This is a genomic window from Pseudomonas sp. VS40 (genome assembly GCF_018587885.1).
Lineage (GTDB): Bacteria > Pseudomonadota > Gammaproteobacteria > Pseudomonadales > Pseudomonadaceae > Aquipseudomonas > Aquipseudomonas pergaminensis.
This window is the reverse complement of sequence record NZ_JAGYWD010000002.1, coordinates 230,687-342,891: the sequence shown is the minus strand read 5'-3', so window position 1 is coordinate 342,891 and position 112,205 is coordinate 230,687. Positions and strand designations below refer to the sequence as shown.

The 112,205-nt window shown below is 62.2% G+C and carries 109 protein-coding genes and 2 pseudogenes (2 of these 111 running past the window's edge); 46 read left to right on the top strand and 65 right to left on the bottom strand.

Annotation, left to right across the window (positions count from 1 at the left end):
• The 6 genes from KHP07_RS06680 to KHP07_RS06655 form a co-directional block, all read right to left on the bottom strand.
• Positions 1-637: the 5' portion of an IclR family transcriptional regulator gene (locus KHP07_RS06680; protein WP_078048809.1), read on the bottom strand. The gene continues 128 nt to the left of window position 1, outside the view; the window shows 637 of its 765 coding nt (coding positions 1-637); the start codon lies at positions 635-637; its stop codon lies beyond the left edge, outside the window.
• Positions 638-805: 168 nt separating this feature from the next.
• Positions 806-1,195, bottom strand: a complete 390-nt coding sequence (locus KHP07_RS06675; RefSeq protein ID WP_010210958.1) for a RidA family protein — start codon at positions 1,193-1,195, stop codon at positions 806-808.
• A gap of 16 nt (positions 1,196-1,211) precedes the next feature.
• Complete coding sequence (locus KHP07_RS06670) at positions 1,212-1,994, bottom strand: amino acid ABC transporter ATP-binding protein (RefSeq protein ID WP_214496830.1); 783 nt, start codon at positions 1,992-1,994, stop codon at positions 1,212-1,214.
• Complete coding sequence (locus KHP07_RS06665) at positions 1,991-2,653, bottom strand: amino acid ABC transporter permease (protein WP_214496829.1); 663 nt, start codon at positions 2,651-2,653, stop codon at positions 1,991-1,993. Before KHP07_RS06665 ends, KHP07_RS06670 begins: the two co-directional genes overlap by 4 nt.
• A gap of 11 nt (positions 2,654-2,664) precedes the next feature.
• Complete coding sequence (locus KHP07_RS06660) at positions 2,665-3,327, bottom strand: amino acid ABC transporter permease (protein ID WP_078048811.1); 663 nt, start codon at positions 3,325-3,327, stop codon at positions 2,665-2,667.
• Positions 3,328-3,378: 51 nt separating this feature from the next.
• Complete coding sequence (locus tag KHP07_RS06655; RefSeq protein WP_065929539.1) at positions 3,379-4,227, bottom strand: transporter substrate-binding protein; 849 nt, start codon at positions 4,225-4,227, stop codon at positions 3,379-3,381.
• 350 nt (positions 4,228-4,577) lie between these two features.
• Between KHP07_RS06655 and KHP07_RS06650 the strand changes: the two genes are divergently transcribed.
• The gene (locus tag KHP07_RS06650; protein WP_100490474.1) at positions 4,578-4,826 is read left to right on the top strand and encodes a hypothetical protein; all 249 of its coding nucleotides are present in this window, start codon (positions 4,578-4,580) and stop codon (positions 4,824-4,826) included.
• Positions 4,827-4,898: 72 nt separating this feature from the next.
• A pseudogene (locus KHP07_RS29665) lies at positions 4,899-5,159 on the top strand (thioredoxin domain-containing protein); the annotation flags it as partial.
• Between the two features lie 52 nt (positions 5,160-5,211).
• Here the strand turns inward: KHP07_RS29665 and KHP07_RS06640 are convergent.
• Complete coding sequence (locus KHP07_RS06640) at positions 5,212-6,780, bottom strand: TerC family protein (protein ID WP_100490473.1); 1,569 nt, start codon at positions 6,778-6,780, stop codon at positions 5,212-5,214.
• A 478-nt stretch (positions 6,781-7,258) separates the two neighbouring features.
• Here KHP07_RS06640 and KHP07_RS06635 point away from each other — a divergent pair, with 478 nt between their 5' ends.
• Entirely contained in the window at positions 7,259-8,266 is a 1,008-nt protein-coding gene (locus tag KHP07_RS06635) for a substrate-binding domain-containing protein (RefSeq protein WP_078048815.1), read from the top strand.
• Positions 8,267-8,330: 64 nt separating this feature from the next.
• A complete protein-coding gene (locus tag KHP07_RS06630) occupies positions 8,331-9,446 on the top strand; it encodes an MDR/zinc-dependent alcohol dehydrogenase-like family protein (protein ID WP_078048816.1) in 1,116 nt (371 codons plus the stop codon).
• On the opposite strand, the gene KHP07_RS06625 is transcribed toward KHP07_RS06630, so the two are convergent.
• Positions 9,424-10,311: a LysR family transcriptional regulator gene (locus KHP07_RS06625; RefSeq protein WP_214496828.1), complete on the bottom strand. Its 888-nt coding sequence runs from the start codon at positions 10,309-10,311 to the stop codon at positions 9,424-9,426. The genes KHP07_RS06630 and KHP07_RS06625 overlap by 23 nt on opposite strands.
• Positions 10,312-10,461: 150 nt before the next feature.
• Here KHP07_RS06625 and KHP07_RS06620 point away from each other — a divergent pair, with 150 nt between their 5' ends.
• Positions 10,462-11,991 (top strand): MFS transporter, encoded by a 1,530-nt coding sequence (locus KHP07_RS06620; protein WP_214496827.1) that lies wholly within the window; start codon positions 10,462-10,464, stop codon positions 11,989-11,991.
• A 38-nt stretch (positions 11,992-12,029) separates the two neighbouring features.
• On the opposite strand, the gene sohB is transcribed toward KHP07_RS06620, so the two are convergent.
• Positions 12,030-13,055, bottom strand: coding sequence for a protease SohB (sohB, locus tag KHP07_RS06615; protein ID WP_214496826.1), 1,026 nt, complete (start codon positions 13,053-13,055; stop codon positions 12,030-12,032).
• 195 nt (positions 13,056-13,250) lie between these two features.
• Between sohB and KHP07_RS06610 the strand changes: the two genes are divergently transcribed.
• Together KHP07_RS06610 and KHP07_RS06605 are read left to right on the top strand one after the other, a co-directional pair.
• Positions 13,251-13,961 (top strand): histidine phosphatase family protein, encoded by a 711-nt coding sequence (locus KHP07_RS06610; protein ID WP_099491681.1) that lies wholly within the window; start codon positions 13,251-13,253, stop codon positions 13,959-13,961.
• A gap of 56 nt (positions 13,962-14,017) precedes the next feature.
• Positions 14,018-14,332 (top strand): SCP2 sterol-binding domain-containing protein, encoded by a 315-nt coding sequence (locus KHP07_RS06605; protein ID WP_078048819.1) that lies wholly within the window; start codon positions 14,018-14,020, stop codon positions 14,330-14,332.
• 62 nt (positions 14,333-14,394) lie between these two features.
• On the opposite strand, the gene KHP07_RS06600 is transcribed toward KHP07_RS06605, so the two are convergent.
• The 3 genes from KHP07_RS06600 to KHP07_RS06590 all read right to left on the bottom strand — a co-directional run bounded on the left by KHP07_RS06600 (position 14,395) and on the right by KHP07_RS06590 (position 19,317).
• Positions 14,395-14,988 (bottom strand): hypothetical protein, encoded by a 594-nt coding sequence (locus tag KHP07_RS06600; protein ID WP_099491683.1) that lies wholly within the window; start codon positions 14,986-14,988, stop codon positions 14,395-14,397.
• A gap of 213 nt (positions 14,989-15,201) precedes the next feature.
• Entirely contained in the window at positions 15,202-17,838 is a 2,637-nt protein-coding gene (locus KHP07_RS06595; protein ID WP_214496825.1) for an MGH1-like glycoside hydrolase domain-containing protein, read from the bottom strand.
• 69 nt (positions 17,839-17,907) lie between these two features.
• A complete protein-coding gene (locus KHP07_RS06590; RefSeq protein WP_214496824.1) occupies positions 17,908-19,317 on the bottom strand; it encodes an OprD family outer membrane porin in 1,410 nt (469 codons plus the stop codon).
• A 289-nt stretch (positions 19,318-19,606) separates the two neighbouring features.
• On the opposite strand from KHP07_RS06590, the gene hglS reads away from it, so the two are divergent.
• Positions 19,607-20,983: a 2-oxoadipate dioxygenase/decarboxylase HglS gene (gene hglS / locus KHP07_RS06585; RefSeq protein ID WP_078048823.1), complete on the top strand. Its 1,377-nt coding sequence runs from the start codon at positions 19,607-19,609 to the stop codon at positions 20,981-20,983.
• 157 nt (positions 20,984-21,140) lie between these two features.
• Here the strand turns inward: hglS and KHP07_RS06580 are convergent, their stop codons facing one another.
• On the bottom strand, positions 21,141-21,365 hold the full coding sequence (locus KHP07_RS06580; protein WP_099491695.1) for a DUF465 domain-containing protein: 225 nt from the start codon (positions 21,363-21,365) through the stop codon (positions 21,141-21,143).
• A gap of 175 nt (positions 21,366-21,540) precedes the next feature.
• Here KHP07_RS06580 and tkt point away from each other — a divergent pair, with 175 nt between their 5' ends.
• The gene (gene tkt / locus KHP07_RS06575; protein WP_214496823.1) at positions 21,541-23,604 is read left to right on the top strand and encodes a transketolase; all 2,064 of its coding nucleotides are present in this window, start codon (positions 21,541-21,543) and stop codon (positions 23,602-23,604) included.
• Positions 23,605-23,720: 116 nt separating this feature from the next.
• Here the strand turns inward: tkt and uvrA are convergent, their stop codons facing one another.
• The 7 genes from uvrA to KHP07_RS06540 form a co-directional block, all read right to left on the bottom strand.
• Complete coding sequence (gene uvrA / locus KHP07_RS06570) at positions 23,721-26,240, bottom strand: excinuclease ABC subunit UvrA (RefSeq protein ID WP_214496822.1); 2,520 nt, start codon at positions 26,238-26,240, stop codon at positions 23,721-23,723.
• Positions 26,241-26,248: 8 nt separating this feature from the next.
• Positions 26,249-27,949, bottom strand: a complete 1,701-nt coding sequence (locus KHP07_RS06565; RefSeq protein ID WP_078048827.1) for an ATP-binding protein — start codon at positions 27,947-27,949, stop codon at positions 26,249-26,251.
• 125 nt (positions 27,950-28,074) lie between these two features.
• On the bottom strand, positions 28,075-31,146 hold the full coding sequence (locus tag KHP07_RS06560; protein WP_214496821.1) for an error-prone DNA polymerase: 3,072 nt from the start codon (positions 31,144-31,146) through the stop codon (positions 28,075-28,077).
• A 127-nt stretch (positions 31,147-31,273) separates the two neighbouring features.
• Positions 31,274-32,686, bottom strand: a complete 1,413-nt coding sequence (locus KHP07_RS06555; protein ID WP_078048829.1) for a Y-family DNA polymerase — start codon at positions 32,684-32,686, stop codon at positions 31,274-31,276.
• Between the two features lie 7 nt (positions 32,687-32,693).
• Positions 32,694-33,308, bottom strand: coding sequence for a translesion DNA synthesis-associated protein ImuA (gene imuA, locus KHP07_RS06550; protein WP_214496820.1), 615 nt, complete (start codon positions 33,306-33,308; stop codon positions 32,694-32,696).
• Positions 33,308-33,925, bottom strand: coding sequence for a transcriptional repressor LexA (lexA, locus tag KHP07_RS06545; protein ID WP_065874700.1), 618 nt, complete (start codon positions 33,923-33,925; stop codon positions 33,308-33,310). Before lexA ends, imuA begins: the two co-directional genes overlap by 1 nt.
• A gap of 86 nt (positions 33,926-34,011) precedes the next feature.
• The gene (locus tag KHP07_RS06540; protein ID WP_078048831.1) at positions 34,012-34,599 is read right to left on the bottom strand and encodes an NUDIX domain-containing protein; all 588 of its coding nucleotides are present in this window, start codon (positions 34,597-34,599) and stop codon (positions 34,012-34,014) included.
• A gap of 115 nt (positions 34,600-34,714) precedes the next feature.
• Here KHP07_RS06540 and KHP07_RS06535 point away from each other — a divergent pair, with 115 nt between their 5' ends.
• Together KHP07_RS06535 and KHP07_RS06530 are read left to right on the top strand one after the other, a co-directional pair.
• The gene (locus KHP07_RS06535) at positions 34,715-35,866 is read left to right on the top strand and encodes a GGDEF domain-containing protein (RefSeq protein ID WP_099491704.1); all 1,152 of its coding nucleotides are present in this window, start codon (positions 34,715-34,717) and stop codon (positions 35,864-35,866) included.
• 146 nt (positions 35,867-36,012) lie between these two features.
• Positions 36,013-36,939, top strand: coding sequence for an alpha/beta hydrolase (locus tag KHP07_RS06530; RefSeq protein WP_100490465.1), 927 nt, complete (start codon positions 36,013-36,015; stop codon positions 36,937-36,939).
• 192 nt (positions 36,940-37,131) lie between these two features.
• Here KHP07_RS06530 and KHP07_RS06525 read toward each other — a convergent pair whose 3' ends face one another.
• Positions 37,132-38,292 carry an alpha-hydroxy acid oxidase gene (locus KHP07_RS06525; RefSeq protein WP_078048834.1) on the bottom strand — a complete coding sequence of 387 codons (1,161 nt, stop codon included), beginning with the start codon at positions 38,290-38,292 and terminating at the stop codon, positions 37,132-37,134.
• Between the two features lie 121 nt (positions 38,293-38,413).
• Between KHP07_RS06525 and KHP07_RS06520 the strand changes: the two genes are divergently transcribed.
• Positions 38,414-39,199 carry a DeoR/GlpR family DNA-binding transcription regulator gene (locus KHP07_RS06520; protein WP_214496819.1) on the top strand — a complete coding sequence of 262 codons (786 nt, stop codon included), beginning with the start codon at positions 38,414-38,416 and terminating at the stop codon, positions 39,197-39,199.
• Here the strand turns inward: KHP07_RS06520 and KHP07_RS06515 are convergent.
• From KHP07_RS06515 to KHP07_RS06505, 3 genes are read right to left on the bottom strand one after another with little or no spacing between them, the layout of a single operon-like run.
• On the bottom strand, positions 39,164-39,886 hold the full coding sequence (locus tag KHP07_RS06515) for a DUF72 domain-containing protein (RefSeq protein WP_214497075.1): 723 nt from the start codon (positions 39,884-39,886) through the stop codon (positions 39,164-39,166). The genes KHP07_RS06520 and KHP07_RS06515 overlap by 36 nt on opposite strands.
• Before the next feature lie 11 nt (positions 39,887-39,897).
• A complete protein-coding gene (locus KHP07_RS06510; RefSeq protein ID WP_100490464.1) occupies positions 39,898-40,329 on the bottom strand; it encodes a DNA methylase in 432 nt (143 codons plus the stop codon).
• Between the two features lie 2 nt (positions 40,330-40,331).
• On the bottom strand, positions 40,332-40,544 hold the full coding sequence (locus tag KHP07_RS06505) for a hypothetical protein (RefSeq protein WP_078048838.1): 213 nt from the start codon (positions 40,542-40,544) through the stop codon (positions 40,332-40,334).
• A 224-nt stretch (positions 40,545-40,768) separates the two neighbouring features.
• Here KHP07_RS06505 and KHP07_RS06500 point away from each other — a divergent pair, with 224 nt between their 5' ends.
• The gene (locus tag KHP07_RS06500) at positions 40,769-41,329 is read left to right on the top strand and encodes a type 1 glutamine amidotransferase domain-containing protein (RefSeq protein ID WP_078048839.1); all 561 of its coding nucleotides are present in this window, start codon (positions 40,769-40,771) and stop codon (positions 41,327-41,329) included.
• 61 nt (positions 41,330-41,390) lie between these two features.
• Here the strand turns inward: KHP07_RS06500 and KHP07_RS06495 are convergent, their stop codons facing one another.
• The gene (locus KHP07_RS06495) at positions 41,391-41,597 is read right to left on the bottom strand and encodes a PLDc N-terminal domain-containing protein (protein ID WP_078048840.1); all 207 of its coding nucleotides are present in this window, start codon (positions 41,595-41,597) and stop codon (positions 41,391-41,393) included.
• Positions 41,598-41,863: 266 nt separating this feature from the next.
• Here KHP07_RS06495 and KHP07_RS06490 point away from each other — a divergent pair, with 266 nt between their 5' ends.
• Both KHP07_RS06490 and KHP07_RS06485 read left to right on the top strand, forming a co-directional pair.
• On the top strand, positions 41,864-42,340 hold the full coding sequence (locus tag KHP07_RS06490) for a PA2171 family ribosome-binding persister protein (RefSeq protein ID WP_028616598.1): 477 nt from the start codon (positions 41,864-41,866) through the stop codon (positions 42,338-42,340).
• A 65-nt stretch (positions 42,341-42,405) separates the two neighbouring features.
• On the top strand, positions 42,406-42,684 hold the full coding sequence (locus KHP07_RS06485; RefSeq protein ID WP_099491711.1) for a hypothetical protein: 279 nt from the start codon (positions 42,406-42,408) through the stop codon (positions 42,682-42,684).
• A 169-nt stretch (positions 42,685-42,853) separates the two neighbouring features.
• On the opposite strand, the gene KHP07_RS06480 is transcribed toward KHP07_RS06485, so the two are convergent.
• The 4 genes from KHP07_RS06480 to KHP07_RS06465 form a co-directional block, all read right to left on the bottom strand.
• Entirely contained in the window at positions 42,854-43,396 is a 543-nt protein-coding gene (locus tag KHP07_RS06480) for a molybdopterin-binding domain-containing protein (protein WP_214496818.1), read from the bottom strand.
• Between the two features lie 30 nt (positions 43,397-43,426).
• Complete coding sequence (pdxH, locus tag KHP07_RS06475; protein ID WP_214496817.1) at positions 43,427-44,074, bottom strand: pyridoxamine 5'-phosphate oxidase; 648 nt, start codon at positions 44,072-44,074, stop codon at positions 43,427-43,429.
• Between the two features lie 320 nt (positions 44,075-44,394).
• Positions 44,395-44,940, bottom strand: coding sequence for a putative natural product biosynthesis protein (locus KHP07_RS06470; protein ID WP_099491717.1), 546 nt, complete (start codon positions 44,938-44,940; stop codon positions 44,395-44,397).
• Between the two features lie 62 nt (positions 44,941-45,002).
• The gene (locus KHP07_RS06465) at positions 45,003-45,386 is read right to left on the bottom strand and encodes a DUF2946 domain-containing protein (protein WP_078048844.1); all 384 of its coding nucleotides are present in this window, start codon (positions 45,384-45,386) and stop codon (positions 45,003-45,005) included.
• 164 nt (positions 45,387-45,550) lie between these two features.
• Here KHP07_RS06465 and KHP07_RS06460 point away from each other — a divergent pair, with 164 nt between their 5' ends.
• Complete coding sequence (locus tag KHP07_RS06460; protein WP_101221065.1) at positions 45,551-46,159, top strand: SCO family protein; 609 nt, start codon at positions 45,551-45,553, stop codon at positions 46,157-46,159.
• A complete protein-coding gene (locus KHP07_RS06455; protein ID WP_214496816.1) occupies positions 46,159-46,626 on the top strand; it encodes a copper chaperone PCu(A)C in 468 nt (155 codons plus the stop codon). Before KHP07_RS06460 ends, KHP07_RS06455 begins: the two co-directional genes overlap by 1 nt.
• A gap of 245 nt (positions 46,627-46,871) precedes the next feature.
• Here the strand turns inward: KHP07_RS06455 and KHP07_RS06450 are convergent, their stop codons facing one another.
• Complete coding sequence (locus KHP07_RS06450; protein ID WP_214496815.1) at positions 46,872-47,807, bottom strand: LysR family transcriptional regulator; 936 nt, start codon at positions 47,805-47,807, stop codon at positions 46,872-46,874.
• Between the two features lie 86 nt (positions 47,808-47,893).
• Between KHP07_RS06450 and curA the strand changes: the two genes are divergently transcribed.
• Positions 47,894-48,925, top strand: coding sequence for an NADPH-dependent curcumin/dihydrocurcumin reductase (gene curA, locus KHP07_RS06445; RefSeq protein ID WP_100490461.1), 1,032 nt, complete (start codon positions 47,894-47,896; stop codon positions 48,923-48,925).
• Here the strand turns inward: curA and KHP07_RS06440 are convergent.
• Positions 48,912-49,241 carry a DHCW motif cupin fold protein gene (locus tag KHP07_RS06440; RefSeq protein ID WP_078048848.1) on the bottom strand — a complete coding sequence of 110 codons (330 nt, stop codon included), beginning with the start codon at positions 49,239-49,241 and terminating at the stop codon, positions 48,912-48,914. The genes curA and KHP07_RS06440 overlap by 14 nt on opposite strands.
• Positions 49,242-49,366: 125 nt before the next feature.
• Between KHP07_RS06440 and KHP07_RS06435 the strand changes: the two genes are divergently transcribed.
• Positions 49,367-49,855, top strand: coding sequence for an HIT family protein (locus KHP07_RS06435; RefSeq protein ID WP_214496814.1), 489 nt, complete (start codon positions 49,367-49,369; stop codon positions 49,853-49,855).
• Between the two features lie 32 nt (positions 49,856-49,887).
• Here the strand turns inward: KHP07_RS06435 and KHP07_RS06430 are convergent, their stop codons facing one another.
• The gene (locus KHP07_RS06430; protein WP_078048850.1) at positions 49,888-50,358 is read right to left on the bottom strand and encodes a GNAT family N-acetyltransferase; all 471 of its coding nucleotides are present in this window, start codon (positions 50,356-50,358) and stop codon (positions 49,888-49,890) included.
• A gap of 175 nt (positions 50,359-50,533) precedes the next feature.
• Between KHP07_RS06430 and KHP07_RS06425 the strand changes: the two genes are divergently transcribed.
• Positions 50,534-50,869, top strand: coding sequence for a hypothetical protein (locus KHP07_RS06425; protein ID WP_033896666.1), 336 nt, complete (start codon positions 50,534-50,536; stop codon positions 50,867-50,869).
• On the opposite strand, the gene KHP07_RS06420 is transcribed toward KHP07_RS06425, so the two are convergent.
• Complete coding sequence (locus KHP07_RS06420) at positions 50,859-52,472, bottom strand: ATP-binding response regulator (RefSeq protein ID WP_214496813.1); 1,614 nt, start codon at positions 52,470-52,472, stop codon at positions 50,859-50,861. The genes KHP07_RS06425 and KHP07_RS06420 overlap by 11 nt on opposite strands.
• 114 nt (positions 52,473-52,586) lie before the next feature.
• Here KHP07_RS06420 and KHP07_RS06415 point away from each other — a divergent pair, with 114 nt between their 5' ends.
• Positions 52,587-53,189, top strand: a complete 603-nt coding sequence (locus tag KHP07_RS06415) for a response regulator transcription factor (protein ID WP_214496812.1) — start codon at positions 52,587-52,589, stop codon at positions 53,187-53,189.
• Here KHP07_RS06415 and KHP07_RS06410 read toward each other — a convergent pair.
• On the bottom strand, positions 53,186-53,620 hold the full coding sequence (locus tag KHP07_RS06410; protein WP_214496811.1) for a GNAT family N-acetyltransferase: 435 nt from the start codon (positions 53,618-53,620) through the stop codon (positions 53,186-53,188). The two genes, KHP07_RS06415 and KHP07_RS06410, sit on opposite strands and share 4 nt — an antisense overlap.
• A 139-nt stretch (positions 53,621-53,759) precedes the next feature.
• On the opposite strand from KHP07_RS06410, the gene KHP07_RS06405 reads away from it, so the two are divergent.
• From KHP07_RS06405 to argE, 4 genes are read left to right on the top strand one after another with little or no spacing between them, the layout of a single operon-like run.
• A complete protein-coding gene (locus KHP07_RS06405; protein WP_371857049.1) occupies positions 53,760-55,091 on the top strand; it encodes a flavin-containing monooxygenase in 1,332 nt (443 codons plus the stop codon).
• Positions 55,092-55,116: 25 nt separating this feature from the next.
• The gene (locus tag KHP07_RS06400; RefSeq protein ID WP_003207327.1) at positions 55,117-55,527 is read left to right on the top strand and encodes a RidA family protein; all 411 of its coding nucleotides are present in this window, start codon (positions 55,117-55,119) and stop codon (positions 55,525-55,527) included.
• Between the two features lie 10 nt (positions 55,528-55,537).
• Positions 55,538-56,215 carry a DUF1028 domain-containing protein gene (locus tag KHP07_RS06395; protein WP_078048855.1) on the top strand — a complete coding sequence of 226 codons (678 nt, stop codon included), beginning with the start codon at positions 55,538-55,540 and terminating at the stop codon, positions 56,213-56,215.
• Entirely contained in the window at positions 56,212-57,357 is a 1,146-nt protein-coding gene (argE, locus tag KHP07_RS06390; protein ID WP_214496810.1) for an acetylornithine deacetylase, read from the top strand. Before KHP07_RS06395 ends, argE begins: the two co-directional genes overlap by 4 nt.
• Positions 57,358-57,401: 44 nt before the next feature.
• On the opposite strand, the gene KHP07_RS06385 is transcribed toward argE, so the two are convergent.
• Complete coding sequence (locus KHP07_RS06385) at positions 57,402-58,313, bottom strand: LysR substrate-binding domain-containing protein (RefSeq protein ID WP_065907639.1); 912 nt, start codon at positions 58,311-58,313, stop codon at positions 57,402-57,404.
• Between the two features lie 218 nt (positions 58,314-58,531).
• On the opposite strand from KHP07_RS06385, the gene KHP07_RS06380 reads away from it, so the two are divergent.
• The 4 genes from KHP07_RS06380 (at position 58,532) to KHP07_RS06365 (ending at position 61,919) form a co-directional block, all read left to right on the top strand.
• Positions 58,532-59,947 (top strand): purine-cytosine permease family protein, encoded by a 1,416-nt coding sequence (locus KHP07_RS06380; RefSeq protein WP_078048857.1) that lies wholly within the window; start codon positions 58,532-58,534, stop codon positions 59,945-59,947.
• Between the two features lie 242 nt (positions 59,948-60,189).
• Positions 60,190-60,681 carry a GNAT family N-acetyltransferase gene (locus KHP07_RS06375; RefSeq protein WP_099491737.1) on the top strand — a complete coding sequence of 164 codons (492 nt, stop codon included), beginning with the start codon at positions 60,190-60,192 and terminating at the stop codon, positions 60,679-60,681.
• Positions 60,682-60,683: 2 nt separating this feature from the next.
• Positions 60,684-61,109 carry a GNAT family N-acetyltransferase gene (locus tag KHP07_RS06370; RefSeq protein ID WP_214496809.1) on the top strand — a complete coding sequence of 142 codons (426 nt, stop codon included), beginning with the start codon at positions 60,684-60,686 and terminating at the stop codon, positions 61,107-61,109.
• Positions 61,110-61,241: 132 nt separating this feature from the next.
• On the top strand, positions 61,242-61,919 hold the full coding sequence (locus tag KHP07_RS06365; RefSeq protein WP_214496808.1) for a class I SAM-dependent methyltransferase: 678 nt from the start codon (positions 61,242-61,244) through the stop codon (positions 61,917-61,919).
• Between the two features lie 5 nt (positions 61,920-61,924).
• Here KHP07_RS06365 and KHP07_RS06360 read toward each other — a convergent pair.
• A pseudogene (locus KHP07_RS06360) lies at positions 61,925-63,038 on the bottom strand (TPM domain-containing protein).
• 129 nt (positions 63,039-63,167) lie between these two features.
• Here KHP07_RS06360 and KHP07_RS06355 point away from each other — a divergent pair.
• On the top strand, positions 63,168-63,983 hold the full coding sequence (locus KHP07_RS06355; RefSeq protein ID WP_099491745.1) for an alpha/beta fold hydrolase: 816 nt from the start codon (positions 63,168-63,170) through the stop codon (positions 63,981-63,983).
• Positions 63,973-65,115 (top strand): PAS domain-containing sensor histidine kinase, encoded by a 1,143-nt coding sequence (locus tag KHP07_RS06350; protein WP_214496807.1) that lies wholly within the window; start codon positions 63,973-63,975, stop codon positions 65,113-65,115. Before KHP07_RS06355 ends, KHP07_RS06350 begins: the two co-directional genes overlap by 11 nt.
• On the opposite strand, the gene dapF is transcribed toward KHP07_RS06350, so the two are convergent.
• Positions 65,103-65,906 (bottom strand): diaminopimelate epimerase, encoded by an 804-nt coding sequence (gene dapF / locus KHP07_RS06345; RefSeq protein ID WP_099491747.1) that lies wholly within the window; start codon positions 65,904-65,906, stop codon positions 65,103-65,105. The two genes, KHP07_RS06350 and dapF, sit on opposite strands and share 13 nt — an antisense overlap.
• A gap of 72 nt (positions 65,907-65,978) precedes the next feature.
• Between dapF and KHP07_RS06340 the strand changes: the two genes are divergently transcribed.
• Complete coding sequence (locus KHP07_RS06340; RefSeq protein ID WP_100490450.1) at positions 65,979-66,485, top strand: P-loop nucleotide/nucleoside kinase family protein; 507 nt, start codon at positions 65,979-65,981, stop codon at positions 66,483-66,485.
• 17 nt (positions 66,486-66,502) lie between these two features.
• Here the strand turns inward: KHP07_RS06340 and KHP07_RS06335 are convergent, their stop codons facing one another.
• Positions 66,503-68,098 carry a L,D-transpeptidase family protein gene (locus KHP07_RS06335; RefSeq protein WP_214496806.1) on the bottom strand — a complete coding sequence of 532 codons (1,596 nt, stop codon included), beginning with the start codon at positions 68,096-68,098 and terminating at the stop codon, positions 66,503-66,505.
• Between the two features lie 40 nt (positions 68,099-68,138).
• On the opposite strand from KHP07_RS06335, the gene KHP07_RS06330 reads away from it, so the two are divergent.
• Positions 68,139-68,867: a murein L,D-transpeptidase catalytic domain family protein gene (locus KHP07_RS06330; protein WP_078048866.1), complete on the top strand. Its 729-nt coding sequence runs from the start codon at positions 68,139-68,141 to the stop codon at positions 68,865-68,867.
• A 33-nt stretch (positions 68,868-68,900) separates the two neighbouring features.
• Positions 68,901-69,647, top strand: a complete 747-nt coding sequence (locus tag KHP07_RS06325) for a creatininase family protein (RefSeq protein ID WP_078048867.1) — start codon at positions 68,901-68,903, stop codon at positions 69,645-69,647.
• Between the two features lie 918 nt (positions 69,648-70,565).
• Here KHP07_RS06325 and KHP07_RS06320 read toward each other — a convergent pair.
• Positions 70,566-70,907: a hypothetical protein gene (locus tag KHP07_RS06320; RefSeq protein WP_078048868.1), complete on the bottom strand. Its 342-nt coding sequence runs from the start codon at positions 70,905-70,907 to the stop codon at positions 70,566-70,568.
• Between the two features lie 34 nt (positions 70,908-70,941).
• Positions 70,942-71,586 carry an ATPase gene (locus tag KHP07_RS06315; RefSeq protein WP_214496805.1) on the bottom strand — a complete coding sequence of 215 codons (645 nt, stop codon included), beginning with the start codon at positions 71,584-71,586 and terminating at the stop codon, positions 70,942-70,944.
• Positions 71,587-71,718: 132 nt separating this feature from the next.
• On the opposite strand from KHP07_RS06315, the gene KHP07_RS06310 reads away from it, so the two are divergent.
• Entirely contained in the window at positions 71,719-71,991 is a 273-nt protein-coding gene (locus KHP07_RS06310) for a hypothetical protein (protein ID WP_078048870.1), read from the top strand.
• Here the strand turns inward: KHP07_RS06310 and yfcF are convergent.
• From yfcF to KHP07_RS06290, 4 genes are all read right to left on the bottom strand, one after another.
• Positions 71,966-72,583, bottom strand: a complete 618-nt coding sequence (yfcF, locus tag KHP07_RS06305) for a glutathione transferase (protein ID WP_214496804.1) — start codon at positions 72,581-72,583, stop codon at positions 71,966-71,968. The two genes, KHP07_RS06310 and yfcF, sit on opposite strands and share 26 nt — an antisense overlap.
• Before the next feature lie 104 nt (positions 72,584-72,687).
• Complete coding sequence (locus tag KHP07_RS06300; protein WP_078048872.1) at positions 72,688-75,117, bottom strand: TonB-dependent receptor; 2,430 nt, start codon at positions 75,115-75,117, stop codon at positions 72,688-72,690.
• A gap of 90 nt (positions 75,118-75,207) precedes the next feature.
• On the bottom strand, positions 75,208-76,161 hold the full coding sequence (locus KHP07_RS06295; protein ID WP_214496803.1) for a FecR domain-containing protein: 954 nt from the start codon (positions 76,159-76,161) through the stop codon (positions 75,208-75,210).
• Positions 76,158-76,655 carry a sigma-70 family RNA polymerase sigma factor gene (locus KHP07_RS06290; protein ID WP_078048874.1) on the bottom strand — a complete coding sequence of 166 codons (498 nt, stop codon included), beginning with the start codon at positions 76,653-76,655 and terminating at the stop codon, positions 76,158-76,160. Before KHP07_RS06290 ends, KHP07_RS06295 begins: the two co-directional genes overlap by 4 nt.
• Before the next feature lie 136 nt (positions 76,656-76,791).
• Between KHP07_RS06290 and KHP07_RS06285 the strand changes: the two genes are divergently transcribed.
• Both KHP07_RS06285 and KHP07_RS06280 read left to right on the top strand, forming a co-directional pair.
• On the top strand, positions 76,792-77,946 hold the full coding sequence (locus tag KHP07_RS06285; protein WP_214496802.1) for an acetyltransferase domain-containing protein: 1,155 nt from the start codon (positions 76,792-76,794) through the stop codon (positions 77,944-77,946).
• A 210-nt stretch (positions 77,947-78,156) separates the two neighbouring features.
• Positions 78,157-79,800 (top strand): sensor domain-containing diguanylate cyclase, encoded by a 1,644-nt coding sequence (locus KHP07_RS06280; RefSeq protein WP_214496801.1) that lies wholly within the window; start codon positions 78,157-78,159, stop codon positions 79,798-79,800.
• 160 nt (positions 79,801-79,960) lie between these two features.
• Here KHP07_RS06280 and KHP07_RS06275 read toward each other — a convergent pair whose 3' ends face one another.
• The 8 genes from KHP07_RS06275 to KHP07_RS06240 form a co-directional block, all read right to left on the bottom strand.
• Positions 79,961-81,280: an OprD family porin gene (locus tag KHP07_RS06275; protein WP_214496800.1), complete on the bottom strand. Its 1,320-nt coding sequence runs from the start codon at positions 81,278-81,280 to the stop codon at positions 79,961-79,963.
• A 136-nt stretch (positions 81,281-81,416) separates the two neighbouring features.
• A complete protein-coding gene (locus KHP07_RS06270; protein WP_078048878.1) occupies positions 81,417-82,250 on the bottom strand; it encodes a phosphodiesterase in 834 nt (277 codons plus the stop codon).
• Between the two features lie 9 nt (positions 82,251-82,259).
• The gene (locus tag KHP07_RS06265; protein ID WP_214496799.1) at positions 82,260-83,291 is read right to left on the bottom strand and encodes an ABC transporter ATP-binding protein; all 1,032 of its coding nucleotides are present in this window, start codon (positions 83,289-83,291) and stop codon (positions 82,260-82,262) included.
• Positions 83,288-84,082, bottom strand: coding sequence for an ABC transporter permease (locus KHP07_RS06260; RefSeq protein ID WP_214496798.1), 795 nt, complete (start codon positions 84,080-84,082; stop codon positions 83,288-83,290). Before KHP07_RS06260 ends, KHP07_RS06265 begins: the two co-directional genes overlap by 4 nt.
• Complete coding sequence (locus KHP07_RS06255; RefSeq protein WP_214496797.1) at positions 84,079-84,897, bottom strand: ABC transporter permease; 819 nt, start codon at positions 84,895-84,897, stop codon at positions 84,079-84,081. Before KHP07_RS06255 ends, KHP07_RS06260 begins: the two co-directional genes overlap by 4 nt.
• Positions 84,898-85,902: an ABC transporter substrate-binding protein gene (locus KHP07_RS06250; RefSeq protein WP_214496796.1), complete on the bottom strand. Its 1,005-nt coding sequence runs from the start codon at positions 85,900-85,902 to the stop codon at positions 84,898-84,900.
• Positions 85,886-86,905 (bottom strand): LacI family DNA-binding transcriptional regulator, encoded by a 1,020-nt coding sequence (locus KHP07_RS06245; protein WP_214496795.1) that lies wholly within the window; start codon positions 86,903-86,905, stop codon positions 85,886-85,888. Before KHP07_RS06245 ends, KHP07_RS06250 begins: the two co-directional genes overlap by 17 nt.
• Positions 86,906-87,134: 229 nt before the next feature.
• The gene (locus KHP07_RS06240; protein WP_078048884.1) at positions 87,135-87,806 is read right to left on the bottom strand and encodes a DUF2268 domain-containing putative Zn-dependent protease; all 672 of its coding nucleotides are present in this window, start codon (positions 87,804-87,806) and stop codon (positions 87,135-87,137) included.
• A 185-nt stretch (positions 87,807-87,991) separates the two neighbouring features.
• Here KHP07_RS06240 and KHP07_RS06235 point away from each other — a divergent pair, with 185 nt between their 5' ends.
• Together KHP07_RS06235 and KHP07_RS06230 are read left to right on the top strand one after the other, a co-directional pair.
• Positions 87,992-89,089, top strand: coding sequence for a carboxynorspermidine decarboxylase (locus KHP07_RS06235; RefSeq protein ID WP_058423990.1), 1,098 nt, complete (start codon positions 87,992-87,994; stop codon positions 89,087-89,089).
• Positions 89,090-89,117: 28 nt separating this feature from the next.
• A complete protein-coding gene (locus tag KHP07_RS06230; protein WP_012724728.1) occupies positions 89,118-90,362 on the top strand; it encodes a saccharopine dehydrogenase family protein in 1,245 nt (414 codons plus the stop codon).
• 211 nt (positions 90,363-90,573) lie between these two features.
• On the opposite strand, the gene KHP07_RS06225 is transcribed toward KHP07_RS06230, so the two are convergent.
• A complete protein-coding gene (locus KHP07_RS06225; RefSeq protein ID WP_078048886.1) occupies positions 90,574-91,353 on the bottom strand; it encodes an IclR family transcriptional regulator in 780 nt (259 codons plus the stop codon).
• A gap of 215 nt (positions 91,354-91,568) precedes the next feature.
• Here KHP07_RS06225 and KHP07_RS06220 point away from each other — a divergent pair, with 215 nt between their 5' ends.
• The 4 genes from KHP07_RS06220 to KHP07_RS06205 are packed head-to-tail and all read left to right on the top strand — an operon-like array spanning position 91,569 to position 95,030.
• Positions 91,569-92,351 carry an ABC transporter substrate-binding protein gene (locus tag KHP07_RS06220; RefSeq protein WP_078048887.1) on the top strand — a complete coding sequence of 261 codons (783 nt, stop codon included), beginning with the start codon at positions 91,569-91,571 and terminating at the stop codon, positions 92,349-92,351.
• The gene (locus KHP07_RS06215) at positions 92,348-93,016 is read left to right on the top strand and encodes an amino acid ABC transporter permease (RefSeq protein WP_034106261.1); all 669 of its coding nucleotides are present in this window, start codon (positions 92,348-92,350) and stop codon (positions 93,014-93,016) included. The genes KHP07_RS06220 and KHP07_RS06215 overlap by 4 nt, the downstream gene beginning before the upstream one ends.
• Positions 93,013-93,765 (top strand): amino acid ABC transporter ATP-binding protein, encoded by a 753-nt coding sequence (locus tag KHP07_RS06210; protein ID WP_099491775.1) that lies wholly within the window; start codon positions 93,013-93,015, stop codon positions 93,763-93,765. Before KHP07_RS06215 ends, KHP07_RS06210 begins: the two co-directional genes overlap by 4 nt.
• A complete protein-coding gene (locus KHP07_RS06205) occupies positions 93,762-95,030 on the top strand; it encodes an NAD(P)/FAD-dependent oxidoreductase (protein ID WP_214496794.1) in 1,269 nt (422 codons plus the stop codon). The genes KHP07_RS06210 and KHP07_RS06205 overlap by 4 nt, the downstream gene beginning before the upstream one ends.
• 279 nt (positions 95,031-95,309) lie before the next feature.
• On the opposite strand, the gene glsB is transcribed toward KHP07_RS06205, so the two are convergent.
• Both glsB and KHP07_RS06195 read right to left on the bottom strand, forming a co-directional pair.
• Complete coding sequence (glsB, locus tag KHP07_RS06200; protein ID WP_025856146.1) at positions 95,310-96,218, bottom strand: glutaminase B; 909 nt, start codon at positions 96,216-96,218, stop codon at positions 95,310-95,312.
• A 55-nt stretch (positions 96,219-96,273) separates the two neighbouring features.
• Entirely contained in the window at positions 96,274-96,618 is a 345-nt protein-coding gene (locus KHP07_RS06195; RefSeq protein WP_078048890.1) for a hypothetical protein, read from the bottom strand.
• Positions 96,619-96,708: 90 nt separating this feature from the next.
• On the opposite strand from KHP07_RS06195, the gene KHP07_RS06190 reads away from it, so the two are divergent.
• Complete coding sequence (locus KHP07_RS06190; RefSeq protein WP_078048891.1) at positions 96,709-97,056, top strand: hypothetical protein; 348 nt, start codon at positions 96,709-96,711, stop codon at positions 97,054-97,056.
• Between the two features lie 843 nt (positions 97,057-97,899).
• Here the strand turns inward: KHP07_RS06190 and KHP07_RS06185 are convergent.
• Complete coding sequence (locus tag KHP07_RS06185) at positions 97,900-98,310, bottom strand: hypothetical protein (RefSeq protein ID WP_078048892.1); 411 nt, start codon at positions 98,308-98,310, stop codon at positions 97,900-97,902.
• A 110-nt stretch (positions 98,311-98,420) separates the two neighbouring features.
• Between KHP07_RS06185 and KHP07_RS06180 the strand changes: the two genes are divergently transcribed.
• On the top strand, positions 98,421-99,275 hold the full coding sequence (locus tag KHP07_RS06180; protein WP_099491782.1) for an AraC family transcriptional regulator: 855 nt from the start codon (positions 98,421-98,423) through the stop codon (positions 99,273-99,275).
• On the opposite strand, the gene KHP07_RS06175 is transcribed toward KHP07_RS06180, so the two are convergent.
• The 6 genes from KHP07_RS06175 to KHP07_RS06150 all read right to left on the bottom strand — a co-directional run bounded on the left by KHP07_RS06175 (position 99,252) and on the right by KHP07_RS06150 (position 106,831).
• On the bottom strand, positions 99,252-101,534 hold the full coding sequence (locus KHP07_RS06175) for a molybdopterin guanine dinucleotide-containing S/N-oxide reductase (protein ID WP_214496793.1): 2,283 nt from the start codon (positions 101,532-101,534) through the stop codon (positions 99,252-99,254). The genes KHP07_RS06180 and KHP07_RS06175 overlap by 24 nt on opposite strands.
• A 2-nt stretch (positions 101,535-101,536) precedes the next feature.
• Positions 101,537-102,325, bottom strand: coding sequence for an ABC transporter ATP-binding protein (locus tag KHP07_RS06170; protein WP_078048895.1), 789 nt, complete (start codon positions 102,323-102,325; stop codon positions 101,537-101,539).
• Entirely contained in the window at positions 102,319-103,308 is a 990-nt protein-coding gene (locus KHP07_RS06165; RefSeq protein WP_214496792.1) for an ABC transporter permease, read from the bottom strand. The genes KHP07_RS06170 and KHP07_RS06165 overlap by 7 nt, the downstream gene beginning before the upstream one ends.
• Complete coding sequence (locus KHP07_RS06160; RefSeq protein WP_214496791.1) at positions 103,295-104,353, bottom strand: ABC transporter substrate-binding protein; 1,059 nt, start codon at positions 104,351-104,353, stop codon at positions 103,295-103,297. The genes KHP07_RS06165 and KHP07_RS06160 overlap by 14 nt, the downstream gene beginning before the upstream one ends.
• A 217-nt stretch (positions 104,354-104,570) precedes the next feature.
• Positions 104,571-105,896, bottom strand: coding sequence for an LLM class flavin-dependent oxidoreductase (locus tag KHP07_RS06155; RefSeq protein WP_100490436.1), 1,326 nt, complete (start codon positions 105,894-105,896; stop codon positions 104,571-104,573).
• A complete protein-coding gene (locus KHP07_RS06150) occupies positions 105,893-106,831 on the bottom strand; it encodes an aliphatic sulfonate ABC transporter substrate-binding protein (RefSeq protein WP_214496790.1) in 939 nt (312 codons plus the stop codon). The genes KHP07_RS06155 and KHP07_RS06150 overlap by 4 nt, the downstream gene beginning before the upstream one ends.
• A 245-nt stretch (positions 106,832-107,076) precedes the next feature.
• Here KHP07_RS06150 and KHP07_RS06145 point away from each other — a divergent pair, with 245 nt between their 5' ends.
• A complete protein-coding gene (locus KHP07_RS06145; RefSeq protein WP_214496789.1) occupies positions 107,077-108,021 on the top strand; it encodes an aliphatic sulfonate ABC transporter substrate-binding protein in 945 nt (314 codons plus the stop codon).
• A 991-nt stretch (positions 108,022-109,012) separates the two neighbouring features.
• Here the strand turns inward: KHP07_RS06145 and KHP07_RS06140 are convergent.
• The 3 genes in view from KHP07_RS06140 to KHP07_RS06130 are tightly spaced (at most 5 nt apart) and all read right to left on the bottom strand, a layout consistent with a single transcriptional unit that may run on beyond the window.
• Positions 109,013-110,488, bottom strand: a complete 1,476-nt coding sequence (locus tag KHP07_RS06140) for an FGGY family carbohydrate kinase (protein ID WP_214496788.1) — start codon at positions 110,486-110,488, stop codon at positions 109,013-109,015.
• Positions 110,489-110,493: 5 nt separating this feature from the next.
• Entirely contained in the window at positions 110,494-111,426 is a 933-nt protein-coding gene (locus tag KHP07_RS06135) for a transketolase family protein (RefSeq protein WP_214496787.1), read from the bottom strand.
• Positions 111,416-112,205, bottom strand: partial view of a transketolase gene (locus KHP07_RS06130; RefSeq protein WP_214496786.1) — the 3' portion only. Its footprint extends 47 nt past the window's final position; the window shows 790 of its 837 coding nt (coding positions 48-837); its start codon lies off the right edge, out of view — the gene reads right to left on this strand; its stop codon occupies positions 111,416-111,418. Before KHP07_RS06130 ends, KHP07_RS06135 begins: the two co-directional genes overlap by 11 nt.

The following is a 112,205-nucleotide window of genomic DNA, read 5'->3' as shown; positions in this document are numbered from 1 at the left end:
CGTCCCGCACCGGGGCGGCAAAGCAATGGGTAAAGGTGTCGGCCACACTGTCGAAGGAGAAGAAACCATCAAGGGTGGCCTGGCGGATTTGCGCCAGGAAGGTGTCCAGCGCCAGGCGCTGGCCGTCCGGCAGGATGAAGTCATCGTGGTCGATCAGGTCGACGATCTGCTGGTCGCTCAAATGCCCCAGCAACAGACGCCCGGAAGCCGTCCACGGGATTGGCGCGTTTTCGCCGATGTCCGAGGAAATGCGGAAATGCCGCTCGCCCTCGCGCATCAGCGCCACCGTGTATTTGCGCCCGTTGAGCAGGCACATCTGCGCGGTTTCGTGAGTCTGGCTGACGATCTCCTGCAAGGCGTGGTCGGCCTCGCGGGTCAGGTCGAAATGGCGCAGGTGCGCCTGGCCCAGGAAGTACAGCTGGCGGCCGAGGTAGACGTGACCGTCCTTGCCCACCGTCTCCAGGATGCGCCGCTCAAGCAGCGACGCAACCAGTTCGTAGACGGTGGACTTGGGGCTGCCGATGCCGCTGGCAATATCATTCGGGCGCAGGGGCTGGCCGATTTCCTTGAGGAAATCGAGGATATCGAATGCACGGTCCAGGCCTTTGGCGCGGCGTTTGATGGTGTCTTCGGTCATGGCAGTTTTCGGTCCGGTGATAGTGGTAATGCTGCACAGTGAACCCCTGTGGGAGCGGGCTTGCCCGCGATGGCGGTGGTTCAGTCACACATGGGTTGCCTGACACTCCGTCATCGCAGGCAAGCCAGCTCTCACATTGGATTTGCTGTGGTCTTAAGATCGCAGCATTTAGCCTTTTTTCTTGTACGCCACGCAATCGATCTCCACCTTGCAATCAACCATCATGTTGGCCTGCACACAGGCGCGCGCCGGGGCGTGTTCCGGGGTGAAGTATTCGCCGAACACCTTGTTGAAGCTCCAGAAGTCACGCGGGTCTTCCAACCATACACCGACGCGCACCACGTCTTTGAGCTCGTAGCCGGCCTCTTCGAGGATCGCCACTACGTTGCGCATGGTCTGCCGGGTTTGCTCGATGATCCCGCCGGTGATGATTTCGCCGTCCACCGCAGGCACTTGGCCTGAGACGTACAGCCAACCGTCCGCTTCCACGGCGCGGGCGAAAGGACGAGGCTGGCCGCCACCGGCAGTGCTGCCGGCACCGTAACGAGTGATGCTCATAAAAATATGCTCCTGATTAAAAACGAATGTTCTTGAGAAATTCCGCCAGGCGCGGCGATTGCGGGCGTTCGAAGATGTCCTTCGACGTGCCCTGCTCTTCAATGCGGCCCTGGTTCATGAAAACGATCTTGTCCGAGACTTCATAGGCAAAACGCATTTCGTGGGTGACCAGCAACATGGTCATGCCCTCCTCCGCCAGGCCCTTGATCACGCTGAGCACTTCGCCCACCAGCTCCGGGTCGAGGGCCGAGGTGACTTCGTCGAACAGCATCAGGCTGGGGTTCATGGCAATCGCACGGGCAATCGCGACGCGCTGTTGCTGGCCGCCGGACAGCTGGCCGGGAAAGTGATTGCGACGCTCCAGCAACCCGACGCGGTCCAGCCACTTTTCCGCCAGGGCGACGGCCTCGTCCCTGCCCATCTTCTTGACCTTGAGCAGGCCGAGGGTGACGTTCTGCAACGCGGTCAAATGTGGGAACAGGTTGAACTGCTGGAACGCCATGCCGGTCATGGCGCGGTGCTGGGCAATCACCCGCTCGGGGTGACGCACGCGCTTGCCAGCGATTTCGCTGTAGCCGATGGACTCGCCATCCAGGGTGATCTGCCCGCCCTGGAATTCTTCCAGCAGGTTGACGCAGCGCAACAGCGTGGTCTTGCCCGAGCCGCTGGAGCCGATCAAGGTCACCACGTTGCCGCGCTGCATGGACAGGTCGACGCCCTTGAGCACTTCCACCTGGCCGTATTGTTTGCGAAGGCCGCGAATATTCAGCAGCGGTGGGTTGGTTTGAGGTTGGTTCATGGCAAGGCCACCCGCTTTTCAATGTAGCGCCCGAATAACTCGATGGCGTAGTTGATGACAAAGAACAGAAACCCGGCGAACAGGTAGAACTCCAGGGTCATGAAGGTGCGCGCGATCACTTGCTGGGTGCTCAACAGCAACTCGGCCACGCCGATCACCGAGAGCAAGGTCGAGGCCTTGACGATTTCCGTGGAGGAATTGACCCAGGTCGGCAGGATCTGGCGCAGCGCCTGGGGCAGCAGCACGTAGCCCAGGGACTGATAGAACGTCAGGCCGATCGCCTTGCCCGCTTCCAGTTGCCCACGGGGAATGGCCTGCAGCGCACCGCGCACGATCTCCGACACGTGAGAGCCGCAGAACAGCGTCAGCCCGACCGCGCCGGCCTGGAATGCGGTGATCTGCCAACCGAGCGCCGGCAGCATGTAGAAACACGCCAGCACCAGCACAAACACCGGCGTACCGCGGATCAGGTCGACGTACAACCGGAACGGCGCACGCATCCAGAACTTGCCGTAGGTGAGGATCAACCCGGCGACGATGCCGATCAGGGTGCCAAAGATAATCGCCAGCGCTGACACATAAACGCTGGCTTGAAAGCCCGCCCAGAGGGTATCCCGGACGATCCACAACTCATGCAACCAGCTGGGGGATTCGTACATGGAAACCTTCCTTAACGACGGATCGCCAGACGCTGTTCCAGGTAACGGAGCAGCATGGCAATGAGGTAACAGGCGGCCACGTAGAGCGCGGTCGTGACCAGCCAGGTTTCAATCACCCGGTAGCTTTCGACGTTGATCTTGCGGGCGTAGTAGGTCAGCTCCGGCACCGCGATGGCCGCGGCGAGCGAGGTGTCCTTGAACAGCGAAATGAAGTTGTTCGAGAGCGCGGGCAACACGTTGCGCAACATCACCGGCACGGTGATATACGCACGGATACGCCACTCGCCCAAACCGATCGCCAACCCGGCTTCACGCAAGCCCTTGGGAATGTTCAACAGCCCGGCGCGGAATACTTCGGTCAGGTAGGCACCGGCGTACAACGACAAGGTGATGATGAACGACGGGATCTTGTCCAGGCGGATACCCAGGCTGGGCAAGGCGAAGTAGATCAACAGGATCAACACGAGGATCGGCGTATTGCGCACCACCGTCACGTACACCGAAGCCAGCACGCGCAATGCCTTGTGTTTCGACAGCATGGCAAATGCCATCATCAAACCGATTACGCAGCCAATCGCAATCGACAGCAGCGCCAGCTCAAGGCCCAGGCCGAGCCCCGCCAGCAAGCTGGGGAAGTCGCGCCACACGGCGGCAAAGTTCAACTGATAGTTCATGGTCAGCAGTACCTGATTGGGGCGCCGTCAACGACGCCCCAGGTTTTCGATTTACTTGAACTCAACCGGGAAGCCGATCGCAGGTTCCGGCAGGTCCACACCGAACCATTGTTTGAACGAGGCCTTGTAGGTCGGGAACTCCACACCGGTCATGGCTTCATGCAGCGCGGTGTTGACGAAGTTCAGCCAGTCCTGGTCGCCACGCTTGACGGCGCACGCGTAGGTTTGCGGGCTCCAGGCGTAAGTCGGGCTGCGGTAGCGGCCTGGGTTCTGCACCATCAGGTACTTGACCGAGGACTGGTCGGTGGCGGCGGCATCGGCGCGACCGGAGTTCACGGCCTGGTACATCAGGTCGACGCTGTCGTACTGGTCGACCTTGGCCTTAGGCAAGGCCTGGTGCACCAGCTCTTCGGCGTAGACGTTCTGCAGCACGGCCACGGTAACGCCGTCGCCGGCAGCCTGCAGGTCTTCGATTTCTTTGTACTTGCTGTTGTTCGGCAGCAGCAGGCCCACGCCTTCGCGGTAGTACGGCAGGGTGAAGGCCACTTGCTGCGCACGGCTGGCGGTGACGGTGATGAACTGGCAACTCATGTCGACCTTGTCGGTCAGCAGGTTGGGAATTCGCGCATCAGACGACTGCACCACAAACTCAACCTTGCTCGGGTCGTTGAACAATCCTTTGGCCACGATACGGCCGATGTCGATATCAAACCCCTGCAACTTGCCATCCGCTCCCTGGAAGTGCCACGGCGCATTGGTACTGCCTGTACCCACGATCAGGTGCCCACGCTTGAGCACATCATCGAGCTTGCTGTCCGCCGCGTGCACTACGCTTGCGAGGGAAGCCGATGCGGCGAAGAGAAAAACACACGCTTTAAACACGGAAGGTCGGTGATGCATGACAAGCACTCCAGGAGTTGTGTATTCCGCTATACCGGAACTTAGTATGTAACAACGGAATAGACAGCAGAAAGTGTGCCACACGCAGTAACAGAAAAACATGCAGGGAATAAAATCGTTTGAAATCAGCCGGATAGATATGAGTGATAGATGAGGCGTTGCGCCATTACCTGAAATCGATTTGCTACCCAAGGCCCCACAGGGCGGTGACAGGCCCCCATTGCACGCCCTACAACGGTGTTACTGCGCACTGTTGCGGTGCGACAGCCACGTGGAAAAAACGCGATGCTGGGCTAGCCTCAATCTGAATTTTACGCGTTACCTGTCGGAGCCATGAGGGAAGTGATTTGATGAAGTTCAGCGTTACCCTGTTAGTGTTTTCCCTTCTGATGGCCGGGAATGCCTCGGCCAGCAATGATCGCCGCGCCTGCAAGGAAGAACTGCGCAAGCTCAATGAGGCCTTGAGCACCAACTACACCAGCCAGAACCACCACGGCTATCGCCAGGCGAAAGCCTCCAGGGACAATCTGGAATACAAGAAGTGCGCAAGCCAGGCGCGCAAGGCACGGGAACGGGTGGAGCGTAATGGCGACCTGTGAAGGTTGACAGTAGACGAAGGGGATATCCCAGCCTAGCGTTGGCAACACACCGCCGCCGACAGGGAGATCACCATGGGGATTGCCAAAGACGTCATTGCCAGCAATGCAGACTATAAGTCAGTGCTGGCAGCGCACCCAATCGTATTCATGCTGTTTGTTTCGCAAACGTGCCCAGCGTGCGCAAGCGCTGTGGAGCTGTTTGAACCCATCGCCGAAAGCTACGAACCGACAGTGAAAAGCCTGGTGCTCGATACGGCCAAGACCCCCAGGCTCGAACAGGTTACCGGTACGCCCACGCTGGTGGTGCACGTCAATGGCAACATCAAGAAAATACTGAAAGGGTTTGGCCCCTGGGAAACCCAGGAGCGAACACTCAAGGACCTATTCAGTCTCTATGCGCAGCAGCAGGCGCCAGGCAAACCTGCGTCACCCGGCGCTCCTCCACCGCCGCCACCGTCAGGCGCCAGCCCTCATGCTCCAGGCTATCGCCCACCACTGGGAGGCGGTCGAGCAGGCTCATCACCAGGCCGGCGAGCGTCTGGTAATCCTCGGTCGCAACAGCCTTGAAACCGGTGCGCTGGCGAATCTGCGTGAGGTTCAAGGCGCCATTGGCGCGGAAGCCATCGCCCTCTTCGACGATATCCGGCCCCTCGATTTCGCTCGCGTCCGGCAACTCGCCGGCGATGGATTCAAGAATGTCGGTCATGCTCAACACCCCCATGAAGTCACCGAATTCGTTGATCACGAACGCAATGTGGGTCGACTCCTGGCGCATCTGCTCCAAGGCATTGAGGATCGAAAAACTCTCCAGCAGGTTAATTGCGCGGCGTGCCAGGTGCTCCAGGTTCGGCTCGTTGCCGGCCAGGTATTCCTTGAGCAATTCCTTCTTGTGCACGAAGCCCAGGGGCTCATCGACTGCACCGTCGCGGATCAACGGCAGCCGCGAATAGGACGAGTGCATCAGTTTCAGGCGAATACTGTCGGGATCGTCCGCCAGATCGATGCAGTCCACCTTGGCCCGCGGCGTCATCAGCGTGCGGATCGGCCGTTCGGCCAGTTGCAGCACACCGCTGATCATCACGCGTTCACGTCGATCGAACAGCGGGCCCTGTGCCGCATCCGGTTCACCCAGCAGATCGGCGACGTCTTCGCCCACTTCTTCCACTGCCAGGCTGCGGCCGCCAAGCAAACGCATCACCGCGTGGGCGGTACGCTCACGCACTGGCAACACGCCTTGCGCCGACTTCTTGCGACGTGAACGGGCGATCTGGTTGAACACTTCGATCAGGATCGAGAAACCAATGGCCGCGTACAGGTAACCCTTTGGAATATGGAAGCCCAGGCCTTCGGCGGTCAAGGCGAAACCGATCATCATCAAGAAACCCAGGCACAGCATGATCACGGTCGGGTGGGCATTGACGAAGCGGGTCAGCGGCTTGCTCGCCACGATCATCAGGCCGATGGACACGATCACCGCGATCATCATCACCGCCAGCTCATCGACCATGCCCACGGCGGTGATCACCGCGTCGAGGGAAAACACCGCGTCAAGCACCACGATCTGCGCCACGATCGGCCAGAACATCGCGTAGGCCACATTGCCCGTGCGCTGGGCCACATGCCCTTCGAGGCGCTCATGCAATTCCATGGTGGCCTTGAACAGCAGGAACACACCACCAAACAGCATGATCAGGTCACGACCGGAGAAACTCTTGTCGAACACCTCGAACAGCGGCTGGGTGAGGGTCACCAGCCAGGAAATACTCGCCAACAGGCCCAGGCGCATCAGCAACGCCAGGGACAGGCCAATCAAGCGCGCACGGTCACGCTGTTCCGGCGGCAGCTTGTCCGCCAGGATCGCGATAAACACCAGGTTGTCGATACCCAGTACCAGTTCCAACACAATCAAGGTCAACAGGCCGAGCCAGGCCGTTGGATCCGCTAACCATTCCATTTATAGAGTCTCTTGGGTCGATGTTCAGAATGCCGGACACGGCGAGGCGCGGTCAGTGGACCGGGACAAGGCTGGCAGTCGGAATACGGGGTGCTTCAAAGGGAACAGCGGCAGCGGATGTCTTGGGGAAAGACGACTGGGAGGCTCCGAGAGGGTGTTCATGCAAATCCTGAAATGACAAAAGGACTTGAATCGTACAGTCGAAACGGAAATCTCCCACAACGCAAAACTATTACAAGATCTGTAAAACACGCTCGGCAAATACGATCATATGATCACCCAATGAACTTTATATCATGAAAAACCCATCAAGAGCCGTGCCACCCATGCCGAAAATATCGCTGAAACACCCAAAAAACGCCTATTTCTGAGTTTTTCGCGAAAGCATTTGACCGATCAGATTTTCATTTGATAAACATATGATCAGCACAAGGCAATGAATGAACGACTGACTACAACAATAAATGGGGTGCTCATCATGAAACTTGCTACGACCTTCGCCGCCGCTGCGGCCCTCTCCCTCCTCGCCAGCAGCATCGCCCTGGCCGCCGACGGCAAGACCTACAAAGTCGGTGCCGCGGTCTATGGCCTCAAGGGCCAATTCATGCAGAACTGGGTGCGCGAGCTCAAGGAGCACCCCGCCGTGAAGGACGGCACCGTGCAGCTGACCGTGTTCGACGGCAACTACGACGCACTGACCCAGAACAACCAGATCGAAAACATGGTGACGCAGCACTACGACGCCATCCTGTTTGTGCCCATCGACACCAAGGCCGGCGTGGGCACGGTGAAACAGGCCATGAGCAATGACGTGGTGGTGATCGCCTCCAACACCAAGGTCGCCGATGCCTCCGTACCCTACGTGGGCAACGACGACGTGGAAGGTGGGCGCCTGCAAGCCCAGGCCATGGTCGACAAGCTCAACGGCAAGGGCAATGTGGTGATCATCCAGGGCCCGATTGGCCAGTCGGCGCAGATCGACCGAGAAAAAGGCGAGCTGGAAGTGCTGGGCAAGCACCCGGACATCAAGATCATCGAGAAAAAGACTGCCAACTGGGACCGCGCCCAAGCCTTGGCGCTCACCGAAGACTGGCTGAACGCCCACCCCAAAGGCATCAACGGTGTCATCGCGCAGAACGACGACATGGCCCTCGGCGCGGTACAGGCGCTGAAATCCCACGGCCTGACCTCCAAGGACGTGCCGGTCACGTCCATCGACGGTATGCCGGATGCAATCCAGGCCGCCAAGAAAGACGAAGTGACCACCTTCCTGCAGGATGCGCAGGCCCAGTCCCAAGGTGCGCTGGACGTGGCCCTGCGCGCCCTGGCCGGCAGCGACTACAAACCTCGCTCGGTGATTTGGGAGCGGTATGCCAAGGACGTGAAATGGGGGGACGGCAGCGCGAAGAACTACATCCTGCCGTGGGTGCCCGTGACCAACGCCAACGCCGATGCGCTGTACAAGCAAGTCAGCGGCGCCAAGTAACCCGTCGTCGGTTGATCGCTCCTCATGCGGGAGCGATCCGTTCATCTTTGTTGTGAGGCCTGCCATGTCCACTGTCACCGAACGCCCGCAAGACCAGCTGCTGCCCGTCATCCCGAAAACCATGCAGGCCGTGGTCTGCCATGGCCCGGAAGACTACCGACTGGAAACCGTCGATGTACCCACTCCCGGCCCCGAAGAAATCCTCACCAAGGTCGAGCTGTGCGGGATCTGCATGGGCGACATCAAGACGTATCGCGGCGCCCCCTCGTTCTGGGGCGATGCCGAGCAGCCACGCTATGTGAAACCACCGATGATCCCCGGCCATGAGTTCGTGTGCCGCGTGGTCGCCCTGGGACCTGGCGCGGAAAAACGCGGCGTGAAGGTCGGCGACCGGGTCATTTCCGAGCAGATCGTGCCGTGCTGGGGCTGCCGCTTTTGCAACCACGGCCAGTACTGGATGTGCCAGAAACACGACCTGTATGGCTTCCAGAACAATGTGCAGGGCGCCATGGCCCAATACATGATCTTCACCAAGGAAGGCATCATCCATAAAGTGCCGGACTCCATCGCCCCGGACGAAGCCATCCTGATCGAACCGCTGGCCTGCTCGCTGCACGCCGCCGAGCGCGCCAATGTGGACTTTGACGACGTGGTGGTGGTCGCCGGTGCCGGCACCCTGGGCCTGGGCATCATCGGCGCAGTACGCATGCGCAACCCGAAGAAACTCATCGTGCTGGACATGAAGCCCGAGCGCAGCGCCCTCGCCCTGCGCATGGGCGCCGACGAAGTATGGAACCCGGCCGAAGTCGACGTGCTGGCGAAGATCCGCGAAATCACCGATGGCTACGGCTGCGACATCTACATCGAAGCCACCGGCCATCACAAAGCCGTCAACCAAGGCCTGGCGATGCTGCGCAAGCTGGGGCGGTTCGTCGAGTTCAGCGTGTTCAATGACGAAGCCACGGTGGATTGGTCGATCATTGGCGACCGCAAGGAGCTGGATGTGCTCGGCTCGCACCTGGGACCCTATATGTATCCGCGCGCCATCGACTTTATCGGCAACCGCAAGATCGATATGCGCGACGTGGTCACCCACAAGTTCGCCCTGGCGGATTTCAAGGAAGCGTTCGCGGTGATGGAGCGTGGCGACAAATCCCTCAAGGTTGTGCTTGAGCCCTGACCTGCTGCCTGACCTGCTGGATGTACCGCGCGACTGCCGGCGCTTTCTCGAAGCGCCGGTAGATCAACGACAGCCAGGACGACGCGTCGCTGTCCTGGATCGCACGGTACACCACCCCCGGCAAGCTCACATGCCCAACCACCGACGCCGGCACCACCGCCACGCCCTGCCCCAATGACACCAGCGCCACCACCGCCACCAATCCACCCGGCTGCGGGCCCAGGCGCGGCGCAAAACCGCCTTGGGCGGCCACGTGCAGCGTGCCGCTGATTTGCTCCGGCAGGATGAAGGTCTCGTTTTGCAGGTGCTCGCAGTTGATGGCTTTCAACCCCAACAGCCACGAATCCTGCGGCAAGGCCAGCACAAACCCTTCACTGTCCAGGCGCACCGCCTCCACTCCCTCCGGCAAGGTCATGGGTGAACGGATATAGCCGATGTCGTAGCGCCCATCCGCCACCGCACCCGGCAATGTCGCCATGGCGCACTCGCGCACGTTCACGCTGACATCGGGAAACGCCTGGCAAAAACCCTGCATCTGCCGCTGCAGCACGCCGGAATACACCGCCGACGCCACGTAGCCCAACTCGATATGGCCGATCTCCCCGCGCCCGGCGCGCTGGGCATTGCGCTGGGCACATTCAAACTGGCGCACCGTTGCCTCCGCCTCGATCAGCAGCGCGGCCCCGGCCTCGGTGAGGCTGACTTCACGCTGCTGACGGATAAACAGGCGGGTACCCAGGCTGGCCTCCATGTCCTGGATCTGCCGACTCAAGGTCGGGGGTGCAATACCCAATTGCTCGGCGGCGCGGGTGAAGCTGCGTTGGCGGGCGACGGCGAGAAAGTAGCGAAAATGGCGAATTTCCATTTAAGGATTAGCTCAAAGGTAATGAAGTTGCGGCGCCAGGCTAACAAGAACACGAGGCAGCACGCTTATGCTGGAGCGACTAGAACAGTAGAGAGCGCTTGCGATGTCCGTCAACTGCATTTTCCCTATTGCCCCTGAGGTAATACCATCATGACTCGCGTCAGCCCACGCCTTACCTTGCTGACCGCGTCCGGGGTCTGCTCGCTGATTGTGCTCGACACCAATATCGTCGCCGTCACCCTGCCGAGCATCGCCCGCGACCTCGGGGCGAACTTTGCCGATATCGAATGGGTGGTCAGCGCCTACATGCTGGCATTCGCCGCGCTGTTGCTGCCGGCCGGCAGCATTGCCGACCGGTTCGGGCGCAAGAAAACCCTGATCTGGGGGCTGGGCATTTTTATCCTGGCGTCATTGGGTTGCGGTGCTGCGCCGACTGCGCTGATCCTTGATATCGCCCGCGCCATCAAAGGCGTGGGTGCCGCGCTGTTGCTGACCTCGGCATTGGCATCCATCGGTCACACCTTCCACGATGACGTGGAGCGCGCCAAGGCCTGGGCCTTCTGGGGCGCATGCATGGGGGTGGCAATGACCGCCGCGCCGACGCTGGGTGGCCTGATCACGCAGTACCTGGGTTGGCGCTGGATCTTCTACCTCAACCTGCCGGTAGGCCTGGTGCTGATGGGCCTGGTGCTGCGCACGATTGCGGAGTCCCGCGATACCCAGTCCGCACGGCTTGATCCCTGGGGCAGCCTGGCCTTCAGCGCCAGCCTGCTGTGCTTGATCTGGGGGCTGATCGAGGCCAACCGGATCGGTTGGGATAACCCGCTGACCTATGCCCGCCTGTTGGGCGGCGCAGTGTTGCTGGGTGTGTTCGTCGGGGTTGAACGCGTGCAGCAACGGCCGATGGTCGACCTGCAATTGTTCCGGCACCCACGCTTTATCGGCGCGCTGCTGGGGATGTTTGCCTACGCCGGGTGTGCCCAGGTGATGATGACGCTGCTGCCGTTTTACCTGCAGAACGGCTTGGGGTTCTCCGCGATAGCCTCGGGCCTGGGCATGTTGCCGTTCGCCCTGACCATGCTGGTGTGTCCACGCATCGGCGCACGCCTGGCCACCCGCTTTGCCCCCGCAACGATGATGGCCACCGGGCTGACGCTGGTCGGCTGCGGCAACCTGTTGAGTGCCTGGGCGGTGAACACCGGCGGCTACCTGCCCTTCGCCCTGGCGATTGCCGTCACTGGCGCCGGTGCCGGCCTGCTCAATGGCGATACGCAGAAAAACATCATGGCCTGCGTGTCACGCGACCGCGCGGGGATGGCGTCAGGCATGAGCACGACCATGCGCTTCAGCGCGATCATGTTGGCGATTGGCGTGTACGGGGCGTTGTTGAGCAGTCACAGCGAGCAACTGCTGAGCGCGACAATCGATGCACAGTGGCAGGCACAGGTGGCGGGCATTGCTTCGCGGGTCGTGGCGGGCGATATGCCGGCAGCCATGGGCCTGTTGCCGGCGTCGGCACAGGCGGTGGTGCAGCCGCTGGCACGGCAGGCGTTTGTGGGTGGGTTCAGCGGGGTGTTGTGGGTGGCGGGGTTGTTGGGATTACTCGGCGCGCTGGTGGTCGGTACACTGATGCGCAACCCCATCCCGTCAGCGCCCGCCCTGACACCGCAAAACCTGTAGGAGCCGAGCTCCTACAGGTGATCATCTTGGGATCGGGTTTACCAGAACCGTTGCTGGGTCAACCGGCTCCACCAGGTCAGCAGCACCCGGTCCACCGAGCCACTGGCCGCCAGGCCCACGCGTTCCTGCAGGCTCTTGCGCTCGGCATAGTGCAGGTGGAACACCTCGGCGGTCTTGGCCTTGGTGGCCAGGTATTCGTCACTGGTCTGCAGATCATCGACCAGTTGCTTGTCGAGGGCTGCAACACCCAGCCACACTTCTCCGGTCGCTACATCATCGATTGCCAACTGCGGGCGATAACGGGAAACGAAGTTCTTGAACAACTGGTGAGTGATGTCCAGGTCTTCCTGGAACTTCTCGCGACCCTTCTCGGTGTTCTCGCCAAACACTGTGAGGGTGCGCTTGTACTCGCCGGCGGTCAGGACTTCGAAGTCGATATCATGCTTTTTCAGCAGGCGGTTGACGTTGGGCAGTTGCGCCACCACGCCAATCGAACCAAGGATGGCAAACGGCGCGCTGATGATCTTCTCGCCAATGCACGCCATCATGTAGCCGCCGCTGGCAGCGACCTTGTCGATACACACGGTCAGCGGCACGCCTGCCTGGCGGATACGCGCCAGTTGCGAGGACGCCAGGCCATAGCTGTGGACCATGCCGCCGCCACTTTCCAGGCGCAGCACCACTTCATCCTTCGGGGTCGCCAGGCTCAGCAGCGCGGTGATTTCGTGGCGCAGGCTTTCAGTGGCCGAGGCCTTGATGTCACCGTCGAAATCCAGCACGAACACCCGTGGCTTGGCCTCGGCTTTCTGCTTGCCCTTCTTCTTTTCAGCCTTGCCTTCGGACTTGCGTAGGGCCTTGAGTTGGTCCTTGTCGAGCAGGCTCGATTCCAGGCGCTCACGCAGGCCTTTGTAGAAGTCATTGAGCTTGCTGACCTGCAACTGGCCGGCAGATTTGCGACGACCTTTGCTGCGCAGTGCCGCGAAGCTGATCAGTACCACCAGAATAGCGACCACCAGGGTGACGGTCTTCGCCAGAAAGCTCGCGTATTCGGCCAGAAAATCCATAGTTCTCCTTACAAGTGCGGTGCGCCAGGCGCGGATGGCCCAAGCATACCGACGGCATCGCGTTCGGGCCAGTGATCAAACGGCCAGCAACGATCGGCTCCAACGAGCTTTTAAAACAAGCGTATGTTTTTTCATTGACAGCTCGCAGGCATCCTCATAACCTCGCCAGACTTTCAACGTACCGGGAAAACGGACGTGGGCAGCATCTATCTGATTCGACATGGCCAGGCCTCCTTCGGTGCAGACGACTACGACGTCCTGTCGCCCGTCGGCGTGGAGCAGGCGCAAGTGCTCGGCCGCCACCTGGCGGACATGGGCCTGGTGTTCGACCGCTGCGTGGCCGGCGACCTGCGCCGCCAGCAGCACACCGCCACCGCCGCCTTCGATCAGTACAGCACCCTCGGCCTGCCGGTACCGGCGCTGGAAATCGACAGCGCCTTCAACGAATTCGATGCCGACGCGATCATTCGCGCCCTGCTCCCCGACTTGCTCACCACCGAACCCGAAGCCCTGGAGATCCTGCGCAATGCCGCGCAGAACCGCAGCGAATTCCAGCGCATCTTCGCCTTGATCATCGAGCGCTGGCTGGCCGGCACCTATGACCCGCCGGGGCTGGAGAGCTGGCTGGGCTTTGTGGAGCGCGTGCAGGGTGGCTTGCAACGCATTCTTGAAGCGGCGGACAACGCGCAGAAGATCGCGGTGTTCACCTCCGGCGGGACTATCACCGCCCTGCTTCACCTGATCACTCGAATGCCCGCCGCCCAGGCCTTCGAGCTGAATTGGCAAATTGTTAACACTTCGCTCAACCAACTGAAATTCCGTGGTCGCGAGGTGGCACTGGCTTCCTTCAACAGTCATACCCACTTGCAACTGTTGAAGGCGCCGCAACTCATCACGTTCCGATGAGCGGCGGCCAACCGTGACCCCAAGGTCACTGGACTCTACCCTAAAGGATCGAAACCATGACTGACGTAGCCAAAGCTGTAGAAGCAATGAAAGCCAAATTCAACCCAGCCGCCGCTGACGGCCTGGACCTGGTGTTCGGTTTCCGTATCGACGACACCCAGAACTTCTCGCTGGTGGTCAAGGACAACACCTGCGAACTGCTGGAAGGCGAAAACCCTGACGCCCAAGTGACCCTGGTCACCGACGGCGAAACCATGGAAGGCATCGTCAGCGGCGACACCGACGGCATGCAGGCCTTCATGAGCGGCAAGCTGCGCACCGAAGGCGACATGATGCTGGCCATGAAACTGAGCGAGCTGTTCCCGGCCTGATAAGGCTGCGCTCAAAAAAATCCCGCCTTTCGGCGGGATTTTTCGTTCAGCCAACCTCCCGGTCAGCGGGTGTTGGCGTCATCCATTTCTTCGAACGTGTCCATGTACGCAGGGTCATTACCATCGTTTTCACGAATCACACGCCCTTCATACTCGGCGGTGATTTCACCGGTATTGACGTCAAGTCCAACCACGATCACCAGCTTGTATTTGCCCACTTGCAAGTACATGTCATAGAGGTCCCGGGGTTCATCGGGCAGCATAAAAAAGCTGTAGCTGTAACGTACGCGCTTGGTTAACACGGGCCACTGTGCTTCAAACGCGCGGGGATCGAAGGATGGGAGCACATCGCCGATTCCACGCAGCGCGGCCTCGACCAGTTGGTCATTGTCCTTGGCTTTGAAGACCACCGGATGAGTGCGAGTCATCGACCGCATCGGGTTGGGTACAATATCCGTTTCAAGGCGGTACATGCCGCTGCTGAACCATTTTGTTGCATCGAAGGTGTCGTCACCTTTCTCGCACTCGCGGCAATGCATCATCAGCGGCGCCGCAGCGCTTTCTCGGGAATACAGTGAAGTGATCAACACGCCGCAGGTGATCAGCAGTGCCCCCAATAGGCCTGCACTGCCAACCCGCGCGAAAACATTCGCCATCGTCTACATCCTTGTCTGAAGGGGTGGCGAATTTACCTGATGCAGACCTTTCGGTGGCGGGATTTTTTTGCCTGCCATTTCGCAAGCCATGGAGTTTCAATGTGGGAGCTGGCTTGCCTGCGATAGCGGTGGACCCGACAACATTGATGCAGGCAGCGCCGACGCCATCCCAGGCAAGCCAGTTCCCACAGAAAAGCAGATCAGTGACGCAGCTTAGATTTTCGGCTGCAGCAGCAACGCCACCAACGCACTCCACCCCGTCTGATGCGACGCCCCCAACCCACGCCCGGTTTCGCCATGGAAATACTCATGGAACAACACCAGGTCGCGACTGGCCGGGTCTGCTTCCAATTGCGCATAGCCCGACATCGACGGTCGCAGTCCATCTTCATCGCGCAAAAACAATCGCGTGAGACGTTGGCTGAGGCTGTCGGCCACTTCTTCAAGGGACGCCAGATAACCGCTGCCCGTCGGGTACTCCACCGAGAAGTTATCCGCGTAGTAGCGGTGAAACTCGCGCAGCGACTCGATCAGCATGTAGTTCACCGGCATCCACAATGGCCCGCGCCAGTTGGAGTTGCCGCCGTACAGGCGCGAGTCGGATTCGCCCGGTTGGTAGCGCGCACACAGGGTGTTGCCATTCATCTTCAACGCCAGCGGCTGTTCGGCGAAGGCCTTGGACAAGGAGCGCACGCCAAACGCCGAGAGAAACTCGTTGTCATCGAGCATGCGCCGCAGCAAGTCCTTGGTGCGCTCGCCCCGCAACAAGGCCAGCAACAGGCGGTTGCCCTGCCCCGGTTCGTTCCAGCGTGACACCAGTTTGGCCAGGTCTGGCCGGTGCTCCATAAAGCCCAGCAAGCGCTCGCGCAAACCTTCCAGGCCTTCATGCTCACGCTGTTCCAGCACCAGCACGGCAAACAGCGGCATCAGGCCAACCATCGAACGCAGGCGCACCGGTTCATTCTGGCCGTCGGGACGGTGCAGCACGTCGTAGAAAAACCGGTCCTGCTCGTCCCACAGGCCTTCGGCGCTGTCGTCGACGCGGTTGATGGCGCCAGCGATGTACAGGAAATGCTCGAAAAACTTCACCGCGATATCCACGTACACCACGTTGCGCTTGGCCAGCTCCAGGCCGATGCGCATCAAGTCCAGCGCATAGGCGGCGACCCAGGCGGTGCCGTCGGCCTGGTCCAGCTGATAACCCGTCGGCAGCGTGGCCGAACGGTCAAACAAGGCGATATTGTCCAGCCCCAGGAACCCGCCCTGGAACAGGTTGCGGCCCTCGGCGTCCTTGCGGTTGACCCACCAGGAAAAATTCAGCAGGAGCTTATGGAAAATCCGCTCAAGGAAATCCATATCGCCTACGCCGGTCAGTGCCTTGTCCTGCTGATAAACGCGCCAACTGGCCCACGCATGCACCGGTGGGTTGGCGTCGTCGAAGCGCCACTCATACGCCGGTAACTGGCCGTTGGGGTGCATGAAGCGATCCTTCACCAGCAACAGCAGTTGTTGCTTGGCATACCCTGGGTCGATCAGCGCCATGGCCACGGCCTGGAAGCCCTGGTCCCAGGAGGCATACCACGGGTATTCCCAAGTGTCGGGCATGGAAAGGATGTCGAAATTCGACAGGTGCCGCCAATGGGTATTGCGGATATGCAGGCGCTCGGGCGGTGGCGCGGGTTGGGCCGGGTCGCCGTCGAGCCATTGGTTGACGTCGAAATAGTACAACTGCTTGGACCACAACAACCCGGCCAGCGCTTGGCGTTGCACATTGCGCGCATCGTCATCGTGGATGTCGTGTTGCAAGGCCGCGTAGAAGTCATCGGCCTCCTGGCGGCGCGCCTCGAACAGCTTGCGGGCATTGACCTGCGGCGCGTCGACGGGCGCAAAGCGCAGGTAGAGGGTTTTGCTTTCCAGGCCTGCCAGTTCGACGATGAAACGCGCCGCGACTTTGGTACCACTGTCACGCCGAATGGCCGACTGAATACCCTCGACTACGTAATCGTTGATCCCGTCCTTGAACGGCCCCGGCGCCGGCTGCCCATCCAGGCGGGGAAAGTTGCTCTCGTTTTCGCAGAACAGCCATTCCACCCCCTCCTGGCCCCAGGCGCTGAGGTAACGATCTGTGAGTTCAGGGTGCTGCGCCAGTACCTGTTCCCCGTCCAGCTTCAGTTGCGGCTTGGCCGCGTCAAAGCTCCAGCTCCAGTCATTGCGCGCCCATAGCTGGGGCATTACCTGCAAGCGGGTTGGCTGGTCGGAACGGTTATGCACGCTGACGCGCATGAAGAGGTCATCGGGTTGATGCTTGGCGTATTCGACGCTGACATCGCAGTAGCGGTTATCTTCGAAGACGCCGGTGTCGAGGATCTCGTACTCGGCATCGTCCAGGCCCCGGCGGGCGTTCTCGCTGATCAGGTCGGCGTAGGGAAAGGCGGCATGCGGGTATTTGTAGAGCATGCGCATGTAGGCATGGCTCGGTACACCGTCGACGAAAAAGTACAGTTCCTTGACGTCTTCACCGTGGTTGCCTTCGGCGTTATTGAGGCCGAACAGGCGTTCCTTGATGATCGCATCGCGCTCGTTCCACAGGGCCAGGCCCAGGCACCAGCGCTGCGCCTTGTCGCTGAAACCGGCCAGGCCATCTTCGCCCCAGCGATAGGCGCGGCTGCGCGCATGTTCATGGGGGAAGTAAGCCCAGGCATCGCCATCTGCGCTGTAGTCTTCACGCACCGTGCCCCATTGGCGTTCGCTTAAATAGGGGCCCCACTCGCGCCATCGCTCGGCATCCGGCAGCGCCAAACGTTGGCCTTCGGTTGTATCAAGTATTCGGGTGTCGGGGGTGGCCGTCATTGGGTCCTCCATCGCCTACCAGGTGAGAGGCAGTGTAGAGCCCAATGACGCCCGGGTGCACATGAAGACTTAGAAGATGGCGTAGGTGTAGTTGAAGATCAGGCGGGTTTGATCCTGGTCGGCGGTGCCGGTGTTCTTGCCGTGATAGGTGCCGGTACGCAAGGTGGTACCGAAGCCTTTCAGAGGACCGGCCTGCACCACGTAGTCCAGGCGGAAGTCGGCTTCGTTTTCTTTCTGGTCAGGGCCGCCGGCGACCTTCGACTTGATGTCCGAACCGTCCAGGTAAGCCACGGATGCCTTCAAGCCAGGAACGTAGGCCTTGAAGTCATACGAGTACTGGCCAAAGTTGACCTGCTCGCCCGCGCGGGAGAACTGGCCGACCACGGCGTCGGTGAACAGGTAGAAGTCGCTGCCGCCGGCACCTTGTGCGTGAGGGTCGGCCAGGCTGCCCTGGTTGACCCACACGAAGCCGCCGTCGTCACCCACGCCGATGTGGCCGAGCATCAGGCTGCTGCCACCCAACTGATAGGTGAAGGCCGCACTGTAGGTTTTGTTGTCCACTTCGTTGGCGTGCTTGGCGTAGCCACCGTTGTTATTGAACTGGTAGCCGCTCTCGCCGTTCTTGCCGTCGCTGGAGCTGTCGAAGTAGCGCAGGTCGGTCTTGAACGACTGGTCATTGCCCAACGGCAGTACGTGGACCAGGCCGACGTAGTTCTGTTTGTAGAAGTCTTGCAGTTGGGCGTAGTAGTACTGCAACGTCAGGTTTTTCGCGACCACATTGTCGGAAGAACCAAACGGCTTGTAGTCCACCCCGCCGAATTTGAAGCTGTCGCTGTCGCGGGTGCCGCCTGCCACGCTCAAGCCTGTGGAGTTGCTGGAGGCACGGCCTTCGGCGCGGTTCAGCTCACCACCAGTGAAGGTGACATTGGGAATGTCATTCGAGGTCAGGATGCCGCCGTCGAAGGTCTGCGGTGCCACGCGGCTGTCGTTGGACACCAGGATCGGCAAGACCGGCGCCAAGCCGCCACCCACGTGCAACTCGGTCTGGGAGATTCGGAACTTCACATTGCCCGCCGCGCGACCGAAGGAATCGGCAGGCTCGGTGCCGTTGTTCTTGGTCGGGAAGAAGCTGTTGCCGTTGCCCGCCAAGCCTGGGCCCGCGGTGTGACCATCACCACCGTCCAGGCGCAGCGCACCGAAGGCCATGACGTCGAAACCAAGGCCAACCGTGCCCTGGGTGAACCCGGATTTGTAGTCAAAACGCAGCGCGGTGGCGGCTTCGCGCAGATCGTTGTTGGTCCCCCAGCGGTTGTCTGCGCTGTAGTACATGGTCCGCGAACTGACGGACGCATGGCTGTCTTCGAGGAAACCGCTGTGACCATTGCCCGTGCCCAGAGAGCCGAGCCCGAAATCGTCAGCGAATGCGTGTTGTGCAAGAACGGCGGCGGTGATCGACAACGCCAGTGTAGAAATTTTCATTAACGACGGCCCCTAAACATTTTTTTATGTGCGTGATGTGCATAACGGCGTTTTCATCCTTGCAAACGTGACGATTCTTTCATGCCGACCGGGGCGGGTTCCGTGAAGAATTAGTTAGGAAAAACGCGTGAAAATGAAATTTCGCACAGGCCGTTTTTTGTCATCTTCACGTCATCTCATTCATTTGCAGAATGAAGTCCTGAAGAATCTTCGTTTGCCACTTGGCCTGGCGCTCAACAGAATCCAGGCAAAGGCCACATTCATCGCCATAGCCATCAGGAATTTTTCTATGCCTAGCACCGCACATGTCAGCCCAGACGAGATCCGCAAGGGCTTTTCCAAGGCCATGTCCGACATGTACCGGGATGAAGTTCCGCTGTATGGCGCGCTGATGGAACTGGTGGCCGAGACCAATGCCCACGTGCTCGACACCCAACCGCAGCTGGCGCAACAGCTGCAACGCACCGGCGAAATCCAGCGCCTGGACATGGAACGCCACGGCGCGATCCGCCTGGGCACCGCCGCTGAGCTGGCGACCATCTGCCGCTTGTTCGCGGTGATGGGCATGCAGCCGGTGGGCTACTACGACCTGACCCCGGCCGGCGTGCCGGTGCACTCCACCGCCTTTCGCGCGGTGCACGAGCAGGCGCTGCAAACCAGTCCGTTTCGGGTATTCACCTCATTGCTGCGCCTGGAACTGATCGAAAACCCCGAGCTGCGCGCCTTCGCCGAAGCGGCGCTGGCCAAGCGTTCGATCTTCACCCCAGGCGCCTTGGCGCTGATCGAACAAGCGGAACAGCACGGCGGCCTCAATGCCCAGGACGCCGACGAGTTTATCCGCCAGGCCCTGGAAACCTTCCGCTGGCACCACACCGCCACCGTCACCGGCGCGCAGTACCAGCAACTGAGCGACCAGCACCGCCTGATCGCCGACGTGGTCGCCTTCAAAGGCCCGCACATCAACCACCTGACCCCGCGCACCCTGGACATCGACCAGGTCCAGGCCGCCATGCCCGGCAAGGGCATCACCCCCAAGGCCGTGATCGAAGGCCCGCCCCGCCGCCACTGCCCAATCCTGCTGCGCCAGACCAGCTTTAAAGCCCTCGACGAACCCATCGCCTTCACCGACGCCCAAGGCAGCCACAGCGCACGGTTTGGCGAAATCGAACAGCGCGGCGTCGCCCTCACCCCCAAGGGCCGCGCACTGTACGACCAACTCCTGAACGCCGCACGCGACGAACTCGGCGCCTTTCCCAATGAGGGCAACGCCGCACGTTATGTCGAATTGATGGAACAGCACTTCCAGGCCTTCCCGGATAACCACGCGCAGATGCGTGACCAGGGCCTGGCGTACTTCCGCTACTTCCCCACCGCGCAAGGTGTGGCAGCACGTGGCACAGCCGAGCAACCGCGCACACTGCAAGCACTGATCGCGGCGGGCCATATCGATGTGGAGCCGTTGGTGTATGAGGACTTCCTGCCGGTGAGTGCAGCGGGGATTTTCCAGTCGAACCTGGGGGACGCGGCGCAGAGTCACTACGCGGCGAACTCGAACCAGGCTGAGTTTGAAAAGGCACTGGGGCGCCAGACGATTGATGAATTGAAGCTGTATGGCGAGACGCAGCAGCGCTCTGTCGATGAATGCACGAGAACACTGCTGGCATGAAATGAAGTGCCCACCCGGCTCACCAGCGCAATCCTTGCGCCGCAAAAAGTCCCCAGAGCCGGGTGGGCGGTCGGCATGATAGGCAGTGGGAAGACTCCTGTCCCCCGGACAATTCTGAATAAATGTGTCCGCGCCCCGTAGGAACGCGGACGGTGGCCTACTCCAACTTCGCCACAATCTCGTCTTTGATCAACAAGCGTTTCTTCTTCAGCTTCTCCACCTCTTCATCGCCGGCGCTTGCCGATTCCGCCTTCAGCACTTCCTTGTCCGCGTCGTCGTACTGCGTGAGCAGCGAGTCCAGGCGTTTGTCATTGGCCCTGCGTTCGTGAACGACTTCCTTGCTCAACCCCAAGTCCTGATACAGGTCGTGTTTCACTGGCATGGCGTACCTCCGCAAGTTGATCAATGGCTTACGCCCTAGAAGCTAGACCATTGCGAGGGGTCTTGTCATGTCCGGGGTCAATAAGGCCCCGTTCGTCGCGGCGCAGGCGTTTGGATCAAACCTTTGCCGCGCCCTGCCCTCCACTCTAGATAGCCACCCGAGGGAGACCGGTTTCATGACTCATGCTGCCACCGCTGTCGACACCCAATGCATCAACACGATCCGCACCCTGGCCATGGACGCCGTGCAAAAGGCAAATTCCGGCCATCCGGGCACGCCCATGGGCCTGGCGCCGGTGGGTTATACGCTGTGGAGTCGTTTCCTGCGTTATCACCCGCAACATCCCGACTGGCCCAGCCGTGATCGGTTTGTGCTGTCCGTCGGCCATGCCTCGATGTTGCTGTATTCGCTGCTGCACCTGGCCGGTGTGGTGGAACTGGATGCCGACGGCAAGCGCACCGGTCAGGCCGCTGTCAGCCTGGACGATATCAAGCAGTTTCGCCAAGCGGGCTCCAAAACCCCGGGCCACCCCGAATACCGTATGACCACTGGGGTGGAGACCACCACCGGCCCGCTCGGCCAGGGCTGTGCCAACAGCGTCGGCATGGCGATGGCCGAGCGTTGGCTGGCCAAACGCTTCAACCGCGAAGAAAAAACCCTGTTCGACTACAACGTCTACACCCTGTGCGGCGACGGTGACATGATGGAGGGCATCAGCGGCGAAGCGGCATCCATGGCCGGGCATTTGAAACTGGACAAGTTGTGCTGGATATATGACAACAACACCATCAGCATCGAAGGCCACACTGAGCTGGCGTTCAGCGAAGATGTGATCAAGCGCTTCCAGGCGTATGGGTGGCACACCCTGCACGTGACCGATGCCAACGACTTGCAAGCCCTGAGCAACGCCTTGGAGGCGTTCCATTGCAACCGCGGCGCGCCCACCCTGATTGTGGTCGACAGCGTGATCGGCTACGGCTCCCCGCACAAACACAACACGGCCGCCGCCCATGGCGAGCCCCTGGGCGAAGAGGAAATTCGCCTGACCAAGGCAGCCTATGGTTGGCCCGAGGATTCCAGCTTCCTGGTGCCCGATGATGTGCGCACGCAATTGCATGATGTTTTGCTTGAGCGCAGCGAGCCGCTGTATGAAAAGTGGAGCGAGCACCTGTCCCAGCTGGAACAGTACGAACCGGAATTGGCCGATGAATTGAGGCGTATGCGTGCCGGGGAAATGCCGGAGCACTGGCAGAAACACCTACCGGATTTCGATACCGACGCCAAGGGCATCGCCAGTCGTGCTTCCGGCGGCAAGGTGCTGAATGCGTTTGCCGAACAGATCCCCTGGCTGCTGGGCGGCTCGGCCGACCTGTCACCGTCGACCAAGACCAACCTCACCTTCGACGGCGCCGGGCGTTTCAGCGCCGACGACTACAGCGGGCGCAACCTGCACTTCGGCATTCGTGAACACGCCATGGGCGCGATTGCCAATGGCATGGCGCTGTCGTACCTGCGGCCCTATACCTCGACCTTCCTGGTGTTCAGCGACTACATGAAACCGCCGATCCGCCTGGCGGCAATCATGGAGTTGCCGGTGGTGTTTGTGTTCACCCATGACTCGATTGGCGTGGGCGAAGATGGGCCGACGCACCAGCCGATCGAGCACCTCACGCAGTTGCGTGCGACCCCAGGATTGCTGACGCTGCGACCGGGTGACGCGAATGAAACCCTGGAGCTGTGGAAGGTGGCCCTGGCGCAAACCCATCGGCCGAGTTGCGTGGTGTTGTCGCGCCAACCGTTGCCGACACTGGATCGCAGCCAATACGCGCCGGCGTCCGGTGCGGCCAAGGGCGCTTATGTGTTGGCGGGTGCCGACGAGCCCAAGGTGATTCTGCTGGCGACCGGCAGCGAAGTCGGCCTGGCCGTTGCGGCTTATGAGCAACTGACCCAAGAGGGCATTGCCGCTCAGGTGGTGTCCATGCCCAGCTGGGAATTGTTTGAAGACCAGGACCAGGCCTACCGCGACAGCGTGCTGCCGCCAGCGGTGAAGGCGCGGGTAGTGGTGGAACAGGCAGGCCCGTTAGGCTGGGACCGGTACGTGGGCCAGACCGGCGCCAAGGTCGTGATGAACAGCTTCGGCGCGTCGGCGCCGTTGGCCAAGTTACAGGAGAAGTTCGGGTTTACCGTGGAAAACGTAGTGAAGCAGGCGAAAGCGCAGATCCAACTGAATCAACAGTGAGTCACAATGTGGGAGCGGGCTTGCTCGCGAAATCGGTAGATCAGTCGATATTTTTGTCGCCTGATACTCCGTATTCGCGAGCAAGCCCGCTCCCAGACTTGTTCTGGTGTTGGCGGTTAGATTAATTCCTTGGCGAGGAACGGCGCCGTCCGGCTTTTCTTGCTCGTCGCAACCTTCTGCGGCGTGCCGCTGACCACCACCTTCCCCCCCAGATCCCCGGCCCCCGGCCCAATATCGATCACCCAGTCACTCTGCGCCACCACGCGCATCTCATGCTCCACCACAACCACCGTATGCCCCGCGTCCACCAAGTGGTTCAACTGGCTGAGCAAGCGGTCGACGTCGCGCGGATGCAAGCCGGTGGTGGGCTCATCCAGTACATACAAGGTGGCGCCCCGTGCATTGCGTTGCAGCTCGGTCGCCAGTTTGATCCGCTGCGCTTCGCCACCCGATAACTCGGTCGCCGGCTGGCCCAGGCGCAGATACCCCAGGCCGATGTCCCGCAGCACCTGCAGTGAACGCAGCACGCCAGGCTGCTCGGCAAACACGTCCACCGCCTGCTCCACTGTCAGCCCCAGCACTTGGGCGATACTCAGGCCTTGCCATTTGATCGCCAGGGTCTCGGGGTTATAGCGCGCCCCATGACAGGTCGGGCATGGCGCGTACACGCTGGGCATGAACAGCAATTCAACACTGACAAAGCCCTCACCCTCGCAATTCGGGCAACGGCCCTTGGCAACGTTGAAGGAGAACTGCCCGGCATCGTAGTGACGCTTCTTCGCTGCCGGCGTGGCTGCGAACAGTTTGCGCACGTTGTCGAACAGCCCGGTATAGGTCGCCAGGTTGGAGCGCGGCGTGCGGCCAATAGGTTTCTGGTCCACCTGCACCAGGCGACGTATGTGTTCGAGCCCGGCGCTGATCCGCCCGCCGCTGGTTTGCGGCGCGTCGTCTTCCAGGCTCGGTTCTTCGTCATTTTCCAGCACGCGTCCAAGGCCAGCGCCCACCAATTCCAACAGCGCCTGGCTGACCAGGCTGGACTTGCCCGAGCCAGAAATCCCGGTGACCGCCGTAAAGCAGCCGAGTGGGAAATCGACGCTCAGGTCGTCGAGGTTATTGCGCGTGACCCCTTCCAGTTTCAGCCAGCCCGTGGGCTCGCGACGTGGGTGATTCGCCACGCGCTGCTCAGCGAACAGGTACTCACGTGTCTGCGACGCCTCCACCTGCGCCAGCCCCGCAGGCGGACCGCTGTACAGCACTTGCCCACCGTGCTCGCCAGCTGCCGGGCCGACATCGATCAGCCAGTCGGCGCGGCGCATGGTTTCCAGGTCATGCTCCACCACAAACAGCGAGTTGCCCGCCGCTTTCAAGCGGTCCAGCGCAGTGAACAATGCCTCGCCATCCGCAGGGTGCAAACCTGCCGAGGGTTCATCCAGCACGTAGATCACACCGAACAACTGCGAACCCAGCTGCGTGGCCAGGCGCAGCCGCTGTAGCTCCCCGGATGACAAGGTCGGCGTACTGCGTTCCAGGGACAGATAACCCAGCCCCAACTCGGTCAAGGTGCTGACCCGCTCAAGCAGGTCTTGGGCGATGCGCTGCGCGGCCAGGCGTTTTTCCACGGACAGTTTCATCTTGTCCTGCCCCGCCGCCACGGGCCGCAGCAGTTCGGCCAACTGCGCCAACGACAGTTGCGACAACTCACCAATGTCCACTCCGGCAAACTTCACCGACAGTGCCGCCTTGGTCAGGCGCTTACCGTCGCACAGCGGGCAGGCGCTGCCCTGCATGAACTGCGAGACGCGCTTTTTCATCAGTGCGCTTTGGGTGTGGGTGAAGGTGTGCAGGATGTAGCGCCGCGCGCCGACGAACGTGCCCTGGTAACTCGGCTCCACCTTGCATTTCAACGCATCGCGGGTCTGTGCCGGGGTAAAGCCGGCGTACACCGGGACGGTGGGGGTTTCTTCGGTAAACAGGATCCAGTCGCGCTGCTTTTTTGGCAGGTCGCGCCAGGGAATGTCCACGTCATAGCCCAGGGTCACCAGGATGTCGCGCTGGTTCTGGCCTTGCCATGCCAGCGGCCAGGAGGCCACCGCACGCTGGCGAATGGTCAGGGACGGATCCGGCACCATCAGCGCCTCGGTCACCTCATACACACGGCCCAGGCCATGGCACTGCGGGCAGGCACCTTGAGGCAGGTTCGGTGAGAAATCCTCGGCATACAGCATCGCCTGCCCCGGCGGATAACTGCCGGCGCGGGAATACAGCATGCGGATCAGGCTCGACAAGGTGGTCACGCTGCCCACCGACGAGCGCGCACTCGGCGTGCCGCGTTGCTGTTGCAGGGCTACTGCGGGCGGCAGGCCTTCGATGCTGTCCACGTCGGGCACCCCGACCTGGTCGATCAGCCGCCGCGCATACGGCGCCACCGACTCGAAATAACGCCGCTGTGCCTCGGCATACACCGTGGAAAACGCCAGGGACGATTTGCCGGAACCCGACACCCCGGTGAACACCACCAGGGCGTCCCGGGGGATGTCCACATCGACGTTGCGCAGGTTGTGTTCGCGGGCGCCGCGCACACGGACAAAGCCGTGCTGCTGGGCAGTGATCGGGGGGAGAGTGCGCTGTGAAGTCATGTGCAACCTTATCGGGCGCAGAGCACGCTGCGGACCCGTTGCGCCAGGGCTTCGGGACTGTAGGGCTTGCTCAGCAGATGAATGTCGGGGCTCAGCAGGTGGTTGCTGGAGAGAATGTCGCGGGTGTGGCCGGAGGTGAACAGCACCGCCACCGGCGGGGTTTGCTCACGGGCCCAGGCGGCCAGGTCCGTGCTCTTGATGCGGCCGGGCATTACCACGTCGGTGAAGATCAGCTCCGGTTTCACGCCCGCCTTCAGCATATGCATCGCGCGGTCACCGTCTTCGGCCGTGAGCACGGTATAGCCCGACTGCTCCAGCAGTTCGACGACGGTGCAGCGCACGTCTTCGTTGTCTTCAACCACCAGGATGGTCTCGTGGCCCGCGGCATGCAGCGCTGACTCACCGTGGGTTTCCTCGACCTCTTCGCCGAGGCTGCGCGGGAAGTACATCTGCACCACTGTGCCCTTGCCTTCCTCGCTCCACAGCTCGACATGCCCACCGCTTTGGCGCACGAAGCCAAACACCATGCTCAGGCCAAGGCCAGTGCCGTGACCATTGCGCTTGGTGGTGAAAAACGGCTCGAACACCCGCGCCAGGACCGCCGGCGACATCCCCACACCGATATCGGTGACCGCCAGCCGCACATACTCGCCAGGCTTGATGCTTTTACCCACGCAATCGTCAGGGTTGAGTATGATGTTATCGCCAGTGATGCGAATCACGCCTTCACCGAACATGGCATCCCGGGCATTGATCGCCAGGTTGAGCAGCGCGTTTTCCAATTGGTTGCGGTCGACGTTGATGCACCAGGAGTCCTGGGGCAACTGCACATCGAGGCGAATGGTTTCGCCCAGCGCTCGCTGCAGCAATTCGCCGAGGCCTGCGTAGATACGTTGCGGGTTGTACACCGCTGGCGACAAGGGTTGGCGGCGCGCGAACGCGAGCAGCTGTGACGACAGCTTGGCGCCGCGCTCCACTGCCGCGATGGCGGCGGCGACCCGGCGCTGCACCTGGGGGTTATCCGGTTCATGTCGCGACAGCAGGTGCAGGTTGCCGGCGATCACTTGCAACAGGTTATTGAAGTCGTGGGCCACGCCACCCGTAAGGCCGCCGATGGCCTCGAGCTTCTGCGACTGGCGCAGCTGGGCTTCGGCGGTGGAACGTGCATGCACTTCCTCGGCCACCCGTTGTTCGAGGTTGTGCGTCAGCTCCTGGCGCACCCGTTCGGACTTCACGTGCTCGGTAGTCTCGGTGACGATCACCAGGACCCCGGCGGGTTGATGGTGATCATCGGCCACTGGGCTGTAGGAAAGGTCCATCCAGACTTCTTCCGGCTGGCCGTTGCGCAACAATTCCAATGGAAAATTGCGGTACGACAACGTTCCCCCGGCCAGGCAGGTATCCAGCACATTGCGGTTGAAATCGGCGACTTCCGGCCAGCCCAGTTCCACAGGCTTGCCCAGCAGGTACGGGTGGCGACCGCCGGCAAACACGGAGTAACTGTCGTTGTAGATCATGTACCCCACCGACCCCCACAGCATCACCATGGGCATGGGGGAAGCCAGCAGCATTTGCACCGCGCTGCTCAGGCTGCAGGGCCACTTGTCGATCGGACCCAACTCGGTGGTCGACCAGTCGAAGGCGCGAATCCGCTGGGCCATTTCACCGCCCCAGCCTTCGCAGCCGTGGGTATTGGATAAAAATTGCATGTTGGGCTCTTGGCGACGATAGCGTTGTTGGGGAGCGCTGTTCCACTGTAAAGCGTTGGAGCCTGGCCGCAATGAATCGTTTCATTTGCATATAGCTTATCCGGCACAGCAGCCGCAAGACCCCGTCAGTGGAAATCCCGGCTGCGCACATGGATGCCTTCCAGCAGCGCGGTCAGGTCGGTCAAACGCCCGGCAATCAGATGCCGCACCTCGCCCACCGCCTCCCAGCGCCCATCCACCTTCAACAGCCGCGACCCTACCAGCGCTTGGCGCTGACGCTCGGCGAGGTCGCGCCAGACCACCACATTGAGGTTGCCGAACTCATCTTCCAGGGTCACGAAGGTCACCCCGCTCGCCGTGCCTGGACGCTGCCGGCCCGTCACCAACCCGGCGACGCTGACATTGCGCCCATGCTCGACCTGCATCAGCTCCCGGGAACTGCGGCAGCGTCGCTTGCGCAGTTCGGCGCGCAACAACGCCAGGGGATGCGGACCCAGCGTCGTGCCGAGCGTGGCGTAGTCGGCGTGCAGGTCTTCGCCCACCGTGGGTGCCGGCAACGCCACCACGGCTTCGTCCGGGCTGGGCAGGCCGGCAAACAGTCCGAGTTGCTTGTGCACGCCGGCCACTTCCCAACGGGCGGTGTGCCGGTTGCCGGCCAGGGAGCGCAAGGCACCGGCATCCGCGAGCAAGGCCTGGGCGCGCGCCTCCAGCCCGGCGCGATCGTCGAGATCGGCAATGTCGCTGAACGCACGGTGCTGGCGCGCGGCCTCGATGCGCCGTCCATCCTCTTCGCGAAACCCCGAGATCATGCGCAGGCCCAGGCGAATCGCCGGCTGCGCACCGTCGATGGGCTCAAGGCTGCAATCCCAGTCGCTGGCCAGCACATCCACCGGCCGGATCTGCAAACGATGGCGCCGCGCATCCTGCAGGATCTGGTCGGGGCTGTAGAAACCCATGGGCCAACTGTTGATCAGCGCGCAGGCGAAGGCTGCCGGTTCATGGCACTTGAGCCAGCAACTGGCGTAGGTCAGCAAGGCGAAACTGGCCGCGTGGGATTCGGGGAAACCATAGCTGCCGAAGCCCTTGATCTGCTCGAAGATCTGCGCGGCAAAGGCTTCGCTGTAGCCATTTTTCAGCATGCCGGCACGCAGGCGCTGCTGGTGCGGTTCCAGGCCACCGTGGCGTTTCCAGGCAGCCATGGAGCGGCGCAACTGGTCTGCCTCGCCGGGGCCATAGTCGGCGGCGACCATGGCGATCTGCATCACTTGCTCCTGGAACAGCGGGATGCCCAGGGTGCGCTCCAGCACCACCTTCAGTTGGGGTGACGGATAAGTGGTTTCCTCTTCCTTGTTACGTCGGCGCAGATACGGGTGCACCATGCCGCCCTGGATCGGCCCGGGCCGCACGATGGCGACCTCGATCACCAGGTCATAGAACGTCTGCGGCTTGAGCCTGGGCAGCATCGACATCTGCGCCCGTGACTCGATCTGGAACACACCGATGGTGTCGGCCTTGCTGATCATCGCGTAGGTGGCCGGGTCTTCCTTGGGGATGGTCGCCAAGGCCAGGTCCCGGTTGCGATGGCGGCGCAGCAGATCGAAGCAGCGGCGGATCGCGCTGAGCATACCCAGGGCGAGGATATCCACCTTGAGCAGGCCGACGGCGTCGAGGTCGTCCTTGTCCCACTGGATGATGGTGCGGTCCGCCATGGCGGCGTTTTCCACCGGCACCAGGGTGTCCAACGGGTATTCGGAAATCACGAAGCCGCCGGGGTGCTGGGACAGGTGCCGGGGAAAGCCGATCAATTGCTGGGTGAGCGTGAGCACGCGGCGCAGGATCGGGCTTTGCGGGTCGAAACCGCCTTCGCGCAGCCGCTCCAAGGGCGGCGCATCTTCACTCCAGCGCCCGCAGCACTCGGCCAGGGCGTTGATCTGGTCCGGCGGCAACCCAAGGGCCTTGGCCACATCGCGCACCGCGCCGGACGCGTGGTAGCTGCTGACCACGGCCGTCAACGCCGCACGGGTGCGGCCATAGCGCTGGAACACGTACTGCAGCACTTCTTCGCGGCGTTCGTGTTCGAAGTCCACGTCGATGTCCGGCGGTTCGTTGCGCTCCTTGGACAGGAAGCGTTCGAACAGCATGTTTGTCAGGCTCGGGTCGATCTCGGTAATGCCCAAGGCGAAGCACACTGCCGAGTTGGCCGCCGAGCCACGGCCCTGGCACAGGATCGAACGGCTGCGGGCAAAGCGCACGATGTCGTGCACCGTCAGGAAATAACTTTCGTAACCCAGCTCGCTGATCAGCACCAATTCTTTGTTGATCTGCTGCAAGGTCTTGGCGTCGACACCCTGGGGCCAGCGCTGGGCGATGCCCTCTTCGGTCACTGCGCGCAGCCAGGATTTCGCGTCGTGGCCGCTGGGCACCAGTTCGCGTGGGTAGTGGTAGCGCAATTGGCTGAGGTCGAAGGTGCAACGACGGGCAATGGCCTGGGTCTCGTCGAGCAAGCGTTGCGGGTACAACGCGGCCAGGGCGTCGAGGCTGCGCAGATGGCGCTCGCCATTGGGGTGCAGGCGCGTGCCGGCCTCGGCCACGGGCACGTGGTGACGGATGGCGGTCATGGTGTCTTGCAGGGCCCGGCGGCCGCGCGCATGCATATGCACATCACCGCAGGCCACCGCCGGAATGTGCAGGCTGGTGGCCAGGTTAAGGCGTTGTTCCAGGTGGCGCGCATCGTCCTGGCCGCAGTGCAAGTGCACCGCCAGCCACAGGCACTCGGTGAAGGTGCGACGCAGCCATTGGATATCGGCCTGGGTGTCACTGTCCTCGGCAATCCACAGCGCCAGCAGGCCGGGCAGTGGTTGCGCGAAGTCCTCGCGCAGCAGGCGATAGCGGCCTTTTTCGGCACGCCGCCGAGCCAGGGTGATCAAGCGGCACAGGTGCTGGTAGCCACTGAGGTCCTCTACCAGCAACACCAGTTTCGGGCCGTTCTCGATGCGCACCTCGCTGCCGATAATCAGCGGCAACTCCACCGCTTTCGCCGCCTGCCAGGCACGCACGATACCGGCCAAGGTGCACTCGTCGGTGATCGCCAGGGCGCTATAGCCTTGGCGCTTGGCCCGCTCGAACAGCTCCAGCGCACTGGACGCACCGCGCTGGAAGCTGAAGTTGGACAGGCAGTGCAGCTCGGCGTAACTCATGATCGCCACTGCCCGTAGGCGCTGGCTTGCCGGCGATGGTCGTTAACGGTGACGTGGGCTGCCAGAGGGAACGCAGTGCCTGTGCGATTTTCGCCGGCAAGCCGGCTCCCACAAGGGGGGGTGGTGTTCATGAGAACCAGCCTTGCAGCCATAGCCCATCGGTCTGCCCTAGAGTGCGGTAGGCCCAGCCTTGCTGGCCGGCGCGGGTCTGGATCAGGTAGTAGTCGCGGCGTACATCGGCGCCGTCCCACCAGCCGGATTCGATGCGTTCCGGGCCCATGAGGATCTGCACGCCGTGATCGGCCAATAATGTGGGCTCGTTCAGCAGCCAGCCGGGGCGTTGCACTTTATTCAGGGTCGGGCACGGGTTTTTATCCGCCGCCGCTTGCCAGGCGCATTCGGGGCGGTGATCAGCGTGAAAGCGCAGGCCCTGCACCGCCTCATCCCCCAGGCGGGCACGCAGGCGCTCGCGCAATTGCTCCCAGGGCAAGGTCTGTTGCGGGCGGTCGTCGAACAGGTCCTGGCGCTGCGGCACAAACACCGGCAGGTCCTGGGCCACCAGGCGAAAGCCGCGCACCGGTGAGGTGACCTGGACCTGCTCCAGGCGCCCCCGGGCCAATTCAAACAGCATCGCCGCTTCACGCTCGGCGCTGAGCAGCCCGACCTTGATCACGCTGTCCGGCGCCTGGGCATGTTCCAGGTGCAGGTCAAAGCGTTGCACGCCACTGTCGCGGCCGCAGAGGAAGGCGGACAGATCACCGGTCAACCGGCGCAGGGGAAACAGCAGCGCTTGGTGGGATTGCACATCGAAATTCAGCTCGATGCGCACATCGAACCGGTCCGGCGGCTGATAAAACGCCAAGGCCAATGGCCGTTGCCCGGCCAGTGCATCCAGGTGCTTGAGCAGGCTGGCCTCAAAGCGTCGCGCCAAGGTATGCCGAGGCAGCGCCTGCACCTGGGCCAGGGTGCGCAGGCCCATGCGCGACAAAGCCGTGGCAGCTTGCGGGTCGAGGCCGGCGCGGTCGATGGGCAGCGGCGCCAGGGCCTGCATCAGGCCGTCATCTTGCACCGCCAGCCCATCATAGATATTGGCCAGCACCCGCGCTGCTGCCGGGTTGGGCGCGGCGACGATGCGATGACGAAAACCCAGCTCGGTCAGTTCCCTGCGCAAGCGCGCTTCAAACTGCGGCCACGGCCCGAACAGGCCCAGGCTCGACTCGATCTCGAACAACAAGGCACGCGGGTAATACAGGCTGACCTGGGAGCTGAACTGGTAGGCCCAGGCGGCGAGGAATTGTTGGTAGCGCTCGATCTCGGCGGGGTCGTATTCGGCGCTGGCAAAGGTCTTGGCCAGGGCATGCGCGGCGGTCAGGGATTGGCCGGGGCGCAGGCCCAGGGCGCGGGCGGCGTCATTGACGGTTTGCAGCACACGCCGCTGTGGCGTGCCGGCCAGCAGGGCCAGGGGTTGGTCCGGTTCGGGGTGCACACGCTGCACCCCGTCCAGCGCCAATTGCGGGAAGACAATACACACCCAGCGCATGGCAACCTCAATGCCCCGCCAGGGCAATCGGCGTCGGATGCGCCAGCCCGCCCCGGCACTTGAGCACCCGCACCTGCGCGGGCCTGGCCTCGACCGCCAGGCGCAACGCCGCGGGCGATGAATTGATCGCCTCGCTCAAGGCGCGCCAGGCAAACGCCAGGGTCTGCCCGGTTTCCGCCGAGACTTGCAGGCGCCGCAGCGCTCGGTCATCGGCCTTGCGCGGCCAGCACAACACCGCGCCGCAACTGCCGGAACGCAGGCATTGCTCCACCGCCCACAGGGCATCGCGTTCCTCGGCCTGGATCACCGAGAGCAGGCGCAGGTCCACCCCGGCGTTCTGCCAGGCATGGGGGTACGGTGTATAAGGTGGCGCCACCAGCACAATGCGCTCGCCGGCCTTTGATAAGCGCGCCAGGGTCGGCAGCACCAGTTGCAACTCACCTACCCCTTCCTTGGCCATGAGGATTTCGCTCAAGGCCGCCTCCGGCCAGCCGCCCGTGGGCAGCACTGCATCCAGCGCCGCCAGCCCGGTGGGGTGCACACTGGCCGGCGGCGCAGCGGGCCGGCCCTTCCAGACACGCCCGCCATTGAACAGCGTGTCCAGTGCAACGACGGCGCCCATCAACCTTGCCTCACCAAACCGCAGAACACCCCTTCGATGGCCAGGTCCTGGTCGGGGCCCACCACGATGGGTTGGTACGCGGGGTTGCGCGGCAGCAGGCGCACGCTGTCGCCACTGCGTTCGAAACGCTTGATGGTCACTTCGCCATCCAGGCGCGCCACCACAATCTGCCCATTCAAGGCTTCGGCACTGCGGCGTACGCCCACCAGGTCACCGTCGAGGATGCCGTCCTCGATCATGGAATCGCCCTGCACCCGCAACAGGTAGTCCGGGGTTTTCGCGAAGGTCGAAGGGTCCAACTGCAGACGGCTGTGCACTTCAGCGTCGGCGCCAATGGGCAAACCGGCGGCCACTCGACCGAGCACCGGCACATCCAGCCATTCCGGACGCGGCGGCTGATTAAGCAGCCGAATGCCCCGGGCCTGATTGGGGTTGACCTCGATAAAACCGGCTTCGGTCAATGCCAGCACATGCTTGCGCGCAACGCTGCGCGAGGCAAAGCCGAACGCCTCGGCGATCTCGGCGAGGCTGGGGGGCTGGCCTTGCTGCGCGATGCGGTCGCGGATAAAGGTCAGGATGGCGGTACGGCGTGGGGTTAGAGTCGTCATGGAGTACATTTGTACTCCTGTGGGAAATTTCTGACAATAGCCGCCAGTCGGTGGGCGCCAGCGCAGGCAAGCCAGCGCCTACGGCAAAGCCTGCCTCACCAACCTTCTTTGAGCATCCGCAACTCCAGATGCTGCAACAGCATGATGGTCTTGCCATCGGCAATCTCGCCGCTCTGTACCATCGCCAATGCCTGATCAAAGCCCAGCTCCAGCACTTCGATATCCTCGCCCTCTTCCTCCAGGCCGCCGCCAGTGCCTACACGGTCACCCGGCTGATACTCACCCATGAAAAAGTGAATGCGCTCCGTCACCGACCCAGGGCTCATGAACGCGGCGTAGATCTTCTCCACATGCCCCACGCGGTAGCCGGTTTCTTCTTCCGCTTCCAGGCGAATGCGTTCTTCGGGGCTGGCGTTATCCAGCAGCCCGGCTGCCGCTTCGATCAGGTAGCCGTGGTAGTCATTGACGAAGGTGGGCATGCGGAACTGGCGAATCAGCAACACCGTGCGTTGCGCGCGGTTGTAGAGCAGGATGGTTGCGCCGTTGCCCCGGTCGTAGACCTCGCGGGTCTGGGCTTGCCAGCTGCCGTCGCGGCGGCGCAGGTCGAAGCTGTATTTTTTCAGTAGGTACCAGTTTTTCGAGAGGGTCTCTTCTGCAGTGATGCGAACGGGGCTGTTGTCCATGGTCAGGCCTTAGCTCAAAGGAGCTGGAGCATGTCGCGGTGGCAAGGTCAGCGTCAAGCGCGTCACATACGGCTACAATCGCGCCCCATCAAGGACTCCCTCCAGGTTCAAGGAAATGATGCTGCACATCCCGACGCTCTTGATAGTGGCCGTGTTCGTGTTTTGCCTGATGGGCCTGCTCACGGTGCATGCGTGGAGCCGTGGCCGTGAACCGACCCTGGGCTACCTCGGCATCATGTTGTTGCTCGCGTCGCTGGGCACCGGGCTGATCGTGGTGCGCGGCGTGGGCATGGACTTTGTCGCGCTGATCATCGGCAATGTGATGCTGCTGCTCAGCGCGGCGATGAACTGGACCGCCATGCGCGCCTTTGTGCAACGCAAGCCCAGCGTGCCGGGGATCTTTGCCGGGTGTGGAATATGGCTGCTGATGTGCCTGGTGCCGCAGTTCTATGGCTCGCTGCCGGCACGGGTCACGCTGTATTCGGTGCTGGCGGCCAGCTATGGGGTTTTATCGGCCATGGAACTGTGGCGCCAGCGTGACACGCTGGAAGTGGCCTACCTTCCGGCCCTTGTGCTGACACTCCTGCACACCCTTTTTTACGGTGTCCGCGCCTTTCTCGACCCCGGCATGCCGATCAAGAGCGCCCAGGCTCCGGGCGGTGAAGGCGTGCCGTTTTTCTCGTTCATGCTGTTCGAGTCGATGCTGTATGCCATCGGCATTGCCTACGTTACCTTGGCGATGGTCAAGGAGCGTGCCGAGTTGCGCTTCAAGGCGGCAGCGTTCAGTGATGCGCTGACCGGTATCGGCAACCGCCGCGCCTTTATGCTCAAGGGTGAAAAACTGTTGGCCGACAGCGCCCGCCGCCAGCAAAGCGCGGCCCTGTTGCTGTGCGACCTGGATCACTTCAAGCGCCTGAACGACAGCTTCGGCCATCCCATGGGCGACCAGGTGCTGATCGCCTTCAGCCAGGTGACCCAGGCGGCTTTACGCAACGGTGACGTGTTCGCCCGCATCGGCGGAGAAGAGTTCGCCTGCCTGCTGGCCGACAGCGATGAAACCGGCGCCTTCGAAGTGGCCGAGCGGATTCGCCAGGCGTTTGCCCGCCTGGACCTGCTGGCGCCGGGTTTCCTCAGTGTGAGCATCGGTATCGTCACCACCGACGAGGCCGGCCATGACCTTTCCCATCTGCTGTCCCAGGCCGACCAGGCGTTGTACCTGGCCAAGGCCCAGGGGCGCAACCGCGTACAGAGGCTGGCGACTGCCTAGGCCTTGCTCGGCCCTGACCACTGCGGCCTCTGGCGTTGAGCGCTGTAACACTTTGCAAGCAATCCCCAATAACGACTGTCGAATTAATTCCTGCCTGGGGAAACCATCTGGTAAAACCCCTGCTTCACCTTTTTCCTGGAACCTACATGTCCTCTCGTTTTCTCTCGCGCCTGAGCCTGCGCTGGTTTCCCATGTTGTGCATGGTGGTGTTGATCATCGGCCTGCCGGTGGGCTGCGCCGTGCTGCAACACAAGGAGCGCGAACTGGTATTTCGCATCGAGCCGGGCACCGCCAGCTGGTACAGCGGCTTGCCCAAGGCGGTGCAGGAATTCGAACTCAAGCCCGCCAGTTTCAAGTCAGGGCAAAACATTCATGGCTGGTGGTACCCGGCCGACAACAAGGACGCGCCGGCCATCCTGTATCTGCACGGCGTGCGCTGGAACCTGACCGGCCAACTGTTTCGCATCGAGCAACTGCACGCCCTGGGCTATTCGGTGCTGGCGATCGACTACCGCGGCTTTGGGCAGAGCCACGGCGAGCTACCGTCAGAAACCACGGTGTATGAAGACGCGCGTATCGCGTGGGAACGCTTCCAGGTGCTGCAACCCGACCCGCAAAAACGCTTGATCTACGGGCACTCCCTGGGGGGCGCGGTGGCCATCGACCTGGCGGCCGAACTGGGCAAGCAGACACCGTTACCGGTGCGCGGGCTGGTGATCGAGTCCACCTTTACTTCGTTGGCGGATGTGGCCACCGCCGTGGCCAATACCTCGTTGCCGGTGCGCTGGTTGCTGTCGCAGAAATTCGATTCCATCGACAAGATTGCCGATATCCATATGCCGCTGCTGGTGGTGCATGGCCTCGACGACCGTTATGTGCCACCGCGTTTCAGCCAGCAGCTGTTTGAAGCCGCCCAGGAACCCAAGCGCCTGTTACTGGTGCCTGGTGCCAGCCATAACAACAGCATGAGCCTGGCCGGTCGCAGTTATGGCCAGGCACTGGACAAACTGATGCAAGCGCAGATGCCGGCGCAGATTGTCACGCACTCCACAGGCCGCAACGGCGACTCATAAAATCGCTTTTCGGCACTGGGTTCGCGCTTGGCTGTCAAGCGCAAACCCAGCCCATGCTGGGCCAAAACTTAAGTTGATCAAATATTGACCTCTGCTTAAATCGCCAACCCAGCCGGGGCTTCGCAAAGTTATCCACAGAGATACCCACGGTTTTCGTGGACAACTCTTTTTATTTTTTTACGTTTTTTTTGCTCAATAAACGCTTTCAGGAAATGTACCCGGCAACAAAATCTCGCGATTCACCTCGCGTATATCGTTATAGCCACACAGCGCCATCGTCACGTCCAACTCACGGGCGATGATGTCAAGCGCCTTGGTCACACCCGCCTCGCCCATCGCCCCCAAGCCATACAAATGCGGCCGGCCGATCATGGTGCCTTTGGCCCCCAATGCCATCGCCTTGAGCACGTCCTGGCCGGACCGAATACCGCCATCCAGCCATACCTCGATGCGCTCACCCACCGCCGCCACGATTGCCGGCAGTTGGCTGATGCTCGACGGTGCGCCATCGAGTTGACGACCACCGTGGTTGCTCACCACCAATGCGTCGGCACCGGCATTCACGGCCAGACGCGCGTCTTCCACATCGAGGATGCCCTTGATGATCAATTTGCCGCCCCAGCACTTCTTGATCCATTCCACATCGTCCCAGCTCAGGCGCGGGTCAAACTGCTGGGCCGTCCAGGACGACAGCGAACTCATGTCGGCCACGCCTTTTACATGCCCGACGATGTTGCCAAAGCCACGACGTTTGGTGCCGAGCATCCCCATCACCCAGCGCGGCTTGGTGGCCATGTTGAGGATATTGGGCAGGGTCAGCTTGGGCGGCGCCGACAAGCCGTTGATCAAGTCCTTGTGGCGTTGCCCGAGGATCTGCAAATCGAGGGTCAGCACCAATGCATCCACGCCGGCCGCCTTGGCGCGCTCAATCAATTGTTCGATGAAGGCCCGGTCACGCATCACATACAGCTGGAACCAGAACGGCTGGCCGACATGTTCGGCGATGTCTTCCAGGGAGCAAATGCTCATGGTCGACAAGGTGTAGCGCAGGCCAAATGCGGCAGCGGCGCGGGCGGTCAGAATCTCGCCATCGGCGTGCTGCATGCCGGCCAATCCGGTAGGCGCCAGCGCCACCGGCATGGCCATGTCCTGGCCGATCATGCGGGTGCGTATCGAACGCTCATCGATGTTGCGCGCGACACGCTGGCGGAACTTGATGCTGGCAAAATCACTTTCATTCGCCCGGTAGGTGCTCTCAGTCCAGGAGCCGGAATCGGCATAGTCGTAGAACATCCGTGGGACACGTTTTTGCGCAAGCTTGCGTAAATCTTCGATGGTTGTGATCAACGACATCTAGGTCACCTCTCCCTGAACTGAGCACTGAGAGTAACCGCCCATCGGCTGCACAACCAGCCATTGCGTTCAGAACGCGCGGCGACTAATCTTGCATAAACCCGCACAAAGACGCAAAACCATGCAAAGCACTCATCACGATATCGACCTGCCTTCCTTGCGCAAACAGAAGATCCTATTGCTGCTGGAGCGCGACGGCAAAGTCACCGCCTCGGAGCTGGTAGAACACTTTGCCGTGTCCCAGGACACCATCCGCCGTGACCTCGGCGAACTCGCCGCCGCCGGCCTGTTGCAACGCGTGCACGGCGGTGCCCTGCCCCGGCCCAAGGACACTGGCAAAGACTTCTTTACCCGCGTCGGCGAGACCAACGAGGCCAAGCGCCACCTCGCACGACTGGCCGCCGACCGCGTGGAAGATGGCCAGATCGTGTTGTTCGATTCCGGCTCCACCACCCTGCAGATCGCCCAGTCATTGCCGCGCTCGATCCGCCTGACCGTGGTCACGCCGTCCCCCATGATCGCCATCGCCCTGGCCGACCATCCCGATGTCAAAGTGATTCTCGCCGGCGGCCAACTCAACCCGGCGACGCTGTCCACCAGCGGCCATGAGACCGTGCGGCTGATCCAGGGCATCAAGGCCGACCTGCTGTTTACGGGGGTGTGCGCGTTGCACCCGCAAGTGGGTATCAGCTCGCTGCATTTTGATGAGGTGGCGGTCAAGCAGGCCTTGCTCGACAGCGCGTCCCACGTGGTGGCAGTGACCATGGCGGACAAGCTCGGCGCGGTGGAGCCCTTTGTGGTGGCGCCGTGCAGTCGCATTCACACGTTGATCACCGAGTGGCATGTGCCGAGTGTGGAGGCGTATGAGCAGCTAGGGTTGGAAGTGCTGCGGGTAGAGGTCGAGTAGCGACAGCGCGTCGGGGGTAGCCAGGCCGCTGGCGGTGTTATCGAAGATGCACCAGGTGGGAATGCCCTCTTCCACAGAGGCGCTCAACACATGCGCATACGCCTGGACCCGTTCAGGCCCGTAGGCACTGTGATAGATACGCGGCGATCCATGCAGACGCCAGTAACGCACGCCCTGCCAACCGGCCGGGGCATCGCCCGATTCGATCACTGGCGGGTCGGCCGCTACTCGCCCTATCTGCAGGTCCTGCAATAATTCCTCGGCAGCAAGCCAACTCGCGTGCCGTGGCTCCAGCACCACAGCACCCGCGAAACGCTCGCGCAGTGCTGTGAAAAATGCGCCGGCCACGCCCGGTTCAAAGCTCAGCGAAGGCGGCAATTGCACCAGCAGACAGCCCAGTTGCGCGCCCAAGTGCTGGCATTGCCCGAGAAACTCATCGAGTGCGACCTCGCAGCCTTGCAGGCGTAATTCATGGGTGATGCGCTTAGGCATCTTGACCGAAAAACGAAAGCCGGACGGCACCGATTGCGCCCACCGCGCATACGTCTTCGCCTGGTGCGGGCGATAGAACGAGCTGTTGATTTCCACCGCATTGAAGCGCGACGCATAACGCTGCAAATGCGTGCCCTCGCCGGCAAACGCCGGCCAGTATTCACGCGGCAAACTCCAACCGGCACAACCCACCATTAGGGTGGCCGTCAAAACAGCACCTTGGCGGCATCGCGCATGAAAATCTCGATGGTCTTGGGGCCTACACCGTCGAATTCGCCGAGGCGTTTTTCGAAGGCTTCACGGCTTTCGCTGGCACTGCGCATGTGGGTGATCTTGCCGGCGTACTCGGCGTTCAACTTGGCGCTGAGGTCGAGCAAACGTTGCGCGGTGGTTTCGTCATAGCGCACGTAGTGCGCGCGTCCGAGCATGGCCACCAACTCACGCGATGTGCAGTGCTGCAGCTTGCGCGCGGTGTCGCGGCCCTGCTCTTCCACGATCACCTTGTAGGCCTGCGCGGCAATCGGTGCCTGGATACGCTTGCCCATGAGGAAGCTGGCGATAAACCACTTGAACAGGCCACTGTCATCGTCGGGCTTGAGTTCGATGCCCAACTCTGACGCGGTGATGGATCGGGCCATGCTCAGTGGCCCAGCTTGCGCTCGGCCTTGGCGGCCTGTTCGTTGATGGCATCGGTCTGGCGTTCGGTGTCCTTGATCGAGGTAGGCGTCAGCACTTTGTCGACGGTTTCGGTCTTCGGATTCGGGCGTTCCAAGGTCTGGCCCTTGGCTGGTTTTTCCGTACCTTTCTGGGCTTCTTCAGAGCTGATGGGGGCTGGGGTTTTGTCGGCAGTCATGGTGTGTCTCCTGTTAAATGAAGGCCCGCAAAGAGTGGCGGGCACTCTCAAAGAAAGTGGCATGCACTTAAGCAGCAGAGGCCTGCCGGTTTGGATAGTTCAAGGAAATTGCCCGTGCCAACCGCCCAGGAAATAAGCGCAAATTAATTTAAACCTTTGCCGCCCCCGCCGGATCAACTCTCCCATATCCCATCCTTCGCTCACCCATCAGGAGACACTCGATCATGAGTTCACACCTCAACGGCAAGAAGATTCTGGTCATCACTTCCAACACCGGCATCGAGCGCGATGAACTGCTCAAGCCCCTGGAAGCACTGCGCGGTTATGGCGCAACCGTGACCCACGGCTCCAGCAAAGGCGGCACCACCCAGACCTTCGTCGGCGACACCGAGAAGGACCTGACGGTGGAGTCCGACGCGAAGCTGTCCGAGCTTTCCGGCGCCGATTTCGATGCGCTGGTCATTCCCGGCGGCACCGTCAATGCCGACACGTTGCGCCAGGATGCGGCCGCGCTGAAGCTGATCAACGAATTCGTGCAGGCGGGCAAAACCGTGGCAGCGATCTGTCACGGCCCATGGGCGCTGATCGATGCCGGCGTGATCAAGGGCAAAACCCTCACCTCCTACAAAAGCGTGCGGATTGACCTGGAAAACGCCGGCGCCGCCGGATGGGTCGACGCCGAGGTCAAGCAGTGCAAGGCCAATGGCTGGACCTTGATTACCTCGCGCACCCCGGATGATCTGCCAGCCTTCAATGAAGCCATCGCCAAGACTCTGGCAGGCTGATTTTTTAAAGCGCAACGAAAACAGGCGCCTCGATGGCGCCTGTTTTGTGTCAACCCTGACCTCAGCTTTTACGCTGTTCCGGCATCTCGCGTTTCGGCCCGAACATCGCCCAGGCAATCAGGCCCAGTAGCGGTACAAAAATAAGCACCACCAACCACAATCCTTTTGTTTCCCAGCCCCCCGTACTACGCAGCACGACATTGATCGCCCACAATTCCAGCAGCAGCAGAATCACCGCCAAGCCGATCCAGACATATTGAATTTCCATGCTTCACCTCCTAGGACGTATACGTTAGGTCAAGCATCGGCCGCGAGGGTTCATTAAAATTTGCGCAAACATCCTGGGGTGGTGGAATGCAACGTCCCACACGACCGACCATGCAACCTGCACGACCGGTACAACCTTCCCGTCCTTGTAGCCCCTTGAATTACCTGGCGAATTAGCAATAGCTCAAGTTGGTACAACTGATGCACAGCTGTACTGGACGAGGCGTGCATGTCGACACGCCCTGAGTTTCCCGTGAGGTGTCACCCATGAATGCCATTGACCTGCTCAAAGCTGACCACGAACGCGTAAAGGCCCTGCTGACTCAGTTGAGTGAGTCCACCGAGCGTGGGGTAAAAAAACGTACTGAGCTGTTGGCCAAGCTGGAAGCGGAAATCAGCCTGCACACTAAACTGGAAGAAGAAATTCTCTACCCGGCGTTCAGGAAGGCCGGTGGCAAGGAACAGGACATCATGTACCACGAAGCCAAGGAAGAGCACCGCACGGTTGACTCCCTGGTGCTGCCGGACCTGAAACAGACCGAGCCCTCGACCACGGAGTTTTCCGGTCGCGTCAAAGTGGTCAAGGAGTTGCTGGAGCACCACATCGAAGAAGAAGAAACCGAGATGTTCCCGCAGGCTAAAAAGCTGCTGGGCAAAGCACTGCTTGAAGAATTGGGCGCTGAAATGGAAGCGATGAAAGCAGCGCATAAAAAATTGCAGTCGACCAAGCCAATGGCGGCTTGATCGAGGCATGTCCAGAGCCTGGAACTGAGCCAGGCTCTTGACCCATCACGCGAGGGGATTGCGTCATGAAGACCAGATCGTCCCACAGGATCTTGCTTATCGTTGGCTTGTCAGCCCTGCTCACCGGCCCTGCCTTCGCCGCATTCGGCGATAACCCCGAACCTTCGGCGAATGCCCTGAGTGGCGACAGCGCTGCCGGTTCCGCCCTGCCGCCGGGCACCTACCCCAGCAGCCCTTCGGACAGTAGCAAGAAGACCAAAGACACCGACAAGCAGCCGACCAAACCGGTCAAGCCTGCTGATACCCATAAACCCAGCAAAGACAAACCCCGGTCGGGCAGTTGACGGTTCATCCGTAGGCGGCGGCTCGAGCGCCATCGAGCCTCTGCACCGGGTGCCGCGGTCAGCGGCTATACAGTGACTCGGCACCCCACGCCGCGAACGCGGAGCAACAGGCCGCACTCGCAAAACAACAGAAGCACCCTATCAAGGCTGGCAGCCCGGGATTCGGTTATCACCCCCTCCGATACACCTTGACCCTAGGAATGCCCGCAGCGGCCAGCAAGCCAATTTCGAGGGCGCGCAGGCGCATGCCCGCACTCACCACGCGCTGCCCGCGTTGCAATGCCCCGCCACGCTTGCGCACGTGCTCGCCCCGGCACAAGGGTGGGCACCAGATACGCTGGCCGTAGACGCGGCAACGTGCCTGGGGTACCACAGTGTCAGCACCCTGCGGCAGCGGCGCGCCGGTAACGATCGGCACAGCGTGCCCGGCCTGCAACGACCCATCCTTGCCATCCACGGCAGCGAGCCGCTCAACCACATGCAGGTAACCACCCTGCTCAGGCACGTCAAGCGCACGCAGGGCATAGCCGGTTGTGGCGCTGTTGTCCCAGCGCGGCAGGTCGCGGGGTGAAAACACGTCTTCAGCCATCACCCGCCCGAGGGCATCCGTCAACGCGATCACTTCGGTGGACGGAGATGACGGTGACTGGGCCAGCAACCGGTCAATGGCCTCCTCCATCGGCAGCCATTCGCCGCTGTCACACCGGGTCATGAGCCAACCTCCAGGTGTTGAAAAATACTGTCACGGCGCCAGACGCGTGCGCTGCCACACGCCGTCGTGCAAGCGATAATCGAGACGGTCATGCAAACGGTCGGGGCGGCCTTGCCAGAATTCGATACGCCGGGGTTGCAGGCAGTAGCCTCCCCAATGCTCGGGCCGTGGCGGTTGGCGCCCGGCGAAGCGCTCGGTGACCTCACGCAAACGCCCTTCCAACTCATTGCGATGGACCAGAGGCTGACTCTGGGGTGAGGCCCAACTGCCCAACTGACTGGCTACCGGACGTGCATCAAAGTAATCGTCCGATAGCTCGGCACCGGCCTTCACCACCGCCCCCTCGACACGCACCTGACGTTCCAGCCCCGGCCAGAAAAAAGTCATGGCGGCATGGGGATTGCCGGCCAACTCCTGGCCCTTGGCACTCTGGTAATGGCCAAAAAAGAAAAACCCCTGCGCACTGAACCCCTTGAGCAACAGCATGCGGCAATGGGCATGCCCCTGACTGTCCACCGTCGCCAGGGCCATGCAGTTAGCCTCGGCCGGCGGCAGCTCAGTCTTGCGTGCCTGCTCCAGCCACTGACCAAACAACACCAACGGATCCGCCTGCGGACAATCATCACGAAGACCATAAAGCGTGTAGTTGCGGCGCAATTGCGCAAGAGACAAAGGCATGGCGCAGTCCTCCAGGAAATTCCCCACAGTGTGGGAACTGCCACTCCACCACCTCTTGACCACGATCAACCCCGAACCGCGGCATGACGCCGCACAAGGCTTTTGATCTTGATCTCAAGCGACCCTCAACCACGCTGGCCGAACGCAGGCTTGAACCCGTAGGTAACCCGGCAGGACGCCGGGTTAGCCGCCCCGCGCCCGCCGAAAATCCTCCCCCTTCTCCACCACCCAAGCCCACAACGCAATCACCCCCGCCGGGCCGCTCAACGCTCGGCAATTCATCGGCGTGACCGACGCAGACACGTGGAGTCGCCAACACCTCATGGCACCGGCAACCAGCCGCTGAACCCGCCCCGGGCGCTCAATGGGCACCAGGCGAAATCCCATTGCGTGCCCGGCAGCGCCTGCTGTTCGGCGCCCGCCAACGCGGCGCGCTTCCAGTCGAACACCGTCGACCCCTGCCAGGCCAGGACCACACCCTGGGCCGGGGTGTCATCCGTGTCGACCCAGCGCGCAGCCGCCGCTGCCATAAAGGCCTCGATGGGTTCTGCATCGATCTGCGACCGATACGCCGAACCCAGCAGCCAGCGGCAGACGTTCAAATGGTAGGTCCAATCCCGTGGCGGCCGGTGTCGATAGGCCCAGGTCATAAAGCTGCGAAACAGGTTCAGGCCCTCGGGCGGGTCGAGCTTGAGCAGCGCCGGGCAGATATCGAACAGGGTGTGCCAATACGGCAACAGGCGTGCATCCAGGTGCACGAAGCTGCGGCAATTGCTGGGGTATTCAGGCGGCGCGGGTTCCGCGTGCAGGCGACGGGACGCCGTGCTAACCAGGCGGCGGGCGCCTGCGGGCAACAGGTGGTTCATGACACGCACTCACATTCATGACGATGGAACGCCTCCTGGTCTCAGGAGGCCCAGGGCATACGTCAGAATGCGGGGGAAGCGCGGGGGTTGGCCGAGGGCCAGGCATAGCGTGGCGGCGCCTTGTTGCGCCGCTCATGGGCCGGTCGCGGGGTGCGCTCCAGGCCCAACAACCAGGCCAGGCCGACCAGAAACACCAGCGCAACGGTTAAAGCGTTGCAGACGGGGCAGGCAAAGTAGTTCGAGATGTTGCTGGAAGACGGGCTGCCCAACCCTTTGTCGGAAAGTGGCGCCTGCTTGCCATCCAGCGAACAGAACGCCCCGCCGATGCCATTGAGTGCCTCGCCCATCATCTGCCCATGCCCCAAACCGCAGACGAACAGGTTCATCAGCACGCAGAAGTACAGGGCCCAGGCAATCAGGGAACGGTCGGGGTGGCTCAATTTCATGGCGGCGACTCTACCACCGGAGCCGCAAAAGGATGAAGCGCGGCATGCCCCTGTGGCAGAACGTCGCAGATTACGTGTGCTTCCCAGGGTTGGTAGACTGGGCGCCCTCAAAGCCTGACGTATTGATCCAGAGCAATGCAGGCGCTTCACAGGATGCACAGTTGATGAGTACGTTATTCACCCGCCGCAAAGTGCTGACCGGTATGGGCCTGTTGGGCCTGGGCAGCCTGCTGGGCGGCTGTGACTACAGCCCCAAGCTGAACTTCAAGTACGGCAAGGACTTGAGCGACAAGATCATGGGCCGCACCTTCAAGCTCAAGAACACCGACGGCGAGACCGTCACCCTCAGCTCGTACCGTGGCCTGATGCCGGTGGTGTTCTTCGGTTTCACCCAGTGCCCGGCCGTGTGCCCGACCACCCTGGCGCGCGCCGCCCAGGCCAAGAAGCTGATGGGCCGCGACGGCGAAATCATGCAGGTGGTGTTTATCACCCTGGACCCGGAACGCGACACGCCCGAGATTCTCGACAAGTACGTCAAGGCCTTCGACCCCAGCTTCGAAGCGCTGTACGGCACCCCGGAAGAAATCGCCGTGGCGGCCAAGGAATTCGGGATCTTTTATGAAAAGACTCCCGCCGGCGACACCTATACCCTGTCCCACACTGCCACCAGTTTCGTGTTCGATACCCGTGGCAACCTGCGCCTGGGCCTGCAGGCATCCCTTACTGCTAAAGAGTGCGCAGAAGACCTGCTCACCGTCATGGAGGTCTGCTAATGACTGCCGTTCAACACCTCAAACGCGCCCTGGTCGGCATGACCTTGCTGGGCCTCGCCGCCCACGCCAGCGCCCAGGTGCTAGTCACCGATGCCTGGGTACGCGCCAGTGTGCCGGGCCAGCCGTCCAGCGGCGCCTTCATGACCGTCACCGCCGACAGCGACAGCACGTTGCTGAGCGTGGCCTCGCCAGTGGCCAAGGACGTGCAGATCCATGAAATGAGCATGAAGGACGACGTAATGCGCATGGGCCCAGTGGACTCGGTAGCCCTGCCTGCCGGCAAGGCCGTGCCCCTCGACCCCGACGGTTACCACGTGATGCTGATGGGCCTGACCCGCCAGATCAAGGAAGGCGACCAGGTCCCCCTGACCCTGACCGTGCAAAATGCCAAGGGCGAGAAGCAGGCGATTGAAGTCACCGCGCCTGCCCGTGGCCTGGATGGGATGGATCACAGCAAGATGCATTGAGGACCGCTGTGGCTGATGGGTTCTGAATGTTTGTCAGTTCTGTTGTGGTGAGCGTGCTTGCTGTGGTGAGCGGCCTTGTTGTGGTGAACGGGCTTGCTGTGGTGAGCGGGCTTGCCCCGCGCTGGGGTGCGAAGCGGCCCCACCCACGAGCACTCACCCCCCTCTGAAAGAACGCGGTGCATGGTTTTAGGGCTGCTTCGCAGCCCAGCGCGGGGCAAGCCCGCTCACCACGCCAAACGAGCGTCTTATCGGCTTGGCACGGGAGTTGGGTGGACTGTATCGAAAAGGATCAGGCCACTTGCCCTTGGCTGCGTCATCAGGTGAAAACTCTCGCTGAGCAACGCCACCGTGGCGCGGATGCTATCGGTCTGGCGCGGCACCGCAAATAACCCGTAGTTGACGCTCAACGCCGGGTTAGCGTTGGGCCCCAGGGCGATCACGCGCATGGTGTCCAGGCGAATATTCTCGGCAGGCAACAGGGCGACCCCCAAGCCGCTCTCCACCGCCGCCATGATCACGCCGATATTCGGGCTGGTGACGGTTACCCGGAAGTCCCGACCGGCGCTCAACAACGCATCAAACATCAGGCGCCGCCACGCGCAGGGCTCGGCATACACGATCACATCCAACGCCAGTGCCGGGTCGATCTCATCGTCGATCCCGCTTACCCAATACAGAGGCATGTTCCAGGTCTGCACGGGGTCGGCGGCAAACACCGAGCTCGCGCCGATGGCGACGTCGAGCAAGCCATCGTGCCAGCGTTCGGCGAGGGCATCGCCGTGGTCCACGGTGATGTCCATGTGGACGTGCGGGCTGGCACGCCGCAACCGCCCCAGCGCGGCCGGCAAAGCCGAGACCGCCACGTCCTCCGAAAGGCCGACGCGCACGGTGCCCATTACCGTGCGCTCCTTGAGACGTGTCGCCACCGTCTCTCCCAGCGCCAGGATGCGCGTGGCGTAGCTGAGCAACAGTTCGCCCTCGGTGGTCGGCACCACCCCACGCCCGGTACGGCGCAAAAGGCGTTGCCCGAGCAGCTCTTCGAGCCGACGAATCTGGGCGCTCAGCGCCGATTGCGCCCTGCCCGCTTGTTGCGCAGCGCCACTGAGGCTGCCGTGATGACACACCGCGACAAAGGTGCGCAGTAAATAGGGTTCGAAGGCATCGGATATCATGTTTGGCATAACTCTGAATCAACCGCTATCACCCTACCTTGATATCCACCGGATGACTACGCTGCCCAGCCTGTTCAACCAGTGAGTCAAACATCATGGATAACCCCCGCAACCCACGCATCGTATTGGCTGCTCGCCCCGACGGTCGCCCGAAAACCAGCGACTTTCGCCTCGAATACGCTGCGATCCCCTCGCCTGCCGATGGCCAGGTGCTGCTGGAAAATCTCTACCTGTCCCTCGACCCGTACATGCGCTGGCGCATGAGCGACGCCAAGTCGTACGCCGAACCCGTCGGCATCGGTGAAGTGATGGTGGGCGGCACCGTGGCGCGTATCACGCACTCGCGTCACGCTGACTGGCACGAAGGTGACCTCGTGCTGGCCTACGCCGGCTGGCAGCGCTTTGCCGTGTCTGACGGGCACGACCTGCGCCGCCTGGACCCCAGCATCGCGCCCCTTACCACGGCCCTCGGCGTGCTAGGCATGCCGGGCTTCACGGCGTACGCCGGGCTGCTCAACATTGGCCAACCCAAATCCGGCGACACCGTGGTTGTCGCAGCCGCCAGCGGAGCCGTGGGCTCGGTGGTCGGCCAGATCGCTCGCCTGCACGGTGCCCGAGCCGTGGGCATTGCGGGTGGGGCGGACAAGTGTGCGTTTGTGAAAGACGAACTGGGTTTTGATGCGGTCATCGACCACCGCGCCCCAGACTTTGCCGAACAACTGGCCAGGGCATGCCCGAATGGCATCGACGTGTACTTCGAGAACGTCGCCGGGCCTGTCTGGGATGCCGTGCGGCCGCTGCTCAATGACTTTGCGCGGATTCCGGTGTGCGGGCTGATCGCCCACTACAACGATGGCGCCCTGCAGGAAGCCACCGCTGATCGCCTGCCAGCCACGATGCATGACATTCTCGCCAAGAGCCTGACCGTACGCGGGTTTATCCAGACCGAGTTCGCCGATCAACAACAGGACAGGTTCCTCAAAGAGGCCGCACAGTGGATCGCCGACGGCAAACTCAAATGGCGCGAAGACATTGTCGAGGGTCTGGAACAGGCGCCCGAAGCCTTTATCGGACTGCTGGAGGGGCGCAACTTCGGCAAGTTGATCGTGCGCCTCAATCCACAATAAACAATTTCGCCCCGACACGCGTCGAAGAGCGATGGCCTTCCATGTCATTGCCCACCTGGTAACTCATTCCGGCCGTCAGGGTGAACTGGCGGCCGTCTTCCAGCTCCGTGTGCAACTCGCCTTCAAGGCACAACAGAATGTGCCCGCGCCAGCACCAGTGATCCGCCAGGTAGCCGGGGGTGTATTCGACCATGCGCACGCGGGTGGTGCCGAAGTGACCGGTGCGCCATATGGCATTGCCCGTCACGCCAGGGTGAGAAACCGGTTCGACCGTGGACCAGTCGGTGGTGCCAAAGGGGACAGCGTTCAGATCCATGATGGGCTCAATGATGGTTGTGCAGGGCTTGAGGCTATCCACCTGGAGCGGCAGCCGATAGACACAGATCAAGCGCTTTTGTGGGATACAGGTATCCTGCCTGCACGGCTCTCACGGATACGCTTATGCAGATCGACCCCACCTACGTCCTTTACGAAACCGAACACTGGCGGCTCAACCACCACCTGGCGTCCGCACTGCCCGGTTACCTGATGCTGGGCGCCAAGGCGCCAGCCCACTCCCTGGGTGACATGCCGGAAGCGGCGCTGACCGAGTTGGGCGGGTTGCTGGCAAAGACCCAGCGGGTGATGGAGGCGCAGCTGGAGCCGAAATGGCTGTATATCAGCCGCTATGGGCACATGCCGGGCTTCCCGCTGCATTTTCATTTTATCCCGGTGTATGACTGGGTGGAGGACGCGTTCTGGCGGGATGAGCGCTATCGGCGGCTGCAAGGTTTTGGCGCGCAGGGCCAGGCGCAGGCCTTGACCGATGGCGCGGAACTGACGCTGTTTGTGTGGCGGGAGTTTGGGGAAAGCCCTACGCCGCCGCCGGTTCAGGGAGAATCCGTGCAGCAGGTGATCGCGCGATTGCGCGCTGCGTTCAGACCGGAGTGAAAAGCCCAGCTTAAAACAGATCCCCTGTGGTATCAGCAGGTGAGGTGTTTGGTCATCGGGACACAGGCCAACTGCAAACCCGACGGCGAATGGTAAATCGCCTGCTCATCACCCACGTACCCACAGGCCCGATAGAAACTCGCCGCATTCAACGTCGCATCCAGCACCAGGGTTTCAATCGCCTGTTCCCGCGCAACGCTCTCCAGGTGATCGAGCATCGCCTTGCCATATCCGCGCCCGGTGAACCCAGGCAACACAAACAATGCGCCGACTTCGTTGTTGTCCGGATCAAGCATGCCGGTGGCCACCGGTTCTCCCTGCACCCACCCCAGGTAAAACGGTTTGTCCATCAGCGCGCTGTAGCCGTCTTCGGCTTTACCCCGCGTCCACAGCAGCATTTGCGCCTGCGTGTAGGCGCCGATGCACTGGCTGCGAATGGCCTGCAAACGGATGTCGAACGCCACTTGGGCATGTTCCTGGTTGGCGCGTTTGATCTCCAGCATGTGTATCTCCTTCCATGAAATCATCGTGCCATTAGCACACTTGTGCTAATCGACCCCTCCCCCCTGCGGCGCTATATTCCCCGGCACTTCCAGCGCTCCTCCGGCACCGTGCATTTCTTGCGCGTGGGCGCGTTGTGCGCTGGAAAAACCATAACAACCCCAAGGAAGAAGCACCATGAAACTGCAATCCTCCGTTACCCGCCTCACCCTGTTGGGCGCCCTGATCATCGGCGTCGCCGGCTGCAGCAACATCAAACCTACCGAAGATCACCTCAAGACGCTGTCGGAGACCAACCTGGGCGAACCGGTCAAGCGTATTTCCAATGTGCGCAGCGACTCGATGACCACCTACTACGTCGCCAGTGCCGCCTCCGGCGAGTACAACTGCTCAGTGCCCAGCGGTGCCAGCGGCGGCATGTTCGCCGTGGCCAGCTTTGGCATGATGAAGCCTGCGGCCTACTGCCAACCCAAAGGTGCACGCGGCAACCCACTGCAGGGCTTCACCCAGTAACCATCTGCTGGCTCAGGTCGCGCAAGGTCCCGCGCAGTTCGGCGGGACGCACCGGCTTGGAGAGAATGGCGATCCGGCGGTCGTGCAAGGCGGCCTGGATTCTCTCCACGTCATGCCCGGTGAGAATCAGCGCAGGAACGGCCCAGCCACGTTGCTCGCGCAGGGCATCGATGCATTCGATACCAGTAGCGTGGTTGCCCAGGTCGTAGTCGGCGACGATGATGTCGCAGTCACTGACCAGGTCGCGCCCCGAAGACTCAGCCTGCACCTCGCAACCCCAGCGCTCCAGCAGCGCCTGGGTGGCGAGCAGTACGTTATGGTCATCTTCTACCAGGCACACCTTCAACCCGGTCAACAGCCCGGCCTGGCGCGTGTCGTCGCGCGGTGCCGTGGCACGTGGCGCAGAGGCCAGGGTCAAGCCATACAGGCTTACAGAAGTACCATGGCCCACCCGTGAGCGCAGGCCTACTTGCACCCCCATCAACTGCCCCAGGCGCTTGACGATGGACAGTCCAAGGCCAACGCCTTCGACGTCCTTGTCACGCAGGTGGCGCACTCGATAAAACTCCTCGAAGACCTTTGATAGATGCTCCTCGGCAATCCCCCGGCCCCGGTCATGAATCTCCACCGCCAAGCCGCCGTCGCGAATGCGCACGCCAATGAGCACAGGGCGGTGGGCACCGTATTTGAAGCAATTGGACAGCACGTTCTGCACCATGGTCGCCAACAGCGCCGGGTCGACCAGCACCCAGTGCGCGCAAGGCCGCAGGCGCAACTCCACCCCGGCCCAACGCGCGGCCTCGGCGTTCTGGCGCACCAGGTCGGCAAGGAACTCGCCCAGGTGCACCGCCTGGTATTTAGGCAGCAGGCGGCCGTTGTCGAGGGTGTAGAGGTCGAGAATCGAGCGGAACAATTGCGACACGTTCAGCAGCGAACGGTCGATGTTATCCACCAGGCGCCGCTCTTCATCGCCCAGCCGGGCTTCGCGCAGGCACGCGGTGAACAGGCCGATGGAGTGGATGGGTTGGCGCAAATCATGGCTGGCCTGGGCGAGGAAACGGGATTTTTCCAGGTTGGCGGCGATGGCCTGCTCGGATGCCTTGCGCGTGCGCTCCAGCAGGATATGCGCGTACACCGGGATCACCGTGCTGGTGATCATCAGCATCAGCACCATGAAAGGCTGCGCCTGCCACACCGGCGTGAGCCGATACACCACCAGCAGCGCCAGCAACGCCAATGCCGTGGCAATCGCCAGGTAGCGCGAGCCATAGCGCATGCCGTTGCCCAGATTGACCCAGACCATCACCGCATACAGCGGCAATGCCGCTTCGCCGCCCACCACCATGCCAAACGAGGTGCCGGTGTAGTCGTGGAGCATCCCGAAGATCCGCCGCGCCGGGTAATGCCCGGGCCAACGTGCGATCACCTGGCGCAACGCGATGGAGGCGAGCAGGAACAGGACGATATACAGGATCACCGGCAGGTAGGTGTCCATCGACTGTCCGGGCAGAAAGCCCAGAGCGGTGATGTACACGACAGCGATGGTGGCCACCACAATGCGCAGGTTGGCCTGGTCGAGTTCGGAGTTGGTCTCAAGACTCATGGTTTACGTCCTTGTGCGGCAATCAACAAATCCGTCATGCGCCACAGGCAGGCCCTGAGCGCGGTGGTAAGGTAGCATGCAACGGCATAACCCTGCCCCAGGGAGGAGCACCCCATGACCGGCCGTATCATCATCGCCGATGACCACCCGATGTTCCGCGAAGGCATGCTGCGCACCGTGCAGCGCCTGCTACCGCACGCCCAGGTGCAGGAAGCCGGCGACCTCGACAGCGTGCTTGCGTTGATCCGCGAAGGCGGCGATATCGACACGCTGATCCTCGACCTGCGCTTCCCCGGCCTGACCTGCATGAGCCAACTGGTCGAACTGCGCCAGCAATTACGGCGCACCACATTGATCGTGGTGTCGATGGTGGACGACCCGGCGTTGATCGACCAGGTGATGGCCCTGGGCGCGGACGGCTTCATCGGCAAGAACATCGCCCCCGACGAGATCGGCCAGGCGTTGCTGGCGATCCGCGACGGTGAAGTCCTGGTCAAGTTCGTCCCATCCGGCCTGTTGCCGCTGGACACCCACACCCTCACCGCCCGCCAGCAAGACGTGCTGCGCCTGATCGCCCAGGGCAAGACCAACAAGGAAATCGCCAAGGCCCTGGCTATCTCGCCGTTCACCGTGCGCATCCATGTGTCGTCGCTGTTGCGCACCCTGGATGTGCCCTCCCGGGCGGCGGCCGCGGTGAAGTATTCCGGGGAGTTCTAGGCGTTTTCATCACCGGGGCGGGTGAAGGAATAGCGGTCGATGTCAGTGCGCAGCGACCAGCCCTGACCCTGCCAATAATGGGCGGCACGGGTGTTGGTCTTGAACACATCGAGGTGGCATTTGTGGATGCCCAGTTGCGCCAGCACGTCGAGGCAACGTTGCGTCAGCGCCTGCGCGATGCCTTGACGGCGATAGTCCGGCAGTACCAGCAAATGCTGCAGGTAACCACGGCGCCCATCGTGGCCGCACATCACGCAGGCGATCAACTGACCTTCGGCTTCGGCCACAAAACTCATGCCGGGGTTGCGTGCCAGGTAGCGCTCGGTGGCCTCACGGGAGTCGGCGTCGCGCAGGGAGATACCGGGGGTGTTTTGCATGAGGGCGAGAACGGCGTCGTAGTCGGCTGGGGTCATCACACGAAGGTTGAACATGGGCTGTGCCTGAGGTGAAGGGCCGATCAGATTGGCACACTTTTGTGACGCGCCCCAGCGCTCTGCATCCGATATTTATGCTCACTTCCCAGCTTAATAATATTTTATTTATAACCCCCCTCCCCCTAGCCTTGAAGTCATGCCAACGCTGAATCCAACTGCATTACGCAAGGACAGAGACATGACTGAAGCAATAACAAAAACAGACACACTGGTGGTGGGCGCCGGTCAAGCTGGCGTGGCCATGAGCGAGCATCTGAGCAAGCAAGGCGTACCCCACTTGGTGCTGGAGCGCAGCCGTATTGCCGAGCGCTGGCGCACCGGGCGATGGGATTCGCTGGTGGCCAACGGGCCGGCCTGGCATGACCGGTTCCCCGGCCTGGAGTTCGACACGGTTGCCCCGGATGGCTTTGCGCCCAAGGAACGCGTGGCCGATTACTTTGAAGCCTATGCCCGCAAGTTCAATGCGCCGATCCGTACCGGCGTTGACGTGTTGTCGGTGGTCCGCAATGTCGGCCGCCCTGGCTTTACCGTGCACACCAGTGAAGGGGTGATCGAAGCCAACCGGGTAGTGGCGGCGACCGGGCCGTTCCAGAAGCCGGTGATCCCGGCCATCGCGCCCAACGACACCGCGCTGCACCAGATCCACTCCGCCGACTATCGCAACCCCGCGCAACTGCCAGCCGGCGCCGTGCTGGTGGTGGGTGCCGGTTCATCCGGCGTGCAGATTGCCGATGAATTGCAGCGCTCCGGGCGTCAGGTGTACCTCTCGGTCGGCGCCCACGACCGCCCGCCTCGCGCTTACCGCAACCGCGACTTCTGCTGGTGGCTGGGTGTACTGGGCGAGTGGGACCAGGCAGCCATGAAGCCCGGCCGCGAACACGTGACCATTGCGGTCAGCGGCGCACACGGCGGCAAAACCATCGACTTTCGCGAGCTGGCCCAGCAAGGCATGACCCTGGTCGGCCTGACCCAAGCGTTCAATGGCAACGTTGCCACGTTCCAGCCGAACCTGGTGGAAAACCTCGCACGCGGCGATGAAAACTACCTGGCCCTGCTGGATGCCGCCGATGCCTACATCGAGCGCAACGGCCTGGACCTGCCCCTGGAGCCCGAAGCCCGTCACGTGTTCCCCGACGCGGACTGCATCAAGAACCCGATCCTGGAACTGGACCTGGCCAAGGCCGGCGTCACCTCGATCATCTGGGCCACCGGTTTTGCGGTGGACTACAGCTGGTTGAATGTGGCGGCCTTCGACGCCGCCGGCAAGCCCCAGCACCAGCGCGGCGTGTCCAGCGAGGCCGGGATCTACTTCCTGGGCCTGCCGTGGCAGTCACGCCGTGGTTCGTCGTTTATCTGGGGGGTGTGGCACGACGCCAAGTACGTCGCCGACCACATCGCCATCCAGCGTCAATACCTTGAGTACCGCGAAGCCGCGCCGGTGGCTCGCCCCTCCCCTGTCAGCGCCTGATCACTTTACTGCCGGAGTTTTTTTGATGCCTACTCACACTCGTATCCGCATGTTCAACACCAAGGAAACCTACCCCAACCAGAGCCTGGACAACGACCTGTGCCAGGCCGTGCGCGCTGGCAATACCGTGTATGTACGCGGCCAGGTCGGCACCGATTTCGACGGCAACCTGATCGGCCTTGGCGACCCGCGTGCCCAGGCCGAGCAAGCGATGAAAAACGTCAAGCAACTGCTGGAGGAAGCCGGCAGCGACCTCAGCCATATCGTCAAGACCACCACCTACCTGATCGACCCGCGCTACCGCGAGCCGGTGTACCAGGAAGTTGGCAAGTGGCTCAAGGGCGTGTTCCCGATCTCCACCGGGCTGGTGGTGTCGGCCCTCGGCCAGCCGCAGTGGTTGATGGAAATCGATGTGATCGCCGTTATCCCCGAGTAAGGAGCCGCACATGACCTTTTCAATCGTCGGCCGGTGCGCCGAAACCGGCCAACTGGGCATTGCCATCAGCTCGTCGAGCATTGCCGTGGGCGCCCGTTGCCCGTGGTTGCGCCCAGGCGTAGGTGCGGTGTCGACCCAGAACATTACGCTGCCGGCCCTGGGCCCGGACGTGCTCGACTTGCTGGAACAAGGCCTGGCCCCCGCCGAGGCCATCGACACGGCACTGACCCGCAACGGCTACAGCCAGTACCGGCAACTCACGGCGATTGATCACCTGGGGCGTAGCGTGCATTTCAGCGGCAGTGAAACCCTCGGCACCCACAATGCGGTGTCGGGCGAACAGTGCGTGGCGGCGGGCAATATGCTTGCCGACCGTGCGGTGATCGAGGCCATGGTCAGCGCCTTCGAGCAAGGCGAAGGCCAGTTGGCGGACCGGTTGCTGGCGGCCATGCACGCCGCCATTGCCGCCGGTGGCGAAGCCGGCCCGGTGCATTCCGCCGCGCTGGTGGTGGTGGGCGAACTGACCTGGCCGATCATCAATTTGCGGGTTGATTGGGCCGATGAACAACCGATCCTTGAATTGCAAAAGCTGTGGGATGCCTATCGCCCGCAAGTGCAGGACTACATCGACCGCGCCCTCGCCCCGGACCGTTCGCCCGGCTACGGCGTAGCGGGAGACGACCGATGAGCAGCAGCCGCGAACTGCTGCAGACGCTGGTGGGGTTCGACACCACCAGTCGCGAGTCCAACCTGCAACTGATCGAGTTTGTGCGCGATTACCTGGCAGGTTTCGGAGTGGCTAGCGAGCGGGTCTACAACGCAGAGCGCAGCAAGGCCAACCTGTTTGCCAGCATTGGTCCGGTGGAATTGCCAGGAATTGTGCTGTCAGGGCATACCGATGTGGTGCCCGTCGATGGCCAACCCTGGACCGTGCCACCGTTTGCACTGACCGAACGTGACGGCAAGTTGTTTGGCCGCGGCACCGCCGACATGAAGGGCTATATCGCCTGTGTGCTGGCGCTGGTGCCGGCGCTGGTCAAGGCGCCGTTGCGGGTGCCGGTGCATATCGCCCTCTCCTATGATGAAGAGGTCGGTTGCCTGGGTGTGCGTTCATTGCTCGCGGTACTGGAGCAGCGCCCGGTGAAACCCATGCTGTGCATCATCGGCGAACCCACCGAACTCAAACCGGTGCTCGGCCACAAGGGCAAACTGGCGATGCGCTGCGACGTGCATGGCGAGGCGTGTCATTCGGCCTATGCGCCGTATGGGGTGAATGCGATCGAACACGCCGCCGAGTTGATCGGCGAGCTGGGACGGATCGGCCAGCGCCTGCAAGAGACACAGGATGCGCGCTTTGATCCACCGTTCAGCACGGTCCAGACCGGGGTGATCAGCGGCGGCAAGGCGCTGAATATCGTGCCGGCGGATTGCCGGTTTGATTTTGAAGTGCGTGCGTTGCCGTCGCAGGATCCAGCCGAAGTGGCTGACGAACTGAAGGCCTACGCCGAGCAACAAGTATTGCCGCGCATGCAGGCGGTGAGCGCGCAGAGTGCGATTCGCTTTACCGAGTTGTCGGCGTACCCCGGGTTGGTCACCGATGAGCGCAGCCAGGCGGCGGAGTTGATCGCCGCGTTTTCCGGCTCGCGGGCGTTCGGTACGGTAGCGTTTGGGACCGAGGGTGGGTTGTTTGACGCCGTGGGTATTCCCACGGTGGTGTGCGGGCCGGGGAGCATGGACCAGGGGCATAAGCCGGATGAGTTTGTGAGCGTGGAGCAACTGGCGGGGTGTGACGCGATGCTGGGGCGGATGCTGGACTCGATTCGCGCGTAGATCACCGTTCCCCTGTAGGAGCCGGCTCCTACAGGGGATTTTTGTCAGCCGAGCAGGCGGGCGAGTTCTTCGCGGCAGTAGTCGACGAAGAGCTGCACCGGTTTGGTCAGCGGCGCCCGCCGTAACCATACCGCTGACAAGCCTGAGCCGGTCACCGTCTCCGCCAGCGGCACACACGCCACCTTTTGCCCATCATAGGTGTACTCAGTGAACGGCTTGGTCACCAGAATCGAAAAGCCGAACCCCCGCCCCACCATGCCCCGCACCATCTCGATCGACGGCGAGCTGAACACGATATTCGGCGTCAGCCCGCGCTCTTCAAAGATGCTCACGAAGTAGGTCCGACTGGGCAGCACGTCCAGCAGAATCATCGGTTCCAGCACCAGGTCTGCCAGCGACACCTTGGCTTGTTGCGCAAAGCGATGATCGGCCGGCAACAGCGCATAAGGTTGCTGCGGCGGCATCAACGGCGTGGTCTCGATGGTGGCGCCCAAGTCGTGCTCGAACAGCATGGCCACATCGATGCTGCCCGCCGTCAGCGCTTGCACCAGCTCCTGCTGTTCGCCATCACGAATACGGATCTCCACCCCCGGCCAACGCGCCTTGAAACCGGCGATCAGGCGCGGCAGGTAGAGTGGCGCCACGGTTTCAAAGCAGCCGATATCGATCTGCCCGGCCACCACATCATTGTCCGCCAGGGCGTTCTGCTCGAACTCATGGGCCACCCGCAGCAGTTCCAGCGCTTTGCGATAAAACCGCGCGCCGCTGGGGGTGAGCGACACGCCCTGGGCGTGATGACGGATAAACAACTGCACGCCAAAGCTGTCTTCGAGCTGCTTGATCGCCGTGGACACCGACGGCTGAGCGATATACAGCTTGCGCGACGCCTCGGCGACACTGCCGCACTCGGCCGTGGTGACGAAATATCTGAGTTGGCGCAGGTTATAGGCAGCCATCGGGACCTCCAAAAACGTGGGACTTCGCCCGCAAAACAGGTGTAGGCAACATACCGGAGCGCGGCAAGGCGCGAGCTATATTTTTTAAGGTCTATAGCAACAAACTTACTAATTTACCTCCCCGCGCCCATTGCAGATCATCACACCAACAACAAAGCGTCACGCCGGTGGCGCACAGCGAAGTACGTCAACGTACTCACCTTGCCTTGGAGCTCGTCATGGTTACCACTGCAACATCCTCCGCCCCGCTTATCGAAAAACACACGATTGGATACGTGCCCCCGGAAGATCGCCATGGAAAGGTAAGAGACCTGTTCACCCTGTGGTTCGGCGGCAACATCGCGCCGTTGCCCATCGTCACGGGCGCACTGGGTGTGCAACTGTTTCACCTCAACCTGGTGTGGGGCATCGTCGCCATTCTTGTCGGCCACCTGGTCGGCGGCGTGCTGATGGCGCTGCACTCGGCCCAGGGCCCGCAGATGGGCATTCCGCAAATGATCCAGAGCCGCGCCCAGTTCGGCTCCCTCGGCGCCTTGCTGGTGGTGGTGATCGCCGGCGTCATGTACATCGGTTTTTTTGCCTCCAACATCGTGCTCGCGGGTAAATCCCTGCACGGTGTGGTCGACGCCGTGCCCGTACCGGTAGGCATCGTGATCGGTGCGATCGGTTCCGGGATCATCGGCATCATCGGCTACCGCTTCATCCACGTGCTCAACCGCATCGGCACCTGGGTGCTGGGCGCCGGGATCGTGCTGGGGTTCGGCTACATCTTCACCCACCTGCAGACCACGGACTTCCTGACGCGCGGTGAATTCAACATCGCAGGCGTGCTGGCGACCGTGTCCCTGGCGGCGTTGTGGCAGATCGCATTCGCGCCCTACGTCTCCGACTACTCGCGCTACCTGCCGGCCGATGTACCGGTTGCCTCCACCTTCTGGACCACCTACCTCGGCTCGGCGCTGGGCTCCAGCCTGTCGTTCATCTTCGGCGCCGTTGCCGTCCTCGCCACCCCGATCGGCATGGACACCATGGACGCGGTCAAACTCGCCACTGGCGCCATCGGCCCGTTGATGCTGGTGCTGTTCCTGCTCAGCGTGATCAGCCACAACGCCCTCAACCTGTATGGCGCCGTGCTGTCGATCATCACCCTGGTGCAGACCTTTGCGTACCGCTGGATTCCCACGGCAAAAAGCCGTGCAGTGATCTCGATCCTGGTGCTGGCAGCCTGCGCGATTGCGGCGGTGTTCGCCTCGAAAGACTTCATCGGCCACTTCGTCGACATGGTGCTGGTGTTGCTGGTGGTCCTGGTGCCGTGGACGGCGATCAACCTGATCGACTTCTACGCCATCCATAAGGGCAAGTACGACATTGCCTCGATCTTCCGCGTGGATGGCGGGATCTACGGCCGGTACAACCCGCAGGCGTTGTTGGCATATGGGATTGGGATTGTGGTGCAGATTCCGTTCATGAACACGCCCCTGTACGTGGGGCCGATTTCGGAACACATCAACGGCGCGGATTTGTCTTGGGTGGTGGGGTTGGTGGTGACGTCGCCGTTGTACTTCTGGTTGGCGAGTCGGGACAGTGCGTATAAGCGCCGGATGGATGGGGGGAAGTTGGTGGGAGGGGTTTGATAAAACCACCATCTATAACTTGAGCGATTAGAGAACCCGCCTTGGCGGGTTTTCTAGTTTTTGGATGGCCAGCCGGACGTGCGCTTTGTATGGCAGATGGGGCTGTCGTGATGAGCGGGCCTGCCCCCTCACCACAATAAGTCCCCTCAGGACCATAGGGAGTGCGCGTCAGGGAATTCAGTTGCCGCGAATAGAGGTTTGTCTATCATGTGGCCTTTCGCTCAACGCCCCAGGAAACGCCCATGCCCACCCTCACCTTCCGCAACGCCCTCCCCGCCGACGCCGCCCGTTGCTTTGAAATCGAAACCACCGCCTACGAAGGCGACGAAGCCGCGACCCTGGAGAAGATCGCCACGCGTATTGCGCAGTACCCGCAAGGCTTTCTGATCCTGGAGGCGGATGGCGCGGTGGTGGGTTTCATCAACTGCGGTTGCGCCCATAAGGTGGTGATGTCCGACGAGGCGTTCAAGGAGTTGGTGGGCCATTCGGCCGATGCGCCGAACGTGGTGATCATGTCGGTGGTGGTCGACCCGGCGCACCAGGGCAAGGGTTACTCCAGGCTGCTGATGACCGAATTTGTGCAGCGCATGCGGGCGATGGGCAAGCAGACGATTCACTTGATGTGCAAGCAGCACCACGTGCCGCTGTATGAGCGCATGGGGTACCAGTACGTGCAGCCGTCGCCGTCGGATCACGGTGGCATGGCGTGGCATGAGATGGAGATGGCGCTCTAGCAATGAACACACCGCGCATCGACATCAGCGACCAACCCAACCCCGACGCCGAGCGCATCTTGGGCAGCGGTCTCGCGACCTTCAATGAAGCCATCACCGGCTACAACGACCGGTGCCTGCTGACGGTGCTGATCAAGGACCCCGACACCCGGCAGGTCCTCGGCGGCATCACCGGTAAAACCACGTTGGGCACGGCGTTCCTCGACCTGTTCCACCTGCCCGATTCATTACGGGGCACGGGGCTCGGCAGTCAGTTACTGCAAGCCTTCGAAGATGAAGCCCGGCGTCGGGGTTGCACAAACGCGGTGCTGTACACCCTGAGTTTCCAGGCACCTGGGTTTTACGAAAAGCACGGCTGGGTACGCTTCGGCGAGATCCCGTGCGAGCCCGAAGGCAGCAGCCGGGTATTTCTGTCCAAGGTGCTGTGACGTTCAGGGTTTTGCCAAACAACCCAGCAGCCGCCCCCCTCTGCGCCGCGCCATTCTCCGCCGCTTGCGAATGTTGCCAGTGCAGGCTTGCCGCAGTAGGGTTTACCCCTGCCCAATGTCCAGGAGCCCAGCATGAGCTTTTTTTCCGACCCCGATGCCGTCGCCCGTTACGCCGAGGGGCCCGTGCGCCTGGTGCCGGGTTTCGATGGGCTGCAACGCATGACCACCCTGCTGCTGCGCGAACGCGTGCCGGTCACGGGCAAGGTGCTGGTGTTGGGCGCGGGCGGTGGCCTGGAGTTGAAGCGCTTTGCCGACGCGGAACCGGACTGGCGTTTTGTGGGGGTAGACCCATCGGCCGAGATGCTGAAGCTGGCAGAGGCCACCTTGGGTCCGTTGAATGCGCGAACTCAATTGCACGAAGGCTATATCGACACCGCCCCGCTGGGACCTTTCGACGGCGCCACCTGCCTGCTGACCTTGCACTTCATCCCAGCCGAACAGCGCCTGCAAACCCTCAAGGCATTGTGGTTACGCCTGTTACCGGGCGCGCCGCTGGTGGTGGCGCATCACAGCTTCCCGCAGGCGGGGGACGATAAGGCCCGCTGGCTGAAGCGCTACGCCGCGTTTGCGGTGGATTCGGGCGTGCCGGCAGCAGATGCCGAGCGGGCGATTGCGGCGATCAGTGAGAAATTGCCGGTGCTGTCACCCGAGGCTGATCAAGCCCTGATGACAGAAGCCGGGTTCGAGGGTGTCGAGTTGTTCTACGCCGGCTTCAGCTTTAGAGGCTGGGTAGGCTATAAACCGCGCTAGCGGCTCTACCAACTCCCGGACGCCCCGCCGCCGCCACTCGAACCACCGCCACCGGAGGAGCTGGAGCTGCTGGAACTGGAGCTGCTGGATCCCGAGCTCGACCCATCGCTCGACCCAGAGCCACCGCCGGTCTTGCCAAAGATGAACAGCGCAGCAAACGAGGCAATCGGGAACGCGTACAGCCAGCCGTCACGTCCGAGTTCTATCAACACCCCCGCTGCCACATACACCCCCACCGCTGCCGACAGCCGCGCGACAAACCCCACGCGACTTTGCTTCCAGGCAGCCTTCATGATCACCAGCAGCACCAGGTACAAACCCAGCACCACCAGCGCACCCAGCGGAAATACCAGCCAATGGATGAAGTTGACGTCGGCGTACTGACGATCAATCACCACCAACACAAGGATGTACGCCAGCAGCCCGACGACGCAGTAAAACACCGAGCGTGCCATCCACAATGCGCCGAAGGTTGCGCCACCGATGAGCAGGGTCAACGGCATCACCAGCAAGAACACCAGCCAGTCGCGCCCTCCGCCCAGGATCGCGAGCAGCACGGTGGCCGCCACCGTGGCAATCAAGGCGCGGCGCCAGTGCAGCTTGCCGGCACTGATCAGCACACCGCCAACCGCGCCGATGACAGTCGTTCACGCCCTGGGACACACCGCCCGCGAAATCCCCTTGGCGAAACGCCGGCGTGATGTGTTCTTCGATAATGCGATGGGCCAGCAAATCCGTGACCGTGCCTTCCAGGCCATAGCCGACTTCGATGCGCACCTTGCGGTCCTCCTTGGCCACCACCAGCAGGATGCCGTCATTGATGTCCTTGCGGCCCAGCTTCCAGGCGCGGAACAGCTGGTTGGCGTAATCCTCGATGCTCGCGCCGCCGGTGGTGGGCACCAGCAGCACGGCCACTTGCGAGCCTTTGCGCTGTTCGAGGTCGGCGAGCTGGTTTTTCAGACGGGTGGTGGTGGCGGCATCCAGGGTGTTGGTGAGGTCGATCACCCGCTGGTCAAGGGCCACGCCGATGGGCGAAGTGCCCGCCTGGGCGTTGCCCAGCAGGCCAAAGACCACCAGCGCTACCAGGCTCAACACGGATTGCCGCAAAATCGCCATCATGCTTTGTTACCTGAAATTTCTTCCTGAAGGCGGTGACTTTACCTTAACGGCGCTATAACGCGTGACCCCACGCCTGTGACTATCTAAACTCCCTGCAGTCATAGCAATACGCCACAACCGAGCAAACCCATGGACTTACTCCACCGTAACAATGTCAGCGTGATGGGCAACGGGACCTCGACCCTGGTGTTTTCCCACGGGTTCGGCTGCAACCAGGCCATGTGGAACTACCTGGCGCCGCATTTCCTGGAACGCTTTCGCGTGGTGATGTACGACCTGGTGGGCGCGGGGCTGTCAGACTTGGGCGCCTTCGACAAGGCCAAGTACGGCACGCTGGAAGGCTACGCCCGTGACCTCAATGAAATCATCGAGGCCTACGCCGTCGGCCCGGTGATCCTGGTGGGGCATTCGGTCAGCGCAATGATCGGCGCCCTCGCCGACCGCCTGGCCCCCGGCCGCATCAGTGCCCATGTGATGATCGGGCCATCGCCGCGCTATATCGATGAAGACGGCTACATCGGCGGCTTCAAACGCGGCGATATCGAGGACCTGCTCGACACCCTCGACAGCAACTACCTCGGCTGGTCCAGCGCCATGGCCCCGGTGATCATGGGCGCACCGGATCAACCGGCGCTGGGCGAAGCGTTGACCGAGAGTTTCTGCCGCACTGAACCTGAGATCGCCAAGCAATTCGCGCGGGTGACGTTCATGTCGGACAACCGCCAGGACGTGATCGGCCTGGCCACCCCGGTGTTGATCCTGCAATCCACCGATGACCTGATCGCCCCCGTCGCCGTAGGCGAATACCTGCACAGCGTGCTGTCCCACAGCCGCTATTGCCTGGTGGAGAACATCGGCCATTGCCCGCACATGAGCGCGCCACAGGCCTGCGCAGCAGCCATGGACGATTTCCTGGCACCCTGGGCGGTTGCGCGTGCCAGCTGACCTATTCGACAGCGCGGCCTGCGCCCTGGCCGTCACCGCGCAAGATGGCATGATCCTGCAAGCCAACGCGCGCTTCAGCGAGTGGCTGGGGTTCAGCAACACCGAGCTGTGCGGCAAGCGTTTCCAGGATTTACTGACCATGGGCGGACGCATCTTCCACCAGACTCACCTGGCCCCGATGTTGCGCATGCATGGCAGCGTCACCGAAGTGAAGCTCGACATGCTGCACCGCGACGGCCACAAGGTCACCGTACTGCTCAACGGCATCCAGCGTGAACAGGCCGACAGCGTGGTGTACGACCTGGCGTTGTTCGGCACCACCGACCGCGACAAGTACGAACGCGAGCTGCTCAACGCCCGCAACTTGGCCGAAGCGTTGTTGCAGGAAAAAACCGCCACCGAACTGGCCCTGCAGCAGGCTCAGGCCGAGCTGCGCGAGGCCTACGCCGTTTCCCAACGCCGCGCGCTGTTCGCTGAACAGATGGTAGCGATTGTCAGCCACGACCTGAAAAACCCGCTCACGGCGATTCGCATGGCCTCCGACTTTCTCAGCCGCAGCGAACGCACGCCCAAGGAGCGCCAGTTGCTGGGGCATATCGGCCAGTCATCCGAACGCGCCCAACGCATGATCGCCGACCTGCTGGACTTTACCCAGGCCCGGGTCGGCCAGGGCATCAGCATCAAGGCGGCCCCCCTGGATCTGCACAGCGTGATCCATCGCGCCGTGGATGAACTGCGCGTGGCGTTCCCCAAGGCGACGCTGGAGCATCACAGCGAAGGCCAAGGCGACGCGAGCCTGGACGCCGACCGTGTGCAGCAGATCATTGGCAACCTGGTGGCCAACAGCGTGGCCTATGGCGACCTGCAGCGGCCGATCACGGTCACGTCACGGCTGTGCGATGGCGCGTGTGAAGTGTCCGTGCACAACTACGGCGAACCGATTCCCGAAAGCTTGCTGGCCGGGCTGTTCGAACCCATGACCCGTGGCACCGACCAAGGCAGCGATGTGCGCAGCGTGGGCCTGGGCCTGTACATCGTGCGCGAGTTGGCCAGGGTGCATGGCGGGGATGTGGCGGTAAAGTCCTGTGAGGTGGGCGGTACCACCTTTACGGTGACGTTTCAGGGCAAATAAGCACTGCCCTGTAGCACCGGCTCCACGCGCCCGGTCAACACCACCCCGCCCTGCCCGTCCCAGTGCACCGTCACTGTGCCGCCATCGCACTGGACCTGCACCGTGGCATCCAGCAATCCTCGCCGGATCCCATTGACCACGGCCCCGCAGCAGCACGAGCCAGACCCCAACGGCACGCCGCCGCCGCGCTCCCAGATGCGTAGGCGGATATGGCCACGATCAAGTACCTGCACGAAATGCACATTGGTCTTGGCCGGGAACAGCGGGTGCGTTTCCAGCGCAGGCCCCACGGCCGCCACGTCGACAGCCGCAATGTCTTCCACAAAATACGTGCAATGCGGGTTGCCCATGCTGCACGCCGCCGGGTTGCCCTCGATGGGCAAGGTGCGCGTGTCCACGGCCTCGGCCAGCGGTACCGCCGACCAGTCCAGCGACGGTTCGCCCATGTTCACCGAGACGTGTTGCCCCGGCGCACGCACACAGGTCAGCAAGCCCCGGTCGGTTCGCAACACCACCGACGCCGTGCCGGTTTCATGCATCAAACGGTCGGCCACGCCACGGGTGGCGCTGCCGCAGGTGGCCAGCGGCGTGCCGTTGGGGTTCCAGAACTTGACGCGCGCGGCGGCATCGTCACAGTCGAGCACCACGGCCAGTTGGTTGAAGCCGATCCCGGTATGACGATCGCCCAGCTGGCGGGCGACCTTCGCGGTGATGGGATCATCCAGGCCACGGCGATCAACGATGATGAAATCGTCGCCATGGGCATGCATTTTCACGAACGGCAGAAGCATCGGGTGTCCTGTGGTCGACCTGTGGGGGCACTGAAGGATACCCTGACTGGCCCAATTTCATGAGACCTCTCCATGCTCATTGTCTTCAGCGGACTGCCCGGCACTGGCAAGACCACCATCGCCCGCGAACTGGCGCGCCAGACCGGCGCGGTTTACCTGCGTATCGACGTGATCGAACAGGCGATCCGCAAGGCCGGCGTACTGGCCGGCGATGTGGGTGCCAGCGGCTACGGCGTAGCGAATGCGCTGGCGTTGAGCAATCTGCAGGTGGGGCACACCGTGGTGGCGGACTGCGTGAACCCGGTCAGGGAAAGCCGAGAGGCGTGGAAGGCCGTCGCTGCGGCGGCAAAGGTGGTGTTGCTGGATATCCTGGTGACCTGCTCGGACCGGGAGGAACATCAACGACGGGTAGAAACCCGAACAGGCGACATTCCCGGCCTGATTCCACCCACCTGGCAGTCCGTTCTCGCACACGAATATGAAGCGTGGGAGAGCGGGCCCCTAGAGATCGACACTGCCCTCATGACGCCGGAGCAGGCGGTAACTGTGGTGAGCAGGCTTGCCCGCTCACCCCGGTAATCTCGCCCTCTTGCGCCTCAAAGCACACTCCCCATCGCCTTCATCAACACCAGATCGCGCGCGTAGATATCCGGCGCATACACCAAGCCGCCCTGGCGGTCGACCTCCACCGTCCAGTAGCCCAGCAGCACCGGCACCGGCGTGGCCAGCCTGAATTCATGGGTTACGCCGGTGGCCAGCAGTTCATCGGTGCGGGCGCGTTCGGCCGGGCTCACCAGCAGATCCCGCAGCAACAAAGGTTGTTCAACCCTGACACAGCCTGAGCTGAATGCCCGCGGCCCCTTGGTGAACAGTGGCTGGCTCGGCGTGTCGTGCAGGTACACCGAGTACGGGTTGGGGAAGCGCATCACGATCTTGCCCAGCGGGTTGCGGGGGCCGGCTTCCTGGCGCAGCAGGATATTGCCGGGGCGCGCCCAGTCGATCTGTTCCGGCGCCAGCGGGTGGCCTTCGGCGTCGAGCACTTGCAGGTTCTGCTGGCGCAGGTATTCGGGGTTGAGGCGGATCGCCGGGAGTTTATCCTCGCGCATGATGGTGGGCGGGATGGTCCAGGTCGGGTTGAGGGTCAGCCGGGTGATGCGCGATTTCAGCAGCGGCGTCTGGCGTTCGGCGCGGCCGACTTGCAGGCGGGTTTGCCACACGGGAATGCCGCTCTGGTACACGCTCAATTGCGCGGCGGCGACGTTGACCAGCACACCTTCGGGCTCCAGGTCCTGGGCCAGCCAGCGGAAGCGCTCAAGGTTGATGCGCAGCTGTTCGCGACGCACGGCCGGGCTGATGTTGAGTTCGGCCACGGTACCGGCGCCGATCACGCCGTCGGCCTGCAGCGAATGGCTGAGCTGGAACGCCTTGACCGCCTTGACCAGGTCGTCGCGGTATTGCTTGCCGCTGGGCGCCTTGGCCAGGTAGCCGCCACTGATCAGGCGCCGCGCCAGTTCCGGGACGCGCGGGTCTTCCATGCCGGGACGCAACAGCGGGCCCGTGGCGACCGGGTCCCAATGCGGCAACGGCTGCTGGCGCACGGTGGAATAGGCATTGCGCAGGCTGCGGTACAAATCGGCGCTGGGCCGGGCCTGGTCGAACGCTTGGGCCATGTCTTGCAGGCCCGTGGCGGCAAAGGCCAGCACGTCAATGCTGGGGTCGCGGGTCGGCGGCTGGGAATGCCACAGCGGTTCGAAGCGCGATTGCTGCAGGCGCCCGTAGTGCAAATCCTGCAGGGCTTGCAGGTAGTGCTGGCTGGTGTCGATATCGCTGCACAGCACGTTGGCCGTGGCATCCGCCGCAGGCAGGCTATAGTGGGTGGGGTCCAGGCCGTCATCGGCCAGCAGCAACAACTGAGATTGCAGGGCTTGGCGACGCTCGTCGGCGGACCACAACGGCACATTACCCTGCTGTTGGTAGAAAGCTTGCAGGCGCAGTTGGGCGGCGGCGTCGATCTGCGGCGCCAGACCGGGGCAGACACTGGGCAGTTGCGCCAGGGCCTGTTGGACCGGCGCCAGATCGACCGGCGCCGGCGTTGTGACCGGCAACGGCTCGACCGGGAGCGCGTCGGCTGTCGCGACCAATGGTGCAACGAGCAGGCAAATGCTCAAGTAACATGCGTGTTTTTTGAACAATTGACTTTGCTCCAATCCACAGTGGGGGGATGTACTGTAGATGCTGACTTTTATGTGCCGGCTCGGGATGACCACCCTGGGCTTGATCACCGTGAGCCTGGCCGCTTTGAGCACGACTGCGCTCGCCGCCAATGGCACTCCTCCTTCCTTGTATAGCAGCCTGGCGCGCTCGGCTCCAGAACTCAATCCCACTGTACTCAAAAGCGCCCTGAACGCGGTGCAGTGCGCAGTCAATAATGGCGAGGAACGTTCCGAGCGCCTAGCGGTTATTGACTACTCCCAGCCTTCGACCGCCCGTCGGCTGTGGATCTTCGATTTGCGCAAGAAGACCCTGGTGCTGCGCGACCTGGTTGCCCATGGCGCCAAGTCCGGGGAAAACTTCGCCACCCAGTTCTCCAACCTCGAAGGCAGCCACCAGTCCAGCCTGGGCCTGTTCCGCACCCAGGAAAGTTACCTGGGCACCCACGGCTACTCGCTGCGCATGGATGGCCTGGAGCCGGGCTTCAATGACCTGGCCCGCGACCGCGCCATCGTGATTCATGCGGCCGACTACGTGAGCCCCCTGTGGAGCAAGCGCGAAGGCCGTATCGGCCGCAGCCAGGGTTGCCCGGCCGTGCGCCCGCAGGTGGCGCGCCAAGTGGTGGACAAGCTCAAGGATGGGCAGTTCATGTTTTCCTGGTATCCCGACCAACGTTGGCTGAAGTCCTCGACGTACCTCAATTGCAAACCCCAGCAGGTGGCGAGTAGTCGTACAATCCGTGGCGGATAGCCTGTCCCCATCGATAAAAAAAGAGAGCCACACATGCTTCTACACCACTCCACCTGGATCGAGATCGGCCAGTTCCTGGAACGCAGCCGCACGGTGGTGATTCCCATCGGTTCCAATGAACAGCACGGCCCCACCGGCCTGCTGGGCACCGACTGGATGTGCCCGGAAATCATCGCCCATGCGGCGCAGAAGAACGCCGACATCCTGATCGGCCCGACCTTCAATATCGGCATGGCCCAGCATCACTTGGGTTTTCCCGGCACCATTTCCCTGCGCCCTTCCACCTTCATCGCTGCGATTGGCGATTGGGTGCGCTCACTGGCGGGGCATGGTTTCGAGAAGATTCTGTTTCTGAACGGCCACGGCGGCAATATCGCCACCATCGAAGCAGCGTTCTCGGAGCTGTACGCCGAGGCCAGCTTCGCCCGCCGCCCTGCCGGGTTCGCGCTGAAACTGGTGAACTGGTGGGACCTGGAAGGCGTGAGCGACCTGGCCCAACGCCAATTCCCGGTGGGCCATGGCAGCCATGCCACCCCATCGGAGATTGCGGTGACACAGTGGGCGTACCCAGACTCGATCAAGACTGCCGACTACTCACCACAAATCGCCAACACCGGGCCGATCCGCGAAGCGCTGGACTTCCGCGCACGCTTCCCCGACGGACGCATGGGCTCGGACCCGGCGCTGGCGACAGTAGAGAAAGGTGGAGAGTTAGTGGCGTTGGCGGCGCAAGGGTTGGTCAAGACAGTCAACGCGTTCAGTAACGAAGCCAAACCATGAGCCCTACGTGAATCAAAAAAAGTGGGAGGGGCGCTTGCCTGCGTAGGCCATACACACCCCCCGTAGCAACAAACCTAACCACGATGCGAAGCGAGCCGCTCTTGATCCAGCTTTTGATTTTGCTTTTGATCTCAGGCGCCCCGTCAAACACGCTGGCCGGAATTCGACAGGGATTTGGGGGGTAAACCGGCAGGGATGCCGGTTTAGCCGCCCCGCGCCATGGATGGCGCGTGGCGGCGGCCCCCCAAATACCTGTCGGATTACGGGCACACCGAGCCTAGGCGAGGTGCCGAGTGTTGGGGCAAGAGCCCTTTGGTTACTTTGGGGCTTTTCCAAAGTGACCCGCCGTAAGGGCGGAACCCATAGCAGCCGTTACCCAAATAACGGATATGTACTCGGTCTGATCCAACATCCAGGTCGGCTGTCAGGCCGCCTTCGCAGGCAAGCCAGCTCCCACATTTTGGATCGCGGGGCGACAGTTAGATTGTGGTCGGCTGTTAGGCCGCTTTCGCAGGCAAGCCAGCTCCCACATTTGGATCGCGGGAGGACAGTTAGATTGTGGTCGGCTGTTAGGCCGCTTTCGCAGGCAAGCCAGCTCCCACATTTGGATCGCGGGGTGACAGTTAGATTGTGGTCGGCTGTTAGGCCGCTTTCGCAGGCAAGCCAGCTCCCACATTTTTGAATCGCGGGGTGACAGTTAGATTGTGGTCGGCTGTCAGGCCGCTTTGGCAGGCAAGCCAGCTCCCACATTTTTGGATCGCGGGGTGACAGTTAGATTGTGGTCGGGTGTCAGGGCGCAATCGCAGGCAAGCCAGCTCCCACATTTTTGAATCGTGGGGTGACAGTTAGATAGCGGTCGGCTGCCAGACCGCCAGCGCAAGCCAGCCCCCACCCACATCAGCTATGCACGCCCCGGAGTTATTTGCACTCTTGCGCCGCCAACTCCAACCGCGATGGCGTGATCGTCGACGCCAGCGGCTTGCGCTCATACAGAAACACCTTGCCGCCGTCCTGGGACTTGTAGGCCTCCAGCACATCATCGGCAGCAATCTTACTGGTCAACACCACCTTGGCGTGACGCGAGTTCTGCGTGACGGTCGAGGTAATCCCATGCTTTTCCAGCTTGGGCAATACACACTGCACATAGGCCTCAGGCCCCTTGCTGGTTTGCAAGGTAAGGGTTGGGGCGTTGGGGGCGGTGACACAACCGGCCAGCAACAGGGAAGCTAGGGCCAAGGCCGGGACGAAAAGAGCGCGCATGAAAAATTCCTGACTACAAAAATAAAGGTTCATATCAACCGGCACGGACCAAAGACTTGAGCGACGCATCAAACTGCTTCAAGGCATCGAGCTGCACATCACGTTGCTGCTCGATCTGCGCGGCAATCTCCGGCGCGGCTTTGTCATGCACCCACACCGACGGCACCTGCTTGTGCACCGAGCCTTCGGCCTTGGCGATGTACTGCAGGTTCGCGTCATAGAACCGCGCAACAAAGCGTGCCTCGACCACATCATTACGCGGGGTCAGCAGTTGGTTGTGGGTATCGAGCATCACCACCACATCCGGGTGAGCCTGCACCAACGCATCCAGGTTGTCGTAGACAGTCACCGACAAAAAGGTGCCTTGCAACGAGCTCATCAACCAGTCGATGGCCAGCTCTGGGTCGGAACTGTTGACGAACGCCTGGCGGATACGCCCGTCGAGGGCATCCTTGGCACCATTCAAGGCCATCTCGTGGTAGCGTTCAAGGTAGCCGAGGTTGTCGCGGGTGTTGTCGCTCAGCAAGACACCCACCGACTGTGCGTGCTGCAGGGATTCTACGCTAGCGCCGATAGGTAGCAAATGGCCCGTACGCAGATCGTCTGCGAGTGCCGCGTTGTTGATAGCCACGGTGCCCAGCATCAAAGCCATCAACGCCAGCTGAATAAACATCCTCATCGCGCATTTCCTTGAACAGCGTCTCGATGGGGCTGATTTTCCGCTTTTCCAGCAAAAACAGAACTTGCGATCCGTGATGGTGACTATTATCTGAACCGATAGTGCACCCATAAAACCTATAAGGACCACGCTATGAAGCCTCACCAGAAAACCTTCGACCGCATCCGCGAAGCCGTCCTGCCGGAATTTCGCGAGCGCGTCGCCGATTACCTGGTCGACTATGAAGACGTGCTGCAGGACGCCGCGGCGAGTGCCGACCAGGTCCGCGCCAGCGCCCATCAACTGCGCGGTTACCTGCGTGGCTTGAACACCACGCGGGTATTGGGCATGGCGGATTGGGAGGACCTGGACCGCCGCGTCTTGCAGATCACCGAACGCTCTACTGCGCAGGGCGTTGTTGATTGACCCACGCCTGTACGGACGGTCGCAGCCACTGGCGGCGCGCGTATTCCACCAACTCGGCAGGCACGCTGTCGCCATTGAGAATGAGGCGATTGAGCATCACGGCCAGGTCCACGTCAGCGATGGACCACTCACCGAACAAGTACGCCGGATTACCCGCCAACAGCGCCTGGGCCGCCTTGATCAACTTCGCCGCCGCTGCTTCAGCCACAGGCGACAGTGGCGGCATCTTTTGCCCGTAGAACACCACCATCGTCGAGCGCTCCTGACGGATCGCCAGCAAGTCGCTGCGCAGCCATGCCTGCACCTGCCGCGCCCTCGCCCGCTGTTTTGGATCGGCCGGGTACAGCGGCGTCTCGGGGTAGGACTGCTCCAGGTACTCGGTGATCGCCGAGGACTCGGACAGCGCAAAATCGCCTTCTACCAAGGTGGGCACGCGCTGGGTCAGGGACAGTTGGGCAAAGTCGGCCGCGTGCTGTTGCGCGGCATCCAGGTCCAGGGTGATCGTGTCGAACGCCAGGCCTTTTTCGCGCAGGGCGACAAACACCGACATGGCGTAAGGGCTGGTGTACAGATGATCCACATACAGGCGCATAACGATTCTCCTTGAGGGGAACACCACGCTACGAGATGTGCCACAGGAAAGACAATGCGCTGTTTTTATGGGGGCATTCCTTGGCGGAATACTGGGTTTGCCGATCAGAAGTCCACCGTTGCCGACAGCTTGACCGTGCGCGGCTCGCCCTGGGTCAGGTAGTTGTTGGCGGTCGACGCCGACGCCCAATACGCCTTGTTCGCCACGTTCTCAACGTTGGCGCGCAGGGTGATGTACTTGTCGTCGGCCTTGAAGCCATAGCGGGCGCCGAGGTCGACGCGGGTCCAGGCGGGGATGCTCAGGGTGTTGGTGGCGTTGACGTACTCGCCACCGGTGCGCAGCATCCGCGCGTTGACGGCGGCGCCCTGGAGGCCGGGAATATCCCAGTCAGCGCCAATGTTGTACTGGAAACGCGGCACGCCGGCGGCGCGGTTGCCGTCGCTGAGGCCGTTGGAGGTGTTTTTCAGTTCGGTGTTCATCCAGGTCGCACCGGCCAGCAGGCGCAGGCCGTCGACCGGTTCGCCGAAGACGTTCAGCTCCACGCCTTTGTTGATCTGCTCGCCGTCGACGCTGAAGGTGTTGGTGCCATTGGCGTTGGTGTTGGTGGCGCTGCTCGGCTGCTCGATGCGGTAGACACCCAGGGTCGCGCCAAAGGTATCCCAATCCAGCTTGACCCCCGCTTCGGTCTGTTTGCTACGGTTGGGCGCGAACACCTCGCCGGGGTTGGTGACGTTGGTTAGCGGCGCCGTCGGCCCCTGGGCCAGCCCCTCGATGCGGTTGGCATAGAGCGACACGTGCTCCCACGGCTTGACCACCAGGCCATACACCGGCGTGGTGATGCTTTCGGCATAGTTGGCAGTGCGCACACCCGTGGTGGTGTTCCACCCATCCACTTCAATGGTCTGGCGCCGCACGCCCAGGGTCAGCAGTACGCGATCATCAATAAAGCCCAGGGTGTCGGACACCGCTGCGCTCTTGATGCGGTTCTTGCCGACAATACGCGGGTCATGGATATCACTGCCGAAGTACGTGACGCTGGGGCGCGGAATCTGCGTTGGATTGTACAGATTGCCCGGCCGACGGTTGGCCTGCAGGATCGCCTCGAAGGCCGAACGCTGCTCTCCCCAAATACCCGACAAGCCGAAGTTGACTTGATGGGTCACTGGCCCGGTAGTGAAGTGCCCATTCAAACCGGCCATGGCGCTCTTGTTATCTTCATCGTGGGGCGAGTACAAAAAGCCCACGCGACCGCTGCCATCGTTGCCCACATACAGCGACGAATACTGGCCGTTTTCCCGCGTGTGCTTGGCGCCACCGCCCACATACGCCGTCCAGCTTTCATTCAAATCGTATTCGGCGTTGAACATGCCGTAAGTGTCTTCCAGCTCCGACCAGCTCCAGTCCTGGGCGTAGTTGTGCTTGGCGGACGGCGCCTTCGGCACCTGGGTGCCATTGGGATACACCACCGAACGACCGCTGTTGATGCGCTCTTTCTGGTAGCCAAAGTCAGTCGACACCCGCAGGCGATCGCCGCGGTAATCCAAGGCCACCGCCACCAGTTGCGAGCTTTTGAATTCATCCTCGGTGGCTGTGTCGCCGCCATGCTTGGCGAGGTTGACCCGCGCGCCGAAGCGGTTGTCTTCGCCGAACCGCTGGCCGAGGTCGAGATGGCCGCCGCTCTGGCCATCGGTGGTGGTGTCGAGGGTGATGCTGCGGGTGGGCACCTCTTCGGCACGCTTGGGCACCAGGTTGACGCTGCCGCCAATGCCGCTGCCCGCCGGCGACACGCCGTTGACGAACGCATTGGGGCCCTTGAACAACTCGACCCGCTCCAACGCCTCGGTGGTGATGATCTGCCGTGGCAGCACGCCGTACAGGCCGTTGAAGGCAATGTCATCGGTGTTCAGCGGCAGGCCGCGAATGGTGAACACCTGGGAAAAATTGCCAAAGCCGGAGGACTGGCGCACCGACGCATCATTGAGCAGCACATCGCCCACGGTGCGCGCCTGCTGGTCGGCGATGGTCTTGGCGGTGTAGCTGACCACGCTGAACGGCACGTCATTGATCGAACGGTTGCCCAACACACCGAGGCGCGCCGAACGTGCGACCTGGCCACCGGCATAGGTGTCCGCTTGCGCCCCGCTCTCCCCACTGATGGTGGTCGCCCCCAACTGCAACGCGTCGCCCGTCGGCTCAGGCACCAGGGTGTAGCCGTTGGCGCCGGTGCTTTGCAGGGTATAGCCGCTGCCTTGCAGCAACTGCGTGAAACCCGCGTGTGCGGTGAAACTGCCCTGCAAACCGGCGCTTTGCTGGTCATTGAGCAGCGTGGAATCAAACGACAACGGCACCCCGGACAACGCCGCAAACTGCGCCAGCACATTGCCCAACGGCGCCGGCGCAAGGTTGTAGCTGCGCACCGCGCTGGTCGACGCTGCGTCTGCGGCCACAGCGCTGTGCAACGGAGCCATGGCTGCCAGGGCAACCGCCAGGCTCAAGGCCTTCAAGGGACGGATGGGGTGCGGTGTGAAGGTCATGGAGATTCCTGTCGGCGCGGTGCAAAGTTGAGGGTTCTCCCCTACACCGAGCGACAACGAAAAAGGTATCAGCGAACGTCGAAAAAAATCTCAGCGCGGCTCAACGGTCACCCAGTAGCCGGTGAGGCTGCTTATCTTGACCGGCAGGGTTTCCTGCAACAGACGCAGGCTGGCGTCGGTGTCACGCAGGGGGAACGCCCCGGACACGGTCAGCGCGGCCACACTGGCGTGGCAACGCAACACGCCACGACGGTAACGGCCCAACTCATCGAGCAAGTCCGCCAGGCGCATCCGTTGGGCCAGCAGCATGCCGTTTTCCCAAGTGGTTGCGCCGATGTCCAGCGGCTGCACGGGCGCCACGCTGTCGCCACTGAAGGCGCCTTGCTCGCCGGCCTTGAGGGTCAGCCCACGGTTGGCGTGCGCTGGCAGCATTTCCACCGCCCCGTCGAGCACGGCCACGCGGCTGCTCTGCTCGCCGACTCGCACACTGAAATGCGTGCCCAGGGCGCGGGCGGTGCCGTGGCGGGTCTGCACGATAAACGGGCGATGGCTGGGTGCAGGATCCTTGGCGGTGGTGATCATCACTTCGCCTTGCAGCAACTCGATACGCCGCACTTGGTCAGTGAAGACGATGTTCAGTGAGCTGGCCGTATTGATCAGCAGGCGCGTGCCATCGGGCAAGGTGAGGCTGCGCTGTTCGCCGGTGGCGGTGTGTTGGTCGGCGGTCCACGATTGCCACGGTTTTTGCCGATACGCCAACCAGGTCGCCGGCCCCGCCAACAGCAACAGCCCGAGGGCCTGGCGACGGCCGAGGGATTTTTTGCGACCGATGCGCTTGAGGGTGTCGCCGGCAATCGCGGCGGGCACGCTGTCGAAGTCGCCCAGGATCGCTTGCGCGCGCTGCCAGGCCTGGGCGTGCTGGGCGCTGCGGCCCTGCCACTGGGCAATGGCGCGGCGGTCTTCGTCGGTGGCGCTGCCGGACTGCAATTGCACCATCCAGTCGGCGGCTTCGCCGAGGATCAGCGGGTCAATGGACGGGTTCATGCCACGCTCAGGCATGCCAGGAACGCATCGCGCATATAGCGTTTGACCGACACCAGCGACACCTGCAATTGCTCGGCAATCTGCGCGTAAGTGAGGCCATCGATCTGTGACATCAGGAAGGCTTGGCGGGTCTTTTCGGGCAAGTCGCGCAGCATTGCTTCGATACGGTACAGCGCCTCCAGGATCAGCCAACGGGTTTCCGGCGACGGCACTTCCTGCTCCGGCAGGTGGGCGATGGTCTCCAGGTAGGCGCGTTCGACTTCCTGGCGGCGCCAACTGTCGATCATCAAGCCCTTGGCGATATGGGTGAGCAACGCTCGCGGCTCGCTGCCGAAACCGGCGCCAGGCTGGCGGGTGAGCAGGCGCATGAAGGTGTCGTGGGCCAGGTCGGCCGCATCACTGGCGTTGCCGAGCTTGCGGTCGAGCCAGCGGTACAACCATCCATGGTGTTCGCAGTACAGGTCCTGGATAGGCAAATGGAGGGGGGACGACATGCGAATCACCGGCGCAGGGAGCCAAGGAGTAATTAAGAATTGATCGCATTCTAGTCTGACCAAGGAATCGCGGCAACGCGCAAATTAATGTTATAGGATAACGCCCCACTTCCGCCCTGCCCTGTGATGCTTGCCCATGACCGACGCTTTACCTCTGCGCCAACGCCTGCTTTCCATCGACGCCCTGCGCGGCCTGGTGATCCTGTTCATGCTGCTGGACCACGTGCGCGAAACCTTCCTGCTGCACCGCCAGGTCAGCGACCCGATGACCATCGACAGCACCGAGCCCGCGCTGTTTGTCAGCCGCACCCTCGCGCACCTGTGTGCGCCGGTGTTTGTGTTGCTCACAGGCTTGTCGGCCTGGCTCTATGGCCAGAAGTACTCGGGCCGCCGCGATGTGTCGGCGTTCCTGTTCAAGCGCGGGCTGTTCCTGGTGGTGCTGGAATTTACTCTGGTCAACTTTGCCTGGACCTTCCAACTGCCACCCAGCGTGATCTACATGCAGGTGATCTGGGCGATTGGCGTGAGCATGCTCGCCCTGGCCGCGCTGGTGTGGTTACCGCGTCCAGTGCTGATTGCCGTGGCACTGGTGATCATTGGCGGGCACAACTTGCTCGATGGCTTGCACTTCGATGCGGGCTCGGCCCTGCATGTGCCGTGGACAATCCTGCATGAACGCAGTTGGATCGAGGTCGGCGATTCGCTGCGGCTGCGTACCACCTACCCGGTGCTGCCGTGGATCGGCGTGATTGCCCTGGGTTACGGGTTGGGCCCCTGGTTTGCCCAGGGCATGCCATCGGCGTTGCGCCAGCGCTTTCTGTTGCTGGCCGGTGTGGGGGCATTGGTGGGGTTCGTGGTGTTGCGCACGGCCAATGGGTATGGGGAGAAGCCGTGGCATGCCTATGAGAACGGCGTGCAGTCCCTGATGAGTTTTTTCAACATCACCAAGTACCCGCCTTCGCTGCTGTTTCTGGCATTGACCCTGGGGGTTGGCTTGCTGCTGTTGCTGGCGTTTGAACGTGCGGGGCAAAAACGCTGGATCGGTATCCTGGCCACGTTCGGGGCGGCGCCCATGTTCTTCTATCTGCTGCACCTGTATGTGCTGAAAATCCTCTACGTCGCCTGTGTGGCGCTGTTTGGGCTTAATCACGGCAACTACTTCGGTTTCGACAGCATCGGCGCTATTTGGCTGGTGGCATTGCTGCTGCCCTTGGCGCTGTATCCGCCGGTACGCTGGTTTGCAGCGCTCAAGGCTCGGCGCCGTGACTTGGCGTGGCTCAAATACCTGTAGCGGCCCCGGTTGCTTTTCTGTGAGAGCTGGCTTGCCAGCGATGGAGGGCAGCCATTGTCGACAGGCGTCCATAATGAGCCATACTCATTATATTCCAGACAACCATAAAAACTGCTCAGGTTGATACCCCTGGATAAGCGACGCCATCACTGGCCGCACCCCATCCATTGCGCCTACCATGGTTCCAAACGACCACTCCATAGAGCCCTCATGATCAAAGCCAGCCTGCGCAGTCACCTGACCCTCTGGTTCGCCGGTTTATCGTTGCTTACGTTATTGAGCGTGGGCTTTTACGTGGGGTACATCGCCACTGAACAGGTGAAGCAGGCCAGCGGCAATACGCTGCTGAGTACGGCGCGCTCTGCCGCTGCCCTGCTGGCCGTGCAACTGCGCGAGCGGCAGCTGGAAGTGTCACTGCTGAGCAAGGCGCCGTTGTTTCGCCAGGGTGACCTGGACGCGCCAGATATCCTCACCCTGATGGAACTGCGCACCCAGTCGCGCGCCGAATATGCGTGGATGGGCGTGGCCGATGCCGAGGGCAAGGTGCGCCAAGCGGTCAACGGCTTGCTGGTCGGTCAGTCGGTGCAGCAACGGCCATGGTTCCAGGCGGGCATGCGCGGCGAGTACACCGGTGATCCCCACGAAGCCGTGCTGCTGGCCAAGCTGCTGCCGGGCGCCGCCAACGGCGAGCCACTGCGCTTTATCGATTTCGCCGCACCGATTCGCAATGCCCAGGGCGAGACCATCGGCGTGCTGGGCGCACATGCGCATTGGCGCTGGGTCACGCAAATCGTCGATTCTGCCGTGATGCAGAAAGATGCCGTGCCGAACCTTGAAGCGCTGATTGTCGACTTCGACGGCAAAGTGCTCTATCCGGAAGTACTGGCGGGTGAGCAGATGCCGCCGGCCAACCTGAGCAAGCCGTCGGGCTGGTCCACCGGCGATGGCTACGTCACTGCCTCGGTGGCGGTGCCCAGCCCGTCGAATGCAAAAGTGAGCTGGTACATCATGGCGCGCCAGCCCCTGGACGTTGCGTTGCAACCGGCGCGTGTGCTGCTGTACAAACTGTTGCTGCTGGGGCTGATCGCCGCCGTGGTGTTTGGACTGGTCGCCTACTACCTGGCGTCTACCCTCAGCCGCCCGATCGAACGCCTGGCCCGGTCCGCCAAGCAGGTGCAGGACCAACTACCCGGCGCGGTCTTCCCTCAGGATCACCCGGTGCTGGAAATTGCCCAGTTGGGCCGCTCGCTCACCGGCATGACCCAATCCCTGCTGTCCAAGGAGCGCCAGTTGCAAGAGGCTAACGCCTCCCTGGAAGCCACCGTCGCGCAACGCACCGCTGACCTCACCCAAGCCAATGCCGAGCTGCTCAAGCTCGCCACCCACGATGCATTGACCGGCGTCTACAACCGCCGTCGCTTCGATGAAAAACTCGCCGAAAACAGCCTGCTGTTCCAACGTACAGGCCGCACCTTCGCGCTGCTGTTGATCGATGCCGACTACTTCAAACGCGTCAACGACACGTACGGCCACGCCATCGGCGACGACGTGCTGTGCCAACTGGCCGCGCTGATCGAAAACACCACCCGCGCCACCGACTTTGTGGCGCGTTACGGCGGTGAGGAATTCGCGGTGCTGCTGCCCGAAGTCGAAGCACCCGACAGCCCTGACGTGGTGGCGGAAAAAATCCGTAAGGCCGTTGAGACGGCAGTGTTTCCAACCGTGGGCCATGTGACCGTGAGCATCGGCGTGGGCGTCGCCGAACCGTCGGACCGCGACACCTCGGCGCTGCTCAAGCGCGCGGATATGCAATTGTACGAGGCCAAGGCCGCGGGCAGGAACCGCGTGGCTTGACCACGAAAATCGTGTGTCGCGTGAGTCGATTGTGATGAGCTTTAGCCAGGCTACGATAGCGGTGGGTCAGCCTGAATCTCCGCTGGCATCGCCTCCGCCATCGCGGCCTCGCTAAGGCTCGACGGCGCCCCCATTGACCGTGTGGCGCCTTAATGTGCCGTTACATCAACGGAATCGAATAACTCACAAATACCCGATTCTGATCCTGGTCCCGTGCCACTTCGCTGCGCGACACTCCGTTGCGCCAGCCGAACCCGACGTTCTTGAACGTGCCGCTCTGCACCACGTAGTCCAGGGAAATATCGCGCTCCCATTCACTCGCATCGTTGCCGCCGGTGGTGAGGATGTGGTCGCCCTTCAGGTACATCACCGAGGCCTTCAGGCCCGGTACGCCGAGCGAGGCGAAGTCATAGGCGTATTGGGCAAAGGCCGTGCGTTCTCCGGCCTGGATGAAGGTCTGCACGGTACGGTCGGTGTAGAGGTACAGGCTGGAACCGCCCTCTCCTTTATTGACCAGGCCGCCCTGGTTGAGCTGGGCGAAATTGCTGTCGTCCGAGACTTGCTGGTAACCGGCAGTGATCGCGTGCGGGCCCAGGGAGTAGATGAACGCCGCGCTCCAGGTGTCGTTGTCGATTTCACCGTTGCCGTTCTTGGTATAGCCGCCGAGCTTGTAGCCTTCGGCGCGGCCGGCGGCGCTGCTGTTCTTGCCGTCGGAGCGGGTCTTGAAGTAGCGCAAATCGGTTTTCAATGAGCCAAAGTCACCCAGCGGTAGTACATGGATCAGGCCGGCAAAGTGTTGTTGGTAATAGTCTTCGAGGTTGGCGTAGTAGTACTGGACCATCAGGTCCTTGGTCACTTGGTAATCGGCGCCGGCGTAATTGAATGTGTTGCTTTCCTGGGTGCCGCCCGCTGCCGCCAGGCCGCTGCGGTCGCTGGAGCCACGGCCGGTGGCGTGTTGCAGTTGGCCGCCGATCAGGGTCAGGTTGTCGATGTCCTTGCTGGTGATTTGCCCACCTTCGAACGATTGCGGCAACAGGCGCCCATCGTTGCTCACCAGGATCGGCAGGTTCGGCCGCAGGTAGCCGTAGCTCAACTCGCTCTTGGCGAAACGCGCCTTGGCTGTCGCACCGCCACGGGCCCAGTTGTCGGCGGCCTTGCCGTCGTCGGTGGGGATCATCGAGCTGCCCACATGGCGCCCGGCGCCGCTGTCGAGGGTCAGGCCGAGCATGCCCACCGCATCCAGGCCGAACCCGACAGTGCCATCGGTAAAGCCCGACTGATAGTTGAGGATAAACGCCTGGCCCCACTCTTCGGTTTTCGACGGTGCGGCGGCGCCGTCGCGGTTGTCGTTGTTGAAGTAGAAGTTGCGCAGGCTCAAGTTGGCTTTGCTGTCACCCAGGAAATCAGCCGAGGCCAAGGGGCTCAGGGCAATACCCAGACTGCCGGTCAATACGCTTAATACATTCAAAGTGGCTTTCATCAGGACGAACTCCGGCGCGGAATCCAAGTTCCGGGCGCAAATAATGGGCAGCAGGAAACACACGGCCAAACTCGGTTGGCCGGTGCGTGAACGAACGTTTAGCGGCTTAGTTGAACGAGTGAACCTCCGTATAACCTCAGTCAATCAATCCATGAGCGTCATAAAACGGATACGGCCCCGGGTAATCCCCGAACACGCCGTTGTGGCTGATCAAACCTTGTTGCGCCTCCCAGCGATGCAACAAATAGCCCGCCGGCTCCAGGTTGAAATGCGCGGGCGCCGCTTCTTGCAAATCCAGCACGATCTGGTGAGAGGTGCCGGGGCACACACAACTGAGGCTGCCGCCGAAACGCCGTTGCATTGGCCGGTGCAGGTGCCCGCACAGCAGGCGTTCCACTTGCGGATGGCGAGCCACGACGTGCTCCAGCGCGGCGGCATTGATGAAAGGTTCGCGGTCCATATGGCCGATGCCACTGATGAAGGGCGGGTGATGCAGGATCAACAGCGTCGGCGCGTCGGGACGCAGTGCCAGTTGCGCATCCAGCCACTGCAACTGGCTATCGAGCAACTGGCCGCCGTGGCCGCCAGGGATAGTGGAATCCAGGCCGATCAGCCGCAGCGGGTGCTCCTCCACTACCCAGTCCAATGGGCCGTCTGCCGAGGCCGGCAAGTAGCGGTGATCACGGAATGCCTCCAGCAGCGGCCCACGCGTATCGTGGTTGCCTGGCACCAGGTAGCACGGCATGTGCAGGCGCGCGAGTTCGGGGTGCAGCACGGCGTATTCATCGGCGCGGCCGAAGTCCACCAGGTCACCGCTGATCACCACGATATCGGGGCGTGGGTAGCTGGCGTTGAGGTGGTCGACGGCACGCCGTAGCGCGCCGAGGGTATCGACCACGCCATAGGTGAGGCGCTGGCCGGCTTTAAGGTGCAGGTCGCTGATCTGCGCGACAAGGAACGGACGATTCACAATAGATTCTCAGGCATTCAGGGTGAACAACATGTGCGGCGCAATCGCCAGGGCAATCGGCGCGCCGACGGCGTACAGCTGGTTATCACTGCTGTCGACCAGCAACGGCTGCGGGCCGCCCACATCCACCAGCAGGCGGCTTTGCGCGCCCTGGAAGAACTGCGCCAACAGATGACCGTGCAAGTGCCCTTCACCCTCCATTACCCGCAGGTGTTCGGGGCGGCAGTAGACGGTGCTGGGCAGGTCAGCGGTGTGCCACGGCAGTTCACCGCCACAGACTTTCAAGCCATGGGCCGACGACGCGATCACGGCGAAGGCATTGAGGTTGCCGACAAACCCCGCGACGAAGGCGTTGGCCGGTTTCTGGTAGATGTCGCGCGGGCTGGCCAACTGGGCGACACGGCCGTGCTCCATCACCAGGATGCGGTCGCCCAGGGCCATGGCTTCGCCCTGGTCGTGGGTGACGAAGACCGAGGTGATACCGAGCCCGCGCAGCAGTTCATTCAACTCGCTGCGCAGGCGTTCGCGCAGTTGTGCATCGAGCGCCGCCAGCGGCTCATCCAGCAGTAACACCTTGGGGCGCGGCGCCAAGGCACGGGCCAGGGCCACGCGCTGGCGCTGGCCGCCGGATAGCTCGTGGATGCTGCGCTTGCCGTGGTTCCGCAAGCCCACCAGCTCCAGCAACTCGTCGCAGCGCTTGTTGCGTTCAGGCACCGACATGCCGCGAATCTTCAAGCCGTAGACGATATTCCCGGCCACATCCAGGTTGGGAAACAGCGCGTAGTTCTGGAACACCATGCCCACATCGCGGCGCTCGATTGGCAGGCGGGTCACGTCCTGGTCACCGAACAGCACCTGGCCCACGTCCGGGCGTTCGAGGCCGGCGATCAGGCGCAAGGTCGTGGTTTTGCCACAGCCGGATGGGCCAAGGATCGCCAGGGTTTCACCGCCTTCGACGGTCAGGTTCAAGTCATGCACGGCCACGGTGCCATCGGCGAACGCCTTGCGACAGCCTTGCAGGCGGATAGTGATAGCGGTCATCGACGCTCTCCACGGGACAAACGGGCACTGATGGCCTGCAACGCAATCAGCAGCGGCACGATCATCAGCAAAAAGATAAGGGTGTAGGCGCTGGCGATTTCCAGGCGCGCCGAGGCGTAGCTGTCCGCCAGGCCCACGGGCAAGGTCTTGGTCATCGGCGTGTGGAGCATCCAGGTCAGGTTGAATTCACCCAGGGACAAGGTGACCACCATCAACACACCCGCCAGGATCCCCGCGCGGCAGTTGGGCACCACCACGGAAAAAAACCGCCTGAAAGGCCCCGCGCCCAGGCTCGCCGCCGCCTCCTCCAGCACCGGCAATTGCTGGCGCTGCATCACCGCCATCACCGGGCGCACCAGGAACGGCAAGGTGAACAACACGTGGCCGACCAGAATGAACACCCAACTGCTGCGAAAGCTGCCGAACTGGCCATAGGTGAGCAGCAACGCCAGCGCACTGGCCAAACCCGGCATGGCCACCGGCAGCACCATCAGTTCTTCAAAGGCGCGGCTGAAGCGGTTGTTCAGGCGCACCAATGCGTAGGCCGCCGGTACGCCAATCACGCAGACGCACACCGCGCAGGCCAGGGCCAATTGCAGGGACAGCCACACGGTGGGCGAATAGGCCTGCCATACCTGGATCAACCAGTCGAAGGTCAGGCCACTGGACAGGCCGACAAAGAAGTTGCGGGTCAGCCCGGCCAGCAGCGACATCAGCACCGGCACCAGCATGAAGGCGCACACCAGCAGGGTGAATAGCAGTTGCAACACAAACAGCGATGAGCGTTTCACAGCACAGTCCCCGCGTTTTTCACCAGACGCCGCGTGAGCAGCAACACGGCCCAGGTCACCGCGCCAAGCACCACCGACAGCGCGGCAGCCACGGCAAAGTTGGCGTAGTTGGTAAACACGTTGTAGATCGCCACCGGGGTGACATTCAGCCGCGTGCCTAACGTAAAGGCGGTGCCGAAGGCGCCCATGGTGGTGGCGAAACAGATCGCCCCGCACGACGCCAACGCCGGCGCCAGGCCCGGCACAACCACATCGCACACCACGCGCCAATGCCCGGCACCCAAGGAGTGCGCGGCTTCCTCCAGGCTGCGGTCGAGGCTTTCGCACGCCGCCATCACCGTGAGGATCACCCGTGGAATCGAGAAGTACAGGTAGCCCACGAACAACCCCGCCAGCGAGTAGGCAAAGATCCAGCGCTCACCCGCCAGTTGCAGGCCCAGGGCGGCAAACAAGCCCTGGCGCCCGGCCAGCAGGATCACCAGGAAGCCCACCACCACGCCGGGAAAGGCCAGGGGAAATGTCAGCAACGCCACCAGCGCCGAGCGCCCAAAGAACTGCTGGCGGGCGAGGAACACGCCGCTGATGCCGCCGATCACCAGCGCCACCAGCGTCACCACCACCGCCAGCACCAGGGTCTGCCCAAGGCTGCCCAAATACTGCGCGCTACTGAGCACCTGCCAATAGCCGCTGCCGTTGCTGTCGCGGCTCTCGGCACCGAGCAGCACCAAGTGCGCCAGCGGCAATAGCCAAAACGCGAGCAGTACCGCAAAGGCCGGGGCCAGTGCCCAGGCTGCCTGCCTTGCCGATGCAGCCACTTACTTAACCTCGTTCAAGTAACGGGCGGCGAAGGCTTCCTGCACAGCGGCCATTTTTTCGTAGTCCACCACACCGGCACGGGCGTAGTCGCTGTCGGGCAGGAACTGTGCGGCCACGTCAGCCGGCATTTTCATTGGCCGCACAGGGCGCAGGTAGGCCTTGGCCCAGAGCGCCTGGCCTTCGTCCGACAGCACGAAGTCGAGGACTTTTTCCGCATTGGCGCGGTGTGGCGCGTTGGCGACCAGGCTCATCACGTAAGGCACGCTGATGCTGCCTTCCTGGGGGATCACGAAGGCGACGTTGGCCTTGTCTTTGTAGCGCGCGCGGTAGGCGTTGAAGTCGTAGTCCACCAGGATCGGCAACTCACCGGACAGCACGCGTGCATACGCGGTTTGCTTGGGCACGATGGGCGCGTTTTTCGCCAGCTTCTGGAAGTAGCCGATGGCGGGGGCGAAGTTGTCGAGGTCACCGCCCAGGGCGCGGTTGATCGCCACAGCCGAGACGTAGCCGACGAAGGCGCTGGAGGGATCGAGGTAACCGACCATGCCTTTGTACTCAGGCTTGAGCAGATCGGCCCAGCTTTGCGGCACCGGCAAACCACCGAGCGCGTCGACGTTGACCATGATGCCCAAGGTGCCGGAGTGGATCGCGAACCAATGGCCGGCCGGGTCCTTGAGGCCAGCGGGGATCTGGTCCCAAGCCTTGGGCTTGTAGGTGCCGACCACCTCGGCTTTTTGCGCCTGCAGGCCGAAGGTCACGCCGTAGTACACGACGTCGGCGACCGGTGCGGCTTTTTCCGCCACCAACTGCGCCAGGGACTGGCCGGAGTTCTTGTTGTCCAGCGGCACCTGCACACCGGTGCTGGCGGCGATGGCCTTTAGCTGGGTGCCCCAGTCGGCCCAGTCCGGCGGGCAGTTGTAGCAAATTGCGGTGTCGGCGGCCTGGGCCAGGCTGGCCGCTCCGCACAGCAGCACGGCGGCGAGGGTTTTACTGAGTGCGCGCATCTAGGGTCTCCTCATGGGGTTGGGTACTGTCGCCGGGGCGAATATGGCAAGGCAGGCAGTGGGAAATCGGGGCGTTGCCGGCGATCTGCGCCAGCAGTTGGTCAATCACGGTGCTGGCGAGCAGCGCGATGGGCTGCACCACGCTGCACAGGGTCGGGTGAATCTGGGTGCCGAGGCTGATACCGTCAAAGCCCATCACCGAGAGTTGTTCGGGCACATTCCAGGTGTTGCGGCGCAGCTCGGCGATCAAGCTGATTGCCAGGAAGTCGTTGGAACACACCAGCGCGGTGGGCGCACCGGGGCCTTGAAGAAAGGGTTCGATGGCGGCGAACTCGGCCTGGGTATGGGCCGGCATTTCAATCACCGGGCGGGGGTCGAGGGCGTATTCGCGCATTGCATCGCAATAACCGGCGTAGCGCAGGCGGGCACGGTCAGATTGCAGCGCAGGGCCGGCGACCATGCTGATGCGTCGATGGCCGGCTTCCAGCAGATAACGCGTGGCCAGGGCCATGCCGGCGCGGTTGTCGACCGACACGGCGCTGTAGTTGGGGTTGCTCGGTTGGTGGTAGGCCAGCACGAACGGGGTCTGTTCGGTGTTGAGGCTGCTGAGCACGCTGTTGCTTTCGGCATCGGTGACCGTCAGCACCAGGCCATCGACGCGCTGGCGCAGCAGTTCTTCCACCACGCTGCTTTCGCGTTCGCTGTCGTAGTCGGTGGTCGCCAGCAACAGGCTATAGCCACGCGCCCGAGCCGCGCGCTCCATGGCCTGGAATTGTTCAGCGAATACCGGGTTGAGCAAGTTGGGCACCACCACGCCGATCAACTGGGTGGTTTGCAGGCGCAGTTGGCGGCCCAGCAGATTGGGGCGGAAGCCCAACTCGCGGGCGGCGGCAAACACCTGTTCACGGGTGGCCGGGCGCACTTGGTCAGGGGAAGCAAAAGTGCGGGCGGCGGTGGCGCGGGAGACCCCGGCCAGCCTTGCTACGTCTTTCAGGTCAGTCATTGTCACTCGCTTGAGATCGATCTCATTGGCGAGGACAGTAGCGAGGGAATGTGGCAGCCAGGTGGTGAGGAGATGACAATTTGATGTCATCGATGGCCCATCACCTTATTGCGACGGATGCCGTTTAGAGGTGGTGGCTTGCCTGCAATAGCGGTGGGTCAGCCACTTCTGCAGTGACTGATACGCTGCCATCGCAGGCAAGCCAGCTCCCACAGGGGATCGGCGGTGGTCATGAGGTCTGTTTCACCAGTCCCTGCCCCGCCGCCACCGCCAGGATGTCTTGGGCAGGCACGTTGACCCAGGTGGTTGCATCAAGCATGCCTGCAGTGGCCAACCATCGGCCGACCATGTGGTGCCCCAGCGCATACCCCAGCCATTTTGGCTTGTCGCCGGTGCCAAAGAACCAGGCGCTGTGATCGTAGTGGTTCGCTGCCAGTTCAGTCATATTCACCGGGGCCGCCTGCAAGGCTTCAAGGCTCAGCGCCCTCTCCCACGGCTCCGGCTCGCTGCCCAGTGCATGCTGCACAAACTGCCCGGCCAGGCCTTCACTGATCAGCGCCTCCCCCAGCGTCCAGCCGTACCCCGGCCCGGCCATGCGCAGGCAATGGTGCACCTCGTGCACGATATGCCGGCGCACAGCCCCGCTCTCAAGGCTAGCGGCGAAGTTCGGGTTGTCGGGATCCAGGGTCAGCGAGAACATCGTGCTGCGATATGCACGCCCGACCAGGCCAAGCTCAGCGATGGTTTCACCGGGCAGGCGTTGGAGGAGCACATCCAGGCGCGGCGCCGGCAGGCATCGGGAAATGGCCTGGTAGGCGATGTCGAATTCTTGCGTCAGTGCCTGGCGAAACGCGGCCAGGGAGCCCGAAGCTTCCAGCCAATGCAGTGTCCATGCGTCCATTCTTACCTCTCGTCGTCCAAACCGGATTCCATCACGGCAGCGGCTCATCATACCGTTGAGCTGTCACATCCATGGGTCAGTTTAAAAGCAGCGCAGCAAAATCCGCCCACTAACCTTTCGATTCGATCCAAGTGCGGGCACAATGCGTGTCCTTTTTTGGCAGGCACCGCCGCAGGCTCTCAAAAATGATCAAAACGCCGTACTACCTCATCGATAAACAGAAGCTTCTGGTCAACATGCAGAAGATTGCTTACGTGCGCGAACAGTCCGGCGCCAAGGCTCTGCTGGCGCTCAAGTGCTTTGCCACCTGGTCGGTGTTCGACCTGATGCAGCAATACATGGACGGCACCACCTCGTCGTCGTTGTATGAGCTCAAGCTCGGCCGCCAGAAGTTCGAAGGCGAGGCGCACGCCTACAGCGTGGCCTGGGCCGACGACGAAATCGAAGAGATGCTGGATAACTGCGACAAGATCATCTTCAACTCCATCAGCCAACTGCAGCGTTTTGCCGAACGCTCCGAAGGCAAGACCCGCGGCCTGCGCGTCAACCCACAGGTGAGCAGCTCCGACTACCTGCTGGCCGACCCGGCGCGTCCGTTCAGCCGCCTGGGCGAATGGGACCCGGTGAAGATCGAAGGCGTGATCGAGCAGATCTCCGGCTTCATGTTCCACAACAACTGCGAGAACGGCGATTTCAGCCTGTTCGACAAGATGCTCGGCACCATCGAAGAACGCTTCGGCGCGCTGCTGCACAAGGTCGAGTGGGTCAGCCTCGGCGGCGGCATCCACTTCACCGGTGAAGACTATGCGGTGGACGCATTCTGCGCGCGCTTGAAAGCCTTCTCTGAAAAATACGGCGTGCAGGTGTACCTGGAACCCGGCGAAGCGGCGATCACCAACAGCGCCTCCCTGGAAGTCACCGTGCTCGACACGCTCTACAACGGCAAGAACCTCGCCGTGGTCGACAGTTCCATCGAAGCCCACCTGCTGGACCTGCTGATCTACCGCCTCAACGCCAAGCTGGCGCCGAGCGATGGCGAACACACTGTGATGGTGTGCGGCAAATCCTGCCTGGCTGGGGACATCTTCGGCGAGTACCAATTTGATCGTCCGCTGGCCATCGGCGATCGGCTGTCGTTCATCGACACCGCAGGCTACACCATGGTCAAGAAAAACTGGTTCAACGGCCTGAAAATGCCGTCCATCGTAGTGAAACAACTCGACGGTACAGTCGAGGTGGTTCGTGAATTTGGTTACGACGACTACCTGTCCAGCCTTTCGTAAGCTGGCGGATAAAGGAGAGATAAAGCAATTGAAAAAGAACGTTCTTATCATTGGTGCAGGAGGTGTCGCCAAGGTGGTGGCCCACAAGTGCGCGCAGCACAACGACGAACTCGGTCGTATTGCTATCGCGTCGCGCAACATCTCCAAATGCCAGGCCATCATCGACAGCGTCAAGGCCAAGGGTAGCCTCAAGGTTCCCGCCGACATCCAAGCCTTCGCGCTGAACGCCCTGGACGTGGAAGCGACCAAGGCCCTGATCCGCGAGACCGAATCGCAGATCGTCATCAACGTCGGTTCCGCGTTCCTCAACATGTCGGTCCTGCGGGCCTGCATCGACACCGGCGTTGCGTACCTCGACACCGCCATCCACGAAGAGCCGGGCAAGGTCTGCGAGACCCCGCCGTGGTACGGCAACTACGAGTGGAACCACCTGGAAGAGTGCAAACAGAAGAACATCACCGCCATCCTTGGCGTGGGCTTCGACCCGGGTGTCGTCAACGCGTATGCCGCGCTGGCGCAGCAACAGCATTTCGACCGCATTGATTCGATCGACATTCTCGACGTCAATGCCGGCTCCCATGGCAAATACTTCGCCACCAACTTCGACCCGGAAATCAACTTCCGCGAATTCACCGGACAGGTGTGGAGCTGGCAGAACAGCCAGTGGACCAGCAACACCATGTTCGAAGTCAAACGCACCGACGACCTGCCAGTCGTGGGTTCGCAGAACCTCTACCTCACCGGCCACGATGAAGTGCACTCGCTGTCGAAAAACCTCGACGTGCCCAACGTGCGTTTCTGGATGAGCTTCGGCGAACACTATATCAACGTGTTCACCGTGCTGAAAAACCTCGGCCTGCTCTCCGAAAAACCGGTCACCACCGCCGAAGGCCTGGAAGTCGTGCCGCTGAAACTGGTCAAGGCCGTGCTGCCCGACCCGTCTTCGCTCGCGCCTGGCTACACCGGCAAGACCTGCATCGGCGACCTGGTCAAAGGCACCAAAAATGGCCAGCCCCACGAGATGTTCATCTACAACGTGGCGTGCCATGAAGAAGCCTTTGCCGAAACCGACAGCCAGGGCATCTCCTACACCGCTGGCGTTCCACCGGTAGCCGCTGCGCTGCTGGTCGCCCGTGGCGAGTGGGACGTGAAGCACATGGCCAACGTCGAGGAACTGCCGGCTGAGCCGTTCCTGAAAGCGCTGGATGTGATGGGATTGCCGACTCGCATTAAAGACGAGCACGGTGATCGCGCTTGGGATGCGATTGCCTGATAGGCGATAGCTGCCCCAACAAAAAAATGCGCCCTTAGGGGCGCATTTTTTGTTGGGGCGTACACACTTCTCAAACCCAATAGAATTTCAAATGTGGGAGCGGGCTTGCTCGCGAATGCGGTGGGTCAGAAAAGAATAGGCTGACTGACACACCGCATTCGCGAGCAAGCCCGCTCCCACAGGGGATCTCTAGTGAATTTGAAATAGCGGGTTATTCGAGGTTCCGCGCCGAATTGCTCAACGCCCGCGAACACTGCAACAACGCCGGCGCCAGCTGCCGCTCGGCATCCGCCCTGCTCCACCGACTGGTCGGTGCCACCACATGCACCGCTGCCACCGGGCGGCCATTGGCGCCCAGCACTGGCGCACCGATGGTCATGTCGCCCAGGAACAGCTCCTGGCCGTTCACTGCATAGCCCTGTTCGCGTACCTGTTGCAACGACTCCAGAATCTTGTCGACTTCAGTCAAGGTCTGGCTGGTGTGCGCAATGCGCTGGCTGTTCTCGATCAACACCAGCGCTTCCTCCTGCGGCAACGCGCTCAAATACGCCCGCCCCGACGCCGTGCAATACATCGGCACCCGCGAGCCGATCGGCATGTGCACGGGCACGAAGCCCGAGCTGACAAAACGCGCGATGTAGGTCATGTCGTAGCCCGCAGGCTCGGTAAGGCACGACGTCTCGCCGGTCAGTCGGGTCAACTCCGACAGAAACGGGTTGGCCACTTCGATCAACGAATGCGCATCCAGGTAACTGAAGCCCAACTCCAGCACCCGGGGTGTGAGTTGGTAATGCCGTGTGCGGGAGTGTTTCCGAAGGTAACCCAGGCTTTCGAGGGTAAACACCATGCGCTGGGCCGAGCTTTTGGTCATGCCGGCGGCCTCGGCCACCTCTGCAAGGCTCATGCTGCGGCGCTGGGCGCTGAATGCCTTGAGCACCGACAGGCCTTTTTCCAGGGATTGGTTGTGCAGGCTGTTGCGTTCTTCGGACATGGCGGACTCGCGGTCAGGTCGATCAGGCGTGGCGATATTTCTACCTTAAATGACAAAAATAGACCATCAAAAATCGCATATCGATACGATTAGTTCATTTTGTCGTTTTTTGATAGCTCATATCGATTTATATCTATCGAAATGGCACAGAGCTTGCGATTTCATCAATAACCGCTCGCGGTACTGACGATCCGTTTTCCTTCTGGAGTAACCCGATGAACAGTCTTTCGCCCTTGTTTCGCCGCCTTGCCTTCGGTCTCTGCGCCACGCTCTGCGTCAGCGTTGTGCACGCCGAGAGTGCGTCCTCGTACAAAGTCGGTGCGACGGCCAGTGGTTCGCCGTTTACCTTCCTCGACATCAAGAGCAACAGCATCCAGGGCGTGATGGTTGATGTGGCAGAGGCCGTGGGCAAGGCCGGCGGTTTCACCAGCCAGATCGAGCAGACCAACTTCGCCGCGCTGATCCCCTCTCTCACGTCCGGCAAACTCGACTTCATTTCCGCCGGCATGCTCAAGACCGAAGAGCGCACCAAGGTGGTCGACTTCAGCGCCCCGGTGTATGCCTACGGTGAAGGCCTGATCATCAATGCCGACGACAACACGGCCTACCCCGACCTCACGCCCCTCAAGGACCAAGTGGTCGGCGTGCAGGCCGGCACCGTCTTCTACGACCAGTTGAACAAGCTCGGGATCTTCAAGGAGATCCGCACCTATGACTCCATCGGCGAGATGGTCCGCGACCTGTCCCTGGGCCGCATCAAGGCCGCCGTGGGAGACCAGCCCGTGGTGGCCTACCAGATCCGCCAGAAACTGTTCAAAGGCGTGAAACTGGCCCCCGACTACAAGCCCACCAACGTCGGCGAAGTGTGCCTGGTGGTGCGCAAGGGCGATGCGCAAACCCTGGAACGCTTGAATACTGCCATCGCCAGCATCAAGGCGGATGGCACCCTCGACAGCATCCTCAAGAAGTGGGGACTTGATACCCAGGTGCGCCCATGAACCCGGCGGAGTTCCTGCAAAACGCCCAGGACTTTTTGCCGATCCTGCTGCAGGGCGCCTGGGTGACGATCCAGATTACCGTGCTGTCATTCCTGCTCAGCAGCGCCATCGGCCTGGTGCTGGCGTTGCTCAAGCTGTCGCCGATCCGTGCGCTGTCATGGACCGCGAGCACCATCATCAACGTGATCCGGGGCCTGCCGATCATTGTGCAGCTGTTCTACATCTACTTCGTGCTGCCCGACATGGGCGTGCACCTCACCGCGTTCTACGCGGGCGTGATCGGCATGGGCATCGCCTACTCGGCGTACCAGGCCGAGAACTTCCGCACCGGCATCATTGCCGTCGAACAGGGCCAGCGTGAAGCCGCCGAAGCCTTGGGGATGCGCTCGGCGCTGATGATGCGCCGGGTGATCCTGCCGCAAGCGTTTCGCATCGCCCTGCCGCCGTATGGCAACACCCTGGTGATGATGCTCAAGGACTCGTCGCTGGTCTCCACCATCACCGTCGCCGAGATGACCCGCCAGGGCCAGCTGATTGCATCGTCGACCTTCCAGAACATGACCGTCTACACCCTGGTCGCCCTGCTCTACCTGCTGATGAGTCTGCCGCTGGTGTATGGCCTGCGTCGCATGGAACAGCACCTGGGCCGGAGGAAAAAAGCATGATCGAGATTCGCCAACTGCAAAAACACTACGGCAGCCACCGCGTGCTGCACGGTGTCGACCTGGACGTGGCCAAGGGTGAAGTGGTGTGCCTGATCGGCCCCTCGGGCTCGGGCAAATCCACCCTGCTGCGCTGCATCAACGCGCTGGAGGCCTATGACGGCGGACACATCCACGTGTTCGGCGAAACCGTGCAGCGCGCCAGCAAGACCGTGCACGCCCTGCGCAGCCGCATGGGCATGGTGTTCCAGCGCTTCAACCTGTTCCCCCATCGCACGGTGCTGGAAAACGTGATGGAAGGCCCGGTGTATGTCAAAGGCGAGCCGCCCAAGCAGGCCCGCGAAGAAGCCCTGGTGCTGCTGGAAAAAGTCGGCCTGAGCGCCAAGGCCGATGCGTACCCGGAGCAACTCTCCGGCGGCCAGCAACAACGCGTGGCCATTGCCCGCGCCCTGGCGATGAAACCCGAAGCCATGCTGTTCGACGAACCCACCTCGGCCCTCGACCCGGAACTGGTCGGTGATGTACTGGCGGTGATGCGCACCCTGGCGGATGAAGGCATGACCATGATCGTCGTCACCCACGAGATGGGCTTTGCCCGCGAAGTGGCCGACCGCGTGTGCTTCCTGCACGGCGGCTACATCGTCGAAAGCGGCGCGGCCGAGCACGTGCTGGGCAACCCGCAACATCCGCGAACCCAGGACTTTTTGCGACGGGTGCTGCACCCCACTGGCGACACGCGGAGCCTGTCATGAAGTCATTGTGGTCGGCGACTGCGCCTTCGGTGGTGCCGACGCCTGCGTTGAGCGAGTCGGTGAGGGTGGACGTGGCGATTGTCGGTGCCGGCTATACCGGCCTATCGACGGCGCTGCACCTGGCCGAACGCGGCGTGAGCGTGTGCGTGCTGGAAGCCAACGAGCCGGGCTGGGGCGCGTCCGGGCGCAACGGTGGGCAGGTCAACCCCACGCTCAAATACGACCCTGAACAGCTGGTGCAGATGTACGGACCGGAGCGCGCCGAGCCATTGATCTCGACCGTGTCGAATTCGGCCGACCTGGTGTTCAGGCTGATCGAAAAACACGGCATTGATTGCGCGCCGGTACGCAAAGGCTGGATGCAGGTGTCCTACAGCGAAAAAGGCGTCGCCGGGCTGCACGCACGGGCGGATCAGTGGGCCCGGCGCGGTGTGCCGGTGCAGCGCCTGGAGGCGGCGGCGGTGGCTTCGCGCATGGGCAGTGACGCCTTTGCCGGCGGCTGGCTGGATGGCCGTGCCGGTGCCATTCAGCCGTTGGCCTATGCCCGCGGATTGGTGGGCGCGGCGCTGGCAGCGGGTGTGCGGGTTCATGGGCAAAGCGCAGTGACGGGCTTGCAACGCGAGGGTTCGGGCTGGCAGTTGCAGACGGCTGGCGGCGCACAGGTGAGCGCCGATCAAGTGGTCCTCGCAACCAATGGCTACAGCGGCAACCTGTGGCCGGGCATGGCGCAGAGCATCCTCGCGGCGAACAGTTTTATCGTCGCCACCAAACCCTTGAGTGGGCGCGCGGCGGACAGCATCTTGCCGGGCCAGGAGACCGTCTCCACCGCACAAAGGCTGCTGCTGTACTTTCGCAAAGACAGCCATGGTCGCTTGCTGATGGGCGGGCGCGGGCTGTTCAACGACCCCACTTCACCCACGGATTTCGCCCACTTGGAACGCTCGCTGGCATTGCTGTTTCCGCAATTGGGACGGTTGGAATTCGAGTATCGCTGGGCCGGGCGTATCGCAATCACTCGCGACTTCATGCCTCATGTGCACCAGCCCGCGCCGGGGCTGACCTTGGCGATGGGCTGCAATGGCCGGGGGATCGCACTGTGTACCAGCCTGGGGCAGCAACTGGCGGGCAAGTTGTGTGACAGCCAGGCGGAGTTCGCCTACCCGGTGACGCCGCTGCAGCGCTTGCCGATGCACGGGTTGCAGCGGTTCTATATTGGGGCGGGTGTGGCGTGGTACAGCTTGTTGGATCGGCTCAATGTGAGCTGAACACGCCCCTCATGTGGGAGCGGGCTTGCCCGCGATGGCGGTGTGTCAGCCACGGGATGTGCTGGCTGATGGACCGCTTTCGCAGGCAAGCCAGCTCCCACACTGGGTCTGCTTTTTTCTGGAAGACCGAGTGTTCAATATTCCTCCCCCTCGTCGCCCCTGATCCTGGCGGCGAGCGCCTGGGCAATGGCCGGGTCCTTGTTTCTGATGCTCGATCTGTTCGTAAAACCGCGCAAAGCCTGATGATTTTTTGGGGGGTGGGGATTGGGGCAATCGCCATCAAAACACCGACCACCCAATCCGCTCACTCAACAACTCCAACGCCTTCATCCCCGCCAGTGAATTCCCCGCTGCATTCAGTTCCGGCGACCACACGCACACCGTGAACTGCCCCGGCACCACCGCGACGATCCCGCCGCCGACCCCGCTTTTGCCCGGCAACCCCACGCGGTAGGCAAAATTGCCCGCCTCGTCATACAGCCCACTGGTGGCCATGATGGAGTTGACTTGCTTGGTCTGCCGCGCGGTCAACACCTGTTCGCCGCTGTGGGCGCTCACGCCTTCGTTGGCCAGGAAGCTGAAGGCCCTGGCCAAGTCCAGGCAACTCATCTGCAGCGCGCAGTAGTTGAAGTAGCTGTGCAGCACCGCGTCCACGTCATTGTGGAAGTTGCCGAAGGATTTCATCAGGTAGGCCATGGCCGCGTTGCGCGCGCCGTGCTGGGCTTCGGACTCGGCGACGACGCTGTTGACCAGGATCTGCGGGTTACCCGACAGGCGCCGGACGAAGTCGCGCATCGACAAAATCGGCACGGCGAAACGCGATTGGTTGATGTCGCAGATCACCAGCGCGCCGGCATTGATAAATGGATTGCGTGGACGGCCGCGTTCGAATTCCAGTTGCACCATGGAGTTGAACGGTTGCCCCGAAGGCTCGTGGCCCAGGCGTTCCCAGATGGTTTCGCCACCGTGGTCGATGGCCTGCACCAGGCTGAACACTTTGGAGATGCTCTGCACCGAGAACAACGTGTCGGCATCACCGGCGCAATAGGCCGAGCCGTCGTTGCCGTACACGGCGATCCCGAGTTGGTTGGCGGGCACGTCAGCCAGCGCGGGGATGTAGTCGGCGACTTTGCCGAGGCCGATCAGGGGGCGCACTTCGTCGAGGATCGACGAGAGCATCGCCTGCATGTCTTGTCCTGTCATCTGTCTTTGAATCGGTGGTAAGCGGGCCGCGGAGGATACTTCAATGTGCGCGGAAGCCCCACACAATCTCTACCACCCGCTCGGCAACCACCAGGTAAAACACGATCAACAATAACTGCAGCGCCAAGTGATAACGCAGCTTGGCGAGCCGGCGGATGCCATCACTGACGTTCAGAAGCATCAGCAGCGTGGACAGGATGATCAGGCCCCAGCCGGCCACGCTGGAGGCGAACACGCCGATAAACAAGTCACGCTGACCAAGCAATGTGTTGGTCCCCGCCGCAAACAGCAGTGCACACACCAGCAGGTTTTTCACGTTGTCGAAAATCTGCGTGCTCAGATCGTTTTCCAACAACGCCATATACCGTTTCCATAACGTGCGCATGGCAAGTACCGGGTAGGGATCGCTCGTCAATCAAAGTAGTCCAATTGCCCGTACACTGCACCGTTGCGCTTACTCCACGAGGACTTTTGCATGAAATTGATGATCGGCCTGGCCGCCCTGCTGCTGGTATCGGCCTGCTCCACCGCCTCCCACCCTACCCCGCCCGCCCAGGATGCCACGGCGTCCGAATGCCTGGCCGGTGGCGGCACCATGAAGCAAGTCGGCAAGTTGCAGAGCTGGAAATGCATTACGCCGTACAAGGACGCGGGCAAGGCCTGTACTGATTCGAGCCAGTGCGAAGGCGAGTGCCAGACCAGCGTCACCACCCAGTCCGGCAACGGCCCGGTGACGGGTGCGTGTCAGGTGGACAACGGGCACTTCGGCTGCTCGGCGACGGTGGAGAAAGGCCAGTTGGGCCGGGCGATCTGTGTGGACTGACTCGCTATCCTGTAGGAGCTGGCTTGCCAGCGATGGCGGCCGGACAACCGGCCGCTATCTACCTGTCACCTCGCGACTCAAAAATGTGGGAGCTGGCTTGCCTGCGAAAGCGGCCTGACAGCCGACCACTCTCCAACTGTCCCCCCGCGATCCAAAAATGTGGGAGCTGGCTTGCCTGCGAAAGCGGCCTGACAGCCGACCACTCTCCAACTGTCGCCCCCGCGATCCAAAAATGTGGGAGCTGGCTTGCCTGCGAAGACGGCCTAACTGCCGACCACTGTCTAACTGAAGCCCCGCGATCCAAATGTGGGAGCTGGCTTGCCTGCGAAGGCGGCCTGATAGCCGACCACAATCTAACTGTCACCCCGCGATCTAACTGTAGGAGCTGGCTTGCCTGCGAAGGCGGCCTAACTGCCGACCACTCTCTAACTGAAGCCCCGCGATCCAAATGTGGGAGCTGGCTTGCCTGCGAAGGCGGCCTGACAGCCGACCTGGATGTTGGATCTGATCGGGTACATATCCGTTATTTAGGTAACGGCTGCTATGGGTTCCGCCCTTACGGCGGGTCACTTTGGAAAAGCCCCAAAGTAACCAAAGGGCTCTTGCCCCAACACTCGGCACCTCGCCTAGGCTCGGTGTGCCCGTAATCCGACAGGTATTTGGGGGGCCGCCGCCACGCGCCATCCATGGCGCGGGGCGGCTAAACCGGCATCCCTGCCGGTTTACCCCCCAAATCCCTGTCGAATTCCGGCCAGCGTGTTTGATGGGGCGCTTAAGATCAAAAGCCAGATCAAGATCAAGAGCGGCTCGCTTCGCATCGTGGTTAGCGGGGCAGGCTAGCGTTTAGAAATGCGCCACATCCGACACCCGTTCATCCAGCACGTCCCGCGCCAGTGCCCAGGCCTGGTCCTTGGACTCCACCACCAGCAGCGGGTATCCCCAGGCCTTGCCGAACATTACCGCAAATGGCTTGAGCGCCAGGCGCTGCGCGGCACTGGGCTCTACCTGGATCATGCCTTTGACGTAGGTGCGCAGCGCCTGCTTGTTTTTCTTCATCCAGATCGATGCTTGCTTGCGTTCCTCATGGGAGTGTTCGTGATTGTTTTCGTCCACGGATTTTTCGTGCAGCAGCAGGAAGGGTTGCTGGCGCGCAAGCAGGCTTTCGAAGACCCCGAAGGCATCCTCCTGCCCACCCTCGTTGGGTGCGTCAAACACGATTTTCACCACCGGGAATGTTGTGCTGTCGAGTCGCATGGCGGAGCTCCTTGTTGAGAATTGATCTCACTATAAGGGCCCGACCACTGGACGGCATTGCACAGAATAGCCAGACTGTTTCGCAATCCGGCCAACCTGCGAGACCCGTCATGAAGCATCACCGTCTGGACATGCGCGATCCGCTGATGGCCAAGGACGCCGATGTGTTCCCCCGCGCCGTGGTGGCGGTGGGCGCCACCAGTACGTCGGACACCTGGGAACATGCCCAGCACGCCCACCGCAAGGGTCAGTTGATGTACACCCTGCGCGGGGTGATCCTTTGCGAGATCGAAGCGGGTATCTGGATCGTGCCACCGCAGTGCGCACTGTGGATTCCCGGCGGCACGTCCCATGCGGCGCGCGGGTCTGGCGAAGCGGAGGTGTACTGCCTGTTGATCGACCCCGACGCGGCGTGCGCCCTGCCCCCGCAATGCTGCACTTTGGCGGTATCGGGCCTGCTGCATGAGCTGATCAGCAAGGCCGTGAGTTTCCCGCAGCTGTATGACGAACACGGCGCCCAGGGGCGTTTGATCAATACCTTGCTGGATGAGCTCGCCGCCGCCCCCGTTGAAGCCTTGCACCTGCCCATGCCTCAGGACCCACGCTTGCGCCGCCTGGCCAACAGCCTGTTGGCCGAGCCGTCGGACAAGGCGACTCTCGGCCAATGGGCGGTGCGCATCGGCATGAGTGAACGCAGCATGACGCGCCTGCTGCTGGAGGAACTGGGCCTGAGCTTCGGCCGCTGGCGCAGGCAATTGCATGTGATCCTGTCGTTGCAGCGCCTCGCCAAGGGCCAGAGCGTGCAAACGGTCGCGCTGGACCTGGGTTATGAGAACGCCAGCGGCTTTATCACCATGTTCCGCAAGGCCGTGGGGCAGCCGCCGGCGCGCTACCTGGCGGACCGCGCCGGGGTGTTCAGCCCGCCCCCAGGCGCTATTCCGCTAAAGGAGCCCCGGCACGAGTAGTGGCGGCACAAACGCGGTGACTTGCGGCAACGGCTGGTCCCACTTCACCACCTCCACCGTGGCCGTCTGCGCCGAACAGCCCTGGGACAGGCTGGAGGCGCCGACATCGGCAGTGATCATGTTGGGGTTGCCGTGCTTGTCCAGGCTGTTGCGCTGCCCTGGAGTCTGCGGGTCGAACCAGGCGCCGGTGGCGATCTGCACCACCCCCGGACGGATGTCATGGGAGACAATCACCCCAGCCAGGAACGCCCCCCGTCCATTGAACACCTTGACCACATCACCGTCGCCAATGCCCCGCGCACGCGCATCGTCCGCGTTGATGGTCAGCGGCTCGCGCTGCTGGATCTTCGACGCGCGGCTGTAGCTGCCGTGGTCGTACTGGCTGTGCAGGCGTGTCTTCGGCTGGTTCGACAGCAGGTGCAGCGGGTAGTCCGGCACAGGTTTGTCCAACCACACCGGATGGCCAGGGCAGTCGGCATAACCAAAGCTCGCAATGCGTTCGGAAAACAGCTCGATACGCCCCGAGGGCGTGGGCAAAGGATGAGCGAGCGGATCGTCACGAAAGGCCTTGAGCAGCACTGTATCGGTGTCGGGATAGGCCACTTCGAACACGCCGTCACGCCAGAACCGATCGTAGTCCGGCAGCTCGATGCCCTGTTCTTCAGCGCGTCCACGGGACTCGTCGTAGATAAAACGCAGCCACTGCCCGGCGTCACGGCCTTCGGTGAAGGTGTCGGCAAACCCCAGGCGCGCGGCGATGTCAGCAAAGATCGAGTAGTCATCCCGCGCCTCGCCGACCGGTGCGATGGCTTGCTGCATCGCCAGCATAAACCGGTCCGACGCCGAACTGCCGATATCGTTGCGCTCCAGGGCGGTCGTGGCCGGCAGTACGATATCGGAATACTTGGCCTGGGCGGTCCAGTACTGTTCGTGGACGATCAGGGTGCGCGGTTTTTTCCAGGCCTCCAGCAAGCGATTGAGGTCCTGGTGATGGTGGAAAATATTGCCGCCAGCCCAGTACACCAGGTGAATATCCGGATACGCCTGGCGCTTGCCGTTGTAGTCGAATTCGGCGCCGGGGCTAAGCAGCATGTCAGTGATGCGTGCCACCGGAATGAACGCCTTCACCGGGTTGAGCCCCTGGGAAAACCTTGGCCCGGAGAAGCCTTTGCGGCCGCTGCCGGTGTTGTTCATGCAGCCGTAGCCCAGACCAAAGCCGCCGCCGGGCAAGCCGATCTGCCCGAGCAGCGCCGCCAGGGTCACGGTCATCCAGAAAGGCTGCTCGCCGTGCACCGAGCGCTGCAGGGAATAGGCGATGTTGATCATCGTCCGCTGGCGGCCCATGCGCCGGGCGAGGTCGATGATCTGCTGCGCGGGGATATCCGTCAGTGCCTCTGCCCACGCGGGGTCTTTCGGTTGACCATCAGTGTCGCCGAGCAGATAGCCGCGAAAGCGGTCGTAACCCACGGTGTATTGCTGAATGAACGCCTCGTTGTGCAGGCCTTCCGTCACCAGCACATGGGCCAGCGCCAGCATCAATGCGGTGTCGGTGCCGGGGCGGATCGGCAGCCATTGGTTGAGGGCCGGGCCGCTCAGGTCATCGCGCAACGGGCTCACGTTGACGAACTGCACGCCAGCCGCCGACATCGCCGCCAACGCCTCGGTCAGCAAGTGATCACTGGCGCCACCGGGGCTGGTCTGGGCGTTCTTGGCTGGCAGCCCGCCGAACGCCACGAACAGCTCGCAGTGTTCGGCGAGGTTTTTCCAGGAAGTGTGCGCCGCCAGCAGCCAGTCCATATTGCCGACGATATGCGGCATCAACACCCGCCCGGCACCGAGGCTGTAGCTGTCGGTGCTGGCGACATAGCCGCCGAACTGGTTGAGAAAACGGTGCAACTGGCTTTGTGCATGGTGGAAACGCCCGGCGCTGCCCCAGCCGTAGCTGCCACCGTAGATCGCCTGGTTGCCGTGTTCGGCCTTGACCTTGTTCAGCTCACGGGCGACCAGGTCCAGGGCCACTGCCCAGGAGACCTCGACAAACGGCTCCTGGCCCCGCAGTTCGGGGTGCGAGCCGGGCTCGGCCAAATAACTGCGGCGCACGGCAGGCCGCAGGATGCGCGTCGGCGAGGTGATGGCGTCGGGGATTGACGCACCGATGGGCGACGGGTCTTTGTCCCAGTCCACCGGCGTCATCGCCTGCAACTTGCCATCGACGACCTGCGGACGATAGGCGCCCCAGTGCAACGAAGTGAAGGTCATGGCTACCAGTTTTCTCCCAGCCCGAGCAGGCCCAGTATCTGCCGCCGCAGGTCCACCAAGTAAGGATCGTCCCGGTGCCGAGGATACGGCCGATCGATGCTCAATTGCGCCAGGATTTTTGCCGGGCGGTCGCTGAACACGATTACGCGGTTGGCCAGCAGCAAGGCTTCTTCCACATCGTGGGTGACCAGCAAGGCCGTGTAGCCCTGGCGCTGCCACAGGTCGATCAACTCTTTTTGCATGGTGATGCGGGTCAGGGAGTCGAGTTTGCCCAAGGGCTCGTCGAGGATCAGCAGGCGCGGCTGGTTGACCAGTGCGCGAGCCAGGGCCACGCGTTGCGCCATGCCGCCGGAGAGCTGCCGTGGATACGCGCGGGCGAACTGGCTGAGACCGACCTTCTCCAGGGCTTCGTCGACCTTGGCCGAATGGGTCTTGAGCAGGCCCTGGGCTTCCAGGCCGACAGCGACGTTGTCCCACACCCGGCGCCACGGGTACAGGGTCGGGTCCTGGAACACCACGACGCGGCTCGGGTCCGGCCCGGTGATGGCTTCACCGTCGGCCAGCAATCGTCCCGAATCCGCCGGTTCCAAACCGGCCACCAGGCGCAGCAAGGTGGATTTGCCGCAGCCCGAAGGCCCGAGCAGCGCCACGAACTCTCCGGGCGCTACGTCCAGGGACACCCGCTCCAGCACCGGCAGGTGCTGACCGTCCAAGGCAAAACCATGGCTGAGGTTGTCTATGCGCAGCGCCAGACCTTCCGACGCCGATTCCACGTGTGCCAGGGCTACCATTTCATCGATCCTTTCTGCCAGGCCAGCAACCGATCACGCACTAGGAACAACCCGGTGATCAACCCCGAGCAGGCGAGTGCCATGATCAGCAAGGCGGCGTACATATTCGCGTAGGCGGCCCAACCCTGGGCCCACTGCAGGTACCAGCCGATGCCGGATTTGACCCCCATCATTTCAGCCACCACCAGGGTCGAAAACGACGCGCCCAGGCCCATGAACACGCCGACAAATACGTGAGGCAACGCCGCCGGAATCGCCACCTTGAAAATCAGGAAGCCTTGCTTGGCACCAAGGGTGCGGGCCACGTCGTAATAGGCTTTGTCCACGCTCGCCACACCGGACCAGGTGAGCACCGTGACCGGAAACCAAGTGGCCAGGGCGATCAGGAACACGCTGGCGCTCCAGCTACTGGGGAACAGGAAAAAACACAGCGGCAATAACGCCGTCGACGGCACCGGCCCCAGGATGCGCAGCACCGGGTGCAGCCAATAACCGATGCGCGTGGACCAACCGATGGCCACACCGGCAATAAACCCGGTAATCGCGCCCAGGGCCACGCCCGAGCCCAGCAGCAATGCCGAATGCAACAGGCTGTCGGCCAGCCGTGCGTAGTCTTCGATGTACACCGCCAGCAAGGCCTGGGGCGGCGCAAAAAACGGCACCGGCAACAACGCCAGCTTGGCGGTGAGCAACTCCCAGAAGCCCAGCAGCAGCGGCAAGGCAATCAGCCAGGGGCCGGCATTGCGCAGGCGCAGGCTCAGCTTCGGCACCTTGCGTCCCAGCAGGCTCAGCCCGATGAACAGTGCGGCAACAGCCACGCACAGCGTGGCCAGGCCTTGGGTCATCGGCCAGTTGCGCGTCGCGTTGGGCCAGTAACTGATCAACAGCGCGACGGCCAGCCAGGCCGTCACCACGGCTGCGCCCTGCCACCCGACCTTCAGGGTCAGCGGCGGATTGAGGGTCGTTGCGTCAGCTGAAGACATCGGCGGTGATCTCCTTGGCGAACTCCAGCGGATCGGTGCTCTTGCTGATCACTTCGACGGTTTTCAGGTCGGTCACGTAGGTGAGGATTTCCTGGGTCAGCGCCGCGCCCACCGCGTGATGCCCGTGGGTATGGTCGTGGAGGATCGCCTGCACTTCCTCCACCGACGTGTTCAACGCATGGGCCTGGAAGCCCTTGGCAACTTCCTCCGGATGCTGCACGGAATAGTCGTGGGCTTCCAGAATCGCCTGGGTCAGCGCCGCGACCACACGCTTGTCTTCCCGCACCAACTTGCCGGTGACACCCACCACGCAGCAGCTGAGGTTGGCGTATTCCTCCACCAGGTTGGTGGACAGCTCACGCGCCACGCCGGACTTGATCAGGCGGTACATGAACGGGTCACTGCCGCTCACGGCCTGCACTTCGCCGCGCTCCAGCGCGGTGCCGAGCAAGTCCGCGGGGTACAGGCGCCACTCCACATCGCGCACCGGATCCACACCGTGTTTTTTCAGCAGGATCGAAAAGAAATTGCGGTCCGGGCTGGCCATGTCGGTCACGCCGATGGCCTTGCCCTTGAGGTCTTCGAGCTTGGTCACGCCGCCGTTCGCGGCACTGAGCAAGCGCAGGCAGCCGCCATGGGTACCGGCGGTGAGCTTCACGTCAAAGCCCTGCTCCAGCGCCTTGAGCCAACGCAGCGCCATGCCCACGCCTGCATCGGCCTTGCCGGTGGCAATGGCTTCGAGCAGCACTTCAGTCGAGTTGCCGAAATTGACCAGTTCCACGTCCAGATTGTGCTTGGTAAAAAAGCCCTGGCCGTGGGCGATCACGACCGGGGCCAGGCACACGGCATTGAGGTTGACCGCCAGTTTCAGCTTGCGTGGCGCATCCAGGCGGATGAACTCACCGGTGCCGGCGGGTTCCGGTGAAGTGTTGTGGCCGGCGTGTTCTTCGGCGCCGAAGCCCAGGCGTGGCAGCGACAGGCTGGCCAGGGTGATGCCGGCCAGGCCGAGCAGGCGCCGGCGGGTCAAATGATCGAAGTCAGCCATGCAAAATATCCCTTTTATCAACTCAGTAATAAAGCCGGTGAACAGCCCTTCTGTGGTGAGCGGGCTTGCCCCGCGCTGGGCTGCGAAGCAGCCCTAATCCGGCCACCTCGTTTTACCTGCGAGAACACAGCGGCCGTGATGGGGCCGCTTCGCGCCCCAGCGCGGGGCAAGCCCGCTCACCACAACTGCCCGCTCATCACATCAGATGAACAGCCACTCAAGCCTGCAACCCAGCCAGGCCCAGGTGCTCGCGCAGCGTCGACCCTTCGTAGGCAGTGCGGAACAAGCCCTTGCGCTGCAAATGCGGAATCACGCTCTCGACAAACTCGGTGAACGAGCCCGGCAGATACCCCGGAGAAATCACAAACCCGTCGCAGCCGCCCTGCTCGAACAGCTCGGCCAACTGGTCGGCAACCTGCGCGCCGGTACCCACCAATTGCGGCACGCGCACGCTGCTGGCGAAGATGCGCCCGAGTTGTTCCAGGGTGGTTTCTGGGCCTTGCATCAAGAGCTTTTCCGCCGCCGCCGGGTGGATCAGTGGTGACTGCGCGATCTCGGCCAAGGTCGCTGAAAGCGGGAATGGCGACAGGTCCACATTCAACTGCGAGGCCAGTGTCACCAGCCCCAGCTCCGGACGGGCCAGCGCGTTGTGCCGATCGCGCTTGGCGCGGGCCTCGGCTTCGCTGCCGCCAATGAACGGCATCACCGCCGTGAGCACCTTGCAGCTGTCGGCGTCACGGCCTTGCTGCACCACCTGGGCACGCACGTCATCGCGGAACGCGCGCATCGCCGCCAAGTGCGGATGAATGGTGAAAATCGCCTCGGCCCAACGCGCACCAAAGCGCCGGCCACGTCCGGAAGAGCCGGCCTGGATCAGCACCGGTCGGCCTTGGGGTGTGCGGGGGATATTCAGCGGGCCTTCCACCCTGAACCACTCGCCCTGGTGCTGCACCGAACGGATCAGTTCCGGGTCCGCCAGCACGCCGCTCTCGCGGTCCAGCTTCAGTGCGTCCTTGCCCCAGCTGTTCCACAGTTTCAGCGCGACTTCGACAAACTCATCGGCGCGGTCATAGCGCAGGTCATGCTCCAGGTGCTTGTCCTTGCCGAACAGGCGCCCTTCGCTGTCGTTCATCGAGGTGACAATATTCCACGCCGCGCGGCCCTTGGACAGGTGGTCGAGGGTGGCAAACTCACGCGCGATGTGCGCCGGTTCGTAATAGGTGGTGGAGCGCGTCGCGCCCAGGCCCAACTTACTGGTCTTGCCCACCAGGTAAGAGAGGATCGGCAACGGGTCCAGGCGCGTGGCGTCCTGGGCACCGTAGCGCAAGGCGAACTCGCGGGAGCCGCCCATCTGGTCGCCCACGGCCAGGCGGTCGGCGAAGAACAGGAAGTCGAACAACCCCTCCTCCACCACCTTGGCCACCCGTGCGTAGTACTCAGGGTCGAGGTAATTGCCAACGGTTTCCGGGTGGCGCCATACCGCATGGCTGTGCACCACCGGCCCACTCAACAGGAACGCGGATAAATGGATTTGGCGGCTCATGGCTTGGGTGTCCACACGGTGATGGCGCTGACCTTCAACGGCTTGGGAGTCAGCTTGGCGGCGTAGTAGGTGTCGGCGATGCGTTGTTGCTCAGCGAGGTTTTCCAGCCTGACCGGGATGATGTCGTAGCTGCGGCGGCTATTGGCGCGCTCCACTGTGGCCGGGGCGATGTTGCCCCATAGCGGGCCGAGGATGTCGGCGGCTTCCTTGGGATGGGCCTTCACCCATTGGCCGGTCTCGCGCAAGGTGTCGAAGGTCACCTGCAACACGTCCGGGTGGGCCTTGGCGAACGTCGTCGTCGCCAAGTAGAAACGGTTGTAGTCGGCCAGGCCGTCCTTGCCGTCGGCGATCACACGCACGTGGTGATCCAATTGTTGAGTGGCGAGGAACGGGTCCCAGATCACCCAGGCGTCGACGCTGCCATTGGCGAAGGCAGCCCCGCCGTCCGGAGCTTCCAGGTAACGCGGGGTGATATCGGCCAGGGTCAGCCCGACTTTTTTCAGCGCGGAGATCAGCAGGTAGTTGCTGCCCGAGCCCTTGGACACCGCGACCGTCTTACCCTTGAGGTCGGCGATGCTGTGGATCGGCGATTGGTCCTGGACGATGATCGCCTGGGCGCCCGGCGATGAGTTTTCCTGGGCGTAGTAGGTCAGCGGTGCATCGGCGGCCTGGGTGAATAGCGCGAAGGCGTCGGCCACATCCGCGTGCAGGTCGACGCTGCCGGCGTTCAGCGAGCTGAGCAGGCCAGTGCTGAACTCGTGCCAGTTCACCGTGAATCCCAGGGGCTTGAGGCGCTGCTCCAATTGGCCATTTTGCTTGAGCAGGATCCACAGCGTGGATGAGCGCTGGTAGCTGATGTCCAGGGTTTGCTCGGCATGGGCTGCCGCCGCGGCGAACAGCAGGCTGGCGGCGGCGATTAGTTTTTTGAACGTCATGGGAGGCCTTGGCGTGGAAGAAATGAAGGGAGCTGCATATGCCAAAAAACCGCGTAAGGCCTGGCAGTAAAGCTGATTCGATTATATTAATGATGAGCAATGATGAAAGAATCTTATAATTCTATGGTTATGCCCAATTTATAGGCGGGCGGGAAAAGCGTCCTAAGCTCAGATCGAAAGAGTATTTAACGAATAGTTTTTAGAACCTTAAGCTCGGTCCTATTTCGTCAGAGATCGAGCGCGCCATGTCCATACGTCGTCCCCTCGCTGCTGTATTAGGGTTGCTGGCCTTTTCCGTCGCCGTGAGCGCCGAGGCCCAGGAAACCGTGCGCATCGGTTACCAGAAGTCCTCGACCCTGATCACCCTGCTGAAAACCCAGGGCACCCTGGAAAAAGCCCTCAAGGCCGACAACATCGACGTGAGCTGGCACGAGTTCCCCAGCGGCCTGCCGCTGCTCGAAGCGCTGAACGTGGGCAACGTCGACATCAGCGCCGACGTGGCCGACACCGTGCCGATCTTCGCCCAGGCGGCCCAGGCCAAGCTCACCTACTTCGCCCAAGAAGCGCCCTCGCCTTCGGCCCAAGCGATCGTGGTGCGCAAGGACTCTCCGATCCAGCAATTGGCGGACCTCAAGGGCAAGAAAATCGCCGTGACCAAGGCAGCCGGCACGCACTACCTGCTAATCGCCGCACTGGCCAAGGCAGGCCTGGCATTTTCGGATATAGAGCCGGCCTACCTGTCACCCGCCGACGGCCGCGCAGCCTTCGAAAACAACAAGGTCGACGCCTGGGTCACCTGGGAACCCTTCCTCACCAGCGTGCAGCGCCAACTGCCAACACGCACCCTGGCGGACGGCGCAGGGCTGGCCAGCTACAAGCGCTACTACCTGACCGGTACGCCGTACGCCAAGGCCCATCCGCAAGTGTTGAACGTGGTGTACACGCAACTGGAAAAAACCGGCCAATGGGTGAAAACCCACCCACAAGAGGCGGCCACAATACTTGGCCCGCTGTGGGGCAACCTGGATGTCGCGACGGTTGAGGCAGCCAATGCGCACCGCAGCTATCAAGTGCAGCCTGTGACGATTGATCAGTTGGGCGAACAACAGGAAATCGCCGATGCGTTCTTCAAGGCGGGGTTATTGCCCAAGGCCGTGGATGCCAAGGATGTACAGACCTGGAAGCCTTGAGGCTCCTACAGGAGGCGTCATTCGCAGACAAAAAAGGTGCCCCCCCGGCATCCACGATGCGAAGCGAGTCGCCCTTGATCTTGATCTTGATCTTGATCTCGCTTTTGATCTTAGGCGCCCCGTCAAACACGCTGGCCGGAATTCGACAGGGATTTGGGGGGTAAACCGGCAGGGATGCCGGTTTAGCCGCCCCGCGCCATGGATGGCGCGTGGCGGCGGCCCCCCAAATACCTGGCGGATTACGGGCACACCGAGCCTAGGCGAGGTGCCGAGTGTTGGGGCAAGAGCGTTTTGCTTACTTTTGCGCTTTTCAAAAGTGAGCCGCCGTAAGGGCGGAACCAACAGCAGCCTTTACCTAAATAACGGATATGTACCCGGTCTGATCCAACATTCAGGTCGGCTGTCAGGCCGCCTTCGCGAGCAAGCCAGCTCCCACATTTGGATCGCGGGGCAACAGTTGGAGAGTGGTTGGCTGTCAGGCCGCTTTCGCAGGCAAGCCAGCTCCCACATTTGGATCGTGGGGTGGCAGTTAGAGAGCGGTTGGCTGTCAGGCCGTCTTCGCAGGCAAGCCAGCTCCCACATTTGGATCGTGGGGTGGCAGTTAGAGAGTGGTCGGCTGTTAGGCCGTCTTCGCAGGCAAGCCAGCTCCCACATTTGGATCGTGGGGTGGCAGTTAGAGAGCGGTCGGCTGTTAGGCCGTCTTCACAGGCAAGCCAGCTCCCACATTTAGACCGTGGGGTGGCAGTTAGAGAGTGGTCGGATGTCAGGCCGTCTTCGCAGGCAAGCCAGCTCCCACATTTGGAGCGTGGGGTGGCAGTTAGAGAGTGGCTGGCTGTCAGGCCGTCTTCGCAGGCAAGCCAGCTCCCACATTTGGAGCGTGGGGTGGCAGTTAGAGAGTGGTTGGCTGTCAGGCCGTCTTCGCAGGCAAGCCAGCTCCCACATTTGGATCGTGGGGTTACAGTTGTAGAGCGGTCGGCTGTCAGGCCGCCGGTCACAACAGTGTGCGCTCCAGCGCCTTTTTCCACGCAGCATAACGCCCCGCCATAGCAGGATTATCCTGCGGCTCAAACCGCTCCCGCTGCCGCTCCAGCGCGCCCAGCGCGTCATCACTCCCCCACACACCCATCGCCCTCCCCGCCAAGTGCGCCGCGCCCAGCGCCGATACTTCCGGCGACAGACTGCGCACCACCGGACGTTGCAACAGATCGGCCAAAAACTGCATCAACCAACGGTTACGCGTCGCACCGCCGTCCACCCACAACTCCTTCAACGGGCTACCGATGTCCTGCTGCATAGCCTCAAAGACATCCCGAATCTGATAACCAATCGACTCCAGCGATGCCCGCAGGATATGCGCGCCAGAGGTGGCTTCGGTCAGCCCGCAGATCAAACCGCGCGCATCAGCCTGCCAGTGCGGAGCACCCAGCCCGGACAGTGCCGGCACAAAATACACACCGCCATTGTCCGGCAGCTGCGCAGCCTGCTCGGTGAGCGCATCCAGGGATTCCCCCGCCACCAGGCGCGAGGCCCACTGCACGGCGGCGCCGGTGTGGACGATATTGCCTTCCATGCCAAAGGTGGGTTGGCCGCCGTCATGCCAGGCCAGGGTGGTGGACAAGCCGTGAGTCGAAGCAATCGGGCCGCTCATGGGGGTCATCAAGGACGAGCCGGTGCCCAGCGTCGCTTTCACCAGCCCCGGCGCAAACCCGCCCTGGCCGTACAGCGCAGCGTGGGAGTCGCCGATCATCGACATCACCGGGATGCCGGCGGGCAAACTACCCGCCGCGACGGTTTGCGCAAAAAAACCCGCGCTCGGCTGGATGGGCGCCAATGCGGCCAATGGAATCCTGAACAGTGCCAGCAGCGCCGGGTCCCAGGCACAGGTGTGCAGGTTGAACAATTGAGTACGCGCCGCGTTGGAATAGTCGGTGGCAAACACCTGCCCGCCGCTGAGTTTCCACAGCAGCCAGCTGTCCATCGTGCCCAGGCAGATATCACCGGCAGCGGCGCGCGCGTGGCCATCCTCAAGGTGGTCGAGAATCCAGCGGAACTTGCCTGCCGAGAACATCGGGTCCAAGGCCAACCCGGTTTTTTCCAGGATCAGCGCCTCGTGACCCTGCTCATGCAACTGGGCACACAACGCGGTCGAGCGCCGACATTGCCAACTGATGCACGGCGACAGCGCTTCGCCGGTATGCCGGTCCCAGGCCACCACCGACTCGCGCTGGTTGCTGATGGCCAGCGCGGTGATCGGCCGATCCACCTGACCCAGGCATTCTTCAATGGCGGCCAGGGTGCTGTGCCAGATCAGCAACGGGTCTTGCTCGGAAAACCCCGGCTGCGGATGGGTGATACTCAGCGGCCGCGAGCCCCGGGCAATCACCTGCCCGCGTTCGTTGACCAGCACCGCCTTGGCGTTGCTGGTGCCTTCGTCTATCGCCAGGATCAGCGGAGTGTTGTTTGTCATCGCATTCACCGCAACCGAGTGGCAGCCGCCACAATCCCAGCCGCGTCGATGTTATGCAAGGCGCGGGTCGGTTCGCGGGCGCCGGCGGCGGCATATTCGCCATCACCGATGCCCAGGCGCACCAGGGCAATGCCCAACCCCGCTTCGGCCAGTACTTCGGCGACCAGGCTGCCGACGCCACCGTTGATATTGTGTTCCTCGACGGTGATGGCCGCGCGCGTGCCACTCAGGGCGCTGAGCAACACGTCACGCTGCAACGGCCGGATCGACGACAGGTTGATCACCTGCGCCTGAATCCCCTGCTCGGCCAGCCGCCGTGCTGCGTCCACCGCTTCATGCACCACCGAGCCCAGGGCGACGATGCTCACGTCCGCGCCCTGGCGCAGGATATCCACCTGCCCCGGTACGAATTGATAGTTGGCAGCGTGCACGTCCGGCAACGCCTTGCCATCGAGACGGATGTACACCGGGCCCTGGTAGCGCAGCGCGTAGTCGACGATCTGCCGGCATTCAATGGCGTCGGCCGGGGCAAAGATCTGCACGTTGCCAAAGCCGCGCATCACCGAAATATCGTCGAGGCTATGGTGCGTGCTGGCCAACGGGCCGTAACTGGCGCCGGCATTCAGGCCGAACATCTTGACGTTGGCCTGGTTGTAGCAAACGTCGACCTTGATCTGCTCATTGGCGCGCGAAATCAGGAAGGGCGCGGCGTTGCAGGTCGCGGCGATCTTGCCGCCCAGGGCCAGGCCCGCCGCGACGCTGACCAACGATTGCTCGGCAATGCCGACGTTGATCAGCCGCTCGGGAAAGCGTTGCACAAACGGGCCGATCTTGGCCGTGGAGGTGGAGTCACTGACCACCGGCACCACGTCCAGCCCGGCATCGACGGCGGCAATAAAGGCGTCCACCATGACGCTCGCCAGATGTTCACTCGCCATGACTCAACTCCTCCAGTGCCGCGTTGATTTCATCACCCTTGGGCACGCGGTGGTGCCATTCGGGACGGGCTTCGATAAACGACACGCCCTTGCCTTTGATGGTGTGCGCGATCAGCACCTGGGGCGCACCGGTCTTGGTTTGCATGCTTTCCAGGGCTTCGATCAACTGGCCCGTGTCGTTGCCGTCGCACTCGCTGACACCAAAGCCGAAGGCCGCCCATTTCTGGTCCAGCGGGTCGAGGGGCATGATGTCGGCCGTCAAGCCCGCCAGTTGCAGCTTGTTCTTGTCGACGATCACGAACAGGTTATCCAGGCCGTATTTGGCCGCAGCCATCGCCGCTTCCCAATTGGAGCCTTCGGCCAGTTCACCGTCGCCAGTCAGCACGTAGATGCGTTTCTTGCTGCCGGACATCTTCGCCGCCAACGCCAGCCCCACCGCCACCGGCAAGCCGTGGCCGAGGGCGCCGGTATTAAGTTCGATGCCGGGGGTTTTCTGCCGCACCGGGTGGCCCGGCAGGTGAGAGTTGAAATGTTGGTAAGTGGGCAGCCATTCCACGGGAATGTAGCCCGCCTGCGCCAGGCAGCAATACAACCCGCCGACACCGTGGCCCTTGCTCTGGATATAGATATCGCGCTCAGGGTCTTCGGTGCGTTCCGGCCCGGTATTGAGAATGCGGAAATACAGGGTGGCGAGAATATCGGTTTCCGAGAGGTCGGCACCGGTGTGGCCGCCAGCCGGTGAGTCGGCATTCAGGCGGATCACGTGGCGCCGGATCAGG

Coding starts and splice junctions, on each gene's coding strand:
- KHP07_RS06675 (WP_010210958.1), bottom strand. CDS start 1,195: ATGAGCATCACTCGTTACGGTGCCGGCAGCACTGCCGGTGGCGGCCAG.
- KHP07_RS06670 (WP_214496830.1), bottom strand. CDS start 1,994: ATGAACCAACCTCAAACCAACCCACCGCTGCTGAATATTCGCGGCCTT.
- KHP07_RS06665 (WP_214496829.1), bottom strand. CDS start 2,653: ATGTACGAATCCCCCAGCTGGTTGCATGAGTTGTGGATCGTCCGGGAT.
- KHP07_RS06660 (WP_078048811.1), bottom strand. CDS start 3,327: ATGAACTATCAGTTGAACTTTGCCGCCGTGTGGCGCGACTTCCCCAGC.
- KHP07_RS06655 (WP_065929539.1), bottom strand. CDS start 4,227: ATGCATCACCGACCTTCCGTGTTTAAAGCGTGTGTTTTTCTCTTCGCC.
- KHP07_RS06650 (WP_100490474.1), top strand. CDS start 4,578: ATGAAGTTCAGCGTTACCCTGTTAGTGTTTTCCCTTCTGATGGCCGGG.
- KHP07_RS06640 (WP_100490473.1), bottom strand. CDS start 6,780: ATGGAATGGTTAGCGGATCCAACGGCCTGGCTCGGCCTGTTGACCTTG.
- KHP07_RS06635 (WP_078048815.1), top strand. CDS start 7,259: ATGAAACTTGCTACGACCTTCGCCGCCGCTGCGGCCCTCTCCCTCCTC.
- KHP07_RS06630 (WP_078048816.1), top strand. CDS start 8,331: ATGTCCACTGTCACCGAACGCCCGCAAGACCAGCTGCTGCCCGTCATC.
- KHP07_RS06625 (WP_214496828.1), bottom strand. CDS start 10,311: ATGGAAATTCGCCATTTTCGCTACTTTCTCGCCGTCGCCCGCCAACGC.
- KHP07_RS06620 (WP_214496827.1), top strand. CDS start 10,462: ATGACTCGCGTCAGCCCACGCCTTACCTTGCTGACCGCGTCCGGGGTC.
- sohB (WP_214496826.1), bottom strand. CDS start 13,055: ATGGATTTTCTGGCCGAATACGCGAGCTTTCTGGCGAAGACCGTCACC.
- KHP07_RS06605 (WP_078048819.1), top strand. CDS start 14,018: ATGACTGACGTAGCCAAAGCTGTAGAAGCAATGAAAGCCAAATTCAAC.
- KHP07_RS06600 (WP_099491683.1), bottom strand. CDS start 14,988: ATGGCGAATGTTTTCGCGCGGGTTGGCAGTGCAGGCCTATTGGGGGCA.
- KHP07_RS06595 (WP_214496825.1), bottom strand. CDS start 17,838: ATGACGGCCACCCCCGACACCCGAATACTTGATACAACCGAAGGCCAA.
- KHP07_RS06590 (WP_214496824.1), bottom strand. CDS start 19,317: ATGAAAATTTCTACACTGGCGTTGTCGATCACCGCCGCCGTTCTTGCA.
- hglS (WP_078048823.1), top strand. CDS start 19,607: ATGCCTAGCACCGCACATGTCAGCCCAGACGAGATCCGCAAGGGCTTT.
- KHP07_RS06580 (WP_099491695.1), bottom strand. CDS start 21,365: ATGCCAGTGAAACACGACCTGTATCAGGACTTGGGGTTGAGCAAGGAA.
- tkt (WP_214496823.1), top strand. CDS start 21,541: ATGACTCATGCTGCCACCGCTGTCGACACCCAATGCATCAACACGATC.
- uvrA (WP_214496822.1), bottom strand. CDS start 26,240: ATGACTTCACAGCGCACTCTCCCCCCGATCACTGCCCAGCAGCACGGC.
- KHP07_RS06565 (WP_078048827.1), bottom strand. CDS start 27,949: ATGCAATTTTTATCCAATACCCACGGCTGCGAAGGCTGGGGCGGTGAA.
- KHP07_RS06560 (WP_214496821.1), bottom strand. CDS start 31,146: ATGAGTTACGCCGAGCTGCACTGCCTGTCCAACTTCAGCTTCCAGCGC.
- KHP07_RS06555 (WP_078048829.1), bottom strand. CDS start 32,686: ATGCGCTGGGTGTGTATTGTCTTCCCGCAATTGGCGCTGGACGGGGTG.
- imuA (WP_214496820.1), bottom strand. CDS start 33,308: ATGGGCGCCGTCGTTGCACTGGACACGCTGTTCAATGGCGGGCGTGTC.
- lexA (WP_065874700.1), bottom strand. CDS start 33,925: ATGTACTCCATGACGACTCTAACCCCACGCCGTACCGCCATCCTGACC.
- KHP07_RS06540 (WP_078048831.1), bottom strand. CDS start 34,599: ATGGACAACAGCCCCGTTCGCATCACTGCAGAAGAGACCCTCTCGAAA.
- KHP07_RS06535 (WP_099491704.1), top strand. CDS start 34,715: ATGATGCTGCACATCCCGACGCTCTTGATAGTGGCCGTGTTCGTGTTT.
- KHP07_RS06530 (WP_100490465.1), top strand. CDS start 36,013: ATGTCCTCTCGTTTTCTCTCGCGCCTGAGCCTGCGCTGGTTTCCCATG.
- KHP07_RS06525 (WP_078048834.1), bottom strand. CDS start 38,292: ATGTCGTTGATCACAACCATCGAAGATTTACGCAAGCTTGCGCAAAAA.
- KHP07_RS06520 (WP_214496819.1), top strand. CDS start 38,414: ATGCAAAGCACTCATCACGATATCGACCTGCCTTCCTTGCGCAAACAG.
- KHP07_RS06515 (WP_214497075.1), bottom strand. CDS start 39,886: ATGGTGGGTTGTGCCGGTTGGAGTTTGCCGCGTGAATACTGGCCGGCG.
- KHP07_RS06510 (WP_100490464.1), bottom strand. CDS start 40,329: ATGGCCCGATCCATCACCGCGTCAGAGTTGGGCATCGAACTCAAGCCC.
- KHP07_RS06505 (WP_078048838.1), bottom strand. CDS start 40,544: ATGACTGCCGACAAAACCCCAGCCCCCATCAGCTCTGAAGAAGCCCAG.
- KHP07_RS06500 (WP_078048839.1), top strand. CDS start 40,769: ATGAGTTCACACCTCAACGGCAAGAAGATTCTGGTCATCACTTCCAAC.
- KHP07_RS06495 (WP_078048840.1), bottom strand. CDS start 41,597: ATGGAAATTCAATATGTCTGGATCGGCTTGGCGGTGATTCTGCTGCTG.
- KHP07_RS06490 (WP_028616598.1), top strand. CDS start 41,864: ATGAATGCCATTGACCTGCTCAAAGCTGACCACGAACGCGTAAAGGCC.
- KHP07_RS06485 (WP_099491711.1), top strand. CDS start 42,406: ATGAAGACCAGATCGTCCCACAGGATCTTGCTTATCGTTGGCTTGTCA.
- KHP07_RS06480 (WP_214496818.1), bottom strand. CDS start 43,396: ATGACCCGGTGTGACAGCGGCGAATGGCTGCCGATGGAGGAGGCCATT.
- pdxH (WP_214496817.1), bottom strand. CDS start 44,074: ATGCCTTTGTCTCTTGCGCAATTGCGCCGCAACTACACGCTTTATGGT.
- KHP07_RS06470 (WP_099491717.1), bottom strand. CDS start 44,940: ATGAACCACCTGTTGCCCGCAGGCGCCCGCCGCCTGGTTAGCACGGCG.
- KHP07_RS06465 (WP_078048844.1), bottom strand. CDS start 45,386: ATGAAATTGAGCCACCCCGACCGTTCCCTGATTGCCTGGGCCCTGTAC.
- KHP07_RS06460 (WP_101221065.1), top strand. CDS start 45,551: ATGAGTACGTTATTCACCCGCCGCAAAGTGCTGACCGGTATGGGCCTG.
- KHP07_RS06455 (WP_214496816.1), top strand. CDS start 46,159: ATGACTGCCGTTCAACACCTCAAACGCGCCCTGGTCGGCATGACCTTG.
- KHP07_RS06450 (WP_214496815.1), bottom strand. CDS start 47,807: ATGCCAAACATGATATCCGATGCCTTCGAACCCTATTTACTGCGCACC.
- curA (WP_100490461.1), top strand. CDS start 47,894: ATGGATAACCCCCGCAACCCACGCATCGTATTGGCTGCTCGCCCCGAC.
- KHP07_RS06440 (WP_078048848.1), bottom strand. CDS start 49,241: ATGGATCTGAACGCTGTCCCCTTTGGCACCACCGACTGGTCCACGGTC.
- KHP07_RS06435 (WP_214496814.1), top strand. CDS start 49,367: ATGCAGATCGACCCCACCTACGTCCTTTACGAAACCGAACACTGGCGG.
- KHP07_RS06430 (WP_078048850.1), bottom strand. CDS start 50,358: ATGCTGGAGATCAAACGCGCCAACCAGGAACATGCCCAAGTGGCGTTC.
- KHP07_RS06425 (WP_033896666.1), top strand. CDS start 50,534: ATGAAACTGCAATCCTCCGTTACCCGCCTCACCCTGTTGGGCGCCCTG.
- KHP07_RS06420 (WP_214496813.1), bottom strand. CDS start 52,472: ATGAGTCTTGAGACCAACTCCGAACTCGACCAGGCCAACCTGCGCATT.
- KHP07_RS06415 (WP_214496812.1), top strand. CDS start 52,587: ATGACCGGCCGTATCATCATCGCCGATGACCACCCGATGTTCCGCGAA.
- KHP07_RS06410 (WP_214496811.1), bottom strand. CDS start 53,620: ATGTTCAACCTTCGTGTGATGACCCCAGCCGACTACGACGCCGTTCTC.
- KHP07_RS06405 (WP_371857049.1), top strand. CDS start 53,760: ATGCCAACGCTGAATCCAACTGCATTACGCAAGGACAGAGACATGACT.
- KHP07_RS06400 (WP_003207327.1), top strand. CDS start 55,117: ATGCCTACTCACACTCGTATCCGCATGTTCAACACCAAGGAAACCTAC.
- KHP07_RS06395 (WP_078048855.1), top strand. CDS start 55,538: ATGACCTTTTCAATCGTCGGCCGGTGCGCCGAAACCGGCCAACTGGGC.
- argE (WP_214496810.1), top strand. CDS start 56,212: ATGAGCAGCAGCCGCGAACTGCTGCAGACGCTGGTGGGGTTCGACACC.
- KHP07_RS06385 (WP_065907639.1), bottom strand. CDS start 58,313: ATGGCTGCCTATAACCTGCGCCAACTCAGATATTTCGTCACCACGGCC.
- KHP07_RS06380 (WP_078048857.1), top strand. CDS start 58,532: ATGGTTACCACTGCAACATCCTCCGCCCCGCTTATCGAAAAACACACG.
- KHP07_RS06375 (WP_099491737.1), top strand. CDS start 60,190: ATGCCCACCCTCACCTTCCGCAACGCCCTCCCCGCCGACGCCGCCCGT.
- KHP07_RS06370 (WP_214496809.1), top strand. CDS start 60,684: ATGAACACACCGCGCATCGACATCAGCGACCAACCCAACCCCGACGCC.
- KHP07_RS06365 (WP_214496808.1), top strand. CDS start 61,242: ATGAGCTTTTTTTCCGACCCCGATGCCGTCGCCCGTTACGCCGAGGGG.
- KHP07_RS06355 (WP_099491745.1), top strand. CDS start 63,168: ATGGACTTACTCCACCGTAACAATGTCAGCGTGATGGGCAACGGGACC.
- dapF (WP_099491747.1), bottom strand. CDS start 65,906: ATGCTTCTGCCGTTCGTGAAAATGCATGCCCATGGCGACGATTTCATC.
- KHP07_RS06340 (WP_100490450.1), top strand. CDS start 65,979: ATGCTCATTGTCTTCAGCGGACTGCCCGGCACTGGCAAGACCACCATC.
- KHP07_RS06330 (WP_078048866.1), top strand. CDS start 68,139: ATGCTGACTTTTATGTGCCGGCTCGGGATGACCACCCTGGGCTTGATC.
- KHP07_RS06325 (WP_078048867.1), top strand. CDS start 68,901: ATGCTTCTACACCACTCCACCTGGATCGAGATCGGCCAGTTCCTGGAA.
- KHP07_RS06320 (WP_078048868.1), bottom strand. CDS start 70,907: ATGCGCGCTCTTTTCGTCCCGGCCTTGGCCCTAGCTTCCCTGTTGCTG.
- KHP07_RS06315 (WP_214496805.1), bottom strand. CDS start 71,586: ATGAGGATGTTTATTCAGCTGGCGTTGATGGCTTTGATGCTGGGCACC.
- KHP07_RS06310 (WP_078048870.1), top strand. CDS start 71,719: ATGAAGCCTCACCAGAAAACCTTCGACCGCATCCGCGAAGCCGTCCTG.
- yfcF (WP_214496804.1), bottom strand. CDS start 72,583: ATGCGCCTGTATGTGGATCATCTGTACACCAGCCCTTACGCCATGTCG.
- KHP07_RS06300 (WP_078048872.1), bottom strand. CDS start 75,117: ATGACCTTCACACCGCACCCCATCCGTCCCTTGAAGGCCTTGAGCCTG.
- KHP07_RS06295 (WP_214496803.1), bottom strand. CDS start 76,161: ATGAACCCGTCCATTGACCCGCTGATCCTCGGCGAAGCCGCCGACTGG.
- KHP07_RS06290 (WP_078048874.1), bottom strand. CDS start 76,655: ATGTCGTCCCCCCTCCATTTGCCTATCCAGGACCTGTACTGCGAACAC.
- KHP07_RS06285 (WP_214496802.1), top strand. CDS start 76,792: ATGACCGACGCTTTACCTCTGCGCCAACGCCTGCTTTCCATCGACGCC.
- KHP07_RS06280 (WP_214496801.1), top strand. CDS start 78,157: ATGATCAAAGCCAGCCTGCGCAGTCACCTGACCCTCTGGTTCGCCGGT.
- KHP07_RS06275 (WP_214496800.1), bottom strand. CDS start 81,280: ATGAAAGCCACTTTGAATGTATTAAGCGTATTGACCGGCAGTCTGGGT.
- KHP07_RS06265 (WP_214496799.1), bottom strand. CDS start 83,291: ATGACCGCTATCACTATCCGCCTGCAAGGCTGTCGCAAGGCGTTCGCC.
- KHP07_RS06250 (WP_214496796.1), bottom strand. CDS start 85,902: ATGCGCGCACTCAGTAAAACCCTCGCCGCCGTGCTGCTGTGCGGAGCG.
- KHP07_RS06245 (WP_214496795.1), bottom strand. CDS start 86,905: ATGACTGACCTGAAAGACGTAGCAAGGCTGGCCGGGGTCTCCCGCGCC.
- KHP07_RS06240 (WP_078048884.1), bottom strand. CDS start 87,806: ATGGACGCATGGACACTGCATTGGCTGGAAGCTTCGGGCTCCCTGGCC.
- KHP07_RS06235 (WP_058423990.1), top strand. CDS start 87,992: ATGATCAAAACGCCGTACTACCTCATCGATAAACAGAAGCTTCTGGTC.
- KHP07_RS06225 (WP_078048886.1), bottom strand. CDS start 91,353: ATGTCCGAAGAACGCAACAGCCTGCACAACCAATCCCTGGAAAAAGGC.
- KHP07_RS06220 (WP_078048887.1), top strand. CDS start 91,569: ATGAACAGTCTTTCGCCCTTGTTTCGCCGCCTTGCCTTCGGTCTCTGC.
- KHP07_RS06215 (WP_034106261.1), top strand. CDS start 92,348: ATGAACCCGGCGGAGTTCCTGCAAAACGCCCAGGACTTTTTGCCGATC.
- KHP07_RS06210 (WP_099491775.1), top strand. CDS start 93,013: ATGATCGAGATTCGCCAACTGCAAAAACACTACGGCAGCCACCGCGTG.
- KHP07_RS06205 (WP_214496794.1), top strand. CDS start 93,762: ATGAAGTCATTGTGGTCGGCGACTGCGCCTTCGGTGGTGCCGACGCCT.
- glsB (WP_025856146.1), bottom strand. CDS start 96,218: ATGCAGGCGATGCTCTCGTCGATCCTCGACGAAGTGCGCCCCCTGATC.
- KHP07_RS06195 (WP_078048890.1), bottom strand. CDS start 96,618: ATGCGCACGTTATGGAAACGGTATATGGCGTTGTTGGAAAACGATCTG.
- KHP07_RS06190 (WP_078048891.1), top strand. CDS start 96,709: ATGAAATTGATGATCGGCCTGGCCGCCCTGCTGCTGGTATCGGCCTGC.
- KHP07_RS06185 (WP_078048892.1), bottom strand. CDS start 98,310: ATGCGACTCGACAGCACAACATTCCCGGTGGTGAAAATCGTGTTTGAC.
- KHP07_RS06180 (WP_099491782.1), top strand. CDS start 98,421: ATGAAGCATCACCGTCTGGACATGCGCGATCCGCTGATGGCCAAGGAC.
- KHP07_RS06175 (WP_214496793.1), bottom strand. CDS start 101,534: ATGACCTTCACTTCGTTGCACTGGGGCGCCTATCGTCCGCAGGTCGTC.
- KHP07_RS06170 (WP_078048895.1), bottom strand. CDS start 102,325: ATGGTAGCCCTGGCACACGTGGAATCGGCGTCGGAAGGTCTGGCGCTG.
- KHP07_RS06165 (WP_214496792.1), bottom strand. CDS start 103,308: ATGTCTTCAGCTGACGCAACGACCCTCAATCCGCCGCTGACCCTGAAG.
- KHP07_RS06160 (WP_214496791.1), bottom strand. CDS start 104,353: ATGGCTGACTTCGATCATTTGACCCGCCGGCGCCTGCTCGGCCTGGCC.
- KHP07_RS06155 (WP_100490436.1), bottom strand. CDS start 105,896: ATGAGCCGCCAAATCCATTTATCCGCGTTCCTGTTGAGTGGGCCGGTG.
- KHP07_RS06150 (WP_214496790.1), bottom strand. CDS start 106,831: ATGACGTTCAAAAAACTAATCGCCGCCGCCAGCCTGCTGTTCGCCGCG.
- KHP07_RS06145 (WP_214496789.1), top strand. CDS start 107,077: ATGTCCATACGTCGTCCCCTCGCTGCTGTATTAGGGTTGCTGGCCTTT.
- KHP07_RS06140 (WP_214496788.1), bottom strand. CDS start 110,488: ATGACAAACAACACTCCGCTGATCCTGGCGATAGACGAAGGCACCAGC.
- KHP07_RS06135 (WP_214496787.1), bottom strand. CDS start 111,426: ATGGCGAGTGAACATCTGGCGAGCGTCATGGTGGACGCCTTTATTGCC.